Here is a 106,163-nt window from a genome sequence, read left to right as displayed (position 1 = left end):
CCAGACGGAATCCCGTCGAGCGCAAGAACATTGCGTAACAGGACTGTAACGGAAGATTGCGGGATTAGTGAGAAGGCAGGTCGGGGAGGCGCCAAAGCCCTGCTGATGCATCGCATAAGTAGCGCTTATGTCGGGGAGTGGCCGATCACCTGGAGCCCCAGCGTCACCCTCGTACCCACCCGCTTTTGTTTTAATTCCTGCGGCTATTGCAGCTTTCGGCGGCCTCCAGATGGCTTAGATCCGCTAGCTGATGGGCTCAGTGATCCCCAGGCGCAAGCGGCATTGAGGCTGCGCCCTTGGGCTGCGGAGGTGCTGTTGCTAAGCGGCGAGGTGCCGCCCGGCTCCCCCCAGCGCCGCGCCTGGTTCAGTCGTCTGCTGGCTCTTAGCCGTCTGGCCTGGACAGAAGGCCGGCTGCCGCACACAAACGCGGGCCCCCTCTCCATCGCTGAGATGGCCTCCCTAGGCCGGTTTAATGGCTCCATGGGGTTGATGCTGGAAGGGCTCGGCCCGGCCTACGACGCCCTGCATCGCCAATCTCCGAGCAAGCGGTTGGCGGTGCGGCTCGGCCAGTTGGAGCAGGCTGGTCGTTTAGGGATCCCCTTCACCACGGGGCTGTTGCTGGGCGTGGGGGAGTCCGAGGCCGACAGGCTCGCGGCCCTGGAGTTGCTGGCCCAGCTGCAGCGCCGCTGGGGTCACTTGCAGGAGGTGATCCTCCAGCCCTTTCGACCCGATGCCGATGCTGCGCTGTTGCTCAATGCCACTGAGCAGGCCGACCTGCTTGGCACCATTGCCGCTGCCCGGTCAATCCTGCCGCCGGAAGTGCACCTGCAGTTGCCACCGAATCTTTGGCCCTTGCAAGAGCTACCTGCTGCCCTGGCGGCGGGCATCGATGATCTCGGCGGCATCGACAGCAGTGATGTGATCAACCGCGCCTATCCCCAGCCCACGCCAGGTCAGTTGGCAGAAGTGCTTGCCCAGGCTGGCTATGAGCTGACTCCCCGGCTGTGCGTGCATCAAGCCTGGCGCCGCTGTTTGCCGCTCGCTATGCAGCGCCAGGCTCTCCGCGCCGAATCAAGGTTGTTAGCGTCCAAACCTTCCGGACTCAGAAGTCCATGGCCGTGAGCGCCGCGAGCGACCAACGGGTGCTGCTGGTGCGGCTTCCCTGCAATCCAATTTTTCCGATCGGCCCGATCTACCTGGCTGATCACCTGCATAAGCAGTTCCCGCAGCTGCCTCAGCAGATTCTTGATCTGGCGGCAGTGCCCCTGCTTGATGTGGAGCAGGTGCTGCTGCGGGCAGTTGAGGCATTTAGGCCCACCCTGCTGGTGTTCTCTTGGCGCGACATCCAGATTTATGCGCCCGTGGATGGTCGTGGCGGCAATCCCCTGCAGAATTCCTTTGAGGTGTTTTATGCCCGCAACCCCTTGCGGCGTCTGCGCGGGGCCTTGGGTGGCCTGGGGTTGATGGCTTCCTTTTACGGTGAGCTATGGCGCAATTTGCGGTTGGTGCGCCGCGGTCTGCGCCGGGCCCGCCGCTTCGAGCCCCAGGCCACCGCTGTGCTGGGAGGGGGTGCGGTGAGTGTGTTTTATGAGCAGCTGGGCCGCAAGCTGCCCAAGGGCACGGTTGTGTCGGTGGGAGAGGGGGAGCCCCTGCTGGAGAAGCTGATTCGCGGTGAATCCCTGGCTGGGGAGCGCTGCTTTTTGGCGGGTGAGGCACCCCGGGTCGGGCTGATCCACGAACAACCGGCGGGCATGGATAAGACCGCCTGCAACTACGCCTACATCGCCGAGATTTGGCCCCAGCTCGACTGGTATCTCGACGGCGGTGACTTCTACGTGGGCGTCCAGACCAAGCGCGGCTGCCCCCACAACTGCTGCTACTGCGTGTACACCGTGGTGGAGGGCAAGGCGGTGCGCGTCAATCCTGTGGAGGAGGTGATCGCTGAGATGGGCCAGCTCTACGCCAAGGGCGTGAGAGGTTTTTGGTTCACCGATGCCCAGTTCATCCCGGCCCGGCGCTACATCGACGACGCCAAGCAGTTGTTGCGGGCGATTCAGGCCCAGGGTTGGAGCGATATCCGCTGGGCCGCCTATATCCGCGCCGACAACCTCGACGCCGAGCTGGCTGAGCTGATGGTGGCCACCGGCATGGATTACTTCGAGATCGGCATCACCTCGGGCTCCCAGGAGCTCGTGCGCAAGATGCGCATGGGCTACAACCTGCGCACCGTGCTCGAGAACTGCCGCCTGCTGGCTCGGGCCGGCTTCCGCGAGCACGTGTCGGTGAACTATTCGTTCAACGTGATCGACGAGCGGCCAGAGACGATCCGCCAGACCGTGGCCTATCACCGCGAGCTCGAGCGCATCTTCGGTGCCGACAAAGTCGAGCCGGCGATCTTTTTCATCGGCCTGCAGCCCCACACCCACCTGGAGCAATACGGCTTTGATCAGGGCCTGATCAAGCCTGGCTACAACCCGATGAGCATGCTGCCTTGGACTGCTCGCCAGCTGCTCTGGAACCCTGAGCCGATGGGCAGCACCTTCGGCCGCATCTGCCTCGAGGCCTTCGAGCGCAACCCCGGTGATTTCGGCCGCACGGTGATGGACCTGCTTGAACGTGATTACGGCCTCGCCCCACTGGAAGAGGCCCTACATGCTCCAGTGGAGGGGCGCAAAGCCCTGGCTACGGCGACCCGCTAGCCCCGTCTTTGCTCCACCAGCGGCGGCGAATCCAGAGCAGGGCGCCTAGGCCTACCCAGCCAATCAGTCCGCCGATCGGGTTGATGTCGGCGCCACCGGGCCCCACCAGCCAGCCAGGCGCTGCTGGGGAAATCTGCAGCAGGCCCTTCTGCACTAGAAACCAACCCCCCACCAGGCCGCCATGCAGGCCAATTGCTCCCCATAGGGAGCCTGCGTCGGCTCGCCGCTGCAGAGCCAGCACCAGACCCAACAGAATTAGACCCCCCAGCAGCCCCAAGGCCTCGAGCTCAGGGGCCCGATACCAGGGGTGCAGCAGGGCAAAGATCAGCGCCTGCACCACCAGCGCCCGGCGTGCCCCCAGCTGGAACTCCAGTTCACCCCATAGCCAGCCGCGAAATAGCAGCTCTTCGGCAAATCCCACCCCCGCCAGCAGCAGCAGGCCGTTGAGCAGCAGGGCTCCATTGAGCTCCCCAAGCCATTGGGCTTGGCCCGCGATCACTAACCCCTCGGCAACTAGGGCTAGCAAGAGCAGTGCCTTCAGCAGCCCCCGCACGCCGCTGCGTAGGGCAAGGGCACCTGGCACAGCCAATCCCAGGCGCAGCCAGGGATTGGACTCCTGCCAAACTCGCCTCAGCCTCAAAGGCAGGCTGGCAAGCAACAAAACCAGGGCCACCACCAGTCCCGCCAGATCCACCTGGTCGGAGCGCCAGTTGGGGGCTAGGAGGGCAAGAGGCCGGGCCACCAGCCAACCCATTAGGTAGAGCAAGGGCACGTACAACAAGGTGCCCCACCAGTGCGGTCGCACTGCCGCGTTAGCTGCCGCAGCAGGCGGCTCCATCAGCTTTCGGGCTCGAGGCTGCTGCTCAGGCCCTTGCCCTTAAGGGTTTCGCAATAAAACTCAGCGGGCTCTAGATCGCAGACGATCACCAGTCCTACGCCGGTGTTGTGGGCCTCAAGCATTACGGCAATCGCGTCCTGCTCACTGAGCGAGGGCACCACTTGGCGCAGGGTGGTCACCACGTATTCCATCGAGTTGACGGGATCGTTGTGCAGCAGCACCTTGTAGCGGGGCGATGGCTTGCGCACCCTCTCCGGGGCCTTCTCCATCACGGCTGCCCCGCCGCTCTCGCGGCTGGGACTCTGGGTGGCGATTGGCATAGGAGTCATGGCAACAGACATGACGTTTCGCCCTATTAAAGGGCCCGGATGCGCCCCATGGCTTCCTGCACGTTCTCGCGGCTGTTGAAGGCCGAAAGGCGGAAGTAGCCCTCTCCTGCGGCGCCGAAGCCGCTGCCGGGGGTGCCCACTACGTGGGCTTTGCCGAGCAGGTGGTCGAAGAAGCCCCAGGAATCCATGTTTTCGGGGGTTTTCAGCCACACGTAGGGGGCCTGCTCGCCGCCATACACCTGGATACCGGCGGCCGTTAGCTCGCGGCGGATGATCGCCGCGTTTTGCATGTAAAAGGCAACCAGAGCCTGCACTTGGGCCTGCCCCTCGACCGAATACACCGCCTCGGCGCCGCGCTGCACGATGTAGCTGACGCCGTTGAATTTGGTGCACTGGCGCCTGTTCCACAGGGCCCAAAGCTCCACCCGTTCGCCATTGGCGGCAGTGCCCATCAGGCCGCGGGGCACCACGGTGAGAGCGCAGCGGGTGCCGGTGAAGCCGGCGTTTTTGGAAAAGGAGCGAAACTCAATGGCGCACTCGCGGGCGCCTTCGATCTCGTAGATCGAGTGGGGTAGTTCGGGGTCCTGGATGAAGGCCTCGTAGGCGGCGTCAAACAGGATCAGGGCATCGTTGGCGCGGGCGTAATCGACCCAGGCCTGCAGCTGCGCCTTGGTGGCCACAGCGCCAGTGGGGTTATTGGGAAAGCACAGGTAAATCAGATCCACCTTTTCAGTTGGGATCTCGGCGGTGAAGCCGTTGGCAGCGGTGATCGGCAGGTAGGTGAGGCCGCCATAGCGCCCCGCATCGTCGGCGTCGCCGGTGCGCCCTGCCATCACATTGCTGTCCACATAAACCGGGTAAACCGGGTCTGTCACGGCGATGCGGTTGCCCTCGCCGAGGATGTCGAGGATGTTGCTGCTGTCGCATTTCGAGCCGTCGGAGACGAAGATCTCCTCGGCGCTCACCTGGCAGCCGCGGGCCTGGAAATCGCTGGCGGCGATTTTTTCCCGCAGCCATAGGTAGCCCTGCTCAGGACCGTAGCCATGGAAGCCCTCACGGGTGCCCATCTCGTCGATGGCGCCCTTCATGGCGGTGCGGCAGGCCTCAGGGAGCGGCTCGGTGACGTCGCCGATGCCGAGGCGGATGATCTGCGCCTCGGGATTGGCCTCACTGAAGGCCTTCACCCGCCGGGCGATCTCCGGAAACAGGTAGCCAGCCTTGAGCTTGAGGTAGTTGCCGTTGACCTGGGCCATGGTGCGCGGGGTGGGCCGCCGCCGGGCCCGGTGAGTGATGGGGCGATTGTCCTATGCGGCAGATTTGGCTTACGCTGGTAAGCAGGCCTGTGGATGCTCGGATGGATGCTCTGCTCACCCTCTCCTCCAAGGGCCAGCTGGTGATTCCAGCCCGGCTGCGCCAGTTGCTCGGGCTACGCGCCGGCGATCGCCTGGCCCTGAACCTTGAGCCCGATGGCCTGCATCTGGCCCCCCAGGGGGCGGCCAATGCCGCCAGTGCTCATGCATTGATTGGTGCAGCTCACTATGAGGGTGAGCCTGTGCCGCTTGAGCGTATGGACCCGGCGCTCTATGTCTCCAAGGGAACGCCATGACCTTGCCGGTGGCTCTTGACACCAACCTGCTGGTGCGCTTACTCACCAATGACGACCCGGAGCAGGCCCGCCGCGTGGCCGATCTGATCGACGACAGCTCAGCCTGTTTCGTGCCGATCACCGTGGTGCTGGAGCTGGAATGGGTCCTGCGCGGCGCTTATCAATTGCCCCGGGAGGCGATCATTCGGGCCTTCCGTGGCTTGAACGCGATCCGCCAACTGCATCTGGAGCAGGAGGAGCAGGTGTTGCAGGCCCTCGAGGCCTATGCCAAGGGCCTGGATTTCGCCGATGCCCTGCATCTGCTGCGCAGTGAGGGCTGCGCGGCTCTGGTCAGCTTCGATAGAGCTTTCGTGCGCAAGGCTGGCGAGCTGGCGCTCACGCCGGCGGTGCAGCAGCTCTGAGCCCGGTGCTGCATACGATCAACTCAGCTTCCAGCCGCCGTGCCCGTGACCGTTGCCACCTCGGCTGATGCGCCGGTCGACTTTGACGCCCTGGTTGATCTGGGCATCAGCAAGCCCGCCCGCTACCTGGGCAATGAGCTGGGGGTGAAGCCGCGCGACTGGGAGGCCGATTGGCAGGCGGTAGGGGTGCGTTGGGCGCTCACCTACCCCGAGGTCTACGAGGTGGGGGCAAGCAACAGCGGCCACATCATTCTCTATTCAATCCTCAACGCCGTTCCCGGCCAGCTGTGCGATCGCAGCTACCTGCCTGCTCCTGATCTGGCGGCACGCCTGCGCGAGCGCGGCGCGCCCCTTTTTGCGGTCGAGAGCCGGCGGCCCCTGGCCGCCTTCGACATCCTGGGCTTCTCGCTCAGCTACGAACTGGGTGGCACCAACATCCTTGAGATGCTGGAGCTGGCCGGCATTCCGATTCGGGCTGCTGAGCGGGGCGACCTACCCCTGGCTCACCCGGATGCGCCACCGCTGATCTTTGCCGGCGGCCCCACCGCCACCAGCAACCCGGAGCCCTTTGCTGCCTTCTTCGACTTCGTGGCCCTCGGCGATGGCGAGGAGCTGCTGCCTGAGATCGGCCTGGTGGTCGCTGAGGCTCGCGCAGCCGGCCATACGCGCCGGCAGCTGCTGCGCGATCTGGCTCAGGTGCCTGGCGTGTACGTACCCTCGTTATATGGCCCCGGCGTCGATGGGGTGTGCATCGAGCCGCTCGAACCAGGCGTTCCTGCTCGGGTTCAGCGGCGAACGGCCACGCCGATGCCCCACTACGCCATGGGGTTGGTGCCCCATATCGAAACCGTGCACGACAGGCTCACGGTGGAAATTCGCCGCGGCTGCACCCGCGGTTGCCGTTTCTGTCAGCCGGGGATGCTGACTCGGCCTGCCCGCGATGTGGAGCCAGAAGCGGTCATTGAAGCCGTTGAGGAGGGCATGGGCCGCACCGGCTACAGCGATTTCTCGCTGCTTTCGCTGAGCTGCTCGGATTATCTGGCTCTGCCTGCGGTGGGGGTGGAGCTGCGCAATCGCCTGGCTGACAAAAACGTCAGCCTCACCCTGCCTAGCCAGCGAGTGGATCGTTTTGATCAAAACATCGCCCACATCCTGGGCGGTACCCGCAAGGCGGGCCTCACCTTTGCGCCGGAGGCTGGCAGCCAGCGTCTGCGCGACATCGTCAATAAGGGGCTCACCGACGCAGAGCTGCTGGCCGGCGTGCGTACGGCGATGGAGAACGGCTATCGCAAGTTGAAGCTCTATTTCATGATCGGTCTGCCGGGTGAAACTGACGCCGACGTGCTCGGCATCGCCGATACCTGCCAGGCCCTGCAAGGGCAGTGCTCCGATCTCGGCCGGCTGGAGCTCAACCTCACGATCAGTAATTTCACGCCCAAGCCCCACACGCCATTCCAGTGGCACAGCGTCAGCACCGATGAATTTCGGCGGCGTCAGGAGCTGTTGCGCCGAGCCCTGCGCCAGTTGCGGGGCCTCAAAACTAATTTCAGTGATGTGCGCCTTTCCGCGGTGGAGGACTTTGTCGGCCGCGGCGACCGTCGCCTCTCAGCGGTGATTGAGGCGGCCTGGCGTGCCGGGGCGGGATTGGATGCCTGGTTTGAGTCGGCCGAGCGCAGCTACGCCGCCTGGACCGGCGCGATCGAGGCGGCGGGACTGGGTGGCCGCTACCGCCAGCTGGAGCTAGGCGCCTGGAGTGCGGCTGAGGCTATGGAGACTGCGGATTTGGAGGCCTTCTGCCGCCAGAGCCTGCCTTGGGACCATATCGATTCTGGCCTAGATAAGCGCTGGCTGGCCGAGGACCTGCAGCGCGCCTTGGCCGCCACTGTGGTGCCCGATTGCTCCTTTGAAGGTTGCAGTAGCTGTGGCGTGTGCGGCCCGGAGCTTGGCCACAACGTGGTGATTCCGCCGCCTGCCATTCCGGCGGCTCTTCCCCAGCGGGCCCCTGCCAGCGACCGGGTCGACCGGCTCCGCATTGGCTTTGCCAAAACTGGCTCCCTGGCTTTGATTAGCCATCTAGACACCTTGCGGATGCTGGAGCGGGCCCTGCGCCGCTCCGGCTTGCCGGTGAGTTTCACCGGTGGCTTCCATCCTCTGCCTCGCCTGCAGCTAGCCCTGCCGCTGCCATTAGGGGTAGAGGGCAGCGGCGAGTGGCTGGATTTGGAGTTCACCGAACAGGTGGATCCAGGCCTGGTGCGCTCTCGATTGCAGCGTGAGCTTCCACCTGGCTTCCAGCTGCTCTCGGCTATTCGGGTTGAGGTGTTTGGCGTCAGCCTTTCCCAAGAGCTGGCCTCAGCCCATTGGCAGTTTGTTTTGCAGCCCCAAGCCGGGGCACCGCCTACCTCGGAGCAATGGCAGCAGGCCCGCGCCAGCCTGCTCGCCGCCGAGACGCTGATGTGGAACGACACAGATAAAAAGGGTCGCCCCCGCAGCCGGGATTGCCGGCCGTTTCTGCTCGATTTGCAATGGGCGGAGCCGCAGTCGGATGGTTCCTTGCTGTGCACCCTTTGGGCTGCGATCGATGCTGCTGGCCGCAGTCTCCGCCCTGAGCAGGTGCAGCACTGGCTCGCTGAACGGCTCGGTCAATCCCTTGCCCTGAGTGACTTGCGGCGGAAGGATTTGGTGCTCAAGCCGTGCTAATTTTCCACGAAGGCGAATAGCCGATTGGACTCGGTTTATTGATCGAGTTCCAGCGGTTGCCGGTAGCCAGATTCGCTGGTCTAACCGCCCCAGGACACCTCTGTCCCAGTCTTCGCCCCACCGCTTTCAGGAAGCTCGATTCTTGAAGGCTGTTTCGCGGCACTCGATGCGCGAAAGATTCAGAACAGCATTTTTTGCAGTATTGCCGCTAGAGCGATCCGGATTTACCGGCGCTCCGAACGTTTTTTGGGCTTCCGATAGTCCAACTTTTTTGGCTTGTTGATGTTTTTTGGCCTGGCCCCGTAGGGCTTGAACCAGGTTTCAGCCTTCAAGTCCGCCCATATCCATCGTTTTATCCCTGGCCGGGCCCGTCGGGCCCATCTCATTCCCCATGCCCCAGCAGATCGTCATAGCCGAGCAACTGCGAATCGCCGCAGTTCTCAACGACGAACGTGTTGATGAATTGGTTGTGGCTCAAGGCCGCTATCAGATCGGAGACGTCTATCTAGGCACCGTTGAAAATGTGTTGCCTGGCATCGACGCCGCTTTTGTAAATATCGGCGAAAGCGAAAAGAACGGCTTTATTCACGTCACTGATCTGGGCCCCTTGCGGCTGCGCAAGGGAGCTGCCGGCATTACCGAGCTACTGGAGCCGCGCCAGAAGGTGTTGGTGCAGGTGATGAAGGAGCCCACCGGTACCAAGGGCCCCCGCCTCACCGGCAACCTCGCCTTGCCAGGGCGGTTTTTGGTGCTGCAGCCCCACGGCCAGGGAGTGAACATCTCCCGCCGCATCAACGGTGAGAACGAGCGCAACCGGTTGCGGGCCCTCGGTGTGCTCATCAAGCCACCAGGCGCAGGCCTGTTGATCCGCACCGAGGCAGAAGCTGTTAGCGAAGAGCTGCTAATCGACGACCTTGAGGCCCTGCTGCGCCAGTGGGAGGGCATCCAAACCGCCGCCGAAACCGCCAGCCCACCGGTGCTGCTCAACCGCGACGAAGACTTTGTGCATCGCGTGTTGCGCGATCTCTACAGCCCAGAGCTAGTGCGGGTGGTGGTTGATACGCCCGAAGCGGTTGCCCGGGCCAATGCCTTTCTGGGCTCTGATCACACCACGGTGCTGGTGGAAGCCCACACCGAATCGGCGGAGATTCTTGAGCACTTCAAGGTTAATGCCGCCATTCGCGATGCCTTGAAGCCGCGAGTTGATCTGCCTTCCGGCGGCTACGTGATTATCGAGCCCACCGAGGCTCTCACTGTCATTGATGTCAACTCCGGCTCCTTCACCCGCTCGGCCAACTCTCGCGAGACGGTGCTCTGGACCAACTGCGAAGCGGCTGTGGAGATCGGCCGCCAGCTGAAGCTGCGCAACATCGGTGGCGTGGTGATCATTGACTTCATTGATATGGAGTCCCGTCGTGATCAGCTGCAGCTGCTCGAACATTTCACCCAGGCGGTTCGCGACGATGCCGCCCGTCCCCAGATAGCCCAGCTCACCGAGCTCGGCCTAGTGGAGCTCACCCGCAAGCGCCAGGGCCAGAACATCTACGAACTGTTTGGACGAGCTTGTCCCAGCTGTGGGGGCTTGGGTCATGTGGCCGTGCTGCCAGGCAAAGACACGCTTCAGCCCCTGGCAACCCTCACCGGCTTGGTGCGCTCCGCCGCATCGGCTCGCGCTGAGGTGCTCAGCCCCGCTATCCCCGAGGCCGCTACCGGTCGCCGCCGCCGAGGCGGGCGAGGCGGGCGTAATGGCAGTGAGTTCCTCGATGCGCCTGGCACGCAGGCCGCTGATGGGGTCGAGATCGTTCCGATCGAGGCACCTGTCTCAGGCAGCGGCGCCAGCATGGAGCCGGCCCCCCGCCGCTTTGATCAGGAGCTGGTGGCCGTGCCGATGGATGCGGACCAGGAATTGGTGTTTGGTTGGATGGGCCTCAATCCCGCCCTGCTGCTCGAGCAGCCCCCCAGCAACGACAACGTCGTGGTCAGGGTGGTTCGCCCCGGCATGGAGGCGGAAGAAGTGCTGGAGCAAGCCAGGCAGCAGCTGGCAGCTGCTGGTTCCCGTCGTCGCCGCGGACGAGGTGGTCGCGGCGGTACTGCGGCCGCCGCTGATGGCCAGTACGGCGCTGCAGACATGCCGGCCTCAGGCGTAGTGACTCTGGTTATGCCGGCCCCGGTGGAAATCACGCCCCTGCCAGAGCTCAGCGAGCCCGAGACCGTGGTCACGGTGTCGGTGCCGACCACTGCCAGCATCGCCCCTCCTGAAGTCGAGATTCCAGCTCGCCGCGGTCGCACCCGCAGTTCTGCGGCCAAAACCCCTGCAGCGAAAACCCAAACCTCCCAAGCCGGCACCGCCCAAGTAGACACCGCGTTGGCAGTCGCTGAGCCGGAGCTTGATGAGTCAGGCGAACCACGTCGCCGCCGCCGGCGCTCCTCTGCCTCTAGCTGAGTGGGCCCGCCGGAGTCGGATCCCTGGCAGGGCCGGGATCCGGGCGACTGCGCCGGCGTTGATGAGGTCGGTCGCGGTTGTCTGTTCGGCCCTGTTTTTGCTGCTGCGGTAGTGCTGCCGGCCGCAGCGCTAAAGCCCTTGGCTGGTCTGGGGCTCACCGACAGCAAAAAGCTCACCGCCCGGCGGCGAGCTGCCCTGGTGCCCGTTATCCAGCGCCTGGCGGCTTCCTGGGCCCTCGGCCAGGCCTCGGCGGCAGAAATCGATCGCGGGGGCATCCGGCTAGCAACAGAGCTGGCCATGGCCCGCGCCCTGCAAAAACTGTCGTGTCCGTTTGAGCTGCTGCTGGTGGATGGGGTGCTGCCCCTGCGGGGCTGGCACGGCGACCAGCGCACCATGGTGCGAGGCGATAGCCACTGCCTGGCGATTGCGGCCGCCAGCGTGCTGGCCAAGGAGGCCCGGGACGCCTTGATCACCGCCCTGGCGGAGCGCTATCCAGGCTATGGGCTGGAGCGTCATGCCGGGTATGGCACGGCCTTGCATCGCGCCGCCCTCCAAAACCTCGGCACAACGCCGCTGCATCGTCATAGTTTTTTGGGGCGGCTGGAGCTCAGTGCTCCTGGCACCAGAGGCGATAGTCGCTGAGTAGCTGCTGCCCCACCCGGCCCTTGATGCCCAGCAGGATGCCTGCCAGCAGAGAGCGGCCGGTGGCTTCCAGCACCTTGGCGGGAATCAGTTTGAGCAGCGAGGGCTGGCTCACCGTCACGGCCAAGCTGGCTTCCCCTTCCAGCCCGTTGGCACCCGCTGCCAACCAGGATCCCAGGGTGAGCTGGAAATCATCCACTAGCCCCAAACCCTCCAGTTCACACTCGGTGGCTTCCAGCACCAGTCGGTCTTGGGCCAGATGGATGCGCAGATCCACCACTGGCTGAATCTGCAGTTGAAATACCTGCAGATGGGTCACCGCGTAGCGATAGCGACCTGGGCCGAGGGGCTCGAGCTGGTTGGGATCCAGCAGGGCTTTGACCACCCGATCCTGATCGCTCAAGTAGGCGGCCAGCCTTTCGGGCTGGTGGCTCACGTCAAGTTGCAGTTGCTGACTGGCGCTGAAGGCCAGGGGCATGGCCTGCGGGCCGGCGCGGCATGATCCTATCGGTCACCACACGATGGCCTCTCCTCGGTTTCGGAAACGATGCGTTTTGCCTTCCTCGGGCCGGCCGGCACCTACGGCGAGCAGGCAACCCGGCAACTGGCCGAGTTGGAAGGCGTCGCCAACCCTGAATTGGTGCCTCAGCTAGGTATCCGGGCCGTTGTTCAGGCCCTAGCCCAGGGCACCTGTGATGCGGCAGTCGTGCCTGTCGAGAATTCAGTGGAGGGGGGGGTGACGGCCTGCCTGGACGCGCTCTGGGAGCATCCGGATCTCAGCGTCGCGCGGGCCCTGGTGCTGCCGATCCGCCATGCCCTGCTTGGCAGCGGCCCGATTACGGGCGTGAGTGAGGTGTTGTCCCATCCCCAGGCCCTGGCCCAGTGCAGCCAGTGGCTGTCGGAACACCTACCCCAGGCCCTGCAGTTGCCCACCAGCTCCACGGCGGAGGCGGCCCGCATGGTGGCGGGCAGTCGCTTCCGTGCGGCGATCGCCTCCCAGCAGGCCGGCACGGAGCATGGCCTGCTGGAGCTGGCCTACCCGATCAATGATGTGGCGGGCAACTGCACCCGCTTCCTGTTGCTGCGGCGGGGACCCCGCTCCTCGCAGGGCCCGATGGCAAGCCTCGCCTTCTCCCTGCACTCCAACCAGCCAGGGGCCCTGCTCGAAGCCCTGGGCTGCTTTGCCCAGCGCGGGCTCAACATGGGCCGGATCGAGTCGCGCCCATCAAAGCGGGAGATGGGTGAGTACATATTTTTCGTTGATCTGGAGCTTCCCAATGGATCGACCCCTCTGGAGGCAGCCCTTGCTGAGCTAGCGCCCCTTTGCGAGCACCTAGCCCTATTTGGGGCCTACCCAGTCACCAACCTCGCTTAGGCCTGGCTGGGCTTGCGACCGCGAAAGACGCCAAATTGCATCAGTCCGGTGGCGAAGGCCCAACGCATCAGCAGGATCGTGGGGGTTTCGCGCAGGCCTTGCAAAACTGCGGCGGGACCCAGGCCCAGGATGGCGCCTGGCCGGCGTACGCCCTCAAAGATCGATTCGATCCAGGAGGGCAGGGTGGCGCTGGTCCAGTCGCCGGTTTCGATTGTCATGCCACCAGCCTGCTGACTTTGCTCGAGGTGCTTTTGCAGTCCGCGGATACTGGCGAATTCAGGGTGGGCCCACTGTTCAAGCAACTGACGCATCACCCAGCGCTCTCGCCGATCCATGGCGCCATCGGCCGGATCGCGCCGGTTCCAGTCAGCTACAGCCAGCAGGCCGCCAGGTTTGAGCACTCGCAACAACTCATCGGCGTAGCGCTGCTTGTCGGGCATATGGGGACAGGCCTCCACACTCCAGACGGCATCAACGCTGGCGTCGGCAATTTCCAGGGCCAGGGCATCCATCACCGCAAAGCGGCAGCTGAGGCCGGCTGGAGTTAGGGCTGTGGCCCGGGCGATCTGGGCCGGGCTGATGCTGATACCCAGGACGTTCAGTCCATAGTCCCTCGCCAGGATGCGGGCGCTGCCGCCAATGCCGCAGCCCACATCCAGCACGGTGGAGCCGCGGGGCAGTTGGTCGAGGCCGCTCCAGCGCGCCAGTTCATGGACGAAGGTTTCTTTGGCAACTCGGAAATCCTGGTGGTGCGACCTGCCGCTACCACTTTGGCGGTAGAAGCCCAGGTGGATATGGTCCCCCCAGAGCCGCTCCAGCAGCTGGTCATTGGTCCAGCGGTCGTAGGCGTCTGCCACGCTTGCAGATGATTCATAACGCCGCCGGCGTTTCAACCAGAGGCGCGCTGATAGGGCGACGGCAAGGCAGCCAAGGGCTCCTGCCCCGATGGAGGCGGCCAGGGGCCAGCTCAGGACGGTCATGGCAGGAGTTATTGGGGCTGGAAGGTGTCTTTGAGCACGGTGCGTGCCGCCAACTGCCTCCTGGTCTGGTCCAGCAGTTCGTATTCCTGGCGCAGGCGCTCGCTGGTGTCAGTGATCTCCAGCAGGGCCTGCTGGTGGTCGGCCACGGGGCCGCCTAGGTGGGCTCCGATCCAGAACGACAGCTCCCGGGGCAGGTCGGGCAGGTCGTTGGGCAGGCTGGCCGGTTTGCCAATCAGCTTGCCGGTGAGTTCCACCACATCCCGCAGGGCCTGGCCGACATCGCCCGCTAACGCAGCCAGCTCCGCATGGCTCGTCTCGGGTTCATCCTCAATCCAGCTCACCATTCCCACCCGAAAGGGCGCCTCACGCACGATGTCGAGTACGCGAAAACGCTGTTGCCCCATGGTCACAATGTTGCTGTGGTCGTCGTCCTGGGTCTGGCAGTGCAGGATCTCGGCACAGCAGCCCACATCGGCCATGGTCTGGTTTTGGGGGTCCCAACGCACAACTCCGAAGCGCTGGTCTCCGGCCATCACGGTGCGCAGCAGCATCCGGTAACGAGGCTCAAAAATATGAAGTGGCAGAACTTCCTGGGGGAAAAGCACCACGTCGGGCAAGGGAAATAGCGGCAGCTCCCTTACGGCCAGCTCGCCCATGGCTTTACCAGGAGATGCAAGTGCATCCTAGAAAAAATGCCCCTGTCACGCGTTGGCGTGACAGGGGCGGCTGCAGTCAGCGACTGGTTAGGCAGGATTACCCGAGATTGGGCTCAGAGCTTGACTTCAATATCAACGCCGCTGGGCAGGTCAAGCTTCATCAGTGCGTCGATGGTCTTTGCCGAAGGGCTGTAGATATCGATGATGCGCCGATGGGTGCGGGTTTCGAAGTGCTCCCGGGAGTCTTTGTCGACGTGGGGCGAGCGCAGCACGCAGTAGATCTTGCGCTTGGTTGGCAGCGGAATGGGGCCGATCGCCGTTGCGGCGGTGTGGTCGGCAGTTTCGATGATTTTTTCGCAGGAGAGATCAAGCATCCGGCGATCAAACGCCTTGAGGCGAATGCGGATCTTCTGCTGGGCAATGGCTGTGGACATGTCAGATCAGGCGTCAGGAAGCTCCTGGGCGGAACGCCCGGGTGGCTGGTGGAGCTGGATTGTCGAGGAGCGGCAGGTGGGGTGGAGACCCATAGAAGTCCCACCCCAAAAACCTACCTCAGGATCAGGCGATGATCTTGGAAACCACGCCTGCACCGATGGTGCGGCCGCCTTCGCGGATGGCGAAGCGCATGCCTTGCTCGATGGCAACGGGGCAGATGAGCTCGCCGGTCATCTTGATGCGGTCACCGGGCATCACCATTTCGACGTTGGCGCCGTCGTCAGAGGTGAAGGCCGTGATCTGGCCTGTCACGTCAGTTGTACGGATGTAGAACTGAGGGCGATAGCCAGCAAAGAAGGGGGTGTGGCGGCCGCCTTCTTCCTTCTTCAGCACGTAGACCTCACCTTCGAATTTGGTGTGGGGCTTGATGGAGTTGGGCTTCACCAGCACCATGCCGCGCTCGATGTCCTCTTTCTGGATGCCGCGCAGCAGTAGTCCACAGTTGTCGCCAGCCAAACCCTCTTCGAGCAGCTTGCGGAACATTTCCACACCCGTGACAGTGGTCTCACGGGTGTCGCGGATGCCGACGATTTGAACGGTTTCGCCAACCTTGACCTTGCCGCGTTCGATACGTCCAGTTGCCACGGTGCCACGACCGGTGATCGAGAAAACGTCCTCGATTGCCATCAGGAAGGGCTTGTCGACTTCGCGCTCGGGCTCGGGAATCGACTCGTCGACGGCGTCCATTAGGTCGAGAATCTTGTCAACCCACTCATTCGCACCGCGCTCGGCCTTGTTGCCAGCTTGGATAAATTCGAGGGCCTTCAGGGCTGAACCTGCCACCACTGGGATGTCATCGCCTGGGAAGTCGTAGCTGCTGAGCAGCTCGCGCATTTCCAGTTCGACAAGCTCGAGGATTTCCTCGTCGTCGACCATGTCCTTCTTGTTGAGGAACACCACTAGGGCGGGAACGCCCACCTGCTTGGCAAGCAGGATGTGTTCTTTGGTCTGGGCCATCGGCCCGTCGGTCGCAGCTACAACCAGGATCGCGCCGTCCATCTGGGCGGCACCGGTGATCATGTTCTTGACGTAGTCCGCGTGGCCGGGGCAGTCCACGTGAGCGTAGTGACGATTTGTGGTCTCGTACTCGACGTGCGCAGTGTTGATAGTGATGCCCCGCTCTTTCTCCTCAGGAGCACCGTCGATCTCGTCGTAGGCCTGGGCCTTGGCCATGCCCTGGGACGCCAACACGTTGGTGATGGCAGCCGTGAGGGTGGTTTTGCCGTGGTCAACGTGGCCGATGGTGCCAATGTTGACGTGGGGTTTGTTCCTTTCGAACTTCTCGCGTGCCATGAGTAGAAAGAATCGGGGGGGTTAGTGGGTAAAGGAGAGATCAGGAATTGCCCTGATTCTTGGAGATGATGGCCTCAGCCACATTGCGAGGAACTTCCTCGTAATGGCTGAACTCCATCGAGAAAATACCCCGACCCTGGGTCATGGATCGGAGCTGGGTGGCGTAGCCGAACATTTCGGCCAGAGGCACTTTTGTTTGGACCTTGGACTGCCCATTATCAATGGACTGTCCTTCGACCTGGCCTCGACGCGATGAGAGGTCGCCGATGACCGACCCAAGGAAATCCTCGGGGATCTCAACTTCCACCTTCATCATTGGCTCAAGGAGTACGGGGTTGCACTTCTTGACTGCGTCTTTGAAGGCCATGGATCCGGCGATTTTAAACGCCATCTCCGAGGAGTCGACGTCGTGGTAAGAGCCGTCAACCATGGTTGCCCTGACGTCGATCATGGGGAAACCAGCAATCACACCGGATTGGCAGGTCTCCTTCATGCCGGCTTCTGCGGGACCGATGTACTCCTTGGGAACGATGCCGCCAATAATTTTGTTGACGAATTCGAATCCTGTGCCTGGTTCGCCGGGCTCCATTTCGATCACTACGTGACCGTATTGACCTTTGCCACCAGTCTGACGGGCAAATTTGCCTTCGCCCTTGGAGCTGCTGCGAATGGTTTCGCGATACGACACTTGGGGAGCGCCGATGTTCGCTTCAACCTTGAACTCGCGCAGCATCCGATCCACCAGGATTTCAAGGTGGAGTTCTCCCATGCCAGCAATAACTGTCTGGCTGGTTTCAGGATCGGTGGAGACCCGGAAAGTGGGGTCTTCTTCAGCAAGTGACTGAAGAGCTTTGGAAAGCTTCTCCATGTCACCCTTGGTTTTTGGCTCAACAGCCACCGAGATCACGGGCTCGGGGATGAAGAGCGATTCCAGAATGATCGGGTCAGAATCGACGCAAAGCGTGTCACCCGTGGTGGTGTCCTTGAGGCCCAAGACTGCCCCAAGATCACCGGCACGCAGCTCATCGACCTCTTCACGGTCAATGGCTTTGAGGAGGATTAAGCGAGAAATGCGCTCCTTCTTATCTTTGGTGGAGTTGAGTACATAGCTGCCTTTGTTGAGTACCCCGGAGTAGATGCGTACAAAAGTAAGCTTCCCGTAGGGGTCAGCCATTACTTTGAAGGCCAAGGCGCTGAAGGGCGCGCTGTCGTCGCAAGGGCGGGTTGCCTCGCTGCCGTCAGCCAGTAGGCCAGTGATGGGAGGTAGATCAACTGGTGCTGGCAGGTAGTCAACCACTGCATCTAGCACCAGTTGGACGCCCTTATTTTTAAAGGCTGAGCCACAAACAATTGGCACTAAGCCATGATGGATGGTGGCCTTGCGGATGCCTTTGATCAACTGCTCTTCGGTGAGCTCGCCATTTTCCAGGAAGGGATCGATTAAGTCTTCGTCGGACTCAGCCACCGTTTCCATCAACTTGAGGCGCCACTTTTTGGCCTCTTCAATCATGTCTTCAGGGATTTCACCTTCAATGATGTCAGTGCCGAGATCATTGGTGTAAATAATCGCCTTGTTGCGCACAAGGTCAATAATTCCCTTCAGATCGCCCTCGGCTCCGATCGGCAGCTGGATCGGCGCGGCATTGGCTTTGAGCCGATCCTTGATTTGGTCGTAGACCTTCAGGAAGTCGGCACCCGTCCGGTCCATCTTGTTGACGAACACGAGCCGAGGCACGTTGTAGCGGTCAGCCTGACGCCAGACGGTCTCTGACTGGGGCTGTACGCCACCAACGGCGCAGAAGACAGCGACCACGCCGTCCAGGACCCGCATCGAACGTTCCACCTCGATGGTGAAGTCGACGTGCCCGGGGGTGTCGATGATGTTGATGCGGTTGTCTTTCCAAGTGGTGGAAATGGCAGCTGCGGTGATCGTGATACCACGTTCACGCTCCTGATCCATCCAGTCGGTCACAGCCGCACCGTCGTGCACCTCGCCCATCTTGTGGACGACGCCTGAATAGAACAGAATCCGTTCAGTCGTCGTGGTCTTGCCCGCATCGATGTGGGCGGCAATACCAATATTTCTAACGCGTTCCAGTGGAAAGGCGCGGGCCACGGGGGAGGTCTCCGAAAGGTCAACAAAACGTGGGCGTAACTCTACAGACCGGGTCTGTTGAGGCTGAAGTCGCCCTGGACTTCAGCTGTTCAGGCGGGATCAGTAGCGGTAGTGGGCGAAAGCCTTGTTGGCTTCAGCCATCTTGTGGGTCTCTTCCCGCTTGCGAACCGCGCTACCGGCTTCGTTGGCTGCATCCATTAGCTCACCAGCCAATTTCTGGGCCATGCTGCGACCGTTGCGGGCGCGGGAGAAATTCACCAGCCAGCGCAGAGCCATGGCTGTACCGCGCTCCTGGCGAACTTCCATCGGCACCTGGTAAGTGGCACCGCCAACCCGGCGGGCACGAACCTCAACCAGAGGGGTGGCATTGCGTACAGCTGTCTCAAACAGCTCCAGGGGATCAGTACCGGTGCGGTCGTTGATCAGGGAGAAGGCATCCGAAAGGATGCGCTGCGCCGTGGACTTTTTGCCGTGCTTCATGAGCCGGGCCACGATCATGGAGGCCAGGCGGCTGTTGAATTGGGGGTCGGGAAGCACTGGGCGCTTCTCGGCGGCATTGCGGCGAGACATGGTCGACCGGAGCGGGGAGAACTAGGGGAAGGGAATGGAGCGGGCATCGGTGACGCCCTTTGCTGAAGTTGCTGCTCAGCGGCTGGTCACGCTGAGCTAGGCGGTTTCAGCTCTTTGGCGTCTTGGCGCCGTACTTGGAACGGGACTGGCGACGGTCCTTGACGCCCGCGGTGTCCAAGGTGCCGCGGATGATGTGATAGCGGACGCCAGGCAGATCCTTGACGCGTCCACCCCGGATCAGAACCACAGAGTGCTCCTGAAGGTTGTGCCCAATGCCGGGGATGTATGCGGTCACCTCAAAGCCAGAGGTGAGACGCACCCGAGCGACCTTGCGCAGGGCCGAATTCGGCTTCTTGGGGGTGGAGGTGTACACGCGTGTGCACACACCGCGGCGCTCGGGACAAGCGCGCAGGGCGGGCGACTTGGTCTTCCGGGAAAGACTCTGGCGCTCAGTACGGATTAGCTGCTGAATGGTGGGCATCGAGGACCGGGGTCTGGTCGGAGAATATTGGTCGGACGTCCGACCGATTTCGACAATCCGTCACCTTACTGGGTCGCCTGTCGCCCTCCTCCTGAGCGGCTGAATGCAGTGCCGCAGGCGCAACTCACCGTGCCTTCGCCTGGACGTACCAAAAAGCCGCCGCCGCTGATGTCTCCCCGGTAGTCCAGGCTCAGGCCGCTCAGCAGGTTGAGTTGCTCTGCTGGCGCATAAAGGGTGATGCCATCGGCGCGGGCAATCGGCGTGCCCGCCAGGTGGCCAGGGCGCAATCGAATCGCCCAGCGCTCACAGCGCCCGTCTACTAAATCCAGATGCATCATCCCGGGGGTGCCCGCCACAGCTGCGTGGCGGCCCAGCTCGGCGGCGGCGGCGGCGGTCACGCGCAGGCTGTGCGCCTTGGCCATGGGGGGATGCATATCTGAACTCATTTTGGCAGCTTTCTCACGGCACCAGGCCGAGACCGTTGTGAACGGATCCGGCCACACCACGACCTTTCACCTGCAGGGAACCCCCCAGCACCAGCCCGGTGGAGCTGCCGCCATCGAGATTTAGGGCATCTTGCAGGCCTAGCTGTTGCAGCAGCGCGGCGGTTTCCCCCAGGGAGGGGCCGCTGTCCTGGATCCCCTCCAGGGTGATCAGCCAAATCTGGCGGTCGTCTCTGGCCAGCACGGTGCGGGGTGCTCCTTGGCTGAGGAAGGCGGAACTGAAGTTTTCGGCGGCGCCATCGAGCACGATGCGTCCTGCCTGCAACAGCAATGGCCCCCCGCCAATCACGTGTGTTGCGAGGCCGAGGTTGCTGCTGGGGCGGCTTTCGATCTGGAGCCGATCGTCTAAGCCCCAGGGCAGCTCCGCTCCGCCCCTTCCCACCAGCAGCAGGTCATCGCCCCGTAGCGCCACACCCGCATCCAATTCGGAGGGGCCAAGCTGCTGTCGCACCAGGCCCCCTTGGATTAACAAGCCAGTCTCAGAGCCACTCAGGGCTCGGTAGTTGGGCCCCCAGTCGGCGGTATAGCGGCTGATACCTCGCTGCACGTAGCCACTGTTGACAACGGCGACCGGTAGACGCAGAGCTCCGGGGCCCACAACCCATTCTGAAAGCTGTAGCCGGCCAAAGCGGGGCATGGTTCGCCCGTCCCAGGCGGCGACTCCCCGGTTCAAAATTGGCCCGGAAAGCCAGCGGCCGTCTTGTTTTAGAGCCCCCAAGGGCAGGCGCCTTACCCGGTTGAAGTAACCCCCATTGATCGCTACCCAGGCCTGCTGCTGGTTGGCGAGCTGCACCAGGGAGCTGAGGCCCTCCATGCCTCCAGGTCTGGCCAGGGGCCGCAGCTGCAGTGAGGCCTTAAGTGGATCAATGCGGATCGCATTGATGCGCACCCCCTGGCGCACCAGGCGATCCCACTGAAGTTCTTTGCCAAGTAGGGCCTGCAGGCGCGGATCGATCGGGGCTGGACTGTCAGTGCGGCTAGCGGCCCCCTGATCCGGCCACTCGATCACCACCCGGTTGGGTTCGCCCAGGCTGAATACCCGCGTCAATTTGGCTGCGGAGGGTTTGAGCCTCAGCCCAGCGCTGTCCTGCCGGGCCTGGAGGCCCAGGCTCCCCAGCAGGGTTTGTTGGTCACTGCGGCTGAGCAGGTCAACCACCAGTCCGGCGTCGTCTCTACCAATGGCCGCCGGGCCGCCCAGGTCGAGCACGATGCGCTTGACGGGGCCAGGGTTTGAGCTGCGCACCTGGAGCAGCTGGGGCCTGGCCAGCTCCAGGCTGAGCAGGCTGCCCTCGTGGCGTAGGCCCACGCCGACGCGGCCAAACAGGCTGCTCACGTCTACCGCTACTTCGTCTTCGAGGCTGCGCTGGGCGCTGGCGGGCACCTTGAGTTCCTGGCCAAACCACTCCAGCTCCAGCGCGCCATCGCTGCGGCTGCGGCTGGTGACTCCGAGCTGGTTCTCGAGCACCTCTAGGGGGATCCACAGTTGTTGGGGCGTGTCGCCTAAGCCCCTAACCCAGATCCAGCGGGCGCTCTGGAGCCGGCCGTTGATGCGGATACTGCTGCCCTGGCGCTCAGTTGCGGCGGCCGCACCGATTGGAACTAGAGGCGGCGGCGGTGGCGGCGTAATCGGCATGGCCTGGCCAACCCCTGGCAGGCACAGAACCAGGAGCCAGCCAGCCAGGAATGCAGTAGAGGCCATGGGCCAGCCTGGCCGACAGCCTTGAAAGCTAGCCCTCTTTAAGGGTTTGGGTGCCAGGGTTTGGGCGCCCTGCTTTGGGGATGTGCATCCCTAGGATCAGCTGCTCTGCTGCTGCCAGCACCTGTGGGTGTTAGCGGCGCTGCCCTGACAGATCACCTGCCGGACCGTCTCGGGTTATGCCTCATTTCTCTCGCCCTGTTTGGCCCCATTGCGATAGCGCTGCGCCGGCCGCTGTCGCTGGCGAAAAGGACGCCTGTGGTGTGGGCTTTTTGGCCAATCTTCAGGGTGAAGCCAGCCACTGGGTGCTGCAGCAGGCCCTGCGCGGCCTCGACTGCATGGAGCACCGCGGCGGTTGCGGTGGCGATGGTGATTCCGGCGATGGGGCCGGGGTGCTCTGCGGCATCCCCTGGAGCTATCTAGAAGATGTATGGCCTGAGGCGGCGGCAGCCAAGGGAGCGGCTCGCGGGCTGGGCATGGTTTTCCTGCCAGCCGATGCTGCAAAGCGCGAGCAGGCAAAACTTTTCTGTGAAGATGAGGCCGCCAAGCTGGGTTTAGGCAGCCTGGGTTGGCGTGCAGTCCCTCTGGATGCATCTGTTCTCGGCTCCCTGGCCCGCCAGACCGCTCCTGCCATTGAGCAATGGCTAATTGCCGCAGACCAAGCCGGTGATGATCTGGAAGCGTTGCTATTCAGGCTGCGCCGCCGTTGCGGTGATCGGGCCCGCGCCGTTTGGGGGCCAGGGCCTGGTGAACTCTATTTCGCTTCCCTGAGCAGCCGGACTGTTGTCTACAAGGGCATGGTGCGTTCAGCGGTGCTGTCCGCTTTCTATGGCGACCTGCGCGATGCACGCTTTGCCGTGAGCTTTGCGGTGTACCACCGCCGTTTCAGCACCAACACCCTGCCCCGCTGGCCCCTGGCCCAGCCCATGCGGCTGCTGGGTCACAACGGCGAGATAAATACCTTGTTGGGCAACCTCAACTGGGCAAGGGCTTCGGAAGCAAATCTCGATGCGGTCTGGGGGGAGGCGGCTTCAGAACTGAAGCCAGTGGTGAACCCCGCCTTCAGCGATTCCGCCAACCTCGACGCCACCCTTGAGCTGCTGGTGCGCAGCGGCCGGCCGATCACCGAGAGCCTGCTCACCCTGGTGCCAGAAGCTTTCCGCGACCAGCCTGAGCTGGCAGATAAGCCTGATATCCAGTCTTTTTACGAGTATTCCGCCTGCACCCAGGAGCCCTGGGATGGTCCGGCCCTGCTGGTGTTCGCCGATGGCCGCTGCGTGGGAGCCACCCTCGATCGCAACGGCCTGCGCCCCGCCCGCTACTGCATCACCAGCGACGGTTTTGTGGTGATGGGCTCAGAAACCGGGGTGGTCGAGCTTGAGGAGAGCCGCATCATCGAAAAGGGTCGCCTCGGCCCTGGCCAGATGCTGGCAGTGGACCTGGAGCAGGGCCGCCTGCTGCGCAATTGGGAGGTGAAGGCCGAGGTTGCCGCCCGCCATCCCTACGGTGACTGGTTGGCGCAGCATCGTCGCAACCTCGTCCCCCAGCCCTGGACCCAGGAGCGTCAGCTGGCAGATCTGGAGCTGCTGCAACAGCAAACGGCCTTTGGCTTCACCGCCGAAGACTTCGAGCTGGTGATCGAGGACATGGCCGGCGCGGCTAAAGAGCCCACCTATTGCATGGGCGACGACATTCCCCTGGCGGTGCTTTCAGACAAGCCCCACCTCCTTTACGACTACTTCAAGCAGCGTTTTGCCCAGGTCACCAACCCGCCGATAGATCCCCTGCGGGAAAAGCTGGTGATGAGCCTGGAGATGCATCTGGGCAGGCGGGGCTCGCCGCTGCGCCCCGAAGCTGCCTCGGCGGCGGTGCTGCACCTGGCCAGTCCGATCCTCAATGAAGCGGAGCTTGCGGAGGTTGGCCGGCAGGGCCTGCCCACCACCACCCTTTCCACGCTGATGGCCGTCACCGACGGCCCCGGAGGTCTCGAGCTTGCGGTGCAGCGCCTGCGCAGCGCGGCCGAGGCGGCCGTGCGCGCCGGCAGCCAGATTCTGGTGCTGAGCGATCGGGGCGGCGAGGCTGGTGGGATCAATGCCACCACGGCCACCATTCCACCGCTGCTGGCCGTCGGCGCGGTGCATCACCACCTGCTCAACCTGGGCTTGCGCCTGCAGGCTTCCCTGGTGGTGGAAACGGCCCAGTGCTGGAGCACTCACCACCTCGCCTGCCTGATCGGTTATGGCGCCAGTGCCGTTTGCCCTTGGCTTACCTGGGAAACCAGCCGCCACTGGCTAGCCCACCCCCGGGTGCAGAAGCTGATCGAAACCGGCAAGCTGCCGGCGCTCAGCCCCGATCAGGTGCAGGCAAATGTGCGCAAGGCCCTAGAAGACGGCCTGCGCAAGATTCTCTCCAAGATCGGCATTTCCCTGCTGGCCAGCTATCACGGCGCCCAGATCTTCGAAGCCATCGGCCTTGGCGCCGATCTGATCCAGCTTGCCTTCAGTGGCACCACCAGCCGGGTGGCTGGCCTCAGCTTGGGCGAGCTGGCCAGCGAAACCCTCAGCTTCCATGCCAAGGCCTTCCCCGAGCTCAACCGCACCAAGCTCGAGTTCATGGGCTTCGTGCAGTACCGAACTGGCGGCGAGTATCACCTCAATAGCCCGGAGATGGCCAAGGCCCTGCATGCCGCCGTCAAGGCTGGCCCCGGCTACGACCACTTCTCCACCTACAAAACCCTGCTGGAGCACCGGCCAGTCACGGCCCTGCGGGACCTGCTGGAACTCAAGCCTGCTCCCGCCCCGCTGCCGATCGAGCAGGTGGAGAGCGTGGAGAGCATCTGTAGCCGCTTTTGCACCGGCGGCATGAGTTTGGGGGCCCTCTCCCGCGAGGCCCACGAGGTGTTAGCCATCGCCATGAACCGCATCGGCGGCAAGAGCAACAGCGGTGAGGGCGGCGAGGATCCGGCCCGCTTCGGGCTGCTTAGCGATGTGGACGCCGACGGTCATTCGCCGACCATGCCCAGCCTCAATGGCCTGCGCAACGGTGATACCGCCTGCTCCGCCATCAAGCAGATCGCCTCAGGGCGCTTCGGTGTGACCCCCGAATATCTGCGCAGTGGCCGCCAGCTGGAGATCAAGGTGGCCCAGGGGGCCAAGCCGGGCGAGGGAGGTCAACTGCCGGGGCCGAAGGTCGACCCCTACATCGCCTGGCTGCGCAACAGCAAGGCCGGTGTGGCCCTGATTTCGCCGCCTCCCCATCACGACATCTATTCAATTGAGGATCTGGCCCAGCTGATCCACGACCTGCACCAGGTGCACCCCGCCGCCAAGGTGAGCGTGAAGCTGGTGGCGGAAATCGGCATCGGCACCATCGCCGCCGGTGTGGCCAAGGCCAACGCCGATGTGATTCAGATCTCCGGCCACGACGGCGGCACGGGCGCTTCACCGCTCAGCTCGATCAAACATGCCGGCAGCCCCTGGGAGCTAGGCCTCACTGAGGTGCACCGGTCGCTGCTGGAGAATGGCTTGCGCGATCGGGTTCTGCTGCGTGCCGATGGCGGCCTCAAAACCGGCTGGGACGTGATCATCGCCGCCCTGCTGGGCGCTGAGGAATACGGCTTCGGCTCGGTGGCGATGATTGCCGAAGGCTGCATCATGGCCCGCGTCTGCCACACCAATAACTGCCCGGTGGGCGTGGCTACCCAGAAAGAAAACCTGCGCAAGCGCTTCCCCGGCGTGCCCGAACACGTGGTGAATTTCTTCCTGTTTGTTGCCGAGGAGGTGCGTCAGCTGCTGAGCGTGCTTGGCGTGGCCCGGCTCGAAGAGCTGATCGGCCGCAGTGAATTGCTGCAGCCCCGGGCCGTGGCTCTAGCCAAAACCAGAGCCCTTGATCTCTCCTGCCTGATTGACCCGATCCCCGCCGCTGCTGATCGCAGCTGGCTTCTGCACGACGCCCAGGCCCATGGCAATGGACAAATCCTGGAAGATCAGCTGCTCGCTGATGCGGAGGTGCTGGCGGCTATCGAGGGCCACGGCCGCGTGGCCAGCACCCTGGCGATCGTGAACACAGATCGCAGCGTGGGCGCCCGCCTATCCGGCGAGATCGCCGCCCGCCATGGCAACACCGGCTTCCAAGGCCAGCTCGATCTCACTTATGAAGGTGCCGCGGGTCAGAGCTTCGGGGCCTTCGTGCTCCAGGGCATGAACGTGCGCCTGGTGGGTGAAGCCAACGACTATGTGGGCAAGGGCCTCAATGGCGGACGCCTCACCGTGGTGCCCCCTGCCGGCGTCAACGACCCTGGTAACCAGGTGATTCTGGGCAACACCTGTCTCTATGGCGCCACAGGTGGAGAGCTCTTCGCCCTAGGCCGCGCCGGTGAGCGCTTTGGCGTGCGCAACAGCGGGGCGAAAACCGTGGTCGAGGGCGCCGGCGATCACTGCTGCGAATACATGACCGGTGGCGTGGTGGTGGTGCTGGGCAGCACCGGTCGCAACGTGGCCGCCGGCATGACCGGTGGTGTGGCCTTCATCCTTGATGAGAGCGGTGGTTTGGCGCAGCGGGTAAATTCTGAGATCGTGGCCATCGCGGAGCTCACCACCCCCGAGCAGGAGGCCCTGCTCAAGCCCCTGCTGCAGGCCCATCTCGACGCCACCGGCAGCGCCAAGGCAGCTGAGATCTTGGCGGATTGGTCCACCTGGAAGGCCCAGTTCAAGCTGCTGGTTCCCCCCAGCGAGAAGGCCGCCGTGGGTCTGGCGGAGCGGGAGGCTGTGGTGGCTTAGCGCGGATACTCCCGCATCAGCCGCTGCACCTCGCCGGCGTGATAGCTGCTGCGGGTGAGCGGGCTGCTCACCACCTGCAGGAAGCCGAGCTCCTGCTCACCGTGCTGCTTGAACGTCGCAAATTGCTCTGGGGTCACGAAGCGATCCACGGGCAGATGTTTGGGGCCTGGCGAGAGGTACTGGCCGATGGTGACGATGTCCACCTGGTGGCGGCGTAGATCGGCCATCACCGCGAGCACCTCGGCGTCGCTTTCGCCCAGGCCGGTCATCAGTCCGGATTTGGTGTACGTGCGCGGCCAGCCCTGGCGCACCCGCTGCAGTAGCTCCAGGGAGCGCTCGTAGATCCCCTGGGGTCTGGCTTTTTTGTACAGCCTTGGCACCGTTTCGATGTTGTGGTTGAGCACCTCAGGGGCGCCTTCCATTACGGCGGCCAGGGCGTCCCAGTTGCCGCAGAAATCGGGGATCAGCAGCTCGATAGTGGTGAGCGGTGAGCGCTGGCGCACCTGCGCCATGCAGGCTACAAACTGGCTGGCGCCGCCATCTACCAGGTCGTCGCGGTTTACCGAGGTGATCACCACGTGGCTCAGGCCCAGGCGTGCCACCGCTTCGCCCAGTCGTTCAGGTTCGCTGGGATCGATCTCCCGCACGCTCTTGTCGAAGTCGATGTCGCAGTAGGGGCAGGCCCGGGTGCAGCCCGGCCCCATGATCAAAAAGGTGGCCGTGCCGCCGGCGAAGCACTCGCCGATGTTGGGGCAGCTGGCCTCCTGGCAGACGGTGTTGAGCTTGAGATCCTGCAGTAGGTCGGCCACCTCACCGATGCGCTCCCGCTGGGGGGCCTTGACGCGCAGCCAGTCGGGTTTGAGCAAGGCGCCAGTAGGGCCACGGGGGCCAGAAGAAGGGCTGATCTAAATTTTAGGAAGCCACCGGCAGGCCAAGGCCTACAGCCGAGTTGATCCCCTAAAGTCGCCTGATCGGGATGTGGCGCAGCTTGGTAGCGCACTTCGTTCGGGACGAAGGGGCCGCAGGTTCGAATCCTGTCATCCCGATTTTTTCAGCTGAGCTCGGCTCCTGGGTAACCCCTCGGGGTCACCATGCGTCCGTCTTTGGCATAGCTGCTGCTATTGCCAATCAGCACCAGGGTCAGCATGTCTACTTGCTCCACCGGTAATTCGCCCAGGCTGTGCAGGCTGACGGCCTCATCGGCTCGCCCCAGTTGGCGGGCCAGGGCTACCGGTGTTGAGGCCGGCCGGCCCTCCAGCAGCAGCTCCCTGGCTCGGGCCAGTTGCCAGTCGCGGCCCAGGGAGCGAGGGTTGTAGAGGGCTACTACAAAGTCCCCTGCAGCCGCTGCTTGCAGCCGCTTTTCGATCACTTCCCAAGGGGTGAGTCGGTCGCTGAGGCTGATGGTGCAGAAATCGTGCATCAAGGGAGCTCCGGCCTTGGCAGCGGCGAGTTGCAGGGCCGAGATGCCCGGATGCACGCTGAAGCTGGGCCGGCCATCGGCTGGGCTGGCCAGCCAAAGCTCCAGGGCCAGGCCGGCCATGGCGTAGATGCCGCTGTCGCCAGAGGAGACCAGGGCCACATTCAGCCCCTGGCTCGCTAGCTCCAGAGCCAGGGCGCAGCGGGCCCGCTCCTCGGTGAGTTGGCCGTTCCAGCGCAGCTGATCCGGTCGCCGCAGCGGTTCAAGCAGGTCGAGGTAGAGGCCGTAGCCCACCCACACCGTGGCTTCCGCCAGGGCGCGGCGCGCATCCGCAGTGAGCAGCTCCAGGCTGCCCGGGCCACTGCCCACCAGGTGCAGCTGGCCCCGCTCGGGAGCCCATTGACTCTCGGCCAGAGCCACCGCCAGGGTGGCTGCCCCGAGCTCGCCTGGGTTGGCATGCTCGATGAGCTTGGTTTGCAGCAATTGGGCGGCGGGGCCAGCTGCCAGCAGGGCTGCGGCCTCGGCCACGCTGGCGGTGCCCATCTCCCGGGCCACGGCCGCCGATGGGGTGGGCACCGGCACTGCCGCTAGGGAATCGGCCCCAAACCAGCGCACTGGCCAGCCTCGTTTAGCCGCTAGAGCAAGCAGGGCCGGTTCATCGGCCTTGCGGTCGATGCTCGCTAAACCAGCTACGGATTCAGGTGCCAATTGCTGGTCGGCCAGGGTCTGTTCCAGCAAGCGCTCCAGCAGGCTCAGGCTGGTGTTGCGTTCACAGCCCATACCTAGCCACAGGCTCGGCGGATGCCAGCGGCAGCCAGCGCCGGTGTGGATATCTACGACCAGATCTGCCTCTGGGTTCTCTCCAGAGCCACCAGCTCGCTCCAGTAGGCAGGTGGCGGCCTCGAGCTCTAGCCAGCGGCGGCTGCCGTGGTGAGCTTCCAGCCGCAGCGGTTGATCCAGATGGGCTGCCTTACGCATCAGGGCGCTCCAATCGCCCTGCCCCCGCTGCCAACCCCAGTCTTTGCCGAAGCTGTCGAGGCTCAGTAAGCCTGCTGCAGCCGTTGCCCCGGTGAGCACAGCCTGGCCGCCTAGGCAGGCGGCAATCTGGTGGCTCAGTCGCTCGGCCCCGGCCGCGTGCCCCCCCAGCAGGGGAATGGCGAACCGACCCTGGGGATCCACCACCACCACTGCGGGATCGCGCTCTTTATTCACGAGCAGCGGCGCAATCAGCCTGGTCACCAGGCCACAGGCACCAACGATCACAAAGCCGCTGGCCGTTGACCACTGTTCAACTAAGCAGTCCCCAGCGGCGGGCTGGTCGTCAGTCCCCACCTGGGAGTCGATCAGGCCGGCCTGAAGGAGCTGGTCCAGCACGGGGGCGCTGGCAGGGCTGAAGCCCAGGCCCCAGCGGCGGGCGCGCGGCGCGGCCTGCTCGGGGCGGTTGTTTGGTGAATTCACGTACCTAGCTTCTGACGCAGCCCGGCCATGGGACCCGGCGCCTTGGGCTTGAGCAGGGAACCATCTGGATTCAGCTGGCTGCGGGCCGATCCCCCCAGGTTGGTGGAGGCGCTGAGCCGATCAGTGGGGGCCCTAGTGGTGGGGGCCGGAGTAGGGGCGGGGATCGCTTGTGGGGGCATCACAGGTGTGGACTCTGCTTGTGGGGCATCTTGCTGCGAAGATTCGGTTAACTCAGCTTCAACAGTGGGCTCCAGCTCAAGCAGTTGTTCTGGGTCAAGTTGTCCTGGTTCCGGCAGGGGTTCCGTTTCCGGCGAAGCCTCGGGCTCAAGTGGGGATTGGGGCTCAGTTGCGGGCAACGGTTCAGCCACGGTTTGGGGCTCGCTGGCCGTCGGCGGATTGATTTCTATGGCTGCTGCTGGTTCTTCTGGGACTGGTTTAGGTTCTGGTTCTGGAGCCGCCGGGGTTGCAGGCTCCTCTCCCAGTAGCTGGGCTAACTCGCTGGCATCCAGGCGCCCCCGCTGCCAACTGGGCGTGGGCGAGGAACCATTAATTGTCACCTCGCTCACCAAGGTGTTGAAAGGGGGGTTGAGGGGAGCGCCGCGGCCATCAACCAGCTCCATCAGCACACTGTTGCTGCCGCTGTGCCAGCCCTTGAGCCACAGAGGCGAGTTCTGATCTACCAAAAAACTGTCCCCGTTGACCGTCACCCGCAGGCGCCAGCTGCCGTCGTTGTTGCGCAGGCCCTGGAGGGGAGCATCTAGTAACAGCCAGTCGAGCAGCACCGGTTCGCGACCGGCCAGATCTGCTGTGCTGACGCCGATCAACTGGGGTGTGCCCAGCTGGGGAGTGGCCAGGGGATTGGCGGCCACCCGGTTCACCCGCACCTGGTCCCAGGCGCCTGGACTTTTCACCACTTCCCCCCAGGGTTTGGCCGCATAGGCGGTAAGGCGATGGCTGCCCGGGCCCAGGGGCGGTAGTTCGGCGTCCAGGCGAGTTGGGAATTGCCCAGATAGTGAGGTGGTGAGGCGTTGGGGCGGTAGGTCATCAACTTGCACAACGAGGTGAGGCCCCAACCCGAGCACTCCCGCATCAACTAACGGCCAATCACGAACCTGCACTTGCAACTTGACCGGCCCGCCTGGCAGGTCGCTTCCATCTAGCGGGATCTGGATCGATACCTGGGGCTGGCGTTCGGCCAGGGCCGCTTGAACTTGTTGTACGGCGGCAGGTGGCGCGACTTCCTGCAAGCGGCCACTTGGCCCCTGGACTGGAAGAGGCGCTGGGGCTGGGCCGCTGCTGCGGCTAGCGGCTACTCGATTGCAGCCAGCCAACAACATCAACGCTGCCACTAGCAGGACCGCTAGCAGTCGCTGCCGCCATCGCACGGGGCGAGACGGGAGAGCCGGATGGGTTGCGCTGCCTGCGCCCACGCTGGGTTGCTCAGCTTGTAGTGGAAGCATTCTGCTGGCCGGTGCCACCCTGGGGGAAACGGATGCGGCAGACGGCTGTTTTTGATGCGCTCTAAGTAATAAAAAACTGCCCGCAAGATGGTTGAAGTTGATGATTCTTTCTGTTCTGTAAAGCCCTGTGCTGGCCTGGGAAGCGCCGGGATTGAACCTTTGTAACTGCAAGCCAAAACCTCTCGGAAACGACCCCTATACTTCGGCGAGCGGTCCCCTAATTGGGGCCCAAAGCCCCAGTTGTGGCAAGTGGTTTCGCGTTTTCGCGGACCCCCTTCCTGGCTGGTGCCCATGAACGCTTGGAGGCCTCGGTCGCCGGTCGTTCATGGGGCCCAACTGCAGGCTCTCCGGCCTGCTGCAGGGGTGGACCCACCACCTCGATCCCGTCCCTCGAGGAACGTCTCGATGACCATCAGCCCACCAGAGCGTGGGGAAAAGGCGAAGGCCATGGTCGACCGGAACCCAGTTCCGGCCACCTTCGAACTGTTCGGCAAGCCCGGCCATTTCGATCGCAGCCTTGCCAAAGGTCCCAAAACCACCACCTGGGTTTGGAACCTCCACGCCAATGCTCACGATTTCGACAGTCACACGAGTGACCTTGAAGAGGTCTCTCGCAAGATCTTTTCAGCTCACTTCGGCCATTTGGCCGTCATCTTTATCTGGCTGAGTGGCGCCTTCTTCCATGGAGCGCGCTTCTCCAACTACACCGGTTGGTTGACCGATCCCCTGCACGTCAAGCCTTCGGCGCAGGTGGTGTGGCCCATTTTCGGCCAGGAAATTCTCAATGGAGACATGGGTGCCGGCTTCCACGGCATTCAGATCACCTCCGGCCTCTTCCATGTGTGGAGGGCCTGGGGCATCACCAATGAAACCCAGCTGATGGCCCTGGCCATCGGTGCTTTGGTGATGGCCGGCTTGATGCTCAATGCCGGCGTCTTCCATTACCACAAGGCGGCTCCCAAGCTCGAGTGGTTCCAGAACGTTGAGTCGATGCTCAACCACCATCTGGCCGGCCTGCTCGGTCTGGGATCTCTCTCCTGGACAGGACACCTGCTGCATGTGTCCCTGCCCACCACCGCGCTGATGGACGCCATCGACGCCGGCCAGCCGCTGGCGCTCAATGGCAAAACCATCGCCACCTACGCCGACATTCCCCTGCCCCACGAGTTCCTGAACCAGGACGTGATCGCCCAGATATTCCCCGGTTTCGGGGCTGGCGTTTCAGCCTTCTTCACGGGCAATTGGGCCGCTTACAGCGATTTCCTCACCTTTAAAGGTGGTTTGAATCCTGTGACCGGCAGCCTCTGGATGACCGACATCGCCCATCACCACTTGGCGATCGCCGTGTTGTTCATCGTGGCTGGCCACATGTATCGCACCAACTGGGGCATTGGTCACAGCATCAAGGAGATTCTCCAGGGCCAGAAGGGCGATCCCCTGCTGTTCCCCGCTCCCAATGGTCATGACGGACTCTTCGAGTTCATGACCACCAGCTGGCACGCCCAACTGGCTGTGAACCTGGCGATGCTCGGCTCGCTGAGCATCATCGTGGCCCAGCACATGTATGCGATGCCTCCTTATCCCTACATCGGGATTGATTACCCCACCCAACTGTCGATCTTCACCCATCACATGTGGATCGGTGGTTTCTTAGTTGTGGGTGCTGGTGCGCACGCCGCTATCGCGATGATTCGCGATTATGACCCCGCCAAGCACGTCGATAACGTGCTGGACCGGGTGCTTAAAGCTCGTGATGCCCTGATCAGCCACCTCAACTGGGTGTGCATCTGGCTTGGCTTCCACAGCTTTGGCCTTTATATCCACAACGACACCATGCGTGCCTTGGGGCGTCCCCAAGACATGTTCAGCGACTCCGCCATTGCCTTGAAGCCTGTCTTCGCGCAGTGGATTCAGGGTCTTCACGCTGCCGCTGCAGGTAGCACTGCGCCCAACGCCCTCGCGGGTGTGAGCGAAGTGTTCAACGGCACCGTTGTAGCGGTGGGCGGCAAGGTGGCCGCCGGTCCGATTCCTTTGGGAACGGCCGACTTCATGGTCCACCACATTCACGCCTTCACGATCCACGTCACCGTGCTGATCCTGTTGAAGGGTGTGTTGTATGCGCGTAGCTCCCGCCTAGTCCCTGATAAGGCGAATCTGGGCTTCCGCTTCCCCTGCGACGGCCCTGGCCGTGGCGGTACCTGCCAGGTGTCGGCTTGGGACCATGTGTTCCTTGGCCTGTTCTGGATGTACAACTCCCTGTCGATCGTCATTTTCCACTTCTCCTGGAAGATGCAGAGCGACGTGTGGGGCACCGTCAACGCTGATGGCAGCGTCCAGCACATCACCAATGGCAACTTTGCCCAAAGCGCCATCACCATTAATGGTTGGCTGCGGGACTTCCTCTGGGCCCAAGCTGCACAGGTGATCAACAGCTACGGCTCGAGTTCCAGTGCCTACGGCTTGATGTTCCTAGGAGCCCACTTCATCTGGGCCTTCAGCCTGATGTTCCTGTTCAGTGGCCGCGGCTACTGGCAAGAGCTGATCGAGTCCATCGTCTGGGCTCACAACAAGCTGAGGGTTGCGCCCGCCATCCAACCGCGGGCGCTTTCCATTACCCAGGGCCGTGCTGTCGGTGTCGCTCACTATTTGCTGGGCGGTATTGCAACAACCTGGGCATTCTTCCTGGCCCGCATCGTCGCGGTCGGCTGACCTTTTCTGACCTCTCCCAATGGCAACGAAATTTCCTTCGTTCAGCCAGGGTCTGGCACAGGACCCGACAACCCGCCGGATTTGGTACGGCATTGCCACGGCTCACGATTTCGAGAGCCACGACGGCATGACCGAGGAGCGGCTTTACCAAAAGCTGTTCTCCACCCATTTCGGACACCTGGCCATCATTGGCCTCTGGGTTTCGGGCAACCTGTTCCATATCGCCTGGCAGGGCAACTTTGAGCAGTGGGTCGCCGATCCTCTGCATGTACGTCCCATCGCTCACGCGATCTGGGATCCCCACTTCGGCCAGGGAGCTATCGCCGCCTTTACCCAGGCTGGTGCTACCTCCCCTGTGAACATTGCTTATTCCGGCCTGTACCACTGGTGGTACACGATCGGGATGAAAACCAACGCTGAGCTTTATCAGGGTTCCATCTTCATGATGATCCTGTCGGCTTGGGCCCTGTTCGCAGGCTGGCTCCACCTTCAGCCCAAGTTCCGGCCTTCCCTGGCCTGGTTCAAGAACGCTGAATCCCGCCTAAACCACCACCTGGCGGTTCTGTTTGGTTTCAGCTCGATCGCTTGGACCGGTCACCTGGTTCACGTGGCTATCCCTGAGGCCCGTGGTCAGCATGTTGGGTGGGACAACTTCCTCTCAGTGCTGCCTCACCCCGCTGGTTTGGCTCCGTTCTTCACCGGCAACTGGGGTGTTTATGCCCAGAACCCAGACACCGTCTATCAACAGTTCGGAACTGCTGAGGGTTCTGGCACCGCGATCCTTACCTTCCTGGGTGGCTTCCACCCCCAAACGGAAGCCCTTTGGCTCACGGACATTGCCCACCACCACCTGGCGATCGGTTGCATCTTTGTGATCGCTGGCCACATGTACCGGACAAACTTCGGTATCGGCCACTCGATTCGCGAGATTCTTGAAGCCCACAACCCACCCAAGGGCACCCCTGGTGACCTCGGTGCTGGCCACAAGGGCCTCTACGACACGATCAACAACTCGCTCCACTTCCAGCTTGGTCTGGCTTTGGCATCTCTGGGTGTGGTCACCAGCCTGGTGGCTCAGCACATGTATGCGATGCCGTCCTACGCGTTTATCGCTAAGGACTACACAACGCAGGCTGCGCTTTATACCCACCACCAATACATCGCCATCTTCCTGATGTGCGGTGCGTTCGCCCACGGTGCGATCTTCTTCATCCGCGACTACGACCCGGAAGCCAACAAAGACAACGTGTTGGCCCGGATGCTCGAGCACAAGGAAGCCATAATCAGCCACCTGAGCTGGGTCTCCCTGTTCCTCGGCTTCCACACCCTGGGTCTCTACGTCCACAACGACGTGGTCGTGGCCTTCGGCACTCCCGAGAAGCAGATTTTGGTGGAGCCCGTCTTTGCCCAATTCGTCCAGGCCGCTTCCGGCAAGGCGATGTATGGCATGGATGTGCTGCTATCCAATTCCGCATCCGCAGCTAGCAATGCCAGTGCGGTTTATCTGCCCGGTTGGATCGACGCCATCAATGGTGGCAACGACCTCTTCCTGCAGATCGGTCCTGGTGATTTCCTTGTTCACCACGCCATTGCGCTTGGTCTGCACACCACCACTCTGATCCTGGTGAAGGGTGCTCTGGATGCCCGGGGTTCCAAGCTGATGCCTGACAAAAAGGACTTCGGCTATTCCTTCCCCTGCGACGGCCCCGGCCGTGGTGGTACCTGCGACATTAGTGCCTGGGACTCTTTCTATCTGAGCGTCTTCTGGGCCCTGAATACCGTCGGTTGGGTCACCTTCTACTGGCACTGGAAGCACCTCGCCATCTGGCAGGGCAACGTGGCTCAGTTCAACGAATCCAGCACCTATCTAATGGGTTGGTTCCGCGACTACCTGTGGCTTAACTCCTCCCAGCTGATCAACGGTTACAACCCGTTTGGCAGCAACAACTTGGCCGTCTGGTCTTGGATGTTCCTGTTCGGTCACCTGGTTTGGGCCACCGGTTTCATGTTCCTGATCTCCTGGCGCGGCTACTGGCAGGAACTCATCGAGACCATCGTCTGGGCGCATCAGCGGACCCCGCTTGCCAACCTTGTTGGCTGGCGAGATAAGCCTGTCGCTCTTTCGATCGTCCAGGCTCGTGTTGTGGGTCTTGCTCACTTCACTATTGGCTACATACTCACGTATGCCGCCTTCCTGATTGCTTCTACCTCTGGCAAGTTCGGCTAACTGCGGCCTACTTGCTCCCTCGAGGGACGAATTAACCCCGGCGCAAGCTGGGGTTTTTTATTGTCCATTGTTTGTTGGCTAACTTGCCCCTCACCGCACCCCCCGGCTCTTTCCCCCAAGGGAATAGTTCTGGTCCCGAAGGCTTGGCTTGTGGCCCAGCAGCCACTGTCTATCGGGCTGCCCCCAAACAAGATCAGCCCAATCAAAGGCCCAATTAGGAGCCCAATAAAGGTTCAATCAAAACGCCCAATAAAAACGCCCAGTAAAACCAGCCAATAAAAAAGCCCCGCCTTGGCGGAGCTTTCAGGGGATTGGAAAACCGCTTGGGATTCAGTTGACGCTCCAGACGCCGCCAGCGATATTGACCAGCGGGGCAACGATCGCAGTGCCGGCTAGGAACCAGGCAAAGGCAGCGCCACCGCAGCCACCCAGCCAGAAACCACTGGCGAATTCTGCCCAGCCAGCCTTGGTGAACAGGTCTGCGGGCGGGTTGTCGATGGTGGCGTCAGCCGGCTGGATGTTGGGTCCGTTGCCAGCGGTGCCGTAGATCGAGAGACATACGGTCAAGATCGACACCAGTCCAATGGCGGCGAGTAAACCAGCGGTGCTGGCGTATTCGGTGAGCCGCAGGGGACCACAGACGGCGAAGGGTCCGTAGAGAAAGAAACCATGGGCCATGCCCACTTCCAAACCACGACGGTTCGGAGATAGGGAGGGGCGGTAGGCGGGCAGGGCATTGATGAAGGCCCGGCTGAAATAGCTGCTGTTGACGGGGGTTGCCAGATTGCCGACGCAGGGGTCGGCCACGGGGGTCACGGTCATGGTGGCGGGGGTAGGCGATGAGGCTGAGCGACGGCTTGGGTCGGGCTCAGTCGCGGGCTTCGATTACGTTGAAAAGCAAGGCCATGGCCACGGCTGGGCCGAGGATTCCAACAAGTGGGACTAACACCGAGGGCAACCAAGCGGCAGCAAATTCTCCAGTCATGGCGCGGGCCAATAGCAACCGTTAATACTCTACGAAGACCACCCGTGGCAGCTTGCGGGGCCGGCTAGGGCGACATAAAAATTCAATCCCTTTGCCCCGCCTCTCAGCTGTCGGATCCGCGCACCATGCCGCGCACCCGGTAGATCGGTCGTCCCTGACTTTCGTGGTACGTGCGCATCTGCAGTTCGGCCAGCAGGCCAAAGCAGAAGAGCTGCACCCCCGTCAGAAAACTCAGTAGGGCCATCAGCAGCAGGGGGCGATCGCCGATGTCTGCGCCAAGCAGTAGTTTCTCGCCTACAAGCCAGATGCCGATCAGCAGCCCTGCGCCCATGGCGGCCAGGCCGCCGAAGCCGAAGACGTGCATCGGTCTGGTCAGAAAGCGTTTCATGAACCAGACCGTCAGCAGGTCCATCAATACCCGGAAGGTGCGGTCGAGTCCGTATTTGCTTTCCCCATAACGCCGGGGATGGTGGTTTACTTTCACCTCGCTGATCCGGGCACCTTCGATGAAGGCCAGGGCAGGCAGGAAGCGGTGGAGTTCGCCGTAGAGGTTGAGGTCACTCACCACCTCGCGCCGATAAGCCTTGAGGGAGCAGCCGTAGTCGTGGAGTCGCACCCCAGTTACCCGGGCAATCAGGCTGTTGGCGATGCGGCTGGGCAGCAGCCGTTGCATGGCCGCATCCTGGCGCTGGTGGCGCCAGCCGCTTACCAAGTCGAAGCCTTGGTCGAGCTCAGCTAGCAGTAGGGGGATATCGGCGGGGTCGTTCTGCAGATCGCCATCGAGGGTCACGATCACCGCCCCGCCGCTGGCGTCAAAGCCGGCCGCCATTGCCGCCGTCTGGCCGTAGTTGCGGCGCAGCAGCACGGCCACCAGCTCCGGAACCGTGGCGGCCAGCTGGCTGAGCACCTTCGCTGTGTCGTCTCTGGATCCGTCGTCTACCAGCACCAACTCAAAGCCCAGCTGCAGCGGTCGCAGTGCCGCCAGCAACTGCTCCACCAACTGGGGCAGGCTCTCCTCCTCGTTGTAGAGGGGCACCACTACGGAAAGCTCGGCCTGGCCTTCCCTCGTTTGCTGCATGTTTTTGTCAGCCTTTGGCGTCGACCCTAGGTGGGTAGGGGACTGCCGTTATGGCTGTGCATTACCCGCCCCGCTCCCCGCAGTTCCAGTCGGTAGTGGCGCGCCACCGGGTCGGGGTTTTGGGGCGCCAGGTCGTCGATGCCGATGCCGTTGCGGCCGTGGGCGACGCCGGAGCTGTGTAAATAGCGGCCGCCACCTAGGTGCAGCCCCACGTGGCTGCAGCGCTGGGGTGTGCCAAAAAAGATCAGGTCGCCAGGCTCCAGTAACTGCACCTGGCCCGGCTGCACCGCCACAGGCTGACAGAACCGCTCCTGCAGGTAGGCATCGCGCGGAATCCAGATGCCAGCGCTGGCATAGGCCCGCTGCATCAGACCGGAGCAGTCGTAGTTGGGGCCCAGGCTGCCGCCCCACAGGTAGGTGTTGGCTACGCGCTGGGCGGCCTGCGCGAAGCTCAGCACCTGCTCCATCCGCTGGACAATGCTGCAGCGTTGCAGGAGTTGCGGCTGGGGCGGCGAGCACGCCACTGCTCGCCCTAGCAGGGAATCGGGTTCAAGGAAGCCAGGGTAGCCATCGTCGAGCAGTCGTACCCGCAGGCGCATTCCTGGCCCCGTAGCTGCTGGACTGGTCAGGATTTGCAGGTGGCGGCCAGTCCACGCCTGGCTGGCTAGCCCCTCACCGCGGGCCTGGCTGTAGAGGTCGACGCTGCCAGTGAGCTGCCAGTTCGTGCCTGCGATGAGCCATTCCGGCGCGGCTGGGGCGCCGGCAGCCAGCTGGGCAGGGTTGATGGTGTCTACTGTCAGCACAGCTAATCTCGCCACAACGTTGGCCGGCGGTGATGGCTTTTTACAGCCCCGATCCAGCCATGGCTCAGATCCTGGCCGATCTGGTGCGGGCTCTAGAGCTGGAGGGGCGGCCTGGATTAGCCCAGCACCTCTCCATTACCTGGCTTCGCTACGACCAGCCCTTGCTTGGCCGAGCTGCCGATCTGGATCCCGATCTGTTCTGGGCCCAGCCGGTGCAGGGGGCGAGCTGGGCTGGGGATCGTCCTCGCTACCCAGCAAGCGTGGTGAAGCTGGTTTACCTAGTGGCGGCGGAGGCCTGGCGCCAGGCTGACTTGCTTGCGGATACGCCCGAGCTGCGGCGCGCCCTTTCAGACATGATTCGCGACTCAAGCAACGACGCCACCTCCCTAGTGGTGGATTTGCTTAGTGGCACCACCAGCGGCCCTTCTCTGCCCCCCGAGCCCATGGCCCACTGGGTGGAGCAGCGTCAGCTTGTCAATGGCTGGCTGAGCGAGCTTGGCTGGCCGGAGCTGCAGGGCTGTAATGCTTGCCAGAAAACCTGGGGTGATGGTCCCTACGGGCGGGAGCGGGTCTTTTACGGCACCGAGCTGGAAAACCGCAATCGCCTCAGTACCGACGCTGTAGCCCGTCTGTTGCAGGCCGTGCTGGCGTCGGCTCTGGTGTCGCCACCGGCTTGTGCCCGGATGGCAGCTCTGCTGGCGCGCAGCTTGGATCCGGCCTTGAGGCTTGCGGATCCAGAAAACCAGGTGGATGGCTTCATAGGTGAGGGTTTGCCCCTTGGCTCTCGCCTCTGGAGCAAGGCGGGCTGGATGAGCCAGGCCCGGCACGATGCGGCCTACGTGGAGCCGTCAGCTGAGGGTTCTATGCCAAAAGCTGCGCCTTTCTTGCTGGTGATTTTTTCTGAGGGCCAGGCCTGCGCCCAGGATCACAAGCTCCTACCCGAGATAGCTACCCGGCTGGCCGCAGCCAGCCGTAAATAAGCATTCGGGCTTGACAACGGAGAGGGAGGCCCTCGTTGTGACTCTCAGAGCGAAGTGGTGACACGGGAAGAGACAACGCTTCCCATTGGTGGAGGCGGATTCCAATGCTATTTCCAACACCAATTCCAATACTATTTTCAACACCACATAGAACGTGCAAATTCAGGGCGCTGGCCGCAGGTCAACACCAGCGCTGAGCCCTTGTAGTCGTCATGGCGCCCTCTCCTCATCTGCCTGGGCAGCTTTTGCTTCAACTGGTCTGTGGATTGCTCCCAGGACTGACCAGCGCAGTAGCGCATCTCTACCGTGTTATCGCCAGGGCATGGGTGCTTTCTGCTATTGGCGACTATCTTGGAGGCAAGGGACTCAATGAGCTCCTGGACACTGCAATTCCACGTCTTGGCATTACTGATGTAAATAAGTTCGCTTTGTCCAGCCACAATCTTTGCCAAGGATTAGATTGCTGCCTTTCCACTCAAATACTTTATTCAACCTTAGGTTGAATGGGCGTTCGGTCGGGTCAAGGGTCCTATAGTCACCTGTCTTTATTTCTCTGTTATTTACGGGCGCAAATGGACGCCGCAACTTTAGAAGAATTTTCCCGAATGCGGATACGCATGGAATGTCATTGGTGATTAATGCATATTTAAAGTTTGGAAGAATTGACAAAATATCTTGAACTTCCTTCGTGCTTAAATGCATTAGTACGTCTTTGCAGACTAACAGTTCGGCGGAGGGAAGTTCATTGTAATCCTCTGGAAGATTGGCAAAGGAAACTCCTGGCCGCGAAAATGACCGCTGATTATTTGTGATTACATTTTTGGATGCATCGATGCCAATATATGTTGCGCTGCCAAAGTCGAGAAATTGAGAAAACTGCCAGTCGCCGCAACCAAGGTCAACGACTGATTTAATATTATGTTGACGAATAAACTCTTCTAGGAATATCTTGTAGGGTTGAGTTGCTTCGGGGGAGCTTCCGCCCCCTGACCCCTTGCCCCAGTATGAATTCTCATAAATCTTATCAAAAACATCTGGATCGCCAAATTCAAAACTCATAAAAGTCGGTAAATTCTGAATTTCTAATTTAGCACTTATGAAGATTTTATAGTTGCAAATTATAACATTTACAGGGTTCTATCGCAAAAGTTTATGTTGTCGTCGTTGTCTGCTTTCCTGAGACCGTTCCTCCTAGTATCCAGCGCCCCCCGTCGCCAGCTTCGCGTCGTAGTGGAAGAAGTGCTTTGGGACGAGTTTGATTGAAGTGTCGCAGTTGTTGCAGACGGTTGTTTTGGCAACTTCATAGATACGCAACCATTGCGCCGCTACCCCTGCCGCTGTTCCTTCTTCCAGATCCGTTCCAGTGATTTGCGGAACTCTCCACCGCTTTGTGGACGTGCCAGGTCGCGCCTCCAAAAGACGCTGCTAATCCACCACACCTGAAGACCGCCAAAGATCAGGGCGACCAGGCCCAGTTGGATGTATCCCCAGTTCAGGCGCTCCATTGAGCCCGTTGCTGATTCTTCGCCCAGATGCGTTCAAGGGTCTTTCGGAACTCCTCTGTACTCTTGCTAGTGGCCTCAGGGCATTTTCTAAACTGAGCCGCCAGGCCCCAGAACTTGATTCCTGCTGCGACGGCAAAGACCAACCAGAGCACCAGCATCGATAGGGGCTGAGATATCACTTCCTGGCGCTTTGGCTCGAGGTTTCCTGGTGCCCGTGCTTCTGGTCGCAGTGGGCGCTGGCAGTTGTGCCCATCAGCAGCGTCGCAGCGGTCAGGGCGAGTAGCAGCAGGCGCTTCATCTGGTCTTGTTGGGGCTTGTGAGCAGGGTACGGGTGCTTTCGGCTGTTGGCGACTGCCTTGGTGCTATGGGACGCCTTGGACTCACGGCTCCAGCGCGAATGGTGCAGGTGTATCCGCTTTTCTGCTGTAGCTGCTGCTCTCCCTGGGCCACCTGCTGCCCCCTCTGGGGAATAGGAGTTCCTTGAGTGGAATGTCCTCAAGCCATCCCACTCCTCAAGCGGAGGTCAAGAGTGGGTGGTGTACCGAGGATGGGTGAGGTGCCTTGAGCGTGTCCGCATGAACACCTGAGGCAATCACTCCATGGCCTGAGCGTAAGTACCTAATAGCGTTAGTTAGTCGTGATGAGCGACGGGAAGCGTATCCCTGGCGGAGTCGAACACGCCAGGGATTTTTTTGTGAACAAACCTTGCTGCTGCTCGCACCCAATACCAGTGCCTAACTCAAATAACTACCTATGGCGGCGTTCGACCCGTCCATAGGTCGAGGAAGTGGGCGGAGATTTCGTCCCCGTCGCTCACGCCCCACTTTTCTCTTAAACAGCGTCAGGTATGGGTCTCCCTGGGTGAGGTGGCGTGGAACCATCGCTCATACCCGCTGCTATCCAGTGCTGGGCTGCCTTTCGGCAATTCGGGCATCCAACACCACAAGACTGGGCACCTAACACCACTTCCAACACCCATGGGCGGGTACTGGGTCGCACTAGTGGAAAATCGCTGACTCACCAATGTCAGTCGCAAGCAGGACTCGCGGCGGTGGTGACTCGCCGTGAATTCTGCTTAAAACGGAGAGGGAGGGATTCGAACCCTCGACAAGAGTTGCCTCCTGTAACTCCTTAGCAGGGAGCCGCTTTCAACCACTCAGCCACCTCTCCAGGGGCTCGACGACTTTATCAGTGAGCCCTATCGCCTGGGGCTTCCCAGGCGGCTTGGGCGGCGGTGAGTCGTGGCAGGCGGTGCTTAAAGCCGCAGAGGATTTCCCAGGGGATGGTCTGGCAGCGATCGCTCCAGTCGGTAGGGGTGATTTGTTCGCTTCCCTCCTGGCCCAGCAGAGTCACCACCGACCCCACCTCCAGTCCCGGGCAGTCGGTTGCATCGAGCACCAGTTGGTCCATGGTGATGGCGCCCACTTGGGGCAGACGTTGGCCTGCAAACAGCACTTCCAGCTGGTTGGAGAGCTGGCGAGGCACGCCATCGGCGTAGCCAATGCCAACAACGGCCAGACGGCTGGGGCGGCTGGTGCGGAAGCGATGGCCGTAGCTCACCCCCACCCCGCTGCCCGCCTCCCGAATCAGGCTGACGCGGGCGTGCAGGGTCATCGCTCCCTGCAGGGGAGTGACAGAAGCCAGGTGGGCCGCCGGACTGTGACCATATAGCGCCAGGCCCACGCGCACTAGGTCGTAGTGCAGCGCGGGGCTGCGCAGGGTGCCGGCCGAGTTGGCCAGGTGGCGGATGCCAGCCGGCAGGCGCTGGTGCTCCAGGGCCTGCAGCACCGTCTCGAAAAGCCGCTGCTGTTGATCGGTGAGCCCGTCATCGGCGTCCGCTGATGCATCGGCACTGGCGAGATGGGAATAGAGACCGGCCAACTGCACGGCTTCCAGTTCCGTGATCGCGGCCACGAGTCTGGGCCCCTCCTGCCAATCGGCCCCGAGCCGAGCCATGCCAGTGTCGAGCTTGAGCTGCAGGGCCATCGGGCGGCCTTGGCCGCTGGCGAGGTTTTGGCAGAGCAGGGCTTCGCGCATGCCGCTGATAGTCGGCATGAGCTGCCAGTGCAGACAGCTGCGCAGCTCCTCTACCTGGGTGAGGTTGCCGAGCACCAGGATTGGTGCTTCGATGCCGGCCCTGCGTAGCTCGATGCCTTCGCTCAGGGTGGCGACACCGCACTGACTAGCTCCACCAGCGAGGGCGGCCCGGGCCACGGAGATCGATCCATGGCCATAGCCGTCGGCCTTGACCACAGCCATCAGCTCGGTGCCATTGCCTATGCAGCGTTTCAAGCTGCGGGCGTTGGCACTTATGGCGCCGGTATTCACCTCTACCCAGGCCCGTTGCCGAGCCAGGCTGGCCTCATGGGCCTGGGCACTCCAGCTGGTCTCGGTCGCCTGGGTCACGGATTACAGCGAAGATTGCCACTAGCATGCCGCCGATCACGGGTGCTGGCATGGGCCATGTTCTCGTTCTAAACGCGTCCTACGAGCCCCTCAACATCACCACCTGGCGTCGTGCGGTGGTGATGGTGCTGAAGGGGAAGGCGGAGGGGCTTGAGCATGACCCGGTTCGCAGGATTCGCGAGGACACGCTGCTCCCCACTGTGATCCGCCTGCGTCATTTTGTTCGGGTGCCCTACAAGCCGTTGCCCCTGACCCGTCGCAACCTGTTTCACCGCGATGGCCATCGCTGCCAGTACTGCGGGGCCAGCGCTCAGCAGCTCTCTGTCGACCATGTGGTGCCCCGCAGCCGCGGTGGCCTCGATACCTGGGAAAACGTCACCACAGCCTGTCTGCCCTGCAATGTCCGCAAGGGCAACCGCACGCCGCGGGAGGCCGCGATGCCGCTGCTGCGTCCACCTCATCGGCCCCTGGGCAGCTTCAGCTTTGAAGCCAGTCGCCAGATTTCGGCAGGGCTGCATGGCGAGTGGGCCAAATATGTGATTGGGGCCTGAGAGCGCTCAGCTGGCTACCTGTTGGGCCAGCTCCTCGAGCTGGCGGCTCTGATCGGCGGCGATTGAGGCACTGATCAGGTCGTGGAGCTGGCCGTTGAGCACCGGCTCAAGCGCGAAGTTGCGGCCTAGGCGGTGGTCGGTGGTGCGGCTGTCTTTGAAGTTGTAGGTGCGGATTTTCTCGCTGCGGTCGCCGCTGCCTACCTGGGCCAGCCTGGTGGAGCGCTGCTGGGCGTTGGCTTCTGCCAGCTGGCGCTCATAGAGCTTTGCCCGCAGGATTTCCATGGCGCGCTCACGGTTCTGCAGCTGGGAGCGCTGCTGGGTGCAGAACACCCGAATGCCGGTGGGCTTGTGCAACAGGTCTACGGCCGTTTCGACTTTGTTGACGTTTTGGCCGCCGGCGCCACCGGAGCGGGCGGTACTGATTTCGATGTCGCCGGGGTCGATCTGAACCTCCACGGGATCAGCCTCCGGCATCACGGCGACCGTGGCGGTTGAGGTGTGCACCCGGCCCTGGGACTCGGTGGCCGGCACCCGTTGCACCCGATGCACGCCGGCCTCAAACTTCAGCTGGCTGAAAACCCCATCCCCCTTGATGGCGAGGATCAGTTCTTTGTAGCCCCCGAGCTCGGCTTCGGAGGCGCTCACCGGTTCCACCCGCCAGCCCACCCCTTGGGCGTAGCGCTCATACATGCGGGCTAGATCGCCGGCCCAGATCGCCGCTTCATCGCCACCGGCGCCGGCGCGGATCTCCAACATCACGCTGCGCTCATCGCGGGGGTCTCGGGGCAGCAGGGCCACCGTGAGCTTGTCGAGCAGGCTGGCCGTGGCTTCCGCCAGGGTTGCCAGCTCCTCGTTGACCAGTTCCTCCATGGCGAGGTCGCCCCGATGTTCCTTCAGCAGGGCGCGAGCTTCTCGTTCTTCCTGCTGCAGTTTCTGCAGGCTCAGGTGGTCCTGCACCAAGGGCTCAAGCCGAGCCCTCTCGCGGGCGATGGCCTGCATCTGGCTGGGATTAGCCGCCACGGCTGGATCGGCCAGCTGGCGTTCCAGGGTCTCGAAGGTGCGGCGGGCCGTCTCCAGACGCTCATGCAGCAGGGAAGGATCCATCAGCGAGATAGGAGGAGCCCGCATGGGCACCAGACAACACAAAGCCGGGTGCCCGTAAGCACCCGGCTGGGGGGTTCAATCAGGCCTGCAGAGATCAGGCTTCGGCCACAGCGGGGGCCTCGGTCTCAACTTCGGTTGCAGCTTCGGCCGGGGCCTCAACTTGGGGCTCCTGCTTGGCAGCGGCGTTGGAGAGTGAATCTGCTCCACCCATGCCGTACTTGCGCATGAAGCGGTCTACACGGCCCTCGGTGTCGAGGATCTTTTGGGTGCCTGTATAGAAGGGGTGGTTGCCACTCCACACATCGACGTGGAGTTCGGGGGAGGTGGAACCGGTGGTCATAACCACCTCTCCGTTGCAAATCACCTTGGCATCGGGATACCAGGTGGGATGAATTTCGGCCTTGGGCATGACGGGGAAGGGGCTGATGGCGGAGGGAAGAAATCAGCGCTTGGAGAACTGAGGCGCCTTACGAGCTTTCTTCAGGCCGTACTTGCGACGCTCCTTGGCGCGGGGGTCGCGGCTGAGGTGGCCTTCTGTTTTAAGGGGTTTGCGGTTGTCCGGGGACAATTCACACAAGGCACGAGCTGCACCCTGCTTGATGGCGTCGGCTTGGCCAGTAAGCCCACCACCACGCACATTCACCAGCAGGTCATAGTCAGTTGCAAGCCCGAGAGTCTGCAGGGGAGCTTTGACCGCTGCGAGATAGACGGGGTTGTAGTTGAGGTAGTTGTCGCCAGGGCGACCGTTGATGGTTACTGTGCCGTTGCCGGGAACCACACGCACTCGGGCGACTGCCGTCTTACGACGACCCGTACCCCAATAGACGACTTTGTTAGTGCTCATTGGGCGGCAGTGGCGGGATCGAGGGCTAGGGCTTGGGGTTGTTGGGCAGCGTGGGGATGCTCAGTACCCTTGTAAACCTTCAGCTTGCGGAACAGCTGACGACCCAGGGCGTTGTGGGGAAGCATGCCTTTGATGGCTTTCTCCACGATCCGCTCAGGGATCCGGGCTTGGAGGTGGGCGAAGGTTTCGGTCTTCATGCCACCGGGCCGGCCGGAGTGGCGGCGGTAGATCTTCTGGGTCGACTTGTTACCGCTCACCTTCACCTTGTCGGCGTTGATGACGATGACAAAGTCGCCGGTGTCGAGGTGGGGTGTGTAGCAGGGCTTGTTCTTGCCGCGCAGCACTTGGGCCACTTCGCTCGCCAGGCGACCGAGGGTCTGATTCTCTGCGTCCACCAGGTACCACTGGCGGTCGAGGGAATCAATTGAGGGCAGGGGGGTCTTGTTCATTTCGCCTGATCAGGCACCGGCAGGCCGGAAGTGGGGCAGGACAGCTGGTCGTTGGAAACCCAACGCCCGGGTTCAGTGACCTTACCGCCTGGCCGGCGCGCCCCCAGGAGGTAGCTGCGCTGAACTGACGAAAGGCTGGGCTGAACCAGGCTGGAGATCCGGAGAATCGGAAATCTCGAGCTGATACCGCGGTTGGCAATCATACCAGGCGGCTCGTGGGAAAACTGGTTTGGGGTAGCCCACCCGCAGCAGGCAGAGGCCCTGCGGTGGTGCGGCCTCTTTTACTTCCACGCGTTGGCACTCGCGCCAGCGGCGCTCGAAGTCGGAGCTGCTGAGCCGCCCCTCGCCAACCGCCACGAGTTGGCTCAGCACCAGACGCACCATGCCGTAAAGAAAACCGCTGGCTTGCAACTCGACGCTGATCAGGTCACCCTGGCGCTCCAAACGCACCTCCTGAAGGGTGGTGCGGCCGTGGGCTCGGCGGCTGCCGGCTCGTTGAAAGGCAGAAAAGTCGTGTTCTCCCAGCATGGACTCCAGGACCTGGCCCATGGCTTGTTCATCCAACCGGCGCTGATAGCGGTGCCAGCTCCAGGGGGCCAGGAACAGGTTGGGGGTGCGGGCGTTGTAGATCGTGTAGCGGTACCGCCGGTAGCTAGCGCTGAAGCGGGCGTGCCAGCTGGGGTCAACCTCTACAGCCGCCCGGATGCGGATCGTGGCCGGTAGCCGACCATTGAGGGCCTTGGCCCAGCGCTCCGGCGGAATTGGCCCAGCAGCTTCGAAATGTGCCACCTGGGCAGCAGCATGCACGCCCGTATCGGTGCGCCCAGCAGCCATGGTGCGATTGGGTCCTTGGGGGTCAAGCCCAGCTATCGCTTGCTCCAGGGTCTGCTGCACGCTGTGGGCATTGCGTTGCCGCTGCCAGCCGCAGTACGCGGAGCCGTCGTATTGCAGGCAAAGTGCGATGCGGCGCAGGGCGGGGGCGGGAGTCAGCACGGGCACCATGCAGCCATTAAAAAACCGCGGTGGGCTTAAGCCACCGCGGCAGTTTGGAATCTCGCCAGAGGGGTAGAGATTTAGACCAATTCGATGATGGCCATTTCGGCGTTGTCGCCGCGGCGGGGAACGGTGCGGATGATGCGGGTATAGCCACCTTGGCGCTCGCCATAGCGGTCTTGAGCTTTGTCAAACAGGGCATGAACCAACTGCTTGTCATAGATGTAACCGATGGCGCGGCGACGGGCAGACAGGCTGCCGTCCTTGGCCAGGCTGATCATGCGCTCAGCTTCATCGCGCAACGCCTTGGCACGGGCTTTGGTCGTGGTAACCCGACCTTCGCGAATCAGCTGGGTGGTGAGACCCCGCAGCATGGCTTTGCGTTGGTCGGCGGGGCGTCCCAGCATGGGGACTCGGCACTGGTGTCTCATAGGTCTGACTCAGGTGAGAAGGCTGTCGGTAAAGGGGCCGCCGATCAGGCGCTAGTGCGGCTCTGGGGCAGGGTGATGCCGATGCGCTCCAGCGCTTCGATCACCTCGTCGGCTGATTTGGAGCCGAAGTTTTTGATCTCCAGCAGATCTTCGTAGCTGAAGCCCATCAGGTCGGACACGGAGTTGACCTGGGCGCGCTTCAGGCAGTTGTAGGCCCGCACGGAGAGGTTTAGCTCTTCGAGAGGAATTTGGGCCTCGGCGGAGGGCTCGGGCTCAAGGCCGGGCTCTTCAACCATGGTCAAGCTGGCCAGGGGCTGGAACAGACCGATCAGCTGGTTGGCTGATTGGGCCATGGCGTCGTCTGGTGTGACGCTGCCATTGGTTTCGATCTCCAGGCGCAGTCTTTCGCGAGCGGATCCACCCTCACCAACGGCGGTTTCATCCACCGTGTAGTTGACCCGGCGCACGGGCTTGAACACAGCATCGATCTGAAGCAGGTCAATGGCGTTGGTGTCTTCGCTGTGGCGATTGACGGGCCGATAGCCAACACCACGCTCCACATGGACCTCCATTTCGAGGCTGTGGCCTTCAGCCACGGTGGCGATCAGGCGATCTGAATCGATTACCTGAACCTGGGAGGAGAACTGCAGATCCGCGGCGGTAACCGTCGCGGGGCCATTCACCACTAGGCGTCCGATCTCCAGCTCGCGGTTGCGGCTGCTAACGGAGATCTGCTTGCAGTTGAGCAGAATGTCGAGCACGTCTTCACGAACCCCAGGCACGGTGGCGTACTCGTGGTTGACTCCGGAAATGCGTACCGCGGTGATGGCACTGCCTTCGAGGCTGCCGATCAGGACGCGTCGCAGGGCATTGCCAAGCGTGGTGGCCTGGCCGCGATCGAGCGGGCCGATCAGGAAGGTACCAATCTGGGATCGGTCTTCCGCGACCTCGTGCTCAATGCGATCGATTTGGTAATGCAACACGGTCTGAAGGGTCGAAAGGTTGGAGAAAGCCCAGGGGGGCAGGAACGAAACGACGACTCAGACGCGACGGCGCTTGGAGCGACGGCAACCGTTGTGGGGAAGGGGAGTCACGTCGCGGATCAGGGTGATTTCAAGGCCGGCCACCTGCAGGGCTCGGATTGCGGTTTCGCGGCCTGAACCAGGACCCCTCACAAGGACTTCGATCTGGCGCATGCCCTGCTCGAGGGCGCGGCGTGCTGCTGCTTCAGCTGCGGTTTGGGCGGCAAAGGGTGTGCCTTTGCGGGCTCCTTTGAAGCCGCTGGCACCGGCGGAACTCCAGGAAATCACCTCTCCGGCGGTGTCGGTGATCGACACGATCGTGTTGTTGAAAGTGCTCTGAATGTGGGCAACGCCGTTGGGGACGTTGCGCTTCGTTTTCTTGGCGCCGGATTTTTTGGCTGGCTTTGCCATGGCGGAAAGGCCTGCTGGTGCAGGAGGTGATCAGGGGAACGTCGGGAGGCACCCTGGTGACGCCGGTCGCTTACGCAGTTGGCGGCAGGGTGGGAGCAGGTGAAGGAAGGCGAGGCCTTACTTCTTCTTGCCGGCCACGGTTTTGCGAGCACCACGACGGGTGCGCGCATTGGTGCGTGTGCGCTGGCCACGCACGGGCAGACCCATGCGATGGCGGCGACCGCGCACGCAGCCGATGTCTTGGAGGCGCTTGAGGGCCATGCCCTCTTGACGGCGCAGGTCGCCTTCGAGGGTGAAGGTTTCGGCAGCACCGCGCAACTTTTGTACGTCGGCGTCGCTGAGGTCTTTTACCCGTATGTCAGGGCTGACACCGGATTTGGCCAGAATCTTCTGGGCACGGGTAAGACCGATGCCATACACGTAGGTGAGGGCAATCTCGACGCGCTTTTCGCGTGGGATATCAACGCCGGCAATCCGAGCCACGTAGTAATTCGATGAGGGGGCAAGGGGCTCCGCCTGAACGGAGCGGGGAAATGATGCACAGCTGGCCCCCAAGGGGGCGGGCTAGGGCTGGTCAGCCTTGGCGCTGTTTGTGCTTGGGATTGGTGCAGATCACCATCACCCGGCCGTGGCGACGAATCACCCGGCATTTGTCGCACATTCTCTTGACCGAGGCACGCACCTTCATGGGAGTTGTGCTCTCCTAATTTGCAAACCGACAACCTACCACACCGGTCAACACCCTTAAGTGACTCAGCCGAGCAGGGCGGCGATCCGTTCAGCGATCGCATCGACGCTGCCATTGGCCTCAATGGCCTGCAGCAAGCCAAGCTGCTGATAGTGGTGAATAAGAGGTGCGGTCTGTTCCCGGTAGACCTCCAGCCGGTGGCGAATCACGCTTTCGTTGTCGTCAGAGCGCCCCCGGCTAAGGAGCCTTTGGATCAAGACGGCGTCGTCGAGCTCCATCAGCACCACTAGCTCGATCGGTTGCTGCAGCTCATCGAGCAACAGCCCCAGAGCCTCGGCTTGGGCGAGGTTGCGGGGGAAGCCATCCAGTAACCAGCCGCCGCCGCCGCTGGCGGCCAGTGCTTCCAGCCGGCCACGCACAATCGCCAGCACCAGCGCATCACTCACCAGCTCACCACGGGCCATTACGGCCTCGGCTTCCTTACCCAGATCGCTGCCAGCAGCTACCTCCGCCCTCAGCAGGTCCCCCGTAGAGAGATGCAGCAGCTGGCGATCGGCGGCCAGTTGCTGGGCTTGGGTGCCCTTGCCAGCGCCGGGGGGGCCAAGGAAGAGGAGACGTTGCTTCATCGCTGAACTTGAAAGTTGGAGGAAGGGGTTGCTGCGAGGCCCGCAGGCAAGGGGCTGGTGGTCACTCGCGCACCATGCCCTCGTAGCGCTGGGAGATCACGTAGGTCTGCACTTGTTTGGCTGTGTCGATCGCAACGCCCACAAGAATCAGCAGGGAGGTGGCTCCCAGTCCCTGGAAGGTGCGCACCTGGGTGGCCCCTTCCACGGCTGAGGGAATGATCGCAACGGCGCCAAGGAACAAGCCGCCGAGCAGGGTGAGTCGGTTTTGCACTCCGCTCAGATAGCTGGCGGTGGCAGAGCCGGGCCGCACGCCAGGGATCGCCACCCCACTGCGTTTGAGGTTGGTGGCGATGTCCACCGGGTTTACGGTGAGTGAGGCGTAGAAGAAGCCGAAGCCGCAGATCAGGCCGAAGAAAACCAAGGCGTACAGCCAGGGAGTGCTGCTGTTGGGGTTGAGATATCCCGCCAACTTGATCAGCCAAGGGTTGCGGGTGAGGTTGGCAATGGTGAGCGGCAGGAAAACCACGGCCGAGGCAAAAATGATGGGCATCACGCCGCCGGCGTTGAGCTTGAGCGGCAGATAGCTCTGGCGCGCCGCAAGCACCCCTGCTCCGCCCACTTGGCGCTTGGCGCTGACAATTGGGATGCGGCGGTTGCCTTCCTGCACAAAGATGATCCCCACGATCGTCAACAGGAAAACCAGCACAAGCACGACAATGCCGCCAACTGTGCTGCGGTCACCGCTCTGGGCCAGCTCGATCGTTGAACCCAGGGCCTTGGGCAGGGTGGCCACGATGTTGACGAAGATCACCAGCGAGGCGCCTTGACCGATGCCTCGCTCGGTGATCACCTCGCTGATCCACATCACCACCATCGAGCCGGTAACCAGGGCGAGGGCCGTTTGGATTACAAACACCGGCTCCGAAAGGCCCTCTGTGGCGTATTGCCGCAGGATCAGGGCAAAGACCAGGCTCTGAAGGATGCCCCAGCCCAGAGCTACGTAGCGGGTGATCTGGGCGATCTTGCGCCGGCCGGCCTCGCCCTCATTCTTCTGGAGGTCCTCCAGTTGGGGCAGGGCCGCGGTAAGCAGCTGAATGATGATCGAGGCGTTGATGAACGGCAGGATGCCCAGAGCGAAAACGCCGAGGGTGGACAGGCCGCCCCCGGTGAAGATGTCCAGGAACCCGATCAGCTGACCGCCCTGGGAGAGGAACTGCTGAAAGGCCACCCGGTCGATGCCTGGCATCGGGATGTAGATGCCCAGCCGGACCAGCAGCAGCAGGCCGAGGGTGGTTAGCACCCGGTCGCGCAGTCCCTTCGACTGGATCAGTTGGCTGAGGATTTCCCCGGCGCTTGGGTTGCGACCCCGGCTAACAAGCATGGCGGCGTGTGATGGACATGAAAAAACCGCCCATCAAGACCCGTGGCGTGCCCGGGGCTCGACTGGACGGCTCAGACCTTAGGGCGGAGGCCCGCAAGGCGATCAGATGACTTCGCAGCTGCCACCGGCAGCTTCGATCTTGGTGCGGGCGCTGGCAGTAAATGCGGCGGCCTGCACGGTGAGCTTGACGGAGAGTTCACCGTTGCCAAGCACCTTGAGGGGGTGCTTGGGGCTGGTCACGAGACCATCCTTCACCAGGGAATCGAGGCTGATGGTGCTGCCGGTTTTGCAGTCGGCGAGCTTGGCCACGTTGATGATCGTGAACTCCTTCTGGTTGACCAGCTCAAAGTGCTTGAGCTTGGGGATGCGGCGGTAGAGAGGCATTTGGCCACCCTCGAAGCCAGGACGGGTCGGCCGACCCGAACGGGACTTCTGGCCGCGCATGCCGAAACCGCAGCTGGCACCCTGGCCCGCAGCAATGCCGCGACCCTTGCGGAGCTTGCGGCGCCGGGCGCCAGGGTTGGATTTGAGAGACTGGAGATTGAACGTCATGACGAGGCCTTAGGAGTAGATCTGCTCTAGGGAGATGCCCCGCTCCTTGGCGGTCTCCTTGTGCGTGCGAAGGCCGGCCAATGCCTCCATCGCAGCGCGGGCGTTGTTGAGGGGGGTCTTGGATCCGAGGCGCTTGGCCAGCACATTTTTGATGCCGGCCAATTCGAGCACCGTGCGGATCGAGCCGCCCGCAATCACCCCGGTTCCGGGCGCTGCCGGGCGGATCAGCACGCTGGCGGCACCGTCGCGGCCGTTGCTGAGGGTAGGGATGGAGTTGTGACGGGTTAGGGGCACCTTGACCAGGTGCTTCTTGCCATCGGCTACGCCCTTGCGGACGGCGCCGATCACGTCGCCGGCTTTGCCGACGCCCACACCTACTTGGCCCTTCTCGTTGCCAACGACAACGATGGCCCGGAAACTCATCTTCTTGCCGCCTTTAACGGTCTTGGAGACGCGGCGGATTTGCACCACCCGCTCCTGCCATTCGGAGTCGCGCTCCTGGCCGCGACGGTTGTCGCGCCCGCGGCCGCCACCGCGACGGCTATCGCCGCCTCGGCCTTCAGCCCGACCACCGCGGCGATCCTGCTGGCCTTCGGCAGCAGCAGGTACATCCGACGCGGCCGGGATGTCGTTGGACTGAACTTGATCGTTGGTTTCGGTCATGGTGAGAGCAGGGATCAGAACTGAAGGCCCGCTTCCCGGGCGGCGTCAGCCAGGGCCTTGACCCGGCCGTGGTACAGGTTGCCGCCTCGATCGAAGACCACCTGCTGGATGCCTTGGGCGAGCGCCCGTTTGGCTACCAGCTCGCCTACCGCCACGGAGGCATCACAGGTAGAGCTGGCGTCGAGGTTGGTGCGCAGGTCCTTGTCGAGGGTCGAAGCCGCACAGATGGTGTTCTGGGCGTCGTCGTCGATGACCTGCGCGTAGATGTGGTTGTTGGAGCGGAACACGGCCAACCGGGGACGGGAGGACGTGCCAGTGAGCTGACGACGCAGGCGGCGGTGACGCTTCTGGGTCTGCTGTTTGCGGGAGATGGATGACATTGCGATACAGGGTAACGACGCTCAGGCAGACCTCATTTCTTACCGGTCTTACCGGCCTTGCGCAGGATGCGCTCACCCTCGTACTTGATGCCCTTGCCCTTGTAAGGCTCAGGCGGACGAATGGCACGCACCTTGGCAGCTTCGTTGCCCACCAATTCCTTGTTGGCACCGGAGACAAACACGGTGGTATTTCCCTCTACGGCGAAGGTGACGCCCTCGGGGGGCACCATCTCCACCTGGTGGCTGTAGCCAGCTGAGACCACAAGCTTTGTGCCTTGGACGGCGGCGCGATAGCCAACGCCAATAATTTCCAGCTTGCGGGTGTATCCCTGGCTGACGCCTTCCACCATGTTGGCGACAAGCGTGCGGCAGAGACCGTGGCGCTCGCGGGAGCGACGGGTTTCGCTGCTGGGGCTCACCACCAGGGTGTTGCCGTCCTGGGAGATCTGCACCCCTTCGGGCAGGGTGCGGCTGAGTTCGCCCTTAGGACCCTTCAAGGTGACTGCCAAGCCATTGAGGCTGACGCTCACCTTGTCGGGGAGGGGAATCGGCGCTTTACCAATACGAGACATGGATCAATCTCCCAGATTCAGTAGACGTAGCAGAGCACTTCGCCGCCGACGCCCTGCTTACGGGCATCGCGGTCGCTCATCACCCCTTTCGACGTAGAGATGATGGCAACTCCCAGGCCGCCCAAAACTTTGGGCAACTGGCGATTGTTCTTGTAAATGCGCAGGCCTGGCTTGCTGACTCGCTGGACAGAGCGAATCGTGGGCTGGCGATGCTTGCCGCTGTACTTGAGCTCAAGCACCAAGTGCTTCGTGACGCCCTCACCTTCTTCGGTGACTGCGGCGATGAAGCCTTCCTGCTGCAGCACATTGGCGACGTTACGCACCAGTCGGGATGCAGGAATCTTGGTGGTTTCGTGGCGCTTCTCACTCGCATTGCGGATGCGGGTGAGCATGTCTGAAATTGGGTCGTGATTGGCCATGGTCGGGTCCGAAGAGGGCTCAGTTGCTGCGGAACGGCATTCCCATCTCGCGGAGGAGGGCCCGGCCCTCTTCGTCGTTACGGGCGTTGGTCACAATCGTGACGTCCATCCCCCGGATCGCATCGATTTTGTCGAAGGAGATCTCAGGGAAAATGATTTGTTCGCGGATCCCCAGGGTGTAATTCCCCCGGCCGTCAAAGCTCTTGGGGCTCACACCGCGGAAGTCGCGGATGCGGGGCAGAGCAAGATTGATTAGGCGCTCCAGGAAGGCATACATCCGCTCACCACGCAGGGTGACGGCGACACCGATTGGCATCCCCTGGCGAATTTTGAAGCCGGCGATTGCTTTTTTGGCTCGAGTCACCACCACTTTTTGGCCAGTGATTGTGGCCATTTCGGTGATTGAGGCCTCGAGGGCTTTGGCATTCTGGGCCGCTTCGCCGAGGCCCCTGTTGATGGTGACTTTCACCACCTTGGGAACTTCGTGAATATTGGAGAGATTCAGGTCCTTTAGGAGTTTGGGCTGAATCGACTCCCGGTAGCGCTTTTTCAGTGACATGACGGGGAGAGGGGGGTGCGCTTCTGGTCTGGGTCAGAAGGCTGACAGGGACTGGAGTTGAAGTTGGCGGGGCCTGCGCGAGTGCTCGCGGGGCACGCCTCTGGAGCTCAATCGAGGATTTCTCCTGTCTTCTTGAGGCGACGCTTTTTAGTGCCGTCTTTCTCCACCACGATTTCAACGCGGCTTGCCACCTGTTTTGAGCTGGAGTAGAGCATCACATTCGAGGCATGCACAGAGGCTTCCTCGGTCACGATGCGGCCACTCTCGCCTTCCTGGGTGGGTTTGACGTGGCGGGTACGCAGGTTGATTCCCTGCACTACGACACGATTTTCATAGGGAAGGGTGCGTAGCACCTCTCCGGTTTTGCCCTTGTCCTTGCCGGAGATCAGCTGGACGGTGTCACCCTTTTTGACGCGCATCTTGATGCGCTCAGCGGGTTTTGCCTTGGGAGTTGCGGTCGCCATTTCAGATGACCTCCGGAGCGAGGGAAACGATCTTGGTGAAGTTGCGCTCGCGCAGTTCACGGGCAACCGGGCCGAAGACTCGGGTTCCCTTGGGGTTGTTGTCGTTACCCAAGATCACGGCTGCGTTGTCGTCAAACCGGATTGAATTGCCGGTGTCACGGCGCAGGGTGGCTTTGGTGCGCACCACTACGGCTTTGACCACATCCGATTTTTTGACACCCATGTTGGGCATGGCATCCTTGACGGCTGCCACGATCACGTCGCCCACGTGGGCGTAGCGACGGTTTGTGCCGAGCACCCGGATGCATTGGATGCGCTTGGCGCCGCTGTTATCAGCGACGTTTAAATAGGTTTCTTGTTGGATCATTAGGAGTTCTCCTCAACCGGCGGTGCTGTTGGTGAGAACTTCGGCCACGGTCCAGCGCTTGGTGCGACTGAGCGGGCGGGTCTCGGTGATGCGAACCCGGTCACCCACTTTGCAGCTGTTCGCTTCATCGTGGGCTTTGTATCTGGTGGTGCGGCTGACCGTCTTTTGATAGATGGGATGGGGGAAGCGGTTTTCCACCGCCACCACCACCGTTTTGTCCATCTTGTCGCTGACGACGGTGCCGACCCTTTCCTTGAGTGCCATGGGGATCGAGGGGGTATCAGGAGGCTGAAGCAGCCGTGGCGGCGGAGCGTTGCTGCTCCTGCTGCACCGTCATCAGGTGGGCCAGCTTGATGCGAGCCTCCTTGAAGCGGTGAGTAGTTTCCAGCCGGCGGGTGGCTTGCTGGAAGCGCAACTCAAACAGTTCACGCCTGGTGGCGTTGACCTGTTCGTTGATCTGGTCACCGGTGAGCTTGCGCACATCGGCGATGTTGGGTTTTGCCATCGGTCAGGCCTCCACTGGGGCTGCGATTTCCTGATCCGCCAGGCTCAGGAATTTGGTCTTGAGAGGAAGCTTGAACTGCGCCAGGCGCATGGCTTCCTTGGCGATCTCGGGGGTGATTTCAGGGCCACCCATTTCAAACAGAATGCGGCCCGGTTTGATTACGGCCACCCAGAATTCCGGGTTGCCTTTACCAGAACCCATACGGGTTTCGGCGGCGCGCATGGTGACTGGTTTGTCAGGGAAGATCCGGATCCAGATCTTGCCGCCGCGTTTGACGTGGCGGGTCATGGCTCGGCGGCTGGCTTCAATCTGGCGGGAGGTGATCCAGCCACATTCCTGGGCCTGCAATGCAAACTCCCCGAAGGCAATCGTGTTGCCCCGGGTAGCGACACCGCGCATGCGGCCTCGCTGTTGTTTGCGGAATTTGACGCGTCTTGGACTCAGCATGGTTCAGGGCTCCGGATCACTCTTTGTTAGAGCGGTCTTCAAACTGTTGCGGCTGCCGGCTGGTCCGGCGGCGGGGCGCAGCACCAACGGGCAACTGCTCTTTCTGGCCAGGCAGCACCTCGCCTTTGAAAATCCACACCTTGATACCCAGCACCCCGTAGGTGGTGCTGGCCAGTTTGGTTGCGTAGTCGATGTCGGCACGCAGGGTGTGCAGGGGCACGCGACCTTCCCGGGTCCATTCGGTCCGGGCGATCTCGGCGCCGTTTAGTCGGCCAGCCACCATGATTTTCAGGCCGAGCACGCCAGCCCGCTGGGCCCGTTGCACGGCCATGCGGATGACGCGGCGGAAGGCAACGCGCTTCTCCAGTTGCTGGGCGATGTATTCAGCCAGCAAGAACGAGTCGGCATCGACCCGCTCTACCTCCACCACGTTGATGCGCACCTGACGGTTGGCATCACCGAGGGTTTTCTGAATGCCGGTACGTAGCTCCTCAATGCCGCTGCCCTGACGGCCAACAAGCACGCCGGGACGGGCGGTCTTGAGTTCAACTTCCAGTTGATCTGCCTTACGGGCAATCAGCACGTCGCTGATGCCTGCGGCGCCGTACTTCTTATGGACGAACTTGCGAATGCGGTCGTCTTCCTGAAGCAGGATTGGATAGGTCTTACTGGGGGCGTACCAACGCGAGCGGTGATCCTGGGTAATCCCCAGGCGCAGGCCGGTTGGATGGATCTTGTGTCCCATCTTTCGGTGTCCTCGGGGGTTAGGTGGAAGGAGCCACAGCAATGCTGATGTGGCAGGTTTGTTTTTTGATCGCGTAGGCACGACCCTGGGCGCGTGGGCGGAAGCGCTTCAGGCAGGGACCCATGTCGGCGATCGCTGAAGCGATTACCAATGTCGAGGGGTCTAGGCCGAGATTGTTCTCGGCGTTAGCCACAGCCGAGCGCAACACCTTGGTGATTGGGCCGGTTGAGCGGTAAGGCATGAACTCGAGCATGATCAGGGCCTCGCGATAGCTGCGGCCGCGGATCTGGTCGAGAACCCGTCGCACCTTGGATACGGAACCGCGGATGAAGCGGCCGTGGGCGAGAGCCTGGTTGGAAGGTGTGTTTGCCATAGCGTCAGCGGCCTCCTTTCTTATCCTTGATGTGGCCCCGGAAGGTGCGGGTGGGGGCAAATTCCCCGAGTTTGTGGCCCACCATCTGTTCCGTCACGTAGACGGGAACATGGGATTTGCCGTTGTGAACGGCAATGGTGTGGCCGATCATCATCGGCAGGATGGTGGAAGCACGTGACCAGGTTTTGATCACGGACTTGTCATCTGCGCCGTTTTGCTTTTCAACCTTGCGAAGCAGGCTGTCGGCAACAAACGGTCCTTTTTTGAGCGAACGTCCCATGGTTGATTAAGCGAACAGCAAAGCGGTGTTGATCATCAGGAATCGCGTCCGCCACGGCTCCGTTTGGAGGTACGGCGACGTTTCCGGAGCACAAACCGATTGCTGGGTTTGTTCCGCTTACGGGTTTTGTAGCCAAGGGCAGGCTTGCCCCAGGGGGTGACCGGCCCAGAGCGTCCGATCGGGGCGCGGCCCTCACCACCACCGTGAGGGTGGTCGCAGGGGTTCATCACCGATCCACGCACTTCAGGCCGGCGACCAAGCCAGCGCTTGCGACCAGCCTTGCCCAGGCTGGTGTTGCGCACTTCGGAGTTGCCAACTTCACCAAGGGTGGCGTAGCACTCGCGGCGCACAAGGCGCACCTCGGTGGAAGGCAGCTTGAGGGCTACGTAGTCGCCCTCTTTGGCAACCACTTGGGCACTGGCACCAGCCGTGCGGACCATCTGGCCGCCCCGACCGGCATAGAGCTCGACGTTGTGGACGCTGGAGCCGAGGGGGATGGCAGAAAGAGGCAGGGCATTCCCCGTTTCAATCGGCGACTCGGGTCCAGAGATCACCTGCTGTCCGATCTCAATGCCAGCCGGAGCAAGGATGTAGCGCTTCTCGCCATCGACGTAGAAGAGCAGCGCTAGGCGGGCGTTGCGGTGCGGGTCGTAGTGGATGGCCGCCACTTTGGCGACGACTCCGAGCTTGTCGCGGCGGAAGTCGACGATGCGGTAGAGGCGCTTGTGACCACCGCCGCGGTGGCGGCAGGTGATCACGCCGCGGTTGTTGCGACCTTTGCGGCGGTGTTTGGCGACCACCAGGCCTCGCTCCCGTTCGCGGCCAGTTACTTCAGAGAAGTCGCTGGCGACACGGGTACGGGTGCCGGGGGTGATGGGTCGGTATTTACGGATAGCCATTTCTTTTCAGACCCCTCAGGACTCAGGGAACAGCTGGATGGCATTGCCTTCGGCGAGGCGCACCACTGCTTTCTTCACTTGGGCACGTTTGCCGGCGAAGCGGCCCACCCGCCTGGAGCGGCGAGGGGGATTCATGGTGCTGATGCCGATGACTTTGACGTCGAACAGCTGTTCAACGGCAGCCTTGATATCGGGTTTTGCAGCCCGATGGTCCACCTCAAAGGTGTACTGGTTCTGCTCGAGGGCCCGGGTGGCCTTCTCGGTGATCAGCGGCCGACGGATCACATCCGCAAGCCGGCTCGAAAAACGTTCAGCCATCGCCGTAGACCTCCTGAATCTTCGCGAGTGCTTCCTCGCTCACCACCAACTTGTTGGCGTGGAGCAAATCAAACACGTTGAGCTGATCCGCAGCGATCAGCTTGACCTTCTCGAGGTTGCGCACCGAGCGGCGCACGGCCTCGGAGGCTCCGTCGAGCACCACCAGCACCTTGGTGCCGGCTTCGATACCAAGCCGGCCGAGGCCGGCGGTGATTTCCTTGGTTTTGGGAGTATCGAGCCCAACGCCAAAGCCCTTGACCACGGTGATGTCGTTGATGCGACTCATCAACGCGGTGCGCAGGGCCAGGCGACGCTCCTTGCGGTTCATCGCCAGGGTGTAGCTGCGGGGCTTGGGACCAAACACCACACCACCGCCGGGGCGGAGGGGGGTTCGAATCGAGCCTTGGCGAGCCCGTCCTGTGCCCTTTTGCTTGTAGGGCTTGCGGCCGCCACCGGCTACTTCAGCGCGGGTAAGCGTGCTGGCCGTGCCCTGACGGGCGTTTGCCAGCTGACGCACCACGGCGCGATGCACCAAGTCTGTGGCAGACGATTCCTTAGCAACTTTGAGTTCAAGGGCAGCCTTGCCGGCCTCCTTGCCTTGCCAGTCGCGAATTACACAATTAGCCATTGGTTTTCTCCTCAGTTCCCGGCTTTGGCGCCCACCCGGTTCGCCGGGCGGATGTTGAGCAGGGCGCCAGGCTTGCCGGGCACCGAACCCTTCACTACCAGCAAGTTGCGCTCCACATCCACTTTGAGGATGACGAGGCCGCGGGTGGTGATTTGTTTGCCGCCGTAGCGGCCCGCCATGCGCTTGCCGGGGTAGACGCGGCCCGGCGTGGTGCCGGCGCCGATCGAGCCAGGCTCTCGGTGGTTCTTGGAACCGTGGGTCATGGGGCCCCGGCTGAAGCCGTGGCGCTTTTGGAGGCCGGAAAAGCCACGGCCCATGGTGTCGCCGCTCACATCAACCTTTTGACCAGGCTCAAAGGCCGTCACGGAGATGGAGCCACCCAGCTCAAGGCCATCCACGCTGTCGACCCGATATTCCTTCAGGTGGCGCAGGACCTCATCACCAGATTTGGCTAGGTGCCCCTTGGCTGGCTTGTTCACGAGCTTTTCGCGAATGTCGCCAAAACCAAGCTGAACGGCGTTGTAGCCGTCGGTGCTGGTGCTTTTGAGTTGGGTGATGCGGCAAGGACCCGCCTCGATCAAGGTGACCGGGATGGACTTGCCCTCGTCGTTGAAGAACTGGGACATGCCCAATTTCTTCCCAAGAATGCCGATAGACATAGGAGGGGAAACAACGCCAGCTGGACCACCGGGCGCAGTGAGCAAGGGGCTCATGCACGACGGTGAAACTGAAGCGGTCAGGATTTTGCCTGGCTCGGCCGAGGGGCCGCTCTTCGCCGCGGAAGCTTGGGCCTCCATCGACGGGTTGCGATTTCCAAGGGCTAGCGAGGCTGATCTGATTCGGATCAGCGCGGCTGGGACTTATCGGAACCGGACTGGACTCAACAGACGTGAGAGCAATGCGTTCTGGCAGTTTCCCGACGGGACCTGCAACCTTTTAAAGCTGCTGGAACCGTGCTGGCCGAGGACGATCACCACCACTGGTGATCGTGCGCCGTGATCTGGAGGCCCGGCTAGCGGTCGGGCACATATCAATGGCACAGTTGATGAACATACCGCACCACCTAACCCTGCTTGGGCTGTCAGAGTGGTGTCTAGCTAGCAATTACCTGTAATGCCCCTGCTGCTCTCCGGTCGCGGTTTCCGCCAGGACCTTGAGCGCGCCGGTGCTCTGGCCCTATTTGCACCCCTTGAGGGTGGCGCAGAGACTCGCTTGATGCGCCGGATGCGGGCTGTTGGTTATCGCGCCCAGCTCACATCGGCGCGGGGGCTTGGTGATCCTGAGGCCTTTCTTTTGCAGTTGCACGGTGTGCGTCCGCCCCACCTGGGTCACCAGAGCGTGGGCAGGGGCGCAGCCGTGGGCGAGGTGCAGCGGGTGATGCCCCAATTGGGGGCTTTGCTCGAGGGCACGCAGCCGATCCTGCTGTGGTTGTTGGAGGGTCAGGTTCTGTCTCAGGCTGAATTGGGCTCCCTGATTTCCCACTGTCAGCGTGAGACTCGACTCAAGCTTGTGGTGGAGATGGGCGGTTCCCGTGAACTGCGCTGGCAGCCCCTTGAGCAGCTGCTTGACGCCTGAGGAGGCTCTCGCCTCAGGCCGCTGGGTCAAGTTGATCTGTGGGGCTAGCAACCAGGATCTGGCTGGGATCGAAGACCTCTGCGGCATTTTTTCTCTGGCCGGTGTGCACTGCATAGATGGCGCGGTAGATGCGGCTGTAGTGGCCGCGATCCGCCGAGGGATTGATTGGGCTGAAGCCCGTGGCGCCAGTCGCCCCTGGCTGATGTTGAGCCTCAGCGATGGCGACGATCCCCATTTCCGTAAGGCTTGGTTCGACCCCGCCTGCTGCCCGCCGGCCTGCCCCCGCCCCTGTGAGCGGGTTTGTCCGGCCTTGGCCATCGGGCTTGCTGCTACTGGCGCTCCAGGAGTGTTGGCGGAGCGCTGCTATGGCTGTGGCCGCTGCCTGCCTGCCTGCCCCCACGGACTGATTGAGGAGCGGAGTCAGGTGCTGGCAGGGGCGGATGTGCCTCCCCTGCTTGCGCAGTTGCGCCCTGATGCGGTGGAACTCCACACCCACCCCGGTCGCGGCGTGGCCTTTGCAGAGCGGGTTGGCCAGCTGCGGGCCAGTGGCGTGCAGCTGCAGCGGCTGGCGGTGAGTGCGGGTCTTGAGGGCACAGCCCAATCGCCCGCTGCGCTGGTGGCGGAGCTATGGCAGCGCTTCAGCCTGCTGCGCGGCGCCGGCTTTCGTCCCCTCTGGCAGCTCGATGGCCGGCCGATGAGTGGTGATGTGGGGGCGGGTACGGCCCGAGCGGCCGTCAAGTTGGTTGCGGCCGTGCTCCCCCAGGCTCCCCCCGGCCCCGTGCAGCTGGCTGGGGGCACCAACGCTCACACGCTGCCTCAGTTGACTAGCTATCCCTTGCAGCATCGAATCGCTGGCGTCGCCTTTGGTGGCGTGGCTCGCCGGCTGTTGCAGCCCCTGCTACTTGAGGCCCAGGGGCGGGGACGCTCTTTGCTGGCCGATGCCGAGCTTTTCCCCCTTGCCCTGGGGCTGGCTCGGGAGCTTGTTAATCCCTGGCTAGAACGTACGTAGTGCCTTGCGATTCGTTGTCCAGCCCTGCTTTGATCGCCCCCCAGCGCGTCACCGACGACCTCGATCGCCTGCTGGCCCTGCTGCCTGAGGTGGTGCAGGCGGCCCTGGCGACCGCCGAGTCGCGTGAGCAGTTGCTGGAGGTTGTGCTCGACCTGGGCCGGGTGCCCGAGGCCCGCTATCCGGGCCAGGTAAGCGCCCTGGGCAATCAGCCCCTGGAGCGCGCCGACCTGGCTGTAGTGGTGGAGAAATTAGGCAGCTTCGGCGGCGACAACCGTGCCGGCATTGAGCGCACCCTGCATCGCATCAGTGCGATCCGCAACCGCACCGGCACGATCGTGGGACTCACCTGCCGGGTGGGCAGAGCAGTGTTTGGCACAGTGGCCATGGTGCGCGACCTGCTCGATTCCGGCGAGTCGCTGCTGTTGATGGGGCGCCCTGGTGTGGGCAAGACCACCGCCCTGCGCGAGATCGCCCGGGTGTTGGCCGACGACCTGGGCAAGCGGGTGGTGGTGATTGACACCAGCAATGAAATCGCCGGGGATGGCGACATTCCCCATCCCGCCATCGGCGGCGCCCGGCGCATGCAGGTAGCCCGGCCGGAGCTTCAGCACCAGGTGATGATCGAGGCCGTGGAAAACCACATGCCCGAGGTGATCGTTATTGACGAGATCGGCACCGAGCTTGAAGCCCAGGCGGCTCGCACCATTGCCGAGCGTGGCGTGATGCTCGTGGCCACGGCCCATGGCAATGCCATCGAAAACTTGATTAAAAATCCCACCCTCTCCGATTTGGTGGGTGGCATTCAGGCGGTGACGCTCGGCGATGAGGAGGCCCGCCGCCGTCGCACGCAGAAAACCGTGTTGGAGAGGGCTGCCGAGCCCACTTTTGCCATGGCGGTTGAGATGCACAGCCGCCATCGTTGGCATGTGCACAGGGATGTGGCACGCACGGTGGACATGCTGCTGCGGGGCCAGGTGGGGCGCCCCGAGATTCGGGAGCTCGGCGCCGATGGGCAGCTGCAGCGGCAACTTGAGTCAGCGCCTGCCCCAGCTGCCAGGGAGGCGGTGGCGCCGCGGCCCCATGGGCGACCACGGCTGGCGGCCGCACCCCTGCCCGAGTTGGAGGACGCTGACGCGGCGTCAGAGCTCCCAGCGGTTGAAGCTGCGGCAGCGATGTTGCGGGTGTACGGAGCGGGCCTCAGCCTGGGGCCGCTGGAGCAGGTGGTGCGGGCCCGTCAGTTGCCCGTGGAGCTGGTGGGCAGTGTCGAGCTGGCTGACGCGGTACTCAGCCTGCGCCAACATCTCGGCCGTGATCCCCATGTGCGCCGTCAGGCTCAGGACCTGGGCCTGCCGATTTTGGTCTTGAAGTCGGCGGCCCCGCCCCAGCTGCAGCGCGCCCTAGAGCGGCTGCTCCAGCGTCATCGTGAGGGCCAGGCGCAAAAGGATCCAGTCGCAGTGGCTGCCTGCAGCGCCCAGGCCGATGACGCACTCGCCGGGCTGGAGGAATGCCGGCTGGCTGTTGAACAGGTGGTGTTGCCCCACGGCCAGCCCGTAGAGCTGCTGCCCCGCAGCGAGAGGGTGCGGTTGATGCAGGCGGAATTAGCTGATCGCTACCGGCTACGCAGCGCTGTGTTTGGTCGCGGTGTGGAGCAGCGACTGCGGCTATTTCCTGTCTGAGCTAGGAGCCGGTGGCTGCGGCGGTTGACGAAGGACCGGGCGCTATGGGTAACTATCTTGGTATCCGGAATTTCCGGTTGAGCCCATCCGTTAGGTTTGGTTCAAGCTCTTTCAGAGCGCCATTGGGTCGTCGCCAAGCGGTAAGGCAGCGGTTTTTGGTACCGCCATTCCTAGGTTCGAATCCTAGCGACCCAGTTTTGATCCATGTCTTTCGCTCCCCCTGCTGCGACTGGCTTTTGGGCTAAATCTGGCCCCTTGATCGTTTTTGATTTCGACGGGGTGTTGATGGATGGCATGCCCGAATACTGGTGGTCGGCCCGGGCGGCGGCCCTGCAGCTGGCTCCAGAGCTGGTGCTCCCCGAGCAGGCACCGGCAGGTTTCACCAGCTTGCGGCCCCTGATTCACAAGGGTTGGGAGATGGTGCTGATGGCAGCGGAGCTGGGCCGCCCGGATCTCAATCTGGAGGAGTTGCTGGCCGATTACGACGGGGCCTTGCCTGCCGCTCTGGCCCGTTGGGGGTGGCAGCCGGAGCGGCTGCAGCGCCAGCTCGAGCAGGTCCGCAATGCCGCCATCGCTGAAGCGCCTGCTGCCTGGCTTTCCCGCCACAGGCTTTACCCGGGGGTGAAGGAGCGATTACAGCGCTTGGGGCAGGAAGGGGCCGACTGGATGGTGCTCACCACCAAGGGCGCCGCTTTTGCGGCCAGGCTGTTGGCGGCTGCGGCTCTAGAGCCTTCCGCCCTTTATGGCCACGAGCACGGCAGCAAGCCCGAGGTGCTGCACCAGCTGCTGGATCATGGGCGCCCGCTCTGGTTTGTCGAAGACCGACGCCCCACGCTGGCAACAGTGCGGGCAGATTCCCGCTTGGCATCGGTTCGGTGTTTTTTGGTGAGTTGGGGGTACTTGTGCCCCCAGGACGCTGAGGCTTTGCCGGCTGACATCGGCTGGCTGACGCCGGAGCTATTTGCTGCCCCCCTGGCGCAATGGCCCCAGTGAGCTAGAGTACGCTCGTACTATAAGTAATTGATACGCCGGCCCGCTTTAGGGGCACTTGCTGCTTAGAGGCCGCAGGATGGCCGTCTTCCGGTTTGCCTGGAGGTCGTGCCTGCGGGTAATGCCGATTTACGGCTCGCTCCCCGCCCTGCTTTGCGTCTTTGCGGCCTGTTCCTTCGCATTTGATTGCTGTTATGCCCGCTACCCCTAACTCCTCCTCCAGCCCTTCCGTGCCCCCTGCTTCCCGCGCCTCAGCCAGTTCTGCTTCGGCTTCTGCCTCTTCTGCGGCTACCGCCTCTTCAGCTAATAATTCGACTGCCGATAGCCGGGCAGCCGCCGAGCGCGACAAGGCCTTGGGGCTTGTCTTGAATCAGATCGAGCGTAATTTCGGCAAGGGTTCGATCATGCGCCTGGGGGATGCGTCCCGCATGCGGGTGGAAACCATCGGCACTGGGGCTCTCACCCTGGATCTGGCCCTGGGTGGGGGCTATCCCAAGGGTCGCGTAGTTGAGGTCTATGGGCCGGAGAGTTCCGGTAAGACCACCCTCACGCTGCATGCCATTGCCGAGGTGCAGAAGCGAGGTGGTGTGGCCGCTTTTGTGGATGCGGAGCATGCCCTCGACCCCGTTTATGCAGCTGCCCTTGGCGTTGACATTGAAAACCTGCTGGTCTCCCAACCGGATACCGGTGAGATGGCCTTGGAGATTGTCGACCAGCTGGTGCGTTCAGCGGCCGTAGACATCGTGGTGATCGACTCGGTGGCGGCCTTGACCCCCCGCGCTGAAATTGAAGGTGAAATGGGGGACCTGGCTGTAGGTGCCCAGGCTCGCCTGATGAGCCAGGCCATGCGCAAGATCACCGGCAACATCGGTAAATCCGGCTGCACCGTGATCTTCCTCAACCAGCTGCGCCAGAAGATCGGTGTCACCTACGGCAATCCGGAAACCACCACCGGTGGTAACGCCCTCAAGTTTTATGCATCGGTGCGCTTGGACATTCGCCGGATTCAGACCCTCAAGCGGGGCACCGAGGAGTACGGCATCCGCGCCAAGGTGAAGGTGGCAAAAAACAAAGTCGCCCCGCCCTTCCGGATCGCCGAATTCGACATCCTGTTTGGCCGTGGCATCAGCACCCTTGGCTGTTTGCTCGACCTGGCTGAGGAGACCGGTGTGGTGATCCGCAAAGGTGCCTGGTATAGCTACGAGGGCGACAACATTGGTCAGGGCCGGGACAACACGATCACCTGGTTGGAGCAAAACCCAGCCCAGGCTGAGGTGATTGAGCAACTCACTCGGCAAAAGCTGAAGGAGGGCTCAGAGGTCACCGCCAATTCCATGAAGCCCCTGGCCGCGGCTGCCAAGGCGGCTGTTGCAGCATCAGGGCTCGCTGAAGCGGGCGATGGCCTCGAAGAGTTGCTGGTGGCTAGCTGAGCGGCTTGTCCCAGCTCAAGGGTGCGTGAATGCTCCCTTGAGCTGGTTGGGGTTAGGCGGGTTGGCTGGCGATTGAGCTCGCGATCCCTTGGCTGCTACGGGGCTTTGGAGCACCTGGGCGACTCGCTGTAGCTCCTGGATGGCTTCGGCTCCTTCCAACTTCACCAGTTCGTGGCCATCGCGGGATTCCACCCAGCTGATGCCGAAATCGGAAACTAAAAACCGCACCATGTGGTTTGCGTCGAGGTTGGCGACGAAGGAGGCCCCGTGACCATCCCGGCCATCACCGCAGACGTAGCAGGTGGCAGCAATGCCTCGGTCTTGAAGGCTTTTGGCGAGAGCCTGAAGACTCATCACCAGGTCGTGAACCACAGATCTGTACTGCTCGGCTAAGCGTGGGAACACGACGACCCGACGGATTCATAAAGATCCTAATCTTTTCTTCAGGATTTCGCGGCTCAGCCGTCGGACAGGTTCCACCAGCCGGCTGCGGGGCCGATAAAACGCACCGTCAGCCAGAACAGCACCAGGGCGCCGATGCCTATCCAGGCCCCTTTGGTGGTGAGGGTGACGAAGCGATCAGCCTGGCTGCGCGTCAGGGGCAGCCAGGCTGCGACGCGTGGCGAGGTGTCAATTTCTTTTGGCCGTTTTGGCTTAACCAGCTTGGGTGGCAGACCCTGAATACTGCGACGCTTGGCTTCCCCCATGGCCTCCGCTACTTGGATGGTGAAGCCAGAATCCCACGTCAGTGAGGCAGTAAGCGGGTCAGGTTGATCCAGGGTTCCAGGGCCGCAAGCACCTGGCGGCCCCAGCTCCGCCCCCGCAGCCGTCCATCCAGTACGGCCAGCCGGCCAGCGCCCTCGCGCCTAAGCCCCGCTACACCGAGCTGCAAACGGGTGAGGGCATCTGGCAACAGGCCCTCTCGGAACCAATCGCGCCCCCCTTGGCGTAATGCCATTACTCGCGCTGCGGTGAGGGGATCTTCGAGGCTGGCGATCGGCAGCAGGGCGATCACGATCTGGCTTGGCAGTGGCAGCCGGGCCTGCTGCTCAAGCCACCAGCACCAGCGTGCACAAATCACCCCATTGCCTTCGGGCGCGGTGCTCTCGTGCACTACTCGACTGCCGAATTCCGCTGCCAGCCCACTGGTCAGTCCTAATCGCAGGGCGTCGTCATCGATCAGCACGACCGTTAGCCCAGCTTGGCCAAGGATCAGGCGTCGGCTTTGCTCGAGCAGGTGCTGTCCGTAGTTCGGGCTATTCGGCAGCGGTTGGCGCAGCGGCGCAAACAGGGGCAGGGGGTCGGCAAGGGGCGCATCGCCGAGATTCAGCTCCACAACCGGCTGGAGCCCCAATTCACTCCCCGGCGCAAGTTGGCCCAGCAGCACCGCACCCCGCCGCTCCAGCAGGCCGCGCAGCACCGCCAAGGGCTCGAGGGGGTGGCGGTGCAGTTGCCATTGCAGCAGTTGGGGATTCAGCTGGGCCCAGCTGGTCCAGCCTTCGCCCTTGGCGGCCAGCCAGTCGGGCCATGGCGCGGGTAGGGGGCTTAGCAGCTGCAGTAGATGGCGCAGGGGGGCTTCGTCGTCTGGGGCCAGGGCCACCAGCTGGTTGGGACGGTGGGGGGCGCTGAGCACCCGGCGATTGAGCCGTTGGTGCAGGCTCAGCAGGCTGGACTCGGCCGCGGGCTGGGCCCGCCGCAGTTGGTCCCAGTGCTGGGGCGTGACCACCACCTCCAGGGTTTGGCGCAGCAGGGTGTCGAGCTGTTCCGCCTCCGGGATCACCAGTTGGCGCTCCCCCAGCCACCCCTTTTGCCAGGCCGCCACCAGCTGTTGATGGTTAAGCAACCAGACGCGGGCATCTTCTGGTGCTCGGTCGCCCTCGAAGCAGGGCAGGGCCATGCTTGGTTCGGCCTTTGCCAGCCTGGGCAGCTCCACCTGTAGCAGCCGTTGGCGTTGGGCCTCGCCCACCACTATTGCCAGGGGGCACTCGCTCAGGGCAAGGGGTACCAGCAGGCTGATCCACCAGCTGGGTTCGCTGCCTGGGGCTAGTCGCACCAGGGTGTGGTCGCCGCGGCGCAGGCTGCGGGCCACCAAGCGGCTGAGGCTGAGGTGGTGGGGCCAGGGAGCACTGCCCTCCTGGCGCAATAGGTCTTTGAGTTGCTGATGGGCGCGGGCTTCGAGCATTCCCAGCCAACCAACAGATCAAAAGCGTAGGAAGCTGGCGGGATGGCTCCTGCGCCCCGATGACTCCCCATTCCTTGCCCAGCCCCCAGGCTCGTGCTCACAGCACTGCCAATCCGTGGCGGCAGGGGCCCGTGGGGATCGTGGGCTTGGGATTGATTGGCGGCTCCTTGGGGCTGGATCTGCAGCACCAAGGCGTGGAGGTGCGTGCCTTAGTGCACCGTGAGGCCACCGCCGAGCGAGCCCGGCAGCGGCTCCTGGCCACCGAGGTGGGCACCAACCCCGCCGTGCTGGCGGGCTGCAGCCTGGTGGTCCTGGCCCTGCCCCTAGACCGGCTGCTGGAGCCGCCGCAGGAGTTGGTGGCGGCGTTGCCACCCCAGGCGGTGATCACCGATGTGGGTTCGGTGAAGGCGCCGGTGCTGGAGCTCTGGCAGGGCCTGCATCCCCGTTTTGTCGCTAGTCATCCGATGGCCGGTACGGCTGAGGCGGGGGTGGAGGCGGGCCAGCACGGGTTGTTTCACGGGCGCCCTTGGGTGGCGACCCCCGCTGCCGCTACCGATCCGCAGGCGCTGGCGTTGGTTCAGGGCTTGGCCCAGGCTGTGGGGGCCCACTGGCTCAGTTGCGGCGCCGCTGAGCACGACCAAGCGGTGGCGCTGATCTCCCACCTGCCGGTTTTGGTGGGTGCCGCCTTGCTGCATGCGGCTGATCGGGCTGGCGCTGCGGGCGCCGGGGATTTAGCCGGCCTAGTGCGCGCCCTGGCTTCGAGCGGCTTTGCCGACACCAGCCGGGTGGGCGGCGGCAATCCGGAGTTGGGTGCCCTGATGGCCCGCTGCAACCGCGAGGCGCTGCTAGCGGCGCTGGCGGTCTACCGGCAGCAGCTGGAAGCTCTCGAGCAGCAGGTGAGCCAGGGGGATTGGCAGGGCTTGCGGCAGGTGCTCGATCGCAGCCAGGAGTTGCGGCCGCAGTTTCTCTGCTCCCCCTGACATGGCTAGGTGCTCAGTCCGCTGAGGCTAAGCGTCTGGCCACGCTCTGCCAGCAGCTGCCGACAGGCCATCAGGGCTGAGAGGCCCACGGCGGCCGTGCCCTCTCCGGGGTGGATCGAATCACCGCACAGCCACAGGCCCGGCAGAGGGGTGCGGCTGGCTAGGCCGAAGGGCCCGAAGCGGCTGGGGTGCTGTCCCAGACCGCCCACAAAGCCAAAGGGCCGCCCGGTCCAGCGCTCAAAACCCCTTGGTGTGGCCAGCTCAGCGTGGCGCCACTGTGCTGGGCTGATGCCCAGCAGCGACTCCAACCCCCGCTGCATGGCGGCCAGCGATTCGGCCTTGGCTTGGTCGTAGGCGGTGGGTTCGAGGCCAAACCAGGGTTTCGCTGGGGTGAAAACGCTGGCGATCACAGTGGCCAGGCCCACCGGCGCCCGGCCGTCGCCCTCCTGGCTCACCGACACAAACAAGGTGCCCGGATCGGCCCAATCGAGTTGTAGGTGGCTGGGGCAGTTGGCGGGCAGCAGTGCTCGCTCAATGGCACCGTAAAAAACCAATGCCCCAGATGGATCGCTCAAATTTTCTATCCGGTTGCGGTAGCCCGTAGGCAGCTGCTGGCCGAGCAGAGCGGGCAGGCTTTGCACCGGTATGGCCAGCACCACATTGGTAGCGCTCAAGCTGAACGCCTGCCCCTTGCCTGCTCCACCCAGCTGCTCGCCCTGCAACCTCCAGCCCGCCCCGCCTCCAGGCTCGTTGTTGCGCTGCAGGGCTTTCACCCGATGTCGCAGTCGCAGCTGGCCGCCGCCGGCAGCCAGGGCCTGCTCAAGCTGCTGGCTGAGCACCTGCATTGAGCCCTGCAGGTGCCAGAGCCCCAGCGGTGCCTGGCCCATGGCCAGCACGGTGGCGCCATAGAGGGCGGCGGTGCGATCGGCGGGCTCCTGGGAGTAGAGGCGTAGCTGCAGATCGAGGAAGCGGCGCAGGCGCGGGTCGCCGCCGCAGCCCGTGAGCGCCAGCAGATCGGCCACCGTGGCGCCGGCCAGCAGGCCACTGGCCAGGTTGGCGGGGCGCATGGCCGGCAGCAGCTGGCCCAGATCCCAGAGGGTGCGCGGTGGTAGCACCGGATCGCGGCCAGCGAAGGTCCAGTTGGCCTGGTGCAGGACGGCGCACAGTTGCCAGAAGCGGCCGCTGCCGGGAAACTGCAGCTCCCGCTCGGCGGCCCAGCGCTCCGGATCGCGCCAGATCCGCACCGGCGGCTGGCCATCGGCCAGATCCACCACGCAGGCCGGATCCAGGGGGGTGGCCTGCGGTAAGGGCAGAGCGAAGTGGGCCAGCAGGCGCTGGTGGCTGCCGCCAGGTTCCAGGCCAGCGACCTGGGTGGCGCCCACATCAAAGGTGTAGGGGCCGCGGCGGAAGGTGCCGGCGCAGCCACCGCTCTGCTGGTGGGCTTCCAGCAGTTCCACCGTTAGGCCCTCCCGGGCCAGTAGGGCTGCGGCGGTGAGGCCGGCGATGCCGGCGCCCACCACCACCACATCGAGGCGCTTCTCCATGGCGCCATGCTGGCAACCAGGTGCGCGGGCGCGCGATGCAGGCCTGGGTAGAGCAGCAGCTCGGCTGCGCCGTGGTGGCCCAGACGCCGCTGGGGGGTGGTTGTATCCACCAGGCCTGGCGGCTTGAGTTGGCTGATGGTCGCAGCTTGTTTGCCAAGACCAACGCGGCCGCAGCCCTACCCATGTTTGAGGCGGAGCTAAGCGGTCTGCAGCAGTTGGCACAGCATGCGCCTGCCGCGCTGGTGATTCCAGAGCCCCTGGCATGGGGAGTGGCCGGCGATCTCGCCGTGCTGCTGCTCAGCTGGCTGCAGTTGGCCGGCTCAGCTGGCGCCGCAGCTGAAAGTGGTTGGTTTCAATGCGGCCAGGGCTTGGCCCAGCTGCACCGCAGCAGTGCCGGCTCGGCACCAGCCCAGGGCTACGGCGCGGCGGCAGACAACTTCATTGGATCAGCCCCCCAGCCCAACGGCTGGCGCTCCGATTGGGGGGTGTTTTTTGCGGAGTGCCGCTTGGCGCCCCAGCTGGCTTGGGCCGCTAGGCGGGGAGAGCCGCTGCGGGGAGCACGGGAGCTGCTGGAGCTGGTGCCGCTACGGCTAAGCGGCCGTCACTGTGAGCCGGTGCTTGTGCACGGGGATCTCTGGCGCGGCAATGCGGGCCTGCTGACCAATGGCTGCAGCACAATTTTCGACCCCGCTTGCTATTGGGGGGATCGGGAGGTGGATATGGCGATGGCCCAGCTATTCGGCGGATTTCCGAAAGCTTTTTTTAGCGGTTACGTAGATGTCTGGCCGGTGGAGCCTGGGGCCAAGGCTCGGGTCGCCCTCTACAACCTGTATCACCTTTTGAATCACGCCAGCCTGTTTGGCGGCGGCTGGGGGCGCCAGGCTCAAGCCAGCATTGATCAGCTGCTAATTAATAGGAGCTGATTAGCCCAGATATTCCTTGCGGAGGTTCTGGACCTTGGCCACCACGGCACCACGCTTTTCGCTGGTGGTGAGGTTGTGCCAACTCCACTGGCCGACAACCACCAAGCCCAGCAGTTCCAGCAGGCCGGGAACCACGGGTAGCAGGTTTATTGCGTCGAGCACTCCTTTGATCAGGATCTGAGCGACGATCACAGCCAGAATCACCCCGCTGGCTTTGCCGATCCGTCCCATCTGGCTCCAGTCCACCTGGTCCAGGGTGCCGTTCACCTTGGCAAGAATTTCGCTGTAACGCTCACTGAAGCTGGCTTCGGCTGCACCGGAGGTGGCGTCAGTCTCCACTTCAGTGGCAGTGCCCTGCTCAACCGCGTCGGTGGTGGTATCGCTCATGGACCGGTTGGGAGGCGAATGTTTGGAATGATTCATAAGGTATCGGCGTGTTCTCCCAAGCGCCAGAGCAAATCAGGGCAGATCTGCACCTGCTCACCGTTTTGCGCCCCATCCTGGCCAGCGCAGAACCGGAGGAGGGTTGTGCCCTGCTGCTGGGCGAACGCTTGGACTTCGACTGGCAACTGCGCCTGGTCTGGCCGTGTTGCAACGTCTGGCCCCAGCCTCAGCAACGCTGCCAGCGCTTTGCGATTGATCCAAGGGAGCAGCTGCAGGCGCAGAAGTGGGGCAGGGCTCAGGGGCTGGAGCTGCTGGGCTCGGCCCACAGCCACCCCACCAGTGGGGCAGTGCCTTCTGGCACTGATCGCAGTCTCTGTGGGATATCCACTTTGATGGTGATCCTCGGGGCCCAAACCCTTGGCGGGGAGTTGGTTGCCTGGTGGCTGCCGGAAGCCCCGGCCGCGCCCCTGCGCCTGCCATGGAGAATGGTGTCCTGATCCAAGAGGCCATGCTTCCTCCCGACACCAGCGGCGTCCAGCTCAGCCCCGATGAGGTGGCTCGCTTTGCCCGGCACCTGATCCTGCCAGAGGTGGGTATGGAGGGGCAAAAGCGGCTCAAGGCAGCTTCTGTTCTGTGCGTGGGCACCGGTGGGCTGGGCTCGCCCCTGCTCCTTTATCTAGCGGCTGCCGGAGTTGGCCGGCTCGGCATCGTCGATTTCGATGTGGTCGACCACTCCAACCTCCAGCGCCAGGTGATCCATGGCACCAGCTGGGTTGGCAAGCCCAAGATTGAATCGGCCAAGGCGCGCATCCTGGAGATCAATCCCCACTGCCAGGTGGATCTCTACGAGACCGCCCTCACCAGCGAAAATGCCCTGGAGATCATTTCCGGCTACGACCTGGTCTGCGACGGCACTGATAACTTCCCCACCCGCTACCTGGTGAACGACGCCTGCGTGCTGCTGGGTAAGCCAAATGTTTACGGCTCGATCTTCCGCTTCGAGGGCCAGGCCACGGTGTTCAACCTGGATGCCGAGAGCCCCAACTACCGCGACCTGTTCCCCGAACCGCCGCCGCCGGGCATGGTGCCCTCCTGCGCCGAGGGCGGCGTGGTGGGCGTATTGCCCGGAATCATCGGCGTGATCCAGGCCACCGAGGCGGTGAAGATCATCACCGGCATCGGCACCACCCTCAGCGGCCGGCTGCTGCTGTTCGATGCCCTGGCGATGAAGTTCCGCGAGCTGAAGCTGCGGCCAAATCCCGAGCGCCCCGTGATCGACAAACTTATTGATTACCAAGAGTTTTGCGGCGTTGGCGGCACCGCACCTGGCCAGGAAGAATCCGGAGCTGTGGAGAGTATCAGCGTGGGCGAGCTCAAAACGCTGCTCGATGGTGACACCAGTGGCCTGGTGCTGATCGACGTGCGCAACCCCCCCGAGGCTGAGATCGCCGGGATTCCCGGCGCCGTATTGATCCCTCTCGATCAGATCGAGAACGGCACGGCAGTGGAACGCATCCAGCAGCTGGCGGCGGGCAAAAGCCTCTACGTCCACTGCAAGCTGGGCGGCCGCAGTGCCAAGGCCCTGATTGCCCTGAAACGCCACGGCATCGAGGGCATCAATGTGAGCGGGGGCATCGACGCCTGGAGCCAGGAAGTTGATCCGAGTGTGCTGCGCTACTGAGGCCTCTTCTCAGTAGCCCAGTCTCAGTAATCCAGCTTTAGTAATCCACGCCGCGTTTGAGATCGACGCCGCGCTCGGCGTAATGCTTGTGGCACACCATCTCGGAGTGCACCGAAGCTAGGTCGAAATAGGCAGGGCGGTTTTTACAGCGGCCGGTGAGGATTACTTCCGTTTCAGCGGGTTTGCGCAGCAGGGTTTGCACGATCGGCTCCACCGGCAGCAGCTCCAGATCAACTGTGGGGTTGATTTCATCGAGGATCACTGTTTTGTAGAGGCCGCTGGAGATGGCGGCGCGGGCGATCTCCCAAGCACGCTCGGCTTCCACGTAGTCGATCGGCTGCTGCTGGCCGCGCCACACGATCGCGTCGCGCCCGGAGCGCAGGTGATCCACCAGGTGGGGATAGCTCTCGCGAAGTGCGGCGATGGCGGCATCTTCGGTATAGCCAGCGCCACCTTTGAGCCACTGCAGAATCAGCACCCGGTGGCTTTTGTCCTGGCTGATGCCACGGCCGATCGCCTGTAGCCCCTTGCCCAGGGCACTGGTGGATTTCCCCTTGCCTTCACCGGTGTAAATCTCGACGCCTTCAAGGCCACCCGGGCCCTGGTGGGCGCGCATTTCCGAGTGCAGGTCGGCCAGTTGCACCAGCTGGCGGGGCGCACCGCGACCTGTGCAGATCACCTCCATGCCGTCGGGTTTGGCCGCCAGGGTGCGGGCTACATCTTCGATATCAAGCAGGCCCAGATCAAGCACCGGGTTGAGCTCGTCGAGCACCACCACCGAGTAGAGGTCGCTGGCGATGGCCCCTTTGGCAATGTCCCAGCCCCGCTGGGCCTCCTGCCGGTCGAAGCGGGTGGCTTCCTCGGCGCTGAAAAAGTCTCCCCTGCCGGTGCGCACCTGGTCGATCAGGTGGGGAAAGCCCTGTTGCAGGGCTTCGATGGCGGCGTCTTCGTCGTAGGCCCGGCCGGGCCCCTTGAGAAAGCGCAGCAGCAGCACCCGTGTGCGTTTTTGCTCGCAGATACCCAGGCCGATGGTGCGCAGAACTACACCTAGGGCCGCCTGGCTTTTGCCCTTGCCATCGCCGTCATAGACGTGCAGCTGGCCATGGGCGCGCTCATCGCTGCCGGCCGCCGTACGGATGCCGATACCCCGGCCCGTTCCTCGTTGCGGCGTCTGGGTGCTGCTCATATTGCGATGTTACCGGCGTCATTGGGGTGGGGGTTGCCAAGATCTGGGCAGGAGTTTGGTGGCGATGCTGTTTTCCCCGTTGGAGCCGTTGCCGCCGCCGCTGGAGCTGGCGCTGGCCTCGCTGCGTCAGCAGTTGGCGTGCCTAGATCGGCTGGTTCTGGCCTATTCCGGTGGCGTTGATAGTTCCCTAGTGGCTGCCCTCGCCGTAGAGCAACGCGGCGAGGCGGCTTTGGCGATTACGGGTGTGTCGCCGGCCCTAGCCCCCCACCTGCGGGCGGAGGCGGCGGAGCAGGCTCGTTGGCTGCGGATCACCCACCGGGAGATCGCTACGGCGGAGCTGGCAGATCCGGCCTACGCCAGTAATCCTGACCAGCGCTGCTACGCCTGCAAGCGGGAGCTGCACCGGCTGCTGGCGCCGATCGCGGCCGCGGCGGCAGGGGCGACCGTGCTCGATGGCGTCAATGCCGAGGATCTAGACGATCATCGGCCCGGCATTCGGGCCGCAAAGGAATTCGGAGTGCGTTCGCCTCTGGCCGAGGTGGGCCTCGACAAGGCCGGCGTACGCCAAATTTCTCGGGCTCTGGGATTGCCCTGGTGGGACAAGCCGGCCCAGCCTTGTCTGGCTTCGCGCTTTCCCTACGGCGAACGGATCACGGCGGAGAGGCTGGAGCGGGTGGCTGCAGCGGAAGCCTGGTTGTTTGCAAGAGGATGGCCCCAGGTGCGCGTGCGCTCCCAGGGCCAGACGGCTCGGATTGAACTGCCTCCCGCCCAATTGGATCGCGCCCTGGGTTTGTGGGCCAAGCCCGAAACCAGGCAGGCGCTGGTGGCGGCCTTCCTGGAGATGGGTTTCAGCGCCGTTGGGCTGGATCTGGAGGGGCTGGTGAGCGGCAAGCTCAACCGGGAACTGGGCTCAGCCAACCGGTGGTTAGCCGGCTGAGATCAGAGGGTCACCGCGGCGGTGAACCCATGCTCCTGCAACGGATCACGCGGGCTCTCAGCAATCGACGGCGGTGTCTCGCGGCGGAAGCTGGTGAGCTTGTGGTCGTTGGCTGAAAGCTCGGCGGCGAGTACCGCACAGGCTTTTTCCGGCATCGTGTGATCACCGCAGGTGAACACATCAACCGCCGCGTAGCCCGATTCTGGCCAGGTGTGAATCGAGATATGGGATTCGGCCAGTAGGGCTAATCCCGTAACCCCTTGGGGTTCGAATCGGTGGGTGATCAGGTTGAGGAGGGTGGCACCGGCACGCTTCGCTGCTGCGGTGATGGTGTCCCTCAGGAAGGCTTCGTCGTCGAGCTTGGCGCTGTCGCAGCCATAAAGCTCAAGGATGCAGTGTTTCCCGACCGTTTCGGAAATCTGGTGAGGCAGGGGAGAGGCTGCGGTGGTAGCAGCAGGGGCCTCAGTCCATCCCGGGTTCGGGTGGAGGCAGGGCAGGGTCTGGGTCATCGAATCCGACCAAACGAGCAATTAACCATAGGCTGTCGGCCAGGTAGTGGGGCCTAGCTGTCCAAGTCAGTTGGCATCTTCGGATCGAGCTGGCCGGCGCGCATCCGCACCACCTGGCTTTCGGCCTGCCAGCCCCCACTGAAGGCTCCCAGGTGGGTGGCACTCACCAGGCACTGGTGACCTTCGCCCACCGCCTCGAGCAGCAATTGTTGCCGCTCCGGGTCTAGTTCGGCGAGCACGTCGTCGAGGAGCAGTAGGGGTGGCTCCCCCAGGACGGATCCCACAAGCTCGAGCTCAGCCAGCTTGAGGGCCAGTACCAAGGTGCGTTGCTGGCCAGCCGAGCCGTAGCGGCGGGCCGGTTGGCCGGCCAAGGCCAGCTCTAGCTCGTCCCGGTGGGGCCCCACCGTGCATTGGCCCAGCCGCAGTTCCTCCTGGCGTTGAAGCTGTAGCTGCTCAAGCAGGGATTGACGCCAAGGTTCCTCAGCCTCCTCTCCCGCCAAGACAGTGCCGCTTTGGTAATTCAGTTGCAGCTCTTCACGGCCGCCGCTGAGCCGCTCCTGCCAGGCTGCGGCCAGGGGCTCGAGGCGCCGGATCGCCCGGAAGCGGCGCCGGTGTAAGCGGGTGCCGATCACGGCCATTTGCAGATCAAAGGTGTCGAGTAGGGCCAGCAGGCTGGTTCCCCCCAGGCCGCGCCGCAGCAATTGGCTGCGCTGGCGTAGCAGCCGGCCGTAGCGACTCAGCAGGTCGCCGTAGAGAGGCTCGAGCTGCAGCACCACCCGGTCGAGCCACTGACGCCGGCCAGCGGGCTCGCCCCGCACCAGCTCGAGGTCGAGGGCGCTGAAGCCCACGCAGCGCAGCGAACCCAGCAGGTCAAGCTGGCGCTCCAGCTGCTTGCCGTTGCGCTGGGCCTGCCTGCCGCCACTTCGGCGCAGCTCCAGCTGCAGCTGGTCCCCGCCGCTGGTGAGGGCGCGCACCTGGCCGCTGGCCTCGCCGTGCTGGATCAAATCACGATCGCTACTGGTGCGGTGGGATCGCAGGCAGCCAAGTAATTCCACCGCTTCCAGCAGGTTGGATTTGCCCTCGCCATTGGCCCCGACCACCAGTAGCCGGGGAGCCTCCAGGCTCAGCTCCAGCCGACTGATATTGCGGAAACGCAGCAGCTCCAGGCGATGCAGCCGGATGGGTCTGATGCGGTGTGCGGTTAAGGTAAGCCAGGCAGGGTGCCATTAAGGGCATGTAGCTCAGTTGGATAGAGCATCAGATTCCGGTTCTGAGGGTCGGGGGTTCGAGTCCCTCCATGCTCGTCACCCAACCGCATCCCGCCCCACCTCTCCCCACCGCCGAGGCAATCAAGGCCCAGGCGGTGGGGTTTTGCTTGGGAACTGTGGTTTGCTGGCCAAGCCCGGTTTGAAATCAACTCTCCAGCTTGAGATCAATTCTCAAGCTTGAGCCCCATGGCGCGGATGCCCCCCGGATCCACGGCAAACCCGTAGCGCTCTAGGGCAGCAAGGGCCTGGGGCGGGGCTGAAAGAGAAATACTGCACCCCGCCAGCTCCCGGCGCAATCGGCCCAAGGCGGCATGGACAAGCACCGCCAGGATCTCTGCCTCAGCTGGATCGGCAGGATCGGCGCAAAGGTCCCAGAGGTTGGCATTGAGGGCGAGGTCGCTGGTAGCTCTGACAAACCCCACCAGCTGGCCATCGGGGCCCGCCACGCCCAAGTGCCAAACGCTTAGCTCCAGCACCCGCTGCCAGCGCTCAGGCTGCCGGGGCTGATCACCCGCTGCCACCAGCAGCCTGTTGAGCGCTTCGGCACTGGGCAGTAGGCCATCGGCCAGCAGGTGATAACCATCCCTCAGTTGTGGGGCTTGGGGCTGGCTGCGGAACGGGATCAAGAGGGAGTCCAGAGCTGGGCTGATCTAGGTAGGGGCTGAAGGGAATGGACTCAGCCGGTGTTGCGCATGCCCGCCGCGATGCCGTTGATGGTGAGCAGGGCGCCCCGCAGCAGTTCACTGCGGCTATAGGTGCGCCCATCGTCGCTGCTGCTGGCGCTCGTTTCACTCATCGGTGGCTGGCGGTTTTGGTCGCGCAGGCGTCTGAGCAGGGCCACCTGCAGGAAGCCGAGCGGAATGATCGTGCGGTTGCGTAGATCCACCGAGAGCTGCAAGGCAGGATCGCCATCCAGCAGTCGGCTGTGGCCTGTGATCGCCCGCACCAGATCGCGGGTAAGGCCAAATTCCGCAGCGATCGACTGGAAGATTGCTTCAAAGGCCTCGCGGTTTTCGCTGCGGCCCAGGGCCTGGACGTAGTGGTGGGCCAGGTCGAGATCCACCTTGGAGAGGGTCATCTCCACTTTGGAAATCAGCATGCGGAAGAACGGCCAGCGCTGGTAGAGCAACCGCAGTAGCTCCAGCTGGCCTGGATCCTGGTCGAGCTCCTCCTGCAGGGCGGCTCCCACCCCAAACCAGCTGGGCAACAGGAAGCGGCTCTGGGTCCAGCCGAACACCCAGGGGATGGCCCGCAGGCTTGAGAGGTCCTTGGCGCCACTCTTGCGGCGGGCCGGGCGGCTGGAGATCTGCAGCTTGCTGATCTCTTCGATTGGGGTCACCTGCTGGAAGAAGGCCACCAGGTCGGGGTTGTCGTGCACCAGGGCCCGGTAGTGGTCGCGGGAGCGGGCCGCCAGTCGGCCCATCAGCTCGTTCCAGCTGGGGGTTTCGTCAACGGGGCTGCTCACCAGGCTGTTCTGCAACACGGCGGTGGTGACCGTTTCCAGGTTGTAGAGCGCTAGCTCCGGCAGGGAGTATTTGGAGGCCAGCACCTCCCCTTGTTCGGTGATCTTGATGCGGCCGCTGAGGGTGCCGCTGGGCTGGGCCAGGATCGCCTGATAGGCGGGCCCACCACCGCGGCCCACCGAGCCGCCCCGGCCGTGGAAGATGCGCAGGGCGACGCCGTGCTCGATGGCCAGACGCTGCAGGGCGATCTGGGCCTTATGGATTTCCCAGTTGCTGGAGAGGAAGCCCGAATCCTTATTGCTGTCGGAGTAGCCCAGCATCACTTCTTGGAGGGGCTGGCCACCGTCACTGCCCAGCAGGGCTAGGTAAAAAGGATGGCGGAACAGGGTGCCCATCACCGCTGGCGCCCTCTGGAGATCCTCCACCGTTTCAAACAGCGGCACCACCAGCAGGCCGGCGCGCTGGGCAAGTGGGTCTACTAGCCCGGCCTCCTTGGCCAGCAGCAGCACCTCCAGCAAATCGGACACCGTGTGACTCATCGAGATCACATAGGTGCGGCAAATACGCGATCCGAATTCCTGCTGCAGCCTCTGCAGCATCCGGAACACGGCGAAGGTTTCGGCTGTGGCGGCACTCCATTTGGCAGTGGGCGGCAGCAGGGGGCGGCGGGTCTGGATTTCGCTGAGCAGCCACTCGACCCGCTGGGCCTCATCCATCTCGCCGTAGGGCACGGCTAACTGCAAGTAGCGGCTGAGTTCGTCGAGGGCATCGCTGTGGCGGGTGCTCTCCTGGCGGATGTCCAGGCTGGCAAGGCAGAAGGCAAAGATCTGGGCCTGGCTGATCAGGTGCTGCAGCGATTCGCAGCTCAGGCCAGTGCGCTCGAGGCTGTCTTGGATCAGTTCCAGGTCGTAGCGGAATTCATCAACCGTGCTGTAGTGCAACTCCTGGGTGGGAGCGGGGGCCATGCTGCCCCCCATCGGCGGCGGTGGGGCGCTGCCATCGCAGGGAGACTCCCAGCCGGCATCGGCCAGTTGCTGGTTGCGTTGGTGGGTGAGCCGCAGCCGCTCCATGGTGTAGCTGAGCTTGAGCCGGTAGGGCTCGAGTCGGTAGCGGGCAGCCCGCTCCTCGTAGATCTCCGGGAAGCGCAGCCGGTCCATTTCCAGCGACTCCAGCAGAGCCGGGCTCACCTGGCTCCACTGCATCGAGATGCTGAGCTGGTCACTGAGCTCGTTCACCGCCTTGAGATAGCGCTCCAGCATTAGCTGGCGTTGGTAGCAGGCGGTGCGCCAGGTGATGTCCGGTGTCACCGAGGGGTTGCCGTCCCGGTCTGAGCCCACCCAGGAGCCGAAGGTGCAGAACGAATCCCGTGGCGGTTCCACGTCTGGATAGCTCAGCTTCAGGGCGGCGCGAATGCGATCGCGTAGCTGGGGCATGGCGTCGAAGAGCACCTGCTGGAAGTAGTGCAGGGCGTAGTCGACCTCGTCGAGCACCGTCGGTTTGAACTGGTGTAGTTCGTCGGTGCGCCACCAGAGCCGGATCTCCTCCTCTAGCTGGAGTCGCAGGCCTTGGCGCTCAAGGCAATTGAGGCCGCTGCCCTGCTCCAGTTTCTGGATCAAGGTGGCCACGCGTCGCTGCTTGTGCCGCACCGTATGGCGCACAATTTCAGTGGGGTGGGCGGTGAACACCAGCCGCAGGTCGAGGGTGCGCAGCAACTTCTCCAGCTGGGCTGGCGGCACATTCAGGCTGCGCAGGCGGGCGAACAGCTGGCGAAAGGTGGCCGGGTCGGTCTGGTTGGCCAGGGCCGGCAGGAAGGGATCGCTGGGGCCGTTTTCCTGGTTTCTGAGGCTGTCGAGGTAGCTGTCCTCCTCGATGTGTTGTTCGAGGATGTTGACCAGCTGGAAATAAAGCGAAAAGGCCCTGGCCGCGGCGATTGCCTCGGCCAGATCCATCTCGCGGATCAGCTGCACGATCGCCCCAGTGACATCAGCCTCGTCTGGGTCACTCAGCTGCTTGAGGCGCAGCAGTCGCTCGGCCTGCTCGGGGGGGCACTCGCTGCGCAGCACCGTCTCCCAGAGATCTTCAACTAATTCGAGACGCTCGCCCAGCAGCCGCGTGACCCGCTGGGAAGCCGGTATCGCTTCGCTGGCTGCAGCGGGAGTGGGCATGGACTGCCGCATGGGAGCTGAATTGGCGGCGGAGTGATTTTCGATCATCCCAAAGGACCAGGCCCCCCGTCTGTGGCGATTGCCTCAAGTAGCTCGGCCTCCTGGCTTGCCATCGCCTCGACGGTCTGGTTGAGCAGGGTCGGGATCGACAGGCCAGCCTGGTGTCCGGCTAGCCAGCTCATGGCCTGGTTGCCCTGGCCAAGGACGCCCTGCAGGGGGGCGAGCACCCTGGTTAGTCCCAGCTCTTGAGCAAGTGGAGCCAGATCGGCCAGCTCCTGAGCCAGCCAGTCTCGAGCCTGGATCGGGGCCCCATTGCGCCAGTGCATCAAGGTGGCATCAAGGCTGGAGCGGGCTGCGGCCCGGTCGTTGGCATCGGCGAGGGCGGCTAGCTGGGATGGGTCCAGGCGGCTGGCCTGGAGTGGGTCGTAGCGCTCCGGTTCTCGCATCAACTTCTGCAGGCGCAGTTCGGCGAAGGCCGTGATCGCCAAAAGCACGAGTGGATCGGTGACCAGATCGCAAATGCGAATCTCCAGGCGGTTGAGGTCGTGGGGCCGGTTGTCGCCATTGGGCCGCACCGATGTCCAGAGATGGCGCACGTTTTGCATCGTGCCCAAGGCCAGTTGCTCGCCCATCCAGTCGATGTAGTGCTGGTGGTCCAGGAACAGGGGCACCTCCGCTGGCGTCAGGGGAAACTGCAGCCAGCGCTGGGAATGGGCAGCGGTTACGACCCCGTCGAGAAAGGGTGAGCTGGCGCTGAGGGCCAGGAGCAGGGACGCTTCGCAGCGCATCAGGCGCAGGCCCGCAAACAGGCTGGTCATTGGCTCGAGGCCGTGGCCGGCGGTGAGCCCCAGATTGATGTGCACACTGGCTGTAACCACCTTGGTGCCGTAGGTGGCCTCGATGTAGCCGTGATACGGATTGGCCGGATCTGAGCGCTCAAAACGCTGGCTGTCCCCCAGGCTCAGCGTGCTGCCGGGGAGCAGGGTGAGCTGGCGGCTGGCGAGCCAGCGGCGCAGCCGTTGGCGGGGCTCGAGCAGCAGTTGCAGTTGCCGGGCGTAGTCGGCATCCGGGGGAGTGATGTATTCGAGGTTGCGGCAATCGGGCTCGGTTACGAACCCCTCGAGGGCGGCCGCAGCCTCGGCGCTGCAGCCCACCACCGTGCCATCGGCACGGCCGGTGTAGAGCTCCACCTCAAAACCTTTAAGCAGCAGAGGGGCGCTCATGGCTGGGCCGGCAGCAGACAGGCCAGGGCTTTGAGCATGCCGCGGGCTTTGTTCAAGGTTTCCTGGTATTCGAGTTCGGGCTTGGAGTCGGCCACTACTCCAGCGCCGGCTTGCACCTGCACCCGCCAGCCCCCTTCGGGGTGGGGCAGCACCACCATTGTGCGGATGGTGATAGCGGTGTTGAGTGCGCCGGCCAGGTCAACCCCGCCGTACACCCCGGAGTATGGGCCTCGGGCGTCGGGCTCCAGGGCGTGGATCAGCTGCATAGCCCGAATCTTGGGAGCGCCACTGACCGTACCGGCGGGGAAGGAGGCCATCAGCAGGTCCCATACCGTTTGGCCCTCGGCCAGCAGGCCCTCCACCTGGCTCACGATGTGCATCACGTGGGAGTAGCGCTCGATCACCATCAGCTCGCTCACCTTGACGGTGCCTGGCTGGCAGACGCGGCCCAGGTCGTTGCGGCCCAGATCCACCAGCATCACGTGCTCGGCCCGCTCCTTGGGATCAGCCAGCAGCTCCGCCTCCAGGGCCAGGTCTTCGGCCTCATCGGCGCCCCGGGGGCGCGTGCCTGCGATTGGCCGTAAAGAAGCCTTCACTCTCCCTGCGGCAGTGGGCTCTGCCTTCACCATCACCTCCGGACTGGAGCCGATCAGATACCAGCCGCCGAAGTTGAAAAACGCCATGTAGGGCGAGGGATTCACCATCCGCAGGCTGCGGTAGAGCTCGAAGGGATCGCGATCGATGCGGGTTTCCAGCCGCTGGCTGAGCACCAGCTGGAACACGTCGCCAGCTTCGATGTGCCCTTCTCCGCGGCTCACGGCGGCCTCGAAGGCCTCCTGGCCGACGTTGCTGGTGGTCCGCAAATTGGCAGCGATGTCACCGGCCGTGGCGTCGTGCCAGCTAAGGGGGGTGCCGGCTCCGGGCAGGGGGCCGTGCATGCGCTCTTCCAGGCCGGAGATCCGGGCTGCGGCCGCGGCGTAGGCGGCCTGTGGATCCTGGCCGCCACTCAAATCGGCGTAGGCCACTGCGGTGATCTGGCGCTTCACCTGGTCGAACACCAGCAGGCTGTCGGCCAGCATCCAGCAGCCATCAGGTGGTGCACCCTCGGCCGCCGGATGCACCGGCACGCTGGGTTCGATCCAACGGATCAGCTCGTAGCCCCAGAAGCCAAATAGCTGGCCCACCGGTGGCAGACCGGGGATCGGCGGGCTCGATAGGGGCTCTAGGCACTGGCGCAGCAGGTCGAAGGGGTTGCCTTGCAGCCGCTCCTCGGAGCCGGTGCGCCACTGGCGCACGCTTTGGTCGCCCCGGCTGGTGAGGGTCCAGAGCGGATCAGACACCACAAAGCTCCAGCGGCCGATGCGCTCACCACCTTCCACCGACTCCAGCAGCACGCCATAACTGCTACCAGCTCCGGCCTTCAGCCAGGCGGTGAGAGGGGTTTCCAGATCAGCAGGCCAGCGCTTCCAGAGGGGTATGAAGTTGTGGCCAGCCTCGAGCTGGTTGCCAAAGGCCTGATCCTCGGATTTGGACATCGAACCTGTGGTGCGACGAAGCCTTTATAAGTCTTGGGGGTAGCCAAGCTTTAAGAAATCAGTGGCATAGAGACGATTAACAATTTGACGCTCCTCCATCCCATAGGCCTCTTTGAGCTTTTGATTGGCTTGTGTGTGATGTCGGCCTGTTTGCGGTAGTGGGCTTTCCAGTTGCACCTTGAAGACCCTCTGCAGAACTTGGTTGAGATCTCGGTCGATAGATTCTATTCGCCCAATAAAATCAAAGCATTCGAGTGGTAAGCAAAGAATCTCTACTTGTGGAGCCCAGTGCATGTCCAGAAACAGTCCGCCTGCATCTAGGTAGCGACAAAATCCCAGAAAGCTGGCTGGTTGGCTGTTTGCCTCTGCCCATGCCAGAAATCTCACGCCTTGATGCTTTCTGCGCCCCACCTTGTCGAGATATGCAGAGAGGACTCGGCTATAGGGATTGCGCACAAAGGTGAATTTAAAGGCTTCATATTCGAGCTTATGTACTTGATTTGGAGAGAGAAAAATTGGCCTTTGAAACTTGTATTTTGGATTATCACGCCGGGCCAGTCCAGGGCGATAAGCGCTGTGGTTGAAGAGGGTCTGGGTTATGGAGGTGTTCGCCGCTTTAGGTACACGATTGTAAAAAAATGGCTCAAGCGGCGAGTAGGCACCCCTAGGATCAAGCTTGAAAATATCCATCGCTCCTTGGTAGGGGAAGCGACGATAGAAGGGTGAAAATAGCCTGGCGCCAATACGGCTGCTGGATCTAAGTAGCCCCGATCCGGGCATGGTTCCGGCCAATTGAGCACGGTAATTTCGGCAACTGTACTGGTGCTTGCGAGAAATATCAAGTATTATTGAGTCAGTTGCTGAAAGCGTTCTGGCAGGACTTGTTAACCAGTCACTATCTCTCCCAAAGGTTGTGGCAATCGGCTTCAATAAGTGTGCTACTCGGAGCATCTCCCAGTTGTTCGCTCTCTCGGGCCATCCCGCAGTTCACCAAAAGTTGCCAAGTCGCTTGCGTCGTCGCCGCAAGATTGGCGGCATCATGAGGGCAAATGTCGAGGCGGGCGTGCCCGTATTCACCGGAATAGATCAATTTATTTTCTACGGCGATCTGATTGACAGTAATTATATCGGCAGCTTTGATGCCAATTCCTTGTTTCGGGAAATCCTGCGCGACTACCCCAATACAATTTTGCTGCTCAACTTCAGAGATCGTGAGGATTGGATAAGATCTCGTTTGTTACATGGCCACGGTGAGTTTGCCATGCGCGAACAAAAGGTCCGGAAACTTGTTAGCCAAAGACTGCTGATTGATGCTTGGCGCGCTGAGTGGGATGCTCACCTGGCGGCGGTACGGAGCTTCATGAGGGATCGGCCGGAGCAGCTGGTGGAATTCAACATTGACAGTGATCCGATTGAGGCCTTGATCGCCCGCTTGCCCGGCTACGGCTTAAGCCCTGAGCACTATGGCCACATCGGCCGCGGCCGTGGCCGCCAACTGCCTGAATGGCTGCAAGCTGCCAAAAGTTGGTTGGCCCACCACCGCCCACGGGCCCAGCGCTGAAGTCTGATGATCATTAGTGAGCGCCATCAGCTGATCGTGTTGCACTGCCGCAAAGCGGCGGGCAGCTCGCTGTGTGTCTCGTTGGCCCGATTGCTTGGACCTGAAGATCTGCAGATAAGTGCCTTGGCCGAAACCATGGCCCTGGGCATCCCGCTCACCCAACGGGTGCGCCGCATCGCCTGGCGTCAGAGTCGTGGAGTGCTCTCCCTGTTCCGCCTGCTCGGGCCTCGTGCCTATCGCCGTGCGCTCACAAGAGCTGTAGATCATGCCTACAGGCCCATGCTCGGCCGCAAGCCTCCCCATGCCCCCGCTGCTTGCGTTGCGGCGACTTTTCCGCAGGAGTGGGCGAGCTTTCGCAAGTTGGCGATCATTCGCAACCCCTGGGACAAGACGGTGTCTGACTACTACTGGCGCATTCAGCGTCAAAGGACTCCTCCCAGTTTTGCCGCCTATGTGGAGGCTTTGGCCGCTGGCCATGACCTCGGCGGCATCGTGCCCCTCGCCTTCCACGACAACTGGCCGATGTACACCATCAACGATCAGGTGGTGGCTGATCGGGTGGTGCGCTTTGAGCAGCTCCAGCAAGATCTGCAGTTATTTTTTCGGGACGCTGGGATGGATTGGGACGGTTGGATGCCCCGCTCCAAGGGAGGGCATCGACCGGCTGGTGCCCCCGGGGGATACCGAAACCACTACACACCAGAGCTAGAAGTTCTAATTGGACGCCTCTATGCTTCCGAGATCGACCAGTTCGGTTATCAGTTTTGAACTGAGTTCACAGCCGCGGCTCTCTCCAGGAAATTGATCGCCTGCCGGTCCTCCCTGGTGCCCGCCTCGATCCGGGTAACTGTCCGCATCACCTTACGCCGATAATCCTGCCGCTTCGCCTCGAGGTTGGGACCGCGACTAATTTTCTGTTCCAGCTCTTCCTTTGAGCGCGTGTAGTAGTGATTGAGTTGCAGGTGCTCGGCCGAATAGAACAAAGACTTGTGCCGTTGCTTTACGCGAAAAGCCTCGCCACGGTCATTCCAGGTGAGCGCGGGTCGGCCGGTGTCCATGGTGTGAACGCGCACACCGCTGAGCTGGCAAGGGTCAACAATGCACTTGAAATTCACGTCCTGCATAGGGTTCCGGGCTCTTTGCAGGTAATTGCTTACTACACCCCCAGCAGGGGGATCCTGGTGGCCGCAGCGGCCGAACATGTGCCACGGCAGCGACACATTCACCACCTCCGGCCCGAGGTGGGCTAACGCGGCATCGATCGAGTTGGCCTTAACAGGCACTAAAAATTCATCGGCGTCGATGCAGGCCAGCCAACGGAACGCACCACCAAAATTGGCGGCGGCATGGGCGTAAGCCAAAACCTGGTTGTGGATGGGACGGCCTAGGCTGCGGTCGCTGAGGCGCTGCCCCCAGGGAATCACGGTGAGTTGCTGGGGGCCTAAATGGCGGCGAAGCTCCGCCAGCGTGTTGTCCCTGCTGGCGTCGTCGTAGACGAATACATGGCGCACACCAGCGAGCCGGTGAAATCTGGCCCACTCACCAATGTGGCGCTCTTCATTGCGCACCACCAATGCAATGGCAACTCCGTGGCGATCATGCAAAGGCAAGGGGGGCGTGAGCCCCACTCGGCCGATCTTGACGCGTTGCAACAGGTGGTTGATCAGCAGAGCCAATCAAGCGTCGAAGGTGTTCTTGCCGGTGAACTTGAGATTGGCGGGATTTTGGTTGGCGCCGATGCGGCGGGGGTTGTGACCAACCATGGTGCGACCCTCATTGACCTTCTCGGGGAAAACGCCGTCCTTGGGGTGCAGGAACTCGGTGTCGCCGCCAGGGAAGATCCGGTAGATCTTGTAGTCCTCGATCCGGGGTTTGAACTTGGTGCGCAGCTGGGTGCCCAGGGCGAGGCACTGCTCCTTGCGGGCGAAGTACATCAGATTTTCGCCCTCATTCATGTGGGCCGCGCCACCGGTGGGCAGCTCGAAGACTTGCTCCTTCGGGCTGGTCCAGGTGATGGCGTATTTCTCCTCAGTTTCAGCAGAGTTCAGCAGGCCGCCGGTGCTGCCGATGTACTTCGGGAGTTGACCGTTGAGCACCGTCGCTGCCATGGCTTTGGAACGTTTCAGCCGGAAACTAGCACCGTGTTTTTGACCTCATCGGGGCTTCTGCCGCACTCTTCACACCCGTCAACAAACCGGCCCTTCAGCAAACCGGGAAAAACACGGTCAAGCCGCTGCCGTTGCGCTCGGTGAGGCGACCGCCGAGGCGATGGAATAGCCGCTGGGTGGCTTGACGGCTCAGCTGCAGGCTGCCGGTGGTGGGATTCCAGCTCAGCACTGGCCCCACCAGCTCCCGCTGCTCGCCGTTCCCCATCCCGTCGTTCTCGCTGGGGTCGTGGCCCTCGCTGTTGAGCTGCAGCTTCAGCCTGCTGCCCGCCGGCAGCAGGCTCACGGTCACGCGGCTGCCGCTGGGCAGGCCGCGGCTGAAGCGGTCGATTAGTCCGCCCAGCATGGTTTCGAGCCGGGCCGGATCGCTCAGCACCGGCGACAAGCCATCGGCTATCGCCAGCTCCAGGTCCAGGCCGCGGCGCGCCAGTTGCCGCTGCCACAGTTCTTGCTGCTGGTGCAGCACCGCACTGAGGTCGGTGCGGGCCAGGTCGTGGCTTTCAAGGGGCTGTTCGCAGCCTGGTTGGCGTTGCAGCTCGGCCGCTAGGAAGATCAGGCCGAAGCGATCGATTTGCTCACTGCATTCGCCGTCGATCTGCTCGAGGCGCTGGCGCACCACCGACGGCAGGTCGTTGCGCCGCAGCAAGGAGCGGATCAGGGTGCGGATCGTGGCCAGCGGTGTGCGCACCTCGTGGGTGAGGGCCTCGAGCAGGGCTAGTTCGCTGCTAACAGCTCGTGGGGTGTCGCCGGCCTGGCGCTCCTGGGCCTGGGCTGGGCGATCGCTACCGCCATGCACCAGGGGCTGCAGCGTCAGGCTGGGGGCCATGGCGGCCAGCCGTTCCCCCAGCCGCGGCCAGAAGCGCAAGCCCAGTTGGTCGTCGCTGCGCAGGGGCCCCAGTCGCTCTAGGGCGCTGCGCAGGTCTGCCGAGGCTGCGGGATCCTGGCTAAGTAGGTGCCCATGAATAAGGCCTAGGGCCTCGGACAGGGCCTCAGGGTCGAAGCGAACAATCAGGCGCCGGCCTTCAGCCGGGCCATCGAGGCAAAGGGCTACCTGTAGCTGGGGGGTTATCACCAGCAGGAGGGGGTCGGTGCCGTCCTCCTCCGCCAGGGCTAGCCGCTGAAAGCTGCCGCATGGAGCTGGGTTGCCGGCTCCTGGCAGAAGGGGTGCCGGGCTGGGCAGCAGGCCATCTAGGTCGCTTGGGGCCCAAACCCAGCCCTGCAGCTGTTGTAACAGGGCTGGTTCATAGAGGGCGGGCAGTGGCGCGGCCAGCCATAGGCCCTGGAGGGGTTGGTGGGGCAGCAGGAAATCCTCCTGCAGGGTGGCCAGGGCTGCCCACCACTGCCGCCGCGCGCAGTCCTCGTTGCCGACTCCGGTTGGCACCCCTTCAGCCAAACAAAGTCGCAGGTCGGCCAGGCTCACCAGCGGCCCTGGGCCGTGCGGCCCCGGCGGGCGGCTGAGACGCACAGCCCAAGGGAGATGAAGTTCACCAACATGGCGGATCTTCCATAACTCAGCCAGGGCAGGGGGATGCCGGTGATGGGACCTAGTCCAATGGTCATGTTGATGTTCACCACCACTTGGAACATCAGCATCGCCCCAATTCCCACCACCACCAGGGCCTCGTAATCGCTGCGGGCCCGTCCAGCGATCTGCAGCAGGCGCCACATCAGCAGGGCGAAGCCGGCCACCACCAGCACCGAGCCGAGAAAACCGGTTTCCTCGCCAAGGGCGCTGAAGATGAAATCGGTGTGTTGCTCAGGGATAAACCGCAGTTTCGTGAGGGAGCCTTGCATTAAGCCGGTGCCCCAGATCTGCCCCGAGCCGATGCCCACGGTGCTCTGCAGCAGGTGGTAGCCGCCGCCGAGGGGATCCTGGGCGGGATCAAGAAACAGGGTGAGCCTGGCTCGCTGGTGGGGGCGCAGGCCGTGCTCCCAGAGCCAGGGGGTGGCGATTGCGAAGATCCCCTGCACGGCAAGGCTTATCGCCAGGGCCACCCGCTTCCAGGGCAGGCTCTTCCATGCCAGCCAGCCCATCAGGGGCACCCAGCCCAGCAGCAGCCAGGGCAGGGTGCCTGCCACTATCGCCGCCACAAGAGGGGAGAGCAGCAGCACCACCCAGGCCCCAGGCATTCCAGCCCAAAACAGCATCACCAGCAGTACGGCCCCAAACACAAGCGAGCTGCCTAGGTCGGGTTGCACAAAAACCAGCAGCCAGGGCAGGGCGATCAGTCCCACTGGACGGATCAGGTCAACAGGACGATCAACCGGGTGTCTGGCTAGTACCTCGGCGAGAAGCAAGATGGCGCCCACCTTGGCGAATTCCGAGGGCTGCACATAAAAGCCGCCAATGTTGATCCAGCTCTGGGCCCCTAGGGCGCTGGTGCCGACAACTCGTACGGCCACCAGGCTGGCGACCATGGCTATATAAATCGGCCACTTAAATGGGATCAGCCGATCCAATGGCATTCGCGCCAGCAGTAGGGCCACCACCACGCCCACCGCCGCCGTTACCCAGTGCTGGTACCAGTCGGCGTAATTCGCTTGGCGCTGGGTGCTGGCAATCAGGATCCCGGCGATCGCCACCATTGCCAGCGGTACCCCCCAGAGGATCAGGTCCACGTCGGCCAGGGGGTTGCGCCGGCTGCTGCGGCCACTAAAAAATCGAGGGTTTCGCCGCCCCAACTGGCTCAACATGGGCTTCAGGCTGGCACCAGATGGGCGGCGCTTAGCTGGCGGGCCAAAGCCAAAAAGCCCCGGGCGCTGATCGATTCGGGGTGGCTGAGCACTACGGGGCGTCCGGCATCTCCCCCCTCCCGCACGGGCATCTCCAGGGGAAGTTCGGCCAGCAGGGGCACTCCGGCCTCTTCGGCCAGGCGGGAGCCGCCGCCGCTGCCGAATAGGGCATAACGCTTGTCTGGAGCGTCAGGGGGAATGAAGACGCTCATGTTTTCCACCACACCCAGCACGTCCACCCCCATCTGCAGAAACATCGCCAGGCCTCGGCGGGCATCAGCCAGGGAAACCAGCTGGGGAGTGGTGACGATGATCGCCCCGGCCATCGGCACCGCCTGGGCGATGGTGAGCTGGGCATCACCGGTGCCAGGAGGCAGGTCGACGATCAGCACATCCCGTTCGCCCCAGGCGACTTGGTAAAGAAACTGGCGAATGATGCCGTTGAGCATCGGCCCCCGCCAGATCACGGGTTGGTTTTCCTGGATCAGCAGGCCCATCGACACCATGGCGATGCCGCAGGTTTCGATCGGTGTCATCAATTGCTGGGCGCCTTCGCCGCTCACTTCAGGCGTGCGATCAGCCACTCCCAGCATGGTGGGGGCATTCGGCCCGTAGATGTCCGCATCGAGCAAGCCCACCTTCAGTCCTGAAGCAGCCAGGGCACAGGCCAGGTTCACGGCAACCGTGCTCTTGCCCACTCCGCCCTTGCCGCTGCTGACGGCGATGACCTGGCGCACCCCAGGGATGGCCTGGCGCTCTGGCAGTTGTCCCTGGCCACCCGCGCCATGACCAGCAGCGCCGATTGGAGCGCCGCCGCTGGGCTGCTCCAACTCAATTTGAACGTCGTTGATGCCTTCAAGGGCGAGCAGGGCCGCCTTGGCCTCAGCGGCGATCCGATCCCGCTGGCTCTGGGCAAACCCAGGTAGGGCAAGGCGAAATAGGGCCCGATCGTCCACCAGTCGCGTTTGCTGGATCCAGCCCAGCTCGATCAGGCTGCGCCCGCTGCCGGCATCCTGAACGGCGTTGAGGGCGGCCTGAGCCTGCTCCACAGATGCCATCGGAAATCCAATCAGAGACTGCGATCCTAGGGGCCTCGCTGCTGCGTTTGACCGTCAGGATGGGCGTGACAGACCCTCTCGATGACTTGTCTGGGGGGAGGCTGGGCTGAAATGGTTAGACGTTTCCAGCGCCATGTGGCGCAGTGTCGATGCTTAAGGCCCTGCTGGAAGCTCCACCGGCCGACTCCCGCACCAGGGCTAAGGCCCTGCTGATGGGCTTGCAGGACTCCATTTGCGCCGGTTTAGAAGAATTTGATGCCGAAGGTTGCTTCGCCGAGGAGAGCTGGGAGCGTCCGGAGGGCGGCGGCGGTCGCTCTCGAGTGATGAAGGGCGGCCGCGTCTTCGAGCAGGGCGGCGTCAACTTCTCAGAGGTGGAGGGCTCAGAACTGCCCCCCTCGATCCTCAGCCAGCGGCCGGAAGCCAAGGGGCATCGCTGGTTTGCCACAGGCACCTCGATGGTGCTGCACCCCCGCAACCCCTACATCCCCACCATTCATCTCAACTACCGCTACTTCGAAGCGGGCCCGGTGTGGTGGTTTGGCGGCGGCGCCGATCTCACCCCCTATTACCCGTTCCTGCAAGACGCCCAGCATTTCCACCGCACGCTCAAAGGAGCCTGCGACAGCGTTAATCCCGCTTTCTATCAGGTGTTTAAGCCCTGGTGCGACGAGTACTTCTTCCTCAAGCATCGGGACGAGACCCGCGGCGTGGGCGGCATCTTTTACGACTACCAGGATCCCCGCGGGGTGCTCTACAAGGGCCAGGACCCCGATGGGCCTGCGGCGGCTGTGAGCAACCAATTAGGCCCGGTGCCGCAGAGTTGGGAGCAGCTGTTTGCCCTGGCCAGTGCCTGCGGCAACGCCTTCCTGCCCAGCTATTTGCCGATCGCTGAGAAGCGACAGCACACCGCTTATGGCGAGCGGGAGCGCCAGTTTCAGCTCTACAGGCGGGGCCGCTATGTGGAGTTCAATTTGGTGTTTGACAGGGGCACGATTTTCGGCTTGCAGACCAACGGACGTACCGAGTCGATCCTGATGTCTCTGCCGCCCTTGGTGCGCTGGGAATACGGATATCAGTCGGAGGCTGGCAGCCGTGAGGCCTTGCTCACAGACCTGTTCACTCGTCCCCAGGATTGGCTGGAGGACGGCTCGCTTGCGGACCGCTGCGCCCCCCATCAGGCGCTGAATTAGGTGATGGGTTGATGGTCGCTGGTTTGGTGGCGGCCAGGCCAGGCATTGGTGGGGCTGGTTGCAAGCCCTGCTCCAGACCCCGTTGCAAAGCTGAAACCACTCGCTCAGCGATCGCTTGGAGAGCGCCATTGCGGCTGCGGGGATCTCGCAGCGATGCTTCTAGCTGGCCCTCAAGTTTGCCGATCTCGAGAATGGCGATGCCTCGCCTGGGGGCTCCCAGGCCGTCGCGGAAGAGCAGGGGATAGGGGCCAAAGGCCAGCGCCAGGCTTTCGTCTAGGCGGGTTGGGTGGCGATGTAGGGGAGGGATCAGGCCCGAACCCACACCATCTGGTCCGTAGGCGTCGTAGTGGATTTCCAGGGCATACCCACCGGCTTGGGCATGGGCTTTGCCCACGCTCCAGTTGGTGCGTGGATCGTCGCCGTCAGCAATGCTGCGCAGCGGTGGGTCGTAGAAGCGGATGGCCAGACCCCGCTGCTGGCCAAGGGCCACCACCGCCTGCACGGTGAGCAGGTTCCAATAGAGCTCGTCGCGCATGCCCGGCTGCATCGGCGCGGCTGCGCCGAGGTCGACGGCCTCTCCCCCTGTGCCGGCTCCGCCAATCCCCTGGGAATCGGCATGACCCGCTAGCACCAGGATTTCGGTGCTGCTGGGCAGCTCAGCCAGACCTCGCCAGTTTTTGCTCAGCCGGCTGCGCGGCCCTGTGAGCGGATCAAAGTTGGCCAGCGGCGGCGCTTGGGCAGCCGCGCCCCCAGCTATGGCAAGCACTCCGGTCAAGACGAAAGCCAGGGGGCGGAATCGTTGCATGACTGCCAGGCAAGGGTCAGATGGGGGAGCTGAGCAGCTTGCCGTCGCTGAATAGACCCAGCTTGGGACCCATTTCCAATTCGAGCGCTATTAGCTCATCGCGGTGGGCCCTCAGCCGTAAGGCGCTGCCCGTGGCGCTGTCATGGCTGATCAGGCGCAGCTCCAGGGTTTCGGCCCGCATCGCCCGAGTGCGATAAATCAGCCCAGCCGCCGGCCCCAGTAAGGCCAGCAACAGGGGCCACCAGCCCAGCTGGGGCAGCAGCTGGCGCAGCACCAGCCCAAGGCAGGCGGCCCCCACCGCTCCCAGCACGGAGAGCAGCACCGCCAACCAGGGACTGGCAGCCACCTCGGCGCGGAAGCAGAGGTGGCGGCGCTCGGGGTCAGTGGATTCAGTGCGCCAACCACGTTGCAGCAGCCATTCGCTCAGCTGGCTCAACACCTCCAGAGGCGGCCGCGAGGAGCGGACCTCGACTGTGGTGGTGCGGTCTTTACTGGCGGCACGCAAGAAAAAAACCAGGCCTACGGCTAATAGCAGGGTGAGCAGCAGGGTGGAGCTGAGGTTGGCCATCCATCCAATTGTGACGCCACCCCTAGGGGGCATGGCTTGTCAGCATGGCAAGGCATTCGCCCTTTCCGTGTGACCGCTTCGTCTGCCCCCAGCAACCTGCCGGCTCCCGCCCGCTTCGCCGTGTTTGACGGTGATCTTGATGCCGAGTGGGCGGCCCTCTACGCCGGGGCTAGGGCGCTGGCGGTGGACACCGAGGCGATGGGTCTGATTCATGGCCGCGATCGGCTCTGCCTGGTACAGATCTGCGACGACAACGACAACGTTTGCTGCATCCGCCTCCACCGCGGCCAGAGCTCGGCACCCCGGCTCCAGGTCTTGATGGAAAACCCGGCGATTGAAAAAGTTTTCCACTTCGCCCGGTTTGACGTGGCTGCCCTGGCTGAAAACTTGGCAATTGCCGTAGATCCGATCTTTTGCACCAAGGTGGCCAGCCGGCTGGGCCGCACTTACAGCCCCCGCCATGGCCTCAAGGAAGTGGTGCAGGAGCTGGTGGGCATTGAGCTCGACAAGCAGGCCCAGAGTTCCGATTGGGGCCGGGTTGAAGATCTCTCTGATGTCCAGCTGGCCTACGCCGCCGGCGATGTGCGCTACTTGCTTCCCGCTCGCGACAGGTTGGAAACCATGCTGAAGCGGGAGGAGCGCTGGCAGCTGGCTGAGCGTTGCTTTGGCTGCATCCCGGTGTTGGCCGATCTGGATCGCCAGCGCTTTCACCTGCTGTTTGAGCACTCCACCGGCGGCAACCGCTGAAGGGCCCCGGCCGTCTCAGTCCTCCACCATGAAGTTCTCGTCGTTGCCGACTGCCTCCAGCTGGGAGCTGAGCAATTCATGGTGGTTTTCGCCGCTGGCTTGGGCTTCCGCAAGCATCTGCTGGGCCAGGGCGAGCTTGGCTGCGGTTTCTTTCAGCCCCTCTTGGGAGCTGCGCACGTCGACCTTGCGGCGGGCGGCCGCCAGGCTGATGCTCAACTGGCTAGCCAACATGCCGCAGGCGGCGTTGTAGGCCCGATCGGGGATGCCGGCCATGGGCGACGGAGCTGCGGGGGTGGCCGCATCATCCCAGCAGCTGTTGCTCCACCAGCTCGGCTAGCTGGGCGCTGCCACCGGCCGGCCCCATCCGCTCCCGACCCATGGCGCCACGCTGGGCGCATTCGGCTGGATCGTCGAGCAGTTGGTGCAGTTTTAGGGCCAGCTCCTGTTGGGAATGGCAGGGCACGACGGCCCCCCCCAGCAGGCGGCTCTGGCGGCGGGCAAAGCCTGGCTTGAATTGGGGCCCCGGTCCCGGCAGCGACAGGCAGGGCACCCCCAGCCCCGCTAGTTGCTCCGTGGCAGTGCCCGCGGTGGCCAGGCCCAGCTCGGCCCAGCCGGCCCAAGTGGCGAAGCGGTTTTGGCTAAGCAGCAGGGTCCAGCGGCCCCGTTGCCAGCTGCTAATTGCTCCGCTGGCGGCGCTAGCTGCTGCTGGCGGTAGGGGCGTAAAGCCCGCTTGCCCCAACAGCTCGGCCCAGGCGGCGACCGTGGGCGCCGATCCAGAGGCCACCAGCACGCTGGCTGGCTGCCGCGGCTGCTGGAGGTTGAGGCAACCCAGCAGCCGGCGGGCATTGCCGAGGGCTTCGGGCAGGCGGCTGCCGGCCAGCAGGATTAGGCGCCGCTGGCTTGCCAGCCCGGCCGGCAGAGGGTTGTGGCGGAAGCCATCCATCATTGGGTTGCCAGGAGCCAGGGCTGCCACCTTGTGGCGCCGCAGCCCTTGGGAGGTGAGCTGGTCGCGCACGGCCACGAGCCGGCAGCGCCGGCTGCCCATCAACGCCCATTCCCACGGATCCCATTCGCTGCCCTTGCAGCGGTGGTAGGCATCAGCGAGCGGTGTCGCCGCCCAGTCCGGTGGTGCCGGCGTGGCCCAGGTGTGGTCGCTTTTGGGGGTGCCAATGAAGCCGAAGCTGCCGCCGCCGCTCCAGGCCAGCAGTAGGGGCAGCAGGTCGCCAATTGCTAGCACCGGGCAGCCTTGACGGGCCGAGTGGCGCACAAGTTGCAGTTGGCGCCAGCTCAGCAGGGGCAGTCCGGCCCCGAGGTCCCGGGCCAGGCCCCTCAAGCTCTGGTTGCTGAAGCCACCACTAGGCAGCTGCAGCTGGGGGCCGATCCGCTGCAGGTGGCCGGCAGCTGCGTCGGCGCTGAACGCCTCGCCGAGCCCCACTAGGGGCAGTACCTGGATTTCCAGGTTGGGCCGCCGCGCCCGTAGGGCCTGCAGAACCCGTTGGGCTATCAGATCCTCACCGTGGCCGTTGCTCAGAACCAGCAGACGGGAGGACATGCCGTGGCTGATACGATCCGCTGCAGGGAGTTTGCTCCCCGGCCGGCGGCATGGCCAAGTGGTAAGGCAGAGGATTGCAAATCCTTTACCCCCAGTTCGAATCTGGGTGCCGCCTTTTTTAATGGCTTCGGCTTGAAGCTCCGCCTCATTTCAGAGGCGGGCCTGAGCTTCCCACCTCTGTCCGCTGGAATCACTGGCCTCGCACCTCAGTCGATGGCGTTCCAGCAGGCATGTCCCTTTGGCTAGCTGGGCCCGGGGCAAGGTGGGCGCTGGAGATCCGTCTAATTCCACGTTGGTGGCCACCGTGGTCACATCCAGCCGGATAGGCCATTGCGGTTTGCATTCGCCATCGGCGTTGCAGCGCATCGGCTTTTGACCGGGGGCGAGCACACCGGCGAAGACCAGGCTCCTGCTGCCGAATAGTTGGTTGGCAGAGGGCGTGATCAGGCGCACACTCAGCAGCCCCTCCATGTTTTGTTCAAGCCGCAACCGGACGCAGTTCTGCTTCTGTTCGCGCAGTAGCTGGGGTTGCCCCATCTGGCCCTGCCTCAGTGAGCAGCCTCTTAGCCCGATCTCCCAGCGCCCGAAGCCCCCTGCTTGGGCGGCGCTGGCCCAGGCCAGCAGCATCAGGCCCAGGCTGAACATTCGAGCCATGGGAGTGCTCAGTAGCCCGAGTCGGCCACGCAGCTGCCCTGGCAGCTGATGCCATTGCTGGCGGTGCGTCCGCAGTGTTGGCAAAGAACCGGCTCGAGGGGAGGCTCCGGCTGGCTGGTGTTATTAGGCAAGCTGGCGCAGCCGGGTGGGGTGGAATCGGGCATTTTGGGAAGTATCTGCTTTGGCACCTAGCTCCACGATGGCGCATCCAGTGGGGCAGGCCGGCATCGGCGTTGGCACTTGGGCCTGGGGAAATCAATTTCTTTGGGGCTACGACCCGAGCCAGGATCCGGTGCTTGAAGCCACCTTCCAGCGGGCTGTGGCATGCGGCCTGCACACCTTTGATACCGCGGACTCCTACGGCACTGGCAGGTTTAACGGCCGCAGTGAGGCCCTTTTGGGCCGCTTTGCGGCGGCCCTACCGGCGGCACAACGCGACCAGCTGCTGGTGGCGACCAAGCTCGCCCCCTTCCCCTGGCGACTGGGGCGCCGCGGCTATGACCGGGCTTTTGCGGCTTCGAAACGGCGCCTGGCCGGTCGAATTGATTTGGTGCAGTTGCACTGGAGCACGGCTCGTTACGCCCCCTGGCAGGAGGACCCCTTGCTTGAGGGTCTGGCTGATCTGGTGCAGCAGGGGGAGGTGGCGGCCCTTGGCGTTTCAAATATGGGACCGCGTCGCCTGCGGGCGGTGCACCGGCGCTTGGCCGAGCGGGGAGTGCCGCCTAGCAGCCTCCAAGTGCAGCTATCACTGCTGGCACCCAATCCGGTCCAGCCGGGCGGCGTGGCTGAAGTCTGCCGTGAGCTGGGTATCCGTTTGATCGCCTACAGCCCCTTGGCCCTGGGGCTGCTGGCCAGATCAATGGCGGATGGGCCTCTGCCTAGGGGGCCAAGGGGAGCTTTGTTCCGCCGTCTAGCTCCCGCCTTGGTTGAGCTCCAGGCTGAGATGGCCCGAATCGCCGCCAGTCGCGACGCCAGCCTGGCGGCGGTGGCCCTCAACTGGTGTCGTGCCCACGGCGCTTTGCCGATTCCTGGCCTGCGCCGGCCGGAGCAGGTGGAGCAGGCCGCGGCTGCCCTGGCCTGGAACCTGTCTGAGGAGGAGCGGCGCCGTCTAGATGATCTGGCGCTGGGATTGGACGTAGGCATGCCTGCCAATCCCTTCCAGAGCGACTAACCGGCCTGGGGGGCTGGATCGAGGGTGAGCACCACCGGCATGGCCTGGGGGCGTACCAGGGGCACCACAGGGTTGGGACCGTGGTCGCCGTGGCTTTCGGCTTCGGCGGCCGCTTCGGGACCGCAGGCTGCCAGGGCTTCCTGCAGCAGGGAATCGAAGGTGGCTCCAGGCAGCCGGTGGCGTGCCAGCTCCAGGAAGGCTCGAGCCAGCGACTCACCAGCCGCTGCCCTCAGGGCGGGGTTGTTGTGGCGTAGCTGCAGCTCGTCATCGATTGAGCGCAGGAAGCGCTCCGTGACATCCCGCTTGGTGGAAGCCCGGATCCTGGTGTCCTGTTCGGCCTGGGATAGGAAAGGCTGAGCCTCAAGCTCCTCAAGCCGGCGACCCAGGCTTTCAAGCACCTCCCGCGCTTCTTTGGTCACGTGGGCCAGTTGGCCGTCTGAGAGCCGGGGCAGGTCGGCTACATAGACCTTGCCGTGATCTCGCAGGGTGAGGAAAGTGGGCCTCACTCCACCCCGCTGGGGCGCTGCCTGAAGCTCTCGGGGGCGTTGCGGCCGGGCTGGGGCTACGGGGCCGGCCGAGCTGCGGCGGCGGGTGATGCGTTGACCGGTGCCGAGGGGAGGTGCAGCGGAGGAGCCCAAGGGACTTGGGGCCGCTATTCGCTGTGGTGAACCTATTGATTGCGTCATGACGCCACTCCTAATACAACTACGTATGGCTCGAACATCGCCCTGGCTCAGGAACCGGGGCGATAGGTGTTGATCAACTTCGAGGCCAGCACCCTAGGCAGGAGAGCGTCTTCCGACCGGGCCAGCAGCCCACTCTGATGCAATTGGCCATTGGCAGCCGTGCTGATCAAGCGCTGAAGGGAAGTCCTGCCAGCGGTTGCGCTCCAGCACTGCCATTGGCCACCGCGCCCAGCTCCCAGGCCTCGTAGCCAGTGTCTTGGCAGATTGCGAGAGCTTGATCCGCTGCAGCTGCCGGCACCACTAGGCAGTAGCCCACCCCCAAATTGAAGGTGTTCCAGAGATCGGCCTCCGGCACTTCGCCGGCTTGCTGCAGCCAGTGGAACAGAGCTGGACGCTGCCAGCTGGTTGGGTCGATCACGCCTTGCACCCCAGTGGGCAGGCAGCGGGGCAGGTTTTCAGGCAGGCCGCCGCCGGTGATGTGGGCCATGCCGTTTATGGGCACCTCGCTGGCAAGCAAGGCTTTAACCAGGGTTCCATAGAGACGGGTGGGGGCGAGCAGGGCATCTATCAGGTTTTGGTTGCTGTGGGGCAGGGTCGTGAGTTCATCGACCGCCTGGCTCTCAAGAATGCGGCGCACCAGGCTGAAGCCATTGCTATGGACTCCACTGCTGGCCACCGCCAGGATGCGATCCCCTGGACTAACGGCGCGTCCATCGATCAGGGCGCTCGCCTCGACCACGGCCACGCAGAAACCGGCCAGGTCGTAGCGGCCCGGGGCATAGAAGCCAGGCATTTCGGCTGTTTCGCCGCCAAGAAGGGCGCAGCCGCTTTGGCGGCAACCATCGGCGATGCCCTCCACCACCTCAGCCATGGCCTCCGGGCTGAGCTTGCCTGTGGCGATGTAATCAAGGAAAAAAAGCGGCTCGGCCCCGCTGGTGATTACGTCGTTGACGCACATCGCCACCAAGTCGATGCCCACATCGTGGTGGCGGCCGTAGGCCTGAGCCAGTTCAAGCTTGGTGCCAACCCCGTCGGTGCCTGAGACCAGCAGGGGATCCCGCAGCCCGGCGGGCAGTCGGCATAGACCCCCGAAGCCTCCGAGCCCGCCCACAACCTCAGGGCGTCGGGTGGCTTCAACACTGGATCGGATCCGCTCCACAAACTCCCTGCCTGCGACCACATCCACCCCGGCTGTGCGGTAGTCCATCCCGTGCGAACCCATCTGCAGCTCCGATCCTCTGATGCCACCTGCCCAAATTCGGGGCCAATTGCTCGATTGGCACCTCAAGTGATTAGCTGCGCTGATGATTGTGATTTGGGTCGCTGATCCTCGCTGGCCTTGCCGACCCCCGCTCAGCCCTGTAGGCGCCTGCCCTGGCCGCTTGGATTGCAATTGCTGATCAATCTTGTAGGTGTCGTTTTTGACCGAAACGGCCGGCTGGAGCAGTTAACTTTGCCCTGTCGTCAATTCTCGATAGGAACCCCGAACGCGAATTCGTACCTCAATTCCATTCAGTTTGAGATCGAATCCAACGCTGACGAATCACTAATTGCCTCTGGCTGGTGATTGCCGCAATAGCGGCGAGTTTCGTTTGTTATGCGCAGCACCTTCTCCCTTGGGGCTCTCGCCCTGCTTCTTTCAGGCAGTGCTTTGGTTCCCGCCATCGCCGAGTCCAGCCTCGCCGCAACCAGCAATGATGCTGTAGCGACGGCTGTTTCCAGCCCTGAGCCCCAAGGCCCCACGCCTGCAGTCGCCATCCGCGAGGTCGATGTGGAGCTGTCACCAAGTGACACCCAGATCAAGCAGGCTCCTCCGACCCCCATCGCTCCTGCCCCCAAGCCAGCGCCCCGTGTGGTGCATAGCTCCAAGGGTCAGGCCAGTTGGTATGGCCCCGGTTTCTTTGGAAACCGCACTGCCAACGGTGAGGTCTTTCGTCCTGGCACCCTCACGGCGGCCCACCGCACCCTGCCTTTCGGCACCAAGGTGCGTGTGACCAACCTCTGGAATGGCCGCACCGCCGTGGTGCGCATCAACGACCGGGGTCCTTTCCACGGCAACCGCGTCATTGACATTGCCCATGGAGCTGCTCAGTCTTTAGGCCTCACAGCCAGTGGCGTTGCTCAAGTGCGTCTCGAAGTGCTCCAGTGAGCTGAGCCAAGTCAGCTCCCTTGATCAGCCCATCCGCCAATCTGGCGGGTGGGTTTTTTGTTGGCTGCCGCCGCTCTTTCCTTGGACCTGCTCGAAACATGCCAAGACCTAGCCGCCTGGCGGCAGCAGCAGCAGGCTCCCCTGCATTTCGTGCCCACGATGGGGTCCCTGCATGAGGGGCATCAGCAGCTGATTCGCCGAGCAGCGGCACTGAGGCAAGGGTCAGGCCAGCCCCCATCTGTGTTGCTGAGTGTGTTTGTCAATCCCCTGCAGTTCGGCCCTGGGGAAGATCTCGAGTCCTATCCCCGGAACCTCCGCTCCGACATTGATCTAGCCGCCGCCGCCGGTGCCACGGCCCTGTTTGCTCCCAACGTGGCGGAGATCTACCCCCGGGGCGAGGCCGGCTTGACCCGGGTGGTGCCGCCTTTGCTTTTGCGCCAGGGGCTCTGTGGCCGCCACCGGCCCCAGCACTTTGAGGGGGTGGCCACCGTGGTGATTCGGCTGCTGACCCTGGTGCGCCCTGATCTCCTGCTGCTTGGCGAAAAGGATTGGCAGCAGCTGGTGATCCTGAGGCGGGTGGTGGCGGATCTGGGCTTGCCGCTGCGCATTCAGGGCTGCCCCACAGTGCGGGAGGCCGATGGGCTCGCCTGCAGCTCCCGCAACCGTCGCCTTTCCCCCTCCCAGCGCCAGCAGGCCGCGGCGCTGCCAGCTGGTCTGGCGGCTGCGGCTGCCCAAGTGCGCGGCGGCCTTTCCCAGGCCCCAGCGCTCACTTCCCAGCTGGCCCGGCAGCTGGAAGCGGCGGGCCTGAGGGTGGATTATGTGGAGCTTGTGGCTCCCCATAGCCTGGAGCCATTGCAGCAAGTGCAAGGCTTGGCCCTGCTCGCCACTGCGGTTCACTGCGGTTCAAGCCGCTTGATCGACCATTGTTTTCTGATGTCTCGTCTGCCGATCGTTGCCATTGATGGACCAGCGGGGGCGGGCAAGAGCACCGTCACCCGTGCCTTTGCGCGCCAGATGGGCCTGGTTTACCTAGACACCGGCGCCATGTACCGGGCCCTCACCTGGTGGGTGCTGCGCCAGGGAGCCGACCCCGCCGATGCGGCGGCTGTGGAACCCCTGCTGCTGGACCTGGATCTGCAGCTCAGTGCCGGCGGCGCCGGCGAGCAGCTGGTGAGCATCAATGGCTTCGACGTGACCGAGGCGATTCGCAGCCCGGAGGTAACGGCCCAGGTCTCCCTGGTGGCTGCCCACGGCTGTGTGCGCCAGGCCCTCACTGCCCAGCAGCAGGCCATGGGGCTTAAAGGGGGGCTGGTGGCCGAGGGCCGCGACATTGGCACCGCCGTTTTCCCCGACGCCGAGCTCAAGGTTTTTCTGACGGCCACTGCGGCGGAGCGGGCCCGCCGCCGCGCCCAAGACCTCGAGCGGCGGGGATTTGAGGTGCCACCGCTGGCTGAGCTGGAGGCCCAGATAGCTGCCCGTGATCACCAGGATTCCAGCCGGGAGGTGGCGCCGCTGTGCCAGGCAGAGGATGCGGTGGAGCTGGTTACGGACGGTATGGCCATTAAGGCTGTGATCCAGGCACTCGTGGACCTGTTCCGCGAGAGGGTTCCGGAGGAGGCCTGGCCGGCCGCTAACGGCGTTTAGACCTTTAGTCGCTTAGTCGTCTAGGGCCTGCAGCAGGCCGCTGCAGGCGTCTTCCAGTAGGTCGAGCACGTGCTCAAATCCCTCGGCTCCCCCGTAATAGGGATCGGGCACTTCGCTGACATCAAACCGACTGCAGTAGCGCAGTAGGGGCTCGATGCGGGCGAGGCTGCTGCCGCCAGCTTTCCCGGCTAGGGCTTGCACCTGAAGCAGGTTGCTGGCGTCCATGGTGAGGATGTGGTCGAAGCGGTTGAGGTCCGCTCGCTCCAGCTGTCGCGCCCGGCTGGGCAGCTGGATGCCGCGGCGGCTGGCGGCTGCGCGCATGCGTGCATCGGCAGCCTTGCCCACATGCCAGCCCCCGGTGCCAGCCGAATCCACCACAAACCGGTCACAGGCCTGAGATTGCTCCAGCAGGTGCAAAAACACCCCTTCAGCGGCTGGGGAGCGGCAGATGTTGCCCAGGCAGACAAACAGCACCTGTTTCTTCATTGCAGCTCCAGCCGTGAAAGGGCCAAGTTGGCGCGCCTCTGCACCACCGGAGCGTTGTCTGCGGCCGCTTCCTGCAGTGTGAGCAGGCCCTGTTGGGCCAGCTGCCTCTCCGGTCCTGCCGCGGGCAGGCCAGCTGCCAGCAACTCCAACCCCACTGCCACCGCGTAGCGCACCACCCACTCGCCGTCGCTAGTGGCGGCCAGCAGGGCTCCTAGGCACTGACGCCGCACAGCTTGCTGTTGGTCAGGGGGGAGCTCGTCCAGTTGCAGTTGGCCGAGCCCCTTTGCGGCAGCCCGGCGCACGCTGGCAGCTACGTCGCTGCCGAGGGCATCGAGCAGCAGCTCTAGCCCACGCACATCACCGATGCCGGCGAGGGCGCGCACGGCCCAGGCCCTAGCCCCGTAATTCACTGGGTCGAGCTGCAACAGGGCTTCCACGGCCGCTGGCCCCAGGCTGATCAGCCCCTTCACGGCGGCTACCGCCGCACCGGGGTTGTTGAAGCCCAACACCTCCACCAGCACTGGAGCTGCGCTGGCATCGGCGCAGCTGGCCAGTTCCTGGGTGGCTTGCTGTAGGGCCAGGGCACTGCCGGCCTGTTGCAGGGCTGCAATCCGGGCTGCCACCAGTGAAACCTGGCTCATAGCAAGGTGTCCATGTAGGCCAGCAGGGCCTCGTCGCCGGGGTCGCCGCTGCCCTGTTCCACCAGCCCCCGCAGGGCAATCAATTTCAGACTGTTCTCGGCAAGGGTGGCGGCAATGGCTTTAAATCCGGGCCGCCAGCCGGCGGCACCTAGGTCCATCAGGGCTGCATGACGCACCTGCAGCTGGGGATGGTCAAGTAGGTCCACAAGCAGTTCCCCCCAGCGCGCCTCACCGCTCAGTTGCAGCAGGGTGCGGGCCGCAGCGCTGCGGATCAGGGGGCTCTCGTGGCCGAGGAAGGGTTTCACCACGGCCAGCACCCGCGGCTCGTTGACACCGATGTCGCCCAAGGCCTCCAGCAGAGCTTCGCAGGGTTCCATCAGGCGGTGGCTGTTGGCCTGCTGGACGCCAGCCACGGCGGGGCCGCTGGCTAGCCTCTCGCAGAGAGCCTCAATGGCTTCGCTGGCCCCGAGTTGGCCCAGGGCCCGGGCTGCCGCTTCCCGTAGTCCGTCGTCGCCGTCCTGCAGGGTGTCGAGCAGGTCGGGGATGGCCGCTTGTGCTGCTGGAGCCAGTTTGCCGAGGGAGCGGGCGGCATTGCGGGCTACTGCGTTCTCCTCGACGCCGGCCCCGCTATCCCTGGGCCGGCGTCGACGCAGGGCTTGTTGCAATAGGGGCACTGCCTCTGGGTGCTGGCTGCGCATTCGGCCCAGCCACCAGGCTCCGTAGTACTGCTGGGAGGAGTCTTCGCTCTGGCGGAGCCGGCGCAGGGCTTCCTGCTCACTAATGGGTTCGCCTGCCTGGGGGGGGCTGGCGTCGTCGTCGGCCATGGGTGCTGTCGCGAGACGCGGGCTCCAAGTGATGTTGCCACTGCCCGGTCTGGTTCGAAATTTCAGCTTGGGCATGATTCCGGCAGGTCCGCTGAGGCCTGGCTCTCAATGAGTGAGAGCCAGCCAGGCACCGGAATCGCATAAATGGGGCTTTCAAAGCATCAACTCAGCCCCAGGACCAACGCGCGTGGCGGGCCTACTACTCCAGTCGTGAACTCTTCGCAAAGGGGCAAACCAATCCAGGGCGCCCCCTCTAAGTTGCTGCCGACATACCTGTTCCTCAGACCGGCACCTATGGCTGTTGCGCTCGCTTCCCAACTGCGTGAAGGCACCAAAAAGGCCCACACGATGGCGGAGAACACCGGCTTCGTGAGCTGCTTCCTTAAGGGGGTGGTGGATAAGGCCAGCTACCGCACCTTGGTGGCCGACCTTTATTTCGTGTACTCGGCGATGGAGGAGGAGTTTGGCCGGCTTAGGGAGCATCCGGTGGTGGGTCCGGTGGCTTTCCCAGAGCTGAACCGGCGCGAAAGTCTCGAGCAGGATCTTGCCTTTTATTTCGGTGGCGACTGGCG

Annotated in this window: 114 protein-coding genes and 5 tRNA genes; 35 read left to right on the top strand and 84 right to left on the bottom strand. The window is 63.3% G+C overall.

Annotated features, from left to right (window positions below):
* The first annotated feature begins 105 nt into the window (after positions 1-105).
* Together cofG and C7K55_RS09260 are read left to right on the top strand one after the other, a co-directional pair.
* Positions 106-1,122, top strand: coding sequence for a 7,8-didemethyl-8-hydroxy-5-deazariboflavin synthase subunit CofG (gene cofG / locus C7K55_RS09265; RefSeq protein ID WP_106632434.1), 1,017 nt, complete (start codon positions 106-108; stop codon positions 1,120-1,122).
* Positions 1,119-2,699 carry a photosystem II high light acclimation radical SAM protein gene (locus C7K55_RS09260; RefSeq protein ID WP_396094835.1) on the top strand — a complete coding sequence of 527 codons (1,581 nt, stop codon included), beginning with the start codon at positions 1,119-1,121 and terminating at the stop codon, positions 2,697-2,699. Before cofG ends, C7K55_RS09260 begins: the two co-directional genes overlap by 4 nt.
* On the opposite strand, the gene C7K55_RS09255 is transcribed toward C7K55_RS09260, so the two are convergent.
* From C7K55_RS09255 to C7K55_RS09245, 3 genes are read right to left on the bottom strand one after another with little or no spacing between them, the layout of a single operon-like run.
* Entirely contained in the window at positions 2,683-3,537 is an 855-nt protein-coding gene (locus C7K55_RS09255) for a CPBP family intramembrane glutamic endopeptidase (RefSeq protein WP_106632432.1), read from the bottom strand. The two genes, C7K55_RS09260 and C7K55_RS09255, sit on opposite strands and share 17 nt — an antisense overlap.
* Positions 3,537-3,878, bottom strand: a complete 342-nt coding sequence (gene clpS / locus C7K55_RS09250) for an ATP-dependent Clp protease adapter ClpS (RefSeq protein WP_420912803.1) — start codon at positions 3,876-3,878, stop codon at positions 3,537-3,539. The genes C7K55_RS09255 and clpS overlap by 1 nt, the downstream gene beginning before the upstream one ends.
* A 14-nt stretch (positions 3,879-3,892) precedes the next feature.
* Positions 3,893-5,119 carry an LL-diaminopimelate aminotransferase gene (locus tag C7K55_RS09245; protein WP_106632430.1) on the bottom strand — a complete coding sequence of 409 codons (1,227 nt, stop codon included), beginning with the start codon at positions 5,117-5,119 and terminating at the stop codon, positions 3,893-3,895.
* Positions 5,120-5,208: 89 nt separating this feature from the next.
* On the opposite strand from C7K55_RS09245, the gene C7K55_RS09240 reads away from it, so the two are divergent.
* From C7K55_RS09240 to C7K55_RS09220, 5 genes are all read left to right on the top strand, one after another.
* On the top strand, positions 5,209-5,472 hold the full coding sequence (locus tag C7K55_RS09240) for an AbrB/MazE/SpoVT family DNA-binding domain-containing protein (protein ID WP_206603499.1): 264 nt from the start codon (positions 5,209-5,211) through the stop codon (positions 5,470-5,472).
* Positions 5,469-5,873 (top strand): type II toxin-antitoxin system VapC family toxin, encoded by a 405-nt coding sequence (locus C7K55_RS09235; RefSeq protein ID WP_106632428.1) that lies wholly within the window; start codon positions 5,469-5,471, stop codon positions 5,871-5,873. The genes C7K55_RS09240 and C7K55_RS09235 overlap by 4 nt, the downstream gene beginning before the upstream one ends.
* A 45-nt stretch (positions 5,874-5,918) precedes the next feature.
* Positions 5,919-8,570: a TIGR03960 family B12-binding radical SAM protein gene (locus C7K55_RS09230; protein WP_106632427.1), complete on the top strand. Its 2,652-nt coding sequence runs from the start codon at positions 5,919-5,921 to the stop codon at positions 8,568-8,570.
* A gap of 391 nt (positions 8,571-8,961) precedes the next feature.
* Positions 8,962-11,013: an Rne/Rng family ribonuclease gene (locus C7K55_RS09225; protein WP_106632426.1), complete on the top strand. Its 2,052-nt coding sequence runs from the start codon at positions 8,962-8,964 to the stop codon at positions 11,011-11,013.
* Complete coding sequence (locus C7K55_RS09220) at positions 11,014-11,655, top strand: ribonuclease HII (protein WP_106632425.1); 642 nt, start codon at positions 11,014-11,016, stop codon at positions 11,653-11,655.
* Here the strand turns inward: C7K55_RS09220 and C7K55_RS09215 are convergent.
* On the bottom strand, positions 11,621-12,133 hold the full coding sequence (locus tag C7K55_RS09215) for a DUF1997 domain-containing protein (protein WP_106632424.1): 513 nt from the start codon (positions 12,131-12,133) through the stop codon (positions 11,621-11,623). The two genes, C7K55_RS09220 and C7K55_RS09215, sit on opposite strands and share 35 nt — an antisense overlap.
* Positions 12,134-12,202: 69 nt before the next feature.
* Here C7K55_RS09215 and pheA point away from each other — a divergent pair, with 69 nt between their 5' ends.
* Positions 12,203-13,030, top strand: a complete 828-nt coding sequence (pheA, locus tag C7K55_RS09210) for a prephenate dehydratase (protein ID WP_106632423.1) — start codon at positions 12,203-12,205, stop codon at positions 13,028-13,030.
* Here pheA and C7K55_RS09205 read toward each other — a convergent pair.
* The 9 genes from C7K55_RS09205 to C7K55_RS09165 form a co-directional block, all read right to left on the bottom strand.
* Positions 13,027-14,010, bottom strand: a complete 984-nt coding sequence (locus C7K55_RS09205; RefSeq protein WP_106632422.1) for a methyltransferase domain-containing protein — start codon at positions 14,008-14,010, stop codon at positions 13,027-13,029. The two genes, pheA and C7K55_RS09205, sit on opposite strands and share 4 nt — an antisense overlap.
* An 8-nt stretch (positions 14,011-14,018) precedes the next feature.
* Positions 14,019-14,666: an LON peptidase substrate-binding domain-containing protein gene (locus C7K55_RS09200; RefSeq protein WP_106632421.1), complete on the bottom strand. Its 648-nt coding sequence runs from the start codon at positions 14,664-14,666 to the stop codon at positions 14,019-14,021.
* Between the two features lie 113 nt (positions 14,667-14,779).
* The gene (rpsJ, locus tag C7K55_RS09195) at positions 14,780-15,100 is read right to left on the bottom strand and encodes a 30S ribosomal protein S10 (protein WP_006910513.1); all 321 of its coding nucleotides are present in this window, start codon (positions 15,098-15,100) and stop codon (positions 14,780-14,782) included.
* Between the two features lie 124 nt (positions 15,101-15,224).
* Positions 15,225-16,454 carry an elongation factor Tu gene (tuf, locus tag C7K55_RS09190; protein ID WP_106632420.1) on the bottom strand — a complete coding sequence of 410 codons (1,230 nt, stop codon included), beginning with the start codon at positions 16,452-16,454 and terminating at the stop codon, positions 15,225-15,227.
* 40 nt (positions 16,455-16,494) lie between these two features.
* Entirely contained in the window at positions 16,495-18,570 is a 2,076-nt protein-coding gene (gene fusA, locus C7K55_RS09185; RefSeq protein WP_106632419.1) for an elongation factor G, read from the bottom strand.
* A gap of 99 nt (positions 18,571-18,669) precedes the next feature.
* Positions 18,670-19,140, bottom strand: coding sequence for a 30S ribosomal protein S7 (gene rpsG, locus C7K55_RS09180; protein WP_106632418.1), 471 nt, complete (start codon positions 19,138-19,140; stop codon positions 18,670-18,672).
* Between the two features lie 106 nt (positions 19,141-19,246).
* The gene (gene rpsL / locus C7K55_RS09175; RefSeq protein WP_106632417.1) at positions 19,247-19,621 is read right to left on the bottom strand and encodes a 30S ribosomal protein S12; all 375 of its coding nucleotides are present in this window, start codon (positions 19,619-19,621) and stop codon (positions 19,247-19,249) included.
* Positions 19,622-19,686: 65 nt separating this feature from the next.
* On the bottom strand, positions 19,687-20,043 hold the full coding sequence (locus C7K55_RS09170) for an AIR synthase (protein WP_106632416.1): 357 nt from the start codon (positions 20,041-20,043) through the stop codon (positions 19,687-19,689).
* A 37-nt stretch (positions 20,044-20,080) separates the two neighbouring features.
* Positions 20,081-21,823 (bottom strand): phosphodiester glycosidase family protein, encoded by a 1,743-nt coding sequence (locus C7K55_RS09165; protein WP_193486249.1) that lies wholly within the window; start codon positions 21,821-21,823, stop codon positions 20,081-20,083.
* Between the two features lie 176 nt (positions 21,824-21,999).
* Here C7K55_RS09165 and C7K55_RS09160 point away from each other — a divergent pair, with 176 nt between their 5' ends.
* Entirely contained in the window at positions 22,000-26,598 is a 4,599-nt protein-coding gene (locus tag C7K55_RS09160) for a glutamate synthase-related protein (RefSeq protein WP_106632415.1), read from the top strand.
* Here the strand turns inward: C7K55_RS09160 and lipA are convergent.
* A complete protein-coding gene (gene lipA / locus C7K55_RS09155) occupies positions 26,595-27,464 on the bottom strand; it encodes a lipoyl synthase (RefSeq protein ID WP_106632414.1) in 870 nt (289 codons plus the stop codon). The two genes, C7K55_RS09160 and lipA, sit on opposite strands and share 4 nt — an antisense overlap.
* A gap of 106 nt (positions 27,465-27,570) precedes the next feature.
* Here lipA and C7K55_RS09150 point away from each other — a divergent pair.
* Positions 27,571-27,644 (top strand) — tRNA-Pro (locus C7K55_RS09150).
* A gap of 5 nt (positions 27,645-27,649) precedes the next feature.
* Here the strand turns inward: C7K55_RS09150 and cobJ are convergent.
* Both cobJ and C7K55_RS09140 read right to left on the bottom strand, forming a co-directional pair.
* Positions 27,650-29,473, bottom strand: coding sequence for a precorrin-3B C(17)-methyltransferase (gene cobJ, locus C7K55_RS09145; RefSeq protein WP_241518283.1), 1,824 nt, complete (start codon positions 29,471-29,473; stop codon positions 27,650-27,652).
* Positions 29,470-30,903 carry a hypothetical protein gene (locus tag C7K55_RS09140; protein ID WP_241518282.1) on the bottom strand — a complete coding sequence of 478 codons (1,434 nt, stop codon included), beginning with the start codon at positions 30,901-30,903 and terminating at the stop codon, positions 29,470-29,472. The genes cobJ and C7K55_RS09140 overlap by 4 nt, the downstream gene beginning before the upstream one ends.
* A gap of 435 nt (positions 30,904-31,338) precedes the next feature.
* On the opposite strand from C7K55_RS09140, the gene psaA reads away from it, so the two are divergent.
* Together psaA and psaB are read left to right on the top strand one after the other, a co-directional pair.
* Positions 31,339-33,642: a photosystem I core protein PsaA gene (gene psaA, locus C7K55_RS09135; RefSeq protein WP_106632413.1), complete on the top strand. Its 2,304-nt coding sequence runs from the start codon at positions 31,339-31,341 to the stop codon at positions 33,640-33,642.
* A 19-nt stretch (positions 33,643-33,661) separates the two neighbouring features.
* Positions 33,662-35,869, top strand: a complete 2,208-nt coding sequence (gene psaB / locus C7K55_RS09130; RefSeq protein ID WP_106632412.1) for a photosystem I core protein PsaB — start codon at positions 33,662-33,664, stop codon at positions 35,867-35,869.
* A 330-nt stretch (positions 35,870-36,199) separates the two neighbouring features.
* Here psaB and C7K55_RS09125 read toward each other — a convergent pair whose 3' ends face one another.
* The 4 genes from C7K55_RS09125 to C7K55_RS09110 all read right to left on the bottom strand — a co-directional run bounded on the left by C7K55_RS09125 (position 36,200) and on the right by C7K55_RS09110 (position 38,750).
* The gene (locus tag C7K55_RS09125; RefSeq protein ID WP_106632411.1) at positions 36,200-36,691 is read right to left on the bottom strand and encodes a photosystem I reaction center subunit XI; all 492 of its coding nucleotides are present in this window, start codon (positions 36,689-36,691) and stop codon (positions 36,200-36,202) included.
* 46 nt (positions 36,692-36,737) lie between these two features.
* Entirely contained in the window at positions 36,738-36,854 is a 117-nt protein-coding gene (locus tag C7K55_RS09120; protein ID WP_106632445.1) for a photosystem I reaction center subunit VIII, read from the bottom strand.
* Between the two features lie 103 nt (positions 36,855-36,957).
* Positions 36,958-37,932 (bottom strand): glycosyltransferase family 2 protein, encoded by a 975-nt coding sequence (locus C7K55_RS09115; protein ID WP_106632410.1) that lies wholly within the window; start codon positions 37,930-37,932, stop codon positions 36,958-36,960.
* Positions 37,933-37,958: 26 nt separating this feature from the next.
* Positions 37,959-38,750, bottom strand: coding sequence for a C40 family peptidase (locus C7K55_RS09110; protein WP_241518281.1), 792 nt, complete (start codon positions 38,748-38,750; stop codon positions 37,959-37,961).
* Between the two features lie 17 nt (positions 38,751-38,767).
* Between C7K55_RS09110 and C7K55_RS09105 the strand changes: the two genes are divergently transcribed.
* Complete coding sequence (locus C7K55_RS09105) at positions 38,768-39,715, top strand: serine hydrolase (protein ID WP_106632409.1); 948 nt, start codon at positions 38,768-38,770, stop codon at positions 39,713-39,715.
* A gap of 405 nt (positions 39,716-40,120) precedes the next feature.
* On the opposite strand, the gene C7K55_RS13300 is transcribed toward C7K55_RS09105, so the two are convergent.
* The 5 genes from C7K55_RS13300 to alr all read right to left on the bottom strand — a co-directional run bounded on the left by C7K55_RS13300 (position 40,121) and on the right by alr (position 43,626).
* Positions 40,121-40,774 (bottom strand): methyltransferase domain-containing protein, encoded by a 654-nt coding sequence (locus C7K55_RS13300; protein ID WP_127432013.1) that lies wholly within the window; start codon positions 40,772-40,774, stop codon positions 40,121-40,123.
* Between the two features lie 266 nt (positions 40,775-41,040).
* Positions 41,041-41,220 (bottom strand): hypothetical protein, encoded by a 180-nt coding sequence (locus tag C7K55_RS09095; protein ID WP_106632407.1) that lies wholly within the window; start codon positions 41,218-41,220, stop codon positions 41,041-41,043.
* A 175-nt stretch (positions 41,221-41,395) separates the two neighbouring features.
* A complete protein-coding gene (locus C7K55_RS14155) occupies positions 41,396-41,518 on the bottom strand; it encodes a hypothetical protein (protein ID WP_254969703.1) in 123 nt (40 codons plus the stop codon).
* Between the two features lie 783 nt (positions 41,519-42,301).
* Positions 42,302-42,390: transfer RNA gene (locus tag C7K55_RS09085), tRNA-Ser, on the bottom strand.
* Between the two features lie 18 nt (positions 42,391-42,408).
* Positions 42,409-43,626 (bottom strand): alanine racemase, encoded by a 1,218-nt coding sequence (gene alr / locus C7K55_RS09080; RefSeq protein WP_106632406.1) that lies wholly within the window; start codon positions 43,624-43,626, stop codon positions 42,409-42,411.
* Between the two features lie 50 nt (positions 43,627-43,676).
* Here alr and C7K55_RS09075 point away from each other — a divergent pair, with 50 nt between their 5' ends.
* Positions 43,677-44,177, top strand: coding sequence for an HNH endonuclease (locus C7K55_RS09075; RefSeq protein WP_106632442.1), 501 nt, complete (start codon positions 43,677-43,679; stop codon positions 44,175-44,177).
* A 6-nt stretch (positions 44,178-44,183) separates the two neighbouring features.
* Here the strand turns inward: C7K55_RS09075 and prfA are convergent, their stop codons facing one another.
* The 30 genes from prfA to rplC form a co-directional block, all read right to left on the bottom strand.
* Positions 44,184-45,281 (bottom strand): peptide chain release factor 1, encoded by a 1,098-nt coding sequence (gene prfA / locus C7K55_RS09070; RefSeq protein WP_106632405.1) that lies wholly within the window; start codon positions 45,279-45,281, stop codon positions 44,184-44,186.
* 94 nt (positions 45,282-45,375) lie between these two features.
* Positions 45,376-45,690, bottom strand: coding sequence for a 50S ribosomal protein L31 (gene rpmE / locus C7K55_RS09065; RefSeq protein WP_106632404.1), 315 nt, complete (start codon positions 45,688-45,690; stop codon positions 45,376-45,378).
* A 33-nt stretch (positions 45,691-45,723) separates the two neighbouring features.
* Entirely contained in the window at positions 45,724-46,125 is a 402-nt protein-coding gene (gene rpsI / locus C7K55_RS09060) for a 30S ribosomal protein S9 (protein ID WP_106632403.1), read from the bottom strand.
* Positions 46,122-46,574, bottom strand: a complete 453-nt coding sequence (rplM, locus tag C7K55_RS09055; protein WP_106632402.1) for a 50S ribosomal protein L13 — start codon at positions 46,572-46,574, stop codon at positions 46,122-46,124. Before rplM ends, rpsI begins: the two co-directional genes overlap by 4 nt.
* Positions 46,575-46,655: 81 nt before the next feature.
* Positions 46,656-47,576 carry a tRNA pseudouridine(38-40) synthase TruA gene (gene truA / locus C7K55_RS09050; RefSeq protein WP_106632401.1) on the bottom strand — a complete coding sequence of 307 codons (921 nt, stop codon included), beginning with the start codon at positions 47,574-47,576 and terminating at the stop codon, positions 46,656-46,658.
* A 71-nt stretch (positions 47,577-47,647) separates the two neighbouring features.
* Positions 47,648-47,998 carry a 50S ribosomal protein L17 gene (gene rplQ, locus C7K55_RS09045; protein ID WP_106632400.1) on the bottom strand — a complete coding sequence of 117 codons (351 nt, stop codon included), beginning with the start codon at positions 47,996-47,998 and terminating at the stop codon, positions 47,648-47,650.
* A gap of 44 nt (positions 47,999-48,042) precedes the next feature.
* A complete protein-coding gene (locus C7K55_RS09040; protein WP_106632399.1) occupies positions 48,043-48,981 on the bottom strand; it encodes a DNA-directed RNA polymerase subunit alpha in 939 nt (312 codons plus the stop codon).
* A gap of 57 nt (positions 48,982-49,038) precedes the next feature.
* Positions 49,039-49,431: a 30S ribosomal protein S11 gene (gene rpsK / locus C7K55_RS09035; protein ID WP_010311626.1), complete on the bottom strand. Its 393-nt coding sequence runs from the start codon at positions 49,429-49,431 to the stop codon at positions 49,039-49,041.
* A 117-nt stretch (positions 49,432-49,548) separates the two neighbouring features.
* Positions 49,549-49,914: a 30S ribosomal protein S13 gene (gene rpsM / locus C7K55_RS09030; protein ID WP_106632398.1), complete on the bottom strand. Its 366-nt coding sequence runs from the start codon at positions 49,912-49,914 to the stop codon at positions 49,549-49,551.
* Between the two features lie 91 nt (positions 49,915-50,005).
* Positions 50,006-50,119, bottom strand: a complete 114-nt coding sequence (gene rpmJ, locus C7K55_RS09025) for a 50S ribosomal protein L36 (protein ID WP_048018126.1) — start codon at positions 50,117-50,119, stop codon at positions 50,006-50,008.
* A 65-nt stretch (positions 50,120-50,184) separates the two neighbouring features.
* Positions 50,185-50,745 carry an adenylate kinase gene (locus C7K55_RS09020; protein WP_106632397.1) on the bottom strand — a complete coding sequence of 187 codons (561 nt, stop codon included), beginning with the start codon at positions 50,743-50,745 and terminating at the stop codon, positions 50,185-50,187.
* Positions 50,746-50,806: 61 nt separating this feature from the next.
* Positions 50,807-52,126 carry a preprotein translocase subunit SecY gene (secY, locus tag C7K55_RS09015; protein ID WP_106632396.1) on the bottom strand — a complete coding sequence of 440 codons (1,320 nt, stop codon included), beginning with the start codon at positions 52,124-52,126 and terminating at the stop codon, positions 50,807-50,809.
* Between the two features lie 102 nt (positions 52,127-52,228).
* Entirely contained in the window at positions 52,229-52,678 is a 450-nt protein-coding gene (rplO, locus tag C7K55_RS09010; RefSeq protein ID WP_106632395.1) for a 50S ribosomal protein L15, read from the bottom strand.
* A 9-nt stretch (positions 52,679-52,687) separates the two neighbouring features.
* On the bottom strand, positions 52,688-53,341 hold the full coding sequence (gene rpsE / locus C7K55_RS09005) for a 30S ribosomal protein S5 (RefSeq protein ID WP_106632394.1): 654 nt from the start codon (positions 53,339-53,341) through the stop codon (positions 52,688-52,690).
* Between the two features lie 14 nt (positions 53,342-53,355).
* Positions 53,356-53,721, bottom strand: a complete 366-nt coding sequence (gene rplR / locus C7K55_RS09000; RefSeq protein ID WP_106632393.1) for a 50S ribosomal protein L18 — start codon at positions 53,719-53,721, stop codon at positions 53,356-53,358.
* A 32-nt stretch (positions 53,722-53,753) separates the two neighbouring features.
* Positions 53,754-54,293 (bottom strand): 50S ribosomal protein L6, encoded by a 540-nt coding sequence (rplF, locus tag C7K55_RS08995; RefSeq protein ID WP_106632392.1) that lies wholly within the window; start codon positions 54,291-54,293, stop codon positions 53,754-53,756.
* 17 nt (positions 54,294-54,310) lie between these two features.
* Positions 54,311-54,712 carry a 30S ribosomal protein S8 gene (rpsH, locus tag C7K55_RS08990; protein ID WP_106632391.1) on the bottom strand — a complete coding sequence of 134 codons (402 nt, stop codon included), beginning with the start codon at positions 54,710-54,712 and terminating at the stop codon, positions 54,311-54,313.
* A 19-nt stretch (positions 54,713-54,731) separates the two neighbouring features.
* Entirely contained in the window at positions 54,732-55,271 is a 540-nt protein-coding gene (gene rplE, locus C7K55_RS08985) for a 50S ribosomal protein L5 (RefSeq protein WP_106632390.1), read from the bottom strand.
* Positions 55,272-55,378: 107 nt separating this feature from the next.
* Positions 55,379-55,735: a 50S ribosomal protein L24 gene (gene rplX / locus C7K55_RS08980; RefSeq protein WP_106632389.1), complete on the bottom strand. Its 357-nt coding sequence runs from the start codon at positions 55,733-55,735 to the stop codon at positions 55,379-55,381.
* 1 nt (position 55,736) lies between these two features.
* Positions 55,737-56,102: a 50S ribosomal protein L14 gene (gene rplN, locus C7K55_RS08975; protein WP_106632388.1), complete on the bottom strand. Its 366-nt coding sequence runs from the start codon at positions 56,100-56,102 to the stop codon at positions 55,737-55,739.
* 12 nt (positions 56,103-56,114) lie between these two features.
* The gene (gene rpsQ, locus C7K55_RS08970) at positions 56,115-56,366 is read right to left on the bottom strand and encodes a 30S ribosomal protein S17 (RefSeq protein ID WP_094560052.1); all 252 of its coding nucleotides are present in this window, start codon (positions 56,364-56,366) and stop codon (positions 56,115-56,117) included.
* Positions 56,367-56,382: 16 nt separating this feature from the next.
* Positions 56,383-56,607, bottom strand: a complete 225-nt coding sequence (gene rpmC / locus C7K55_RS08965) for a 50S ribosomal protein L29 (protein ID WP_106632387.1) — start codon at positions 56,605-56,607, stop codon at positions 56,383-56,385.
* Between the two features lie 3 nt (positions 56,608-56,610).
* On the bottom strand, positions 56,611-57,054 hold the full coding sequence (gene rplP, locus C7K55_RS08960) for a 50S ribosomal protein L16 (RefSeq protein ID WP_106632386.1): 444 nt from the start codon (positions 57,052-57,054) through the stop codon (positions 56,611-56,613).
* A 16-nt stretch (positions 57,055-57,070) separates the two neighbouring features.
* Positions 57,071-57,799 carry a 30S ribosomal protein S3 gene (rpsC, locus tag C7K55_RS08955; RefSeq protein WP_106632385.1) on the bottom strand — a complete coding sequence of 243 codons (729 nt, stop codon included), beginning with the start codon at positions 57,797-57,799 and terminating at the stop codon, positions 57,071-57,073.
* Between the two features lie 19 nt (positions 57,800-57,818).
* Positions 57,819-58,172 (bottom strand): 50S ribosomal protein L22, encoded by a 354-nt coding sequence (gene rplV / locus C7K55_RS08950; RefSeq protein WP_106632384.1) that lies wholly within the window; start codon positions 58,170-58,172, stop codon positions 57,819-57,821.
* Between the two features lie 4 nt (positions 58,173-58,176).
* A complete protein-coding gene (rpsS, locus tag C7K55_RS08945) occupies positions 58,177-58,452 on the bottom strand; it encodes a 30S ribosomal protein S19 (RefSeq protein ID WP_106632383.1) in 276 nt (91 codons plus the stop codon).
* Positions 58,453-58,487: 35 nt separating this feature from the next.
* On the bottom strand, positions 58,488-59,351 hold the full coding sequence (gene rplB, locus C7K55_RS08940) for a 50S ribosomal protein L2 (RefSeq protein ID WP_106632382.1): 864 nt from the start codon (positions 59,349-59,351) through the stop codon (positions 58,488-58,490).
* 15 nt (positions 59,352-59,366) lie between these two features.
* Positions 59,367-59,669: a 50S ribosomal protein L23 gene (locus tag C7K55_RS08935; protein ID WP_094560045.1), complete on the bottom strand. Its 303-nt coding sequence runs from the start codon at positions 59,667-59,669 to the stop codon at positions 59,367-59,369.
* Positions 59,662-60,297 carry a 50S ribosomal protein L4 gene (gene rplD, locus C7K55_RS08930; RefSeq protein ID WP_106632381.1) on the bottom strand — a complete coding sequence of 212 codons (636 nt, stop codon included), beginning with the start codon at positions 60,295-60,297 and terminating at the stop codon, positions 59,662-59,664. The genes C7K55_RS08935 and rplD overlap by 8 nt, the downstream gene beginning before the upstream one ends.
* An 11-nt stretch (positions 60,298-60,308) precedes the next feature.
* On the bottom strand, positions 60,309-60,956 hold the full coding sequence (gene rplC / locus C7K55_RS08925; RefSeq protein WP_106632380.1) for a 50S ribosomal protein L3: 648 nt from the start codon (positions 60,954-60,956) through the stop codon (positions 60,309-60,311).
* 454 nt (positions 60,957-61,410) lie between these two features.
* Here rplC and ndhN point away from each other — a divergent pair, with 454 nt between their 5' ends.
* From ndhN to recA, 6 genes are all read left to right on the top strand, one after another.
* Positions 61,411-61,872 (top strand): NAD(P)H-quinone oxidoreductase subunit N, encoded by a 462-nt coding sequence (gene ndhN, locus C7K55_RS08915; RefSeq protein ID WP_106632378.1) that lies wholly within the window; start codon positions 61,411-61,413, stop codon positions 61,870-61,872.
* Positions 61,862-62,881 carry a Light dependent period protein LdpA domain-containing protein gene (locus C7K55_RS08910; RefSeq protein WP_106632377.1) on the top strand — a complete coding sequence of 340 codons (1,020 nt, stop codon included), beginning with the start codon at positions 61,862-61,864 and terminating at the stop codon, positions 62,879-62,881. Before ndhN ends, C7K55_RS08910 begins: the two co-directional genes overlap by 11 nt.
* A gap of 32 nt (positions 62,882-62,913) precedes the next feature.
* Positions 62,914-64,557: an AAA family ATPase gene (locus tag C7K55_RS08905; RefSeq protein ID WP_106632441.1), complete on the top strand. Its 1,644-nt coding sequence runs from the start codon at positions 62,914-62,916 to the stop codon at positions 64,555-64,557.
* Positions 64,558-64,680: 123 nt separating this feature from the next.
* Positions 64,681-64,752, top strand: a tRNA-Gln gene (locus C7K55_RS08900).
* 9 nt (positions 64,753-64,761) lie between these two features.
* Positions 64,762-65,550, top strand: a complete 789-nt coding sequence (locus C7K55_RS08895; protein WP_106632376.1) for an HAD family hydrolase — start codon at positions 64,762-64,764, stop codon at positions 65,548-65,550.
* A gap of 191 nt (positions 65,551-65,741) precedes the next feature.
* Positions 65,742-66,977 carry a recombinase RecA gene (gene recA / locus C7K55_RS08890; RefSeq protein WP_241518280.1) on the top strand — a complete coding sequence of 412 codons (1,236 nt, stop codon included), beginning with the start codon at positions 65,742-65,744 and terminating at the stop codon, positions 66,975-66,977.
* Between the two features lie 15 nt (positions 66,978-66,992).
* Here the strand turns inward: recA and C7K55_RS08885 are convergent, their stop codons facing one another.
* From C7K55_RS08885 to C7K55_RS08875, 3 genes are read right to left on the bottom strand one after another with little or no spacing between them, the layout of a single operon-like run.
* Positions 66,993-67,382: a DUF1815 family protein gene (locus tag C7K55_RS08885; protein WP_106632374.1), complete on the bottom strand. Its 390-nt coding sequence runs from the start codon at positions 67,380-67,382 to the stop codon at positions 66,993-66,995.
* A gap of 53 nt (positions 67,383-67,435) precedes the next feature.
* Positions 67,436-67,684 (bottom strand): DUF2839 domain-containing protein, encoded by a 249-nt coding sequence (locus C7K55_RS08880; RefSeq protein ID WP_106632373.1) that lies wholly within the window; start codon positions 67,682-67,684, stop codon positions 67,436-67,438.
* 38 nt (positions 67,685-67,722) lie between these two features.
* Positions 67,723-69,159 (bottom strand): helicase, encoded by a 1,437-nt coding sequence (locus C7K55_RS08875; protein ID WP_106632372.1) that lies wholly within the window; start codon positions 69,157-69,159, stop codon positions 67,723-67,725.
* 59 nt (positions 69,160-69,218) lie between these two features.
* On the opposite strand from C7K55_RS08875, the gene C7K55_RS08870 reads away from it, so the two are divergent.
* Positions 69,219-70,139 carry a prephenate/arogenate dehydrogenase gene (locus tag C7K55_RS08870; protein WP_106632371.1) on the top strand — a complete coding sequence of 307 codons (921 nt, stop codon included), beginning with the start codon at positions 69,219-69,221 and terminating at the stop codon, positions 70,137-70,139.
* A 5-nt stretch (positions 70,140-70,144) separates the two neighbouring features.
* Here C7K55_RS08870 and crtD read toward each other — a convergent pair whose 3' ends face one another.
* Positions 70,145-71,683 carry a C-3',4' desaturase CrtD gene (gene crtD / locus C7K55_RS08865; protein ID WP_106632370.1) on the bottom strand — a complete coding sequence of 513 codons (1,539 nt, stop codon included), beginning with the start codon at positions 71,681-71,683 and terminating at the stop codon, positions 70,145-70,147.
* A gap of 35 nt (positions 71,684-71,718) precedes the next feature.
* Here crtD and C7K55_RS08860 point away from each other — a divergent pair, with 35 nt between their 5' ends.
* Positions 71,719-72,606, top strand: a complete 888-nt coding sequence (locus C7K55_RS08860) for a fructosamine kinase family protein (protein ID WP_106632369.1) — start codon at positions 71,719-71,721, stop codon at positions 72,604-72,606.
* Here the strand turns inward: C7K55_RS08860 and C7K55_RS08855 are convergent, their stop codons facing one another.
* Complete coding sequence (locus tag C7K55_RS08855; RefSeq protein WP_106632368.1) at positions 72,607-72,993, bottom strand: CAAD domain-containing protein; 387 nt, start codon at positions 72,991-72,993, stop codon at positions 72,607-72,609.
* Between the two features lie 47 nt (positions 72,994-73,040).
* On the opposite strand from C7K55_RS08855, the gene C7K55_RS08850 reads away from it, so the two are divergent.
* Together C7K55_RS08850 and moeB are read left to right on the top strand one after the other, a co-directional pair.
* Complete coding sequence (locus C7K55_RS08850; RefSeq protein WP_161956153.1) at positions 73,041-73,487, top strand: M67 family metallopeptidase; 447 nt, start codon at positions 73,041-73,043, stop codon at positions 73,485-73,487.
* A gap of 11 nt (positions 73,488-73,498) precedes the next feature.
* On the top strand, positions 73,499-74,671 hold the full coding sequence (gene moeB / locus C7K55_RS08845) for a molybdopterin-synthase adenylyltransferase MoeB (protein WP_106632440.1): 1,173 nt from the start codon (positions 73,499-73,501) through the stop codon (positions 74,669-74,671).
* 37 nt (positions 74,672-74,708) lie between these two features.
* On the opposite strand, the gene C7K55_RS08840 is transcribed toward moeB, so the two are convergent.
* Positions 74,709-75,857, bottom strand: coding sequence for a cob(I)yrinic acid a,c-diamide adenosyltransferase (locus C7K55_RS08840; RefSeq protein ID WP_106632366.1), 1,149 nt, complete (start codon positions 75,855-75,857; stop codon positions 74,709-74,711).
* 64 nt (positions 75,858-75,921) lie between these two features.
* Between C7K55_RS08840 and larE the strand changes: the two genes are divergently transcribed.
* Positions 75,922-76,794, top strand: a complete 873-nt coding sequence (gene larE / locus C7K55_RS08835; RefSeq protein WP_106632439.1) for an ATP-dependent sacrificial sulfur transferase LarE — start codon at positions 75,922-75,924, stop codon at positions 76,792-76,794.
* Positions 76,795-76,796: 2 nt separating this feature from the next.
* On the opposite strand, the gene speD is transcribed toward larE, so the two are convergent.
* Both speD and recF read right to left on the bottom strand, forming a co-directional pair.
* Positions 76,797-77,303 carry an adenosylmethionine decarboxylase gene (gene speD, locus C7K55_RS08830; protein WP_106632365.1) on the bottom strand — a complete coding sequence of 169 codons (507 nt, stop codon included), beginning with the start codon at positions 77,301-77,303 and terminating at the stop codon, positions 76,797-76,799.
* Positions 77,304-77,356: 53 nt separating this feature from the next.
* Positions 77,357-78,484: a DNA replication/repair protein RecF gene (gene recF / locus C7K55_RS08825; protein WP_396094837.1), complete on the bottom strand. Its 1,128-nt coding sequence runs from the start codon at positions 78,482-78,484 to the stop codon at positions 77,357-77,359.
* Positions 78,485-78,533: 49 nt separating this feature from the next.
* Here recF and C7K55_RS08820 point away from each other — a divergent pair.
* Positions 78,534-78,607, top strand: a tRNA-Arg gene (locus tag C7K55_RS08820).
* Between the two features lie 128 nt (positions 78,608-78,735).
* Here C7K55_RS08820 and C7K55_RS08815 read toward each other — a convergent pair.
* Genes C7K55_RS08815 through C7K55_RS08795 form a run of 5 tightly spaced genes read right to left on the bottom strand, consistent with a single transcriptional unit; the run spans position 78,736 to position 85,749 of the window.
* Positions 78,736-79,197 carry a GNAT family acetyltransferase gene (locus tag C7K55_RS08815; RefSeq protein ID WP_106632363.1) on the bottom strand — a complete coding sequence of 154 codons (462 nt, stop codon included), beginning with the start codon at positions 79,195-79,197 and terminating at the stop codon, positions 78,736-78,738.
* A 50-nt stretch (positions 79,198-79,247) separates the two neighbouring features.
* Positions 79,248-82,199 carry a phosphoenolpyruvate carboxylase gene (gene ppc / locus C7K55_RS08810; RefSeq protein WP_241518279.1) on the bottom strand — a complete coding sequence of 984 codons (2,952 nt, stop codon included), beginning with the start codon at positions 82,197-82,199 and terminating at the stop codon, positions 79,248-79,250.
* 44 nt (positions 82,200-82,243) lie between these two features.
* Positions 82,244-83,422, bottom strand: coding sequence for a glutamate--cysteine ligase (gene gshA / locus C7K55_RS08805; protein WP_106632362.1), 1,179 nt, complete (start codon positions 83,420-83,422; stop codon positions 82,244-82,246).
* Positions 83,419-84,957 carry an anthranilate synthase component I family protein gene (locus C7K55_RS08800; protein ID WP_106632361.1) on the bottom strand — a complete coding sequence of 513 codons (1,539 nt, stop codon included), beginning with the start codon at positions 84,955-84,957 and terminating at the stop codon, positions 83,419-83,421. The genes gshA and C7K55_RS08800 overlap by 4 nt, the downstream gene beginning before the upstream one ends.
* Positions 84,958-84,981: 24 nt before the next feature.
* Positions 84,982-85,749, bottom strand: a complete 768-nt coding sequence (locus tag C7K55_RS08795) for a sulfotransferase family protein (protein WP_206603498.1) — start codon at positions 85,747-85,749, stop codon at positions 84,982-84,984.
* Positions 85,750-85,915: 166 nt separating this feature from the next.
* On the opposite strand from C7K55_RS08795, the gene C7K55_RS08790 reads away from it, so the two are divergent.
* Together C7K55_RS08790 and C7K55_RS08785 are read left to right on the top strand one after the other, a co-directional pair.
* Positions 85,916-86,518, top strand: a complete 603-nt coding sequence (locus tag C7K55_RS08790; RefSeq protein WP_153062455.1) for a sulfotransferase family protein — start codon at positions 85,916-85,918, stop codon at positions 86,516-86,518.
* Between the two features lie 6 nt (positions 86,519-86,524).
* Complete coding sequence (locus tag C7K55_RS08785; protein ID WP_106632358.1) at positions 86,525-87,286, top strand: hypothetical protein; 762 nt, start codon at positions 86,525-86,527, stop codon at positions 87,284-87,286.
* Here C7K55_RS08785 and C7K55_RS08780 read toward each other — a convergent pair.
* The 5 genes from C7K55_RS08780 to C7K55_RS08760 all read right to left on the bottom strand — a co-directional run bounded on the left by C7K55_RS08780 (position 87,277) and on the right by C7K55_RS08760 (position 92,474).
* Positions 87,277-88,194 carry a glycosyltransferase family 92 protein gene (locus tag C7K55_RS08780; protein ID WP_206603497.1) on the bottom strand — a complete coding sequence of 306 codons (918 nt, stop codon included), beginning with the start codon at positions 88,192-88,194 and terminating at the stop codon, positions 87,277-87,279. The two genes, C7K55_RS08785 and C7K55_RS08780, sit on opposite strands and share 10 nt — an antisense overlap.
* Entirely contained in the window at positions 88,195-88,626 is a 432-nt protein-coding gene (gene psaD / locus C7K55_RS08775) for a photosystem I reaction center subunit II PsaD (RefSeq protein WP_106632357.1), read from the bottom strand.
* Between the two features lie 94 nt (positions 88,627-88,720).
* Entirely contained in the window at positions 88,721-90,148 is a 1,428-nt protein-coding gene (locus tag C7K55_RS08770; RefSeq protein ID WP_241518278.1) for a sensor histidine kinase, read from the bottom strand.
* Positions 90,100-91,377, bottom strand: coding sequence for a rod shape-determining protein RodA (gene rodA, locus C7K55_RS08765; RefSeq protein ID WP_106632356.1), 1,278 nt, complete (start codon positions 91,375-91,377; stop codon positions 90,100-90,102). The genes C7K55_RS08770 and rodA overlap by 49 nt, the downstream gene beginning before the upstream one ends.
* 5 nt (positions 91,378-91,382) lie before the next feature.
* A complete protein-coding gene (locus C7K55_RS08760) occupies positions 91,383-92,474 on the bottom strand; it encodes an Mrp/NBP35 family ATP-binding protein (RefSeq protein ID WP_106632355.1) in 1,092 nt (363 codons plus the stop codon).
* 149 nt (positions 92,475-92,623) lie between these two features.
* On the opposite strand from C7K55_RS08760, the gene hemF reads away from it, so the two are divergent.
* Positions 92,624-93,664, top strand: a complete 1,041-nt coding sequence (gene hemF / locus C7K55_RS08755) for an oxygen-dependent coproporphyrinogen oxidase (RefSeq protein ID WP_106632354.1) — start codon at positions 92,624-92,626, stop codon at positions 93,662-93,664.
* On the opposite strand, the gene C7K55_RS08750 is transcribed toward hemF, so the two are convergent.
* Together C7K55_RS08750 and C7K55_RS08745 are read right to left on the bottom strand one after the other, a co-directional pair.
* Positions 93,591-94,469, bottom strand: a complete 879-nt coding sequence (locus C7K55_RS08750) for a dehydrogenase (RefSeq protein ID WP_193486246.1) — start codon at positions 94,467-94,469, stop codon at positions 93,591-93,593. The genes hemF and C7K55_RS08750 overlap by 74 nt on opposite strands.
* 16 nt (positions 94,470-94,485) lie before the next feature.
* On the bottom strand, positions 94,486-95,037 hold the full coding sequence (locus C7K55_RS08745; RefSeq protein ID WP_106632353.1) for a cofactor assembly of complex C subunit B: 552 nt from the start codon (positions 95,035-95,037) through the stop codon (positions 94,486-94,488).
* Positions 95,038-95,106: 69 nt separating this feature from the next.
* Here C7K55_RS08745 and C7K55_RS08740 point away from each other — a divergent pair, with 69 nt between their 5' ends.
* Positions 95,107-95,784, top strand: coding sequence for a ribonuclease D (locus C7K55_RS08740; protein WP_106632352.1), 678 nt, complete (start codon positions 95,107-95,109; stop codon positions 95,782-95,784).
* Positions 95,785-95,799: 15 nt separating this feature from the next.
* Here the strand turns inward: C7K55_RS08740 and C7K55_RS08735 are convergent, their stop codons facing one another.
* Both C7K55_RS08735 and C7K55_RS08730 read right to left on the bottom strand, forming a co-directional pair.
* Positions 95,800-96,057, bottom strand: coding sequence for a hypothetical protein (locus C7K55_RS08735; RefSeq protein WP_106632351.1), 258 nt, complete (start codon positions 96,055-96,057; stop codon positions 95,800-95,802).
* A gap of 28 nt (positions 96,058-96,085) precedes the next feature.
* Complete coding sequence (locus C7K55_RS08730) at positions 96,086-97,336, bottom strand: lipid-A-disaccharide synthase-related protein (protein ID WP_106632350.1); 1,251 nt, start codon at positions 97,334-97,336, stop codon at positions 96,086-96,088.
* A 44-nt stretch (positions 97,337-97,380) separates the two neighbouring features.
* Here C7K55_RS08730 and C7K55_RS08725 point away from each other — a divergent pair.
* A tRNA-Cys gene (locus C7K55_RS08725) sits at positions 97,381-97,451 on the top strand.
* Between the two features lie 35 nt (positions 97,452-97,486).
* Here the strand turns inward: C7K55_RS08725 and C7K55_RS08720 are convergent.
* Together C7K55_RS08720 and C7K55_RS13780 are read right to left on the bottom strand one after the other, a co-directional pair.
* A complete protein-coding gene (locus C7K55_RS08720; protein WP_127432012.1) occupies positions 97,487-97,990 on the bottom strand; it encodes a hypothetical protein in 504 nt (167 codons plus the stop codon).
* Between the two features lie 8 nt (positions 97,991-97,998).
* Positions 97,999-98,154: a hypothetical protein gene (locus C7K55_RS13780; RefSeq protein ID WP_193486243.1), complete on the bottom strand. Its 156-nt coding sequence runs from the start codon at positions 98,152-98,154 to the stop codon at positions 97,999-98,001.
* 35 nt (positions 98,155-98,189) lie between these two features.
* Between C7K55_RS13780 and C7K55_RS08710 the strand changes: the two genes are divergently transcribed.
* The gene (locus C7K55_RS08710) at positions 98,190-99,161 is read left to right on the top strand and encodes an aldo/keto reductase (RefSeq protein WP_106632347.1); all 972 of its coding nucleotides are present in this window, start codon (positions 98,190-98,192) and stop codon (positions 99,159-99,161) included.
* Here the strand turns inward: C7K55_RS08710 and C7K55_RS08705 are convergent.
* Positions 99,158-99,799: a 2-hydroxyacyl-CoA dehydratase gene (locus tag C7K55_RS08705; RefSeq protein WP_106632346.1), complete on the bottom strand. Its 642-nt coding sequence runs from the start codon at positions 99,797-99,799 to the stop codon at positions 99,158-99,160. The genes C7K55_RS08710 and C7K55_RS08705 overlap by 4 nt on opposite strands.
* Before the next feature lie 214 nt (positions 99,800-100,013).
* Positions 100,014-101,054 (bottom strand): phosphoribosylformylglycinamidine cyclo-ligase, encoded by a 1,041-nt coding sequence (gene purM, locus C7K55_RS08700; RefSeq protein WP_106632345.1) that lies wholly within the window; start codon positions 101,052-101,054, stop codon positions 100,014-100,016.
* 390 nt (positions 101,055-101,444) lie between these two features.
* On the opposite strand from purM, the gene C7K55_RS08695 reads away from it, so the two are divergent.
* On the top strand, positions 101,445-101,996 hold the full coding sequence (locus C7K55_RS08695) for a septal ring lytic transglycosylase RlpA family protein (RefSeq protein WP_106632344.1): 552 nt from the start codon (positions 101,445-101,447) through the stop codon (positions 101,994-101,996).
* Between the two features lie 81 nt (positions 101,997-102,077).
* The gene (locus C7K55_RS08690) at positions 102,078-103,640 is read left to right on the top strand and encodes a bifunctional pantoate--beta-alanine ligase/(d)CMP kinase (protein WP_106632435.1); all 1,563 of its coding nucleotides are present in this window, start codon (positions 102,078-102,080) and stop codon (positions 103,638-103,640) included.
* A 12-nt stretch (positions 103,641-103,652) separates the two neighbouring features.
* Here C7K55_RS08690 and C7K55_RS08685 read toward each other — a convergent pair whose 3' ends face one another.
* The 3 genes from C7K55_RS08685 to C7K55_RS08675 are packed head-to-tail and all read right to left on the bottom strand — an operon-like array spanning position 103,653 to position 105,591.
* A complete protein-coding gene (locus C7K55_RS08685) occupies positions 103,653-104,126 on the bottom strand; it encodes a low molecular weight protein-tyrosine-phosphatase (RefSeq protein ID WP_106632343.1) in 474 nt (157 codons plus the stop codon).
* Entirely contained in the window at positions 104,123-104,767 is a 645-nt protein-coding gene (locus tag C7K55_RS08680; protein ID WP_106632342.1) for a HEAT repeat domain-containing protein, read from the bottom strand. The genes C7K55_RS08685 and C7K55_RS08680 overlap by 4 nt, the downstream gene beginning before the upstream one ends.
* Complete coding sequence (locus C7K55_RS08675; RefSeq protein WP_106632341.1) at positions 104,764-105,591, bottom strand: HEAT repeat domain-containing protein; 828 nt, start codon at positions 105,589-105,591, stop codon at positions 104,764-104,766. The genes C7K55_RS08680 and C7K55_RS08675 overlap by 4 nt, the downstream gene beginning before the upstream one ends.
* A gap of 294 nt (positions 105,592-105,885) precedes the next feature.
* Between C7K55_RS08675 and C7K55_RS08670 the strand changes: the two genes are divergently transcribed.
* Positions 105,886-106,163 (top strand): biliverdin-producing heme oxygenase (locus tag C7K55_RS08670; protein WP_193486242.1); only part of this gene is annotated, 278 nt, incomplete at its 3' end.

Origin of the sequence: Cyanobium usitatum str. Tous (assembly GCF_003011885.1) — a bacterium.
GTDB lineage: Bacteria > Cyanobacteriota > Cyanobacteriia > PCC-6307 > Cyanobiaceae > Cyanobium_A > Cyanobium_A usitatum.
This window is presented reverse-complemented; position numbering and strand designations above follow the sequence as displayed.

What these genes read in the sequence shown, in the direction of transcription:
- C7K55_RS08675 (WP_106632341.1), bottom strand. Translation starts at nt 105,591, where the DNA reads ATGGCCGACGACGACGCCAGCCCCCCCCAGGCAGGCGAACCCATTAGT.
- rplB (WP_106632382.1), bottom strand. Translation starts at nt 59,351, where the DNA reads ATGGCTATCCGTAAATACCGACCCATCACCCCCGGCACCCGTACCCGT.
- C7K55_RS09255 (WP_106632432.1), bottom strand. Translation starts at nt 3,537, where the DNA reads ATGGAGCCGCCTGCTGCGGCAGCTAACGCGGCAGTGCGACCGCACTGG.
- C7K55_RS08785 (WP_106632358.1), top strand. Translation starts at nt 86,525, where the DNA reads ATGATCATTAGTGAGCGCCATCAGCTGATCGTGTTGCACTGCCGCAAA.
- prfA (WP_106632405.1), bottom strand. Translation starts at nt 45,281, where the DNA reads ATGGATCCTTCCCTGCTGCATGAGCGTCTGGAGACGGCCCGCCGCACC.
- rplF (WP_106632392.1), bottom strand. Translation starts at nt 54,293, where the DNA reads ATGTCTCGTATTGGTAAAGCGCCGATTCCCCTCCCCGACAAGGTGAGC.
- C7K55_RS08860 (WP_106632369.1), top strand. Translation starts at nt 71,719, where the DNA reads ATGCAGGCCTGGGTAGAGCAGCAGCTCGGCTGCGCCGTGGTGGCCCAG.
- C7K55_RS08750 (WP_193486246.1), bottom strand. Translation starts at nt 94,469, where the DNA reads ATGCAACGATTCCGCCCCCTGGCTTTCGTCTTGACCGGAGTGCTTGCC.
- C7K55_RS08735 (WP_106632351.1), bottom strand. Translation starts at nt 96,057, where the DNA reads ATGGCCGGCATCCCCGATCGGGCCTACAACGCCGCCTGCGGCATGTTG.
- C7K55_RS09245 (WP_106632430.1), bottom strand. Translation starts at nt 5,119, where the DNA reads ATGGCCCAGGTCAACGGCAACTACCTCAAGCTCAAGGCTGGCTACCTG.
- C7K55_RS13300 (WP_127432013.1), bottom strand. Translation starts at nt 40,774, where the DNA reads ATGAGTTTTGAATTTGGCGATCCAGATGTTTTTGATAAGATTTATGAG.
- rpsI (WP_106632403.1), bottom strand. Translation starts at nt 46,125, where the DNA reads ATGAGCACTAACAAAGTCGTCTATTGGGGTACGGGTCGTCGTAAGACG.
- rplD (WP_106632381.1), bottom strand. Translation starts at nt 60,297, where the DNA reads ATGGCTAATTGTGTAATTCGCGACTGGCAAGGCAAGGAGGCCGGCAAG.
- recA (WP_241518280.1), top strand. Translation starts at nt 65,742, where the DNA reads ATGCCCGCTACCCCTAACTCCTCCTCCAGCCCTTCCGTGCCCCCTGCT.
- rplE (WP_106632390.1), bottom strand. Translation starts at nt 55,271, where the DNA reads ATGTCACTGAAAAAGCGCTACCGGGAGTCGATTCAGCCCAAACTCCTA.
- psaA (WP_106632413.1), top strand. Translation starts at nt 31,339, where the DNA reads ATGACCATCAGCCCACCAGAGCGTGGGGAAAAGGCGAAGGCCATGGTC.
- C7K55_RS08935 (WP_094560045.1), bottom strand. Translation starts at nt 59,669, where the DNA reads ATGGCTGAACGTTTTTCGAGCCGGCTTGCGGATGTGATCCGTCGGCCG.
- rpsE (WP_106632394.1), bottom strand. Translation starts at nt 53,341, where the DNA reads ATGACCGAAACCAACGATCAAGTTCAGTCCAACGACATCCCGGCCGCG.
- tuf (WP_106632420.1), bottom strand. Translation starts at nt 16,454, where the DNA reads ATGGCACGCGAGAAGTTCGAAAGGAACAAACCCCACGTCAACATTGGC.
- rpsG (WP_106632418.1), bottom strand. Translation starts at nt 19,140, where the DNA reads ATGTCTCGCCGCAATGCCGCCGAGAAGCGCCCAGTGCTTCCCGACCCC.
- C7K55_RS09235 (WP_106632428.1), top strand. Translation starts at nt 5,469, where the DNA reads ATGACCTTGCCGGTGGCTCTTGACACCAACCTGCTGGTGCGCTTACTC.
- C7K55_RS08680 (WP_106632342.1), bottom strand. Translation starts at nt 104,767, where the DNA reads ATGAGCCAGGTTTCACTGGTGGCAGCCCGGATTGCAGCCCTGCAACAG.
- gshA (WP_106632362.1), bottom strand. Translation starts at nt 83,422, where the DNA reads ATGAGCGCCCCTCTGCTGCTTAAAGGTTTTGAGGTGGAGCTCTACACC.
- C7K55_RS08685 (WP_106632343.1), bottom strand. Translation starts at nt 104,126, where the DNA reads ATGAAGAAACAGGTGCTGTTTGTCTGCCTGGGCAACATCTGCCGCTCC.
- larE (WP_106632439.1), top strand. Translation starts at nt 75,922, where the DNA reads ATGCTGTTTTCCCCGTTGGAGCCGTTGCCGCCGCCGCTGGAGCTGGCG.
- truA (WP_106632401.1), bottom strand. Translation starts at nt 47,576, where the DNA reads ATGGTGCCCGTGCTGACTCCCGCCCCCGCCCTGCGCCGCATCGCACTT.
- rpsC (WP_106632385.1), bottom strand. Translation starts at nt 57,799, where the DNA reads ATGGGACACAAGATCCATCCAACCGGCCTGCGCCTGGGGATTACCCAG.
- ndhN (WP_106632378.1), top strand. Translation starts at nt 61,411, where the DNA reads ATGCCCCTGCTGCTCTCCGGTCGCGGTTTCCGCCAGGACCTTGAGCGC.
- C7K55_RS08855 (WP_106632368.1), bottom strand. Translation starts at nt 72,993, where the DNA reads ATGAGCGATACCACCACCGACGCGGTTGAGCAGGGCACTGCCACTGAA.
- C7K55_RS08710 (WP_106632347.1), top strand. Translation starts at nt 98,190, where the DNA reads ATGGCGCATCCAGTGGGGCAGGCCGGCATCGGCGTTGGCACTTGGGCC.
- ppc (WP_241518279.1), bottom strand. Translation starts at nt 82,199, where the DNA reads ATGCCCACTCCCGCTGCAGCCAGCGAAGCGATACCGGCTTCCCAGCGG.
- rpmJ (WP_048018126.1), bottom strand. Translation starts at nt 50,119, where the DNA reads ATGAAGGTGCGTGCCTCGGTCAAGAGAATGTGCGACAAATGCCGGGTG.
- crtD (WP_106632370.1), bottom strand. Translation starts at nt 71,683, where the DNA reads ATGGAGAAGCGCCTCGATGTGGTGGTGGTGGGCGCCGGCATCGCCGGC.
- rpsQ (WP_094560052.1), bottom strand. Translation starts at nt 56,366, where the DNA reads ATGGCACTCAAGGAAAGGGTCGGCACCGTCGTCAGCGACAAGATGGAC.
- C7K55_RS09170 (WP_106632416.1), bottom strand. Translation starts at nt 20,043, where the DNA reads ATGGCCAAGGCGCACAGCCTGCGCGTGACCGCCGCCGCCGCCGCCGAG.
- C7K55_RS08760 (WP_106632355.1), bottom strand. Translation starts at nt 92,474, where the DNA reads ATGGCATCTGTGGAGCAGGCTCAGGCCGCCCTCAACGCCGTTCAGGAT.
- rpmC (WP_106632387.1), bottom strand. Translation starts at nt 56,607, where the DNA reads ATGGCAAAACCCAACATCGCCGATGTGCGCAAGCTCACCGGTGACCAG.
- rpsJ (WP_006910513.1), bottom strand. Translation starts at nt 15,100, where the DNA reads ATGTCCACAGCCATTGCCCAGCAGAAGATCCGCATTCGCCTCAAGGCG.
- rplX (WP_106632389.1), bottom strand. Translation starts at nt 55,735, where the DNA reads ATGGCGACCGCAACTCCCAAGGCAAAACCCGCTGAGCGCATCAAGATG.
- C7K55_RS09215 (WP_106632424.1), bottom strand. Translation starts at nt 12,133, where the DNA reads ATGCCCCTGGCCTTCAGCGCCAGTCAGCAACTGCAACTTGACGTGAGC.
- C7K55_RS08720 (WP_127432012.1), bottom strand. Translation starts at nt 97,990, where the DNA reads ATGGCTCGAATGTTCAGCCTGGGCCTGATGCTGCTGGCCTGGGCCAGC.
- C7K55_RS08880 (WP_106632373.1), bottom strand. Translation starts at nt 67,684, where the DNA reads ATGGGGGAAGCCAAGCGTCGCAGTATTCAGGGTCTGCCACCCAAGCTG.
- C7K55_RS09160 (WP_106632415.1), top strand. Translation starts at nt 22,000, where the DNA reads ATGCCTCATTTCTCTCGCCCTGTTTGGCCCCATTGCGATAGCGCTGCG.
- rplR (WP_106632393.1), bottom strand. Translation starts at nt 53,721, where the DNA reads ATGTCATCCATCTCCCGCAAACAGCAGACCCAGAAGCGTCACCGCCGC.
- purM (WP_106632345.1), bottom strand. Translation starts at nt 101,054, where the DNA reads ATGGACTACCGCACAGCCGGGGTGGATGTGGTCGCAGGCAGGGAGTTT.
- moeB (WP_106632440.1), top strand. Translation starts at nt 73,499, where the DNA reads ATGCTTCCTCCCGACACCAGCGGCGTCCAGCTCAGCCCCGATGAGGTG.
- rpmE (WP_106632404.1), bottom strand. Translation starts at nt 45,690, where the DNA reads ATGCCCAAGGCCGAAATTCATCCCACCTGGTATCCCGATGCCAAGGTG.
- cofG (WP_106632434.1), top strand. Translation starts at nt 106, where the DNA reads ATGCATCGCATAAGTAGCGCTTATGTCGGGGAGTGGCCGATCACCTGG.
- speD (WP_106632365.1), bottom strand. Translation starts at nt 77,303, where the DNA reads ATGACCCAGACCCTGCCCTGCCTCCACCCGAACCCGGGATGGACTGAG.
- pheA (WP_106632423.1), top strand. Translation starts at nt 12,203, where the DNA reads ATGCGTTTTGCCTTCCTCGGGCCGGCCGGCACCTACGGCGAGCAGGCA.
- rplP (WP_106632386.1), bottom strand. Translation starts at nt 57,054, where the DNA reads ATGCTGAGTCCAAGACGCGTCAAATTCCGCAAACAACAGCGAGGCCGC.
- C7K55_RS13780 (WP_193486243.1), bottom strand. Translation starts at nt 98,154, where the DNA reads ATGCCCGATTCCACCCCACCCGGCTGCGCCAGCTTGCCTAATAACACC.
- rpsS (WP_106632383.1), bottom strand. Translation starts at nt 58,452, where the DNA reads ATGGGACGTTCGCTCAAAAAAGGACCGTTTGTTGCCGACAGCCTGCTT.
- C7K55_RS08745 (WP_106632353.1), bottom strand. Translation starts at nt 95,037, where the DNA reads ATGGCCAACCTCAGCTCCACCCTGCTGCTCACCCTGCTATTAGCCGTA.
- rplC (WP_106632380.1), bottom strand. Translation starts at nt 60,956, where the DNA reads ATGTCTATCGGCATTCTTGGGAAGAAATTGGGCATGTCCCAGTTCTTC.
- rplV (WP_106632384.1), bottom strand. Translation starts at nt 58,172, where the DNA reads ATGGCAAACACACCTTCCAACCAGGCTCTCGCCCACGGCCGCTTCATC.
- C7K55_RS09105 (WP_106632409.1), top strand. Translation starts at nt 38,768, where the DNA reads ATGGCTTTTTACAGCCCCGATCCAGCCATGGCTCAGATCCTGGCCGAT.
- C7K55_RS09095 (WP_106632407.1), bottom strand. Translation starts at nt 41,220, where the DNA reads ATGGAGCGCCTGAACTGGGGATACATCCAACTGGGCCTGGTCGCCCTG.
- rplQ (WP_106632400.1), bottom strand. Translation starts at nt 47,998, where the DNA reads ATGAGACACCAGTGCCGAGTCCCCATGCTGGGACGCCCCGCCGACCAA.
- C7K55_RS09200 (WP_106632421.1), bottom strand. Translation starts at nt 14,666, where the DNA reads ATGGGCGAGCTGGCCGTAAGGGAGCTGCCGCTATTTCCCTTGCCCGAC.
- rplN (WP_106632388.1), bottom strand. Translation starts at nt 56,102, where the DNA reads ATGATCCAACAAGAAACCTATTTAAACGTCGCTGATAACAGCGGCGCC.
- C7K55_RS08695 (WP_106632344.1), top strand. Translation starts at nt 101,445, where the DNA reads ATGCGCAGCACCTTCTCCCTTGGGGCTCTCGCCCTGCTTCTTTCAGGC.
- C7K55_RS08895 (WP_106632376.1), top strand. Translation starts at nt 64,762, where the DNA reads ATGTCTTTCGCTCCCCCTGCTGCGACTGGCTTTTGGGCTAAATCTGGC.
- C7K55_RS14155 (WP_254969703.1), bottom strand. Translation starts at nt 41,518, where the DNA reads ATGAAGCGCCTGCTGCTACTCGCCCTGACCGCTGCGACGCTGCTGATG.
- C7K55_RS08730 (WP_106632350.1), bottom strand. Translation starts at nt 97,336, where the DNA reads ATGTCCTCCCGTCTGCTGGTTCTGAGCAACGGCCACGGTGAGGATCTG.
- C7K55_RS09205 (WP_106632422.1), bottom strand. Translation starts at nt 14,010, where the DNA reads ATGACCGTCCTGAGCTGGCCCCTGGCCGCCTCCATCGGGGCAGGAGCC.
- C7K55_RS08875 (WP_106632372.1), bottom strand. Translation starts at nt 69,159, where the DNA reads ATGCTCGAAGCCCGCGCCCATCAGCAACTCAAAGACCTATTGCGCCAG.
- psaB (WP_106632412.1), top strand. Translation starts at nt 33,662, where the DNA reads ATGGCAACGAAATTTCCTTCGTTCAGCCAGGGTCTGGCACAGGACCCG.
- rodA (WP_106632356.1), bottom strand. Translation starts at nt 91,377, where the DNA reads ATGTTGAGCCAGTTGGGGCGGCGAAACCCTCGATTTTTTAGTGGCCGC.
- rpsH (WP_106632391.1), bottom strand. Translation starts at nt 54,712, where the DNA reads ATGGCCAATCACGACCCAATTTCAGACATGCTCACCCGCATCCGCAAT.
- C7K55_RS08870 (WP_106632371.1), top strand. Translation starts at nt 69,219, where the DNA reads ATGACTCCCCATTCCTTGCCCAGCCCCCAGGCTCGTGCTCACAGCACT.
- C7K55_RS09120 (WP_106632445.1), bottom strand. Translation starts at nt 36,854, where the DNA reads ATGACTGGAGAATTTGCTGCCGCTTGGTTGCCCTCGGTGTTAGTCCCA.
- C7K55_RS09115 (WP_106632410.1), bottom strand. Translation starts at nt 37,932, where the DNA reads ATGCAGCAAACGAGGGAAGGCCAGGCCGAGCTTTCCGTAGTGGTGCCC.
- C7K55_RS08800 (WP_106632361.1), bottom strand. Translation starts at nt 84,957, where the DNA reads ATGTCCAAATCCGAGGATCAGGCCTTTGGCAACCAGCTCGAGGCTGGC.
- C7K55_RS09225 (WP_106632426.1), top strand. Translation starts at nt 8,962, where the DNA reads ATGCCCCAGCAGATCGTCATAGCCGAGCAACTGCGAATCGCCGCAGTT.
- C7K55_RS09075 (WP_106632442.1), top strand. Translation starts at nt 43,677, where the DNA reads ATGGGCCATGTTCTCGTTCTAAACGCGTCCTACGAGCCCCTCAACATC.
- psaD (WP_106632357.1), bottom strand. Translation starts at nt 88,626, where the DNA reads ATGGCAGCGACGGTGCTCAACGGTCAACTCCCGAAGTACATCGGCAGC.
- C7K55_RS09125 (WP_106632411.1), bottom strand. Translation starts at nt 36,691, where the DNA reads ATGACCGTGACCCCCGTGGCCGACCCCTGCGTCGGCAATCTGGCAACC.
- rpsL (WP_106632417.1), bottom strand. Translation starts at nt 19,621, where the DNA reads ATGCCCACCATTCAGCAGCTAATCCGTACTGAGCGCCAGAGTCTTTCC.
- C7K55_RS09165 (WP_193486249.1), bottom strand. Translation starts at nt 21,823, where the DNA reads ATGGCCTCTACTGCATTCCTGGCTGGCTGGCTCCTGGTTCTGTGCCTG.
- hemF (WP_106632354.1), top strand. Translation starts at nt 92,624, where the DNA reads ATGCTTAAGGCCCTGCTGGAAGCTCCACCGGCCGACTCCCGCACCAGG.
- rplM (WP_106632402.1), bottom strand. Translation starts at nt 46,574, where the DNA reads ATGAACAAGACCCCCCTGCCCTCAATTGATTCCCTCGACCGCCAGTGG.
- C7K55_RS09020 (WP_106632397.1), bottom strand. Translation starts at nt 50,745, where the DNA reads ATGAAGCAACGTCTCCTCTTCCTTGGCCCCCCCGGCGCTGGCAAGGGC.
- rpsK (WP_010311626.1), bottom strand. Translation starts at nt 49,431, where the DNA reads ATGGCAAAGCCAGCCAAAAAATCCGGCGCCAAGAAAACGAAGCGCAAC.
- rplO (WP_106632395.1), bottom strand. Translation starts at nt 52,678, where the DNA reads ATGACGTTCAATCTCCAGTCTCTCAAATCCAACCCTGGCGCCCGGCGC.
- C7K55_RS08840 (WP_106632366.1), bottom strand. Translation starts at nt 75,857, where the DNA reads ATGAGCAGCACCCAGACGCCGCAACGAGGAACGGGCCGGGGTATCGGC.
- clpS (WP_420912803.1), bottom strand. Translation starts at nt 3,878, where the DNA reads ATGTCTGTTGCCATGACTCCTATGCCAATCGCCACCCAGAGTCCCAGC.
- secY (WP_106632396.1), bottom strand. Translation starts at nt 52,126, where the DNA reads ATGCTTGTTAGCCGGGGTCGCAACCCAAGCGCCGGGGAAATCCTCAGC.